Source organism: Reichenbachiella carrageenanivorans, from assembly GCF_025639805.1.
GTDB classification, from domain to species: domain Bacteria; phylum Bacteroidota; class Bacteroidia; order Cytophagales; family Cyclobacteriaceae; genus Reichenbachiella; species Reichenbachiella carrageenanivorans.
On the sequence record NZ_CP106735.1, the window covers coordinates 2023431 to 2138773 of the forward strand.

The following is a 115343-nucleotide window of genomic DNA, read 5'->3' on the forward strand; positions in this document are numbered from 1 at the left end:
TTGAGAATGTTACTGAAAATCGTGCGCCAGCTTTCAAAGATTTAGGAATGGTAACCGATGCGGTATCTACGGATTTTGATCAGGATGGCGATTTAGATTTGGTAGTGACGGGAGAGTGGATGCCAATCAGTTTTTTTGAAAATCAAAAGGGACGATTCGTGCCACGAACGGATGATTTTGGTTTTGGTGACAGCCGAGGCTGGTGGTTCAGTATTGAGGCAGCAGATATGGATGGAGATGGAGACGATGATTATTTAGTAGGCAATTTGGGTGAAAACTATAAGTACCATGCAAGCCCAGAATCTACATTCGACATCTATGCCAACGATTATGATGACAATGGTCAAATAGATATTGTACTGAGTTATTATCAAAATGGGACACAATTACCCGTAAGAGGTCGCCAATGTTCATCCGAACAAGTACCAGCTATCAAAGAGAGATTTAAAGATTATACGTCATTTGCAGATGCTACATTGGTAGATATTTATTCAGCGTCTATGCTAGCGCAATCGTTGCATTATGAGGTAGGTTCTTTCGCTTCCATTTATTTAGAAAATGTGGGGGAAGGGAAGTTCAAAAAGCACGAATTACCTAAAGAAGCACAGATGATGCCCATCAACGATTACATTATTCAGGACTTTAATAATGATGGCAATTTAGATGTGGTATTAGCAGGAAACCTATTTGCGTCAGAAGTAGAAACGCCACGTGCAGATGCAGGCAGAGGACTTTTGATGTATGGGGATGGTCAAGGTTCCTTCCAGCCTCAGCCTTACCATAGATCAGGAATCAATTGGGCAAATGATGTTAAAAAATTAGCCATGGCAAATACTGAAAAAGGTAAAATAATCTTTGTTGCCAATAATCAAGGGCCAGTGCAGGCAGTTCAATGGATAGTCTTAGAAAATCAATGATCTCTTGATTTATAAAACACAAAATTTTCTAAATCAGAGTTGAGAATATTTGACCATGTTCATATCTGAGGCACAATATATCAAACTCAAACGATTCATTCTTGGCATTGTCGCTATTGCATTAATCGTGTTGGCATGGCCAAGCTGTCATGGGCCTAACCACGAATCAATAGCTGTAGAGAAATTTTATTGGAAAAACTATAGAGGGTTTAATGTCAGCTGCAATATTAAAGAAGCTGACGTGGCAGCACTGGCTGCTTCTGGTGCCAACCTGATGAGGCTCAGCATGCCAGTATGTGCATTCATGGATTTGGAGGAGCCGTATACCTATCGGCCAGAGGCCTTTGCTATACTAGATTCAGTACTCAACTGGGGAGAAAAATATCAAGTAAATGTATTGATTGACCCACACAGATACCCAGGTACTATGCACCAGTGGACGATGCTCGGGACAGATCCTTTTTGGCAAGATTTCAAATACCATGATATCTTATTGAATTTTTGGGATACGCTAGCTGCGTACAATGCACATAGAGGAGAAGTGATTGCGGGGTATGATCTGCTGAATGAACCAGAGATGAAACTTGATGCGCCCAAAGCAAGTCCTGCGGATATCAATTATCTCTATCAGCGACTAACAGATACCATTCGAAAGCGTGATAGTGTACATACGATTGTATACGCTTTGCCAAGATTTTATATAGAAGAGGAAAAGAAAATGTATGCTTACCACAAGAGTATCCCCTATTTTCAGTTGCCCGATGATGACAACATATGCATCGAAACCCACATGTATCTGCCTGTGCCGTTTACACATCAAAACATCTGGGAGGAAGGCGAGTTTGTGTCCTACCCTTCAAAAATAGAAGGGGAATATTGGGACAAACAAAGATTGGAAATAGATCAAAAGGAATTAATTGACTTTGCTGCGTCTAACCCTGCCATACCCATTTTTGTGGGAGAATTTAGCAGTCCCCGATGGACTGGGCAAGATGGTGTCAGGTATATGACTGATGTGATAGAGCTAAATGAGGCCAATGGCTGGTCTTGGGTGTATCATGCTTTTCGTGAAAATCAAGTTTGGGATCCTGAGATGTCTATCGAGTATCGTGAGGATAGTACGAGAATCGATCCTGCTCCCAGAATGGAGTTGCTCAAGGCTTATTTTAAAAGAAATAAATAATATACATGTTGGATTATGTATGGCTAATGAACTCCCGTCTTTGAACGGGATGTTCATGCCAGGGTTCGAATCCACGTCACATTAATAGAAATTGTTATGATTATTATTCAATCCTTCCCTGTCGCGGTTGCGCTTTGTTTTGTGACCATGCTTTGCTGGGGCTCTTGGGCCAATACACAAAAGCTTTCAAAGAAAGACTGGCCTTTTCAATTGTTTTATTGGGATTATGCCATCGGTGTGTTGCTGTTTTCAATTGTTTTGGCATTTACCATGGGCAGTATGGGGCAGAGTGGTAGATCCTTTCTGGACGATTTGGCACAGGCGAGTCTCATATCGCTGGGGCTGGCATTGTTGGGTGGTGTGGTATTCAATTTAGCTAATATCTTATTGGTAGCAGCTATAGATATTGCAGGAATGGCGGTAGCTTTTCCAGTGGGGATTGGGATAGCCTTGGTATTGGGTGTGATTACGAATTATTTAGCTGCCCCTAGTGGAGATCCAGTATTACTGTTTTCAGGGGTCGCTTTTGTGACAGTTGCAGTTTTGTTAGATGCTTGGGCCTATCGCAAAATATCCACAGATACTAAAGTACAATCCAAAGGGTTAGTTTTGTCAGTAATTGCGGGTGTCTTGATGGGATTTTTCTATCGATTTGTAGCAGCATCTATGTCTCCAGATTTCAATACTGTTTTGGAAGTGGGAAAACTGACACCTTATACGGCTATTGTGTTTTTCTCTGTCGGCTTGCTTCTGTCCAATTTCATATTCAACACGATCGTGATGAAAAAGCCTTTTGTAGGCGATCCTGTTTCATTTGCAGATTATTTTAAAAAAGAAAATCGATCACTTCATTTCATGGGAATTTTAGGTGGCATGATCTGGAATTTAGGCATGTCGCTGAGTATCGTTGCCTCTGGTATAGCTGGTTTTGCTGTTTCGTATGGGTTGGGTCAAGGGGCTACCATGATAGCGGCCTTTTGGGGCGTGTTTATCTGGAGAGAATTTAGCGGAGCGCCCAAAGGCACCAACAAGTTATTGGTAGCGATGTTTATCTCATTTATTGCAGGACTCAGTTTGATTATAATTTCTAAACTGGTGTAGTCATGAAAAAAATAGTCGTAGTAGGGAGTTCGAATACAGACATGATCATGCAGTTGCCGAATATTCCAAGGCCAGGAGAGACGCTTTCTGGAGGGGTATTTACTCAGGCCGCTGGTGGCAAAGGTGCCAACCAAGCCGTGGCTGTAGCTCGTGCTGGAGGAGCGGTGGCATTTGTTGCCAAAGTAGGTCAGGATGAATTTGGTAATCAGGCGTTGGCTGGTTTTTGTGCCGAAGGGATAGCGGTGTCTGCGGTGACAAAAACGGCACATGCAGCATCTGGAATGGCTTTCATTTTTGTAGATGCTAAAGGAGAAAACAGCATCGGAGTAGCTGGAGGTGCTAATGACTTATTGACACCAGAAGATATCATGCAGCAGACTAGCCAAATCGAGCAAGCCGATATCCTCTTGATCCAGCTAGAAACACCCATTGCCGCTGTGCAAAAAGCTATTGCATTGGCTCATGTCAATCATAAAATGGTTATACTCAACCCTGCTCCTGCACGGGTGTTGAGTGAGGAGTTGTTAGCACAAGTAGACATTCTCACGCCCAACGAGACCGAAGCAGAATTGCTCACTGGCATAGTCGTATCGGACGAGGCCAGTGCCCAACAAGCAGCGCAAATCTTGCTAGGCAAAGGCGTGAAGAAAGTATTGATCACGGTAGGGAAACAAGGCGTCTGGGTAGCAGAAAATGGTCAGATTGAATTGGTGCCTGGATTTGAAGTAGAAGCAAGAGATACCACCGCCGCAGGAGATACTTTTAATGGTGCTTTAGCGGTAGCTTTAGCCGAAGACAAAGACTTGAAGTCTGCCGTGAGGTTTGGTCAAGCAGCGGCCGCAATTTCGGTGACTAGATTGGGTGCTCAGCCCTCTGTGCCAACAAGAAATGAAATTGAAGAATTTTTAAACAAAAATTGATGAATACCAAACGGAATGGTGTGGGATTGCTGTTTTTGATTCTAGTGGGCGTAGGATGCCGACAAGAGACCAATCAAACACACAACGACAGACCTAACATTATTTTTATGATGGCGGATGATCATGCCTATCAAGCGATTTCGGCTTATCAAGACCATTTGACACAAACACCTAACATTGATAGAATCGCCAAAGAAGGCATGATCTTTCGAAATGCCTGTGTCACGAATTCGGTCTGTGCACCATCGCGGGCGGTCGTCCTCACGGGTAAGCATAGCCATATCAATGGCAAGACTGACAATATTTTTCCATTCGATACCGCTCAGGTCACCTTTCCCCAATACTTGCAAGCGGCGGGTTATCAGACGGCCATGTTTGGCAAGCTACATTTTGGAAATAACCCCAAAGGATTTGATGAATTTAAAATTTTGCCCGGTCAGGGCGCTTATTACAACCCTGATTTTATTACCAAAAAAGAAGGCAATATTCAAGTGGAAGGCTACGTCACGGACATTATCACGGACATGACACTCAACTGGTTAGAAAACGAAAGAAATAAAGAAGAACCGTTTATGCTGATGTATCTGCACAAAGCACCGCATAGAGAATGGCTGCCAGCCTTGCGCCATATTGGTGATTATACATCAAAAAAAATCCCAGAACCTACTACGCTTTTTGATGATTATTCAGGAAGAGGAACAGCCGCTCATGAAGCAGAAATGAACATCTTGGAGCATATGAATTGGGCCGGTGATTCTAAGGTTTATCCTGATGTAATGGACGAGTTGGGTATTCCAGATGCATCGGGATGGGATCAGTTGGCTTTCGAAAAAGGCATTGGCCGAATGACAGGTGAGCAGCGTACTGCTTGGGATAACGTGTACCGACCAATCAACGAAGATTTCAAAAGGAGATTTCCAACGATGACAACAAAGGAGAAAATGCAATGGCGTTATCAGCGATATATGCAAGATTATCTAGCCACCATAGCTGCCGTAGACCAAAATGTAGGCAGGGTGCTAGATTATTTAGATGAAAATGGACTAGCTGAAAACACACTAATCGTTTATACCTCTGACCAAGGGTTTTATCTCGGCGAACATGGCTGGTTCGACAAAAGGTTTATCTATGAAGAATCTTTTCGAACCCCTTTGCTCATGCGCTGGCCACAAGTCATTAAGCCTGAATCTTCAAATCAGAAAATGGTTCAAAATCTTGATTTTGCGCAGACGCTTCTCGAAGTAGCAGGAGTGACTGCCCCAGGTGATATGCAAGGAGAAAGTTTAGTGCCTTTGCTTGAAGGAAGAGAAGAAGCATGGACAAGAAACGAAGTGTATTATCATTTTTATGAATACCCATCTATTCACATGGTCAAAAGACATTATGGTATTGTTTCGGAGAGATACAAACTCATTCATTTTTACTACGACATAGACGAATGGGAATTGTATGATCGAAAGATGGACCCTCAAGAGCTCAATAATGTTTTCAATGACCCAGCTTATGCCGAAGTGGTGAGAGCATTGAAAACCAAACTTGAAGTACTCAGAAAAAAGTATGGAGACTCTGATCGTTTAAGCGACGAATATATCGAAAGATATATGTCTAAAATCAAGGTGGACGAATTGCTTTAGTTTTTAATTTTCTCCCGATTTGCTAAACAGAAGCCTTTGACTTGTTTCTGCTCCTACTTTAGTTTTCAGAAAACTAAATAAAGGAAAAGAATGAATTTGATGAAATGGATACTGGCCATGCTGGTTTTCCCTATGGCAGCTCAGGCTCAGTGGGTATCGATCAATCCTGGAGCAGGAGGACAAGTACAAGATGTAGTGTGTGCACCTAGTACACCTGGTACTCTCTATCTGGCTTCCGACATGGAAGGTGTTTATAAAACAGAAGACAATGGAGCGCATTGGCATATCACAGGCGATTTGGTACACAATCGAATCTTTGCTGTAGCAGTAGACCCTACCAGCGCAGACCAAATTTACGTAGGAGGCATGTTTGCCTTGCAAGTATCTACGGATGGAGGCAAAAACTATTCGGTAGCAGACAAATCCTTAGGAGAGAGTTTTGGGTCTGTTAGTGTAGATCCTCATGATCCTAATCACATCATAGCTGGTATAGGCTGGAGAGATGATTATGATTTTGTTACTCTTACAGATAATGTGAGAGATGGAAAAGGTAGGTTGCTTGAGTCGCGCGACAAAGGATTGACATGGAATTATATCACTTATGACAAAGCTGTAGGAGATAAGAATGTTTGGACGATCACATTTGACCCTGTGAAAAAAGGTGTAGTCTATCTCTCTGCAGCGAGAGGGTTTTATATCAGTAGAGACGATGCAAAAACGTGGCAATTAATAAAAGCACCAGCCAAAGCCTTCGACAACAAAGGAGCAACTGTGAGTCCTGATGGCAAGGTTCTCTATACCGCTTATGCCACGGGCAATAGGGCAAGTGATGTGTATGCAAGCCCATCAGACGACATCGAATGGATAAAAGTTATGGAAGGATTGCCGAATCATAAAATTGGATTCTGGTATCCAGAAGTAGATACACGTTCTACATCAGAACAGCACAAAGTGCTGATTTCGATAGAAGGTACTCGTGAGGGCTTGTTTGAAGGAACTTTTACTTGGGAAAACAAGGAGTTGAAAAATTACCATTGGGATTTGATTTGGGAAGGAACTGACGGATACGATTTTGGATGGGACTGGGCTGACCCTAATCCGAGATATGTACATTATACGCCTATAGGCTGGAAACGTGCGATATGGTCTACTACCAACGAGAACATGTTTGCAGGCATTCGTCAGGCAGATGGTTCATATCAGTGGATCAACAAATATTCCAACCGAAACGAAAAATTTGTGGTTCACCAGTGGAACAAAGATTGGTATACTTATTCAGGGCGTGGAACAGAAAGTACCTACACGTATGATATTGCCGCGGACGAAAATTATGTCATCCAAGGCCAAGGCGACAATGGATTAATGGAAAGTTGGGATGCTGGATTCAGCTGGTCCAATATCCAGCACCGTACCGATAGTCTCAACTATTCAGATATACAAGCGGTCGCTATTGGAGCGGCCAATGGTAAGCCAGTAGTATTGGCACAAGCCACCACAGGGTATGGGGGTAATGCCAGAGACGGTCGTCTTTTTGTGAAAAAATTAGAGACGTATTCACCGACTGATCGATGGGAAATGATTGGAGGAGGTCCTAATCATTTGCTTGGATTGCCTGAAGGGATTTTTAGAGACGTAGTAGTTGCACCTTCCAATCCCGAAAAAGTGTATCTCTGGTCTAACGACAATGGGCTATATCAAATAGAAGATTTAGGGGAAACACTCAAACAACGTGAAAATGGCGTAGTAGTACCAGCTCAAAAAATCAGTGATGAGACTTTAGCAGGCGTCATTACTACTAAAAAAATTGCTGTTCACCCTACCAACGAAAACATTGTTTTCTTGGCAAGCGCAAGGGGAACCAAAGGAGCCTTTAGAGGAGAGAAGGAAGACGGGGTATGGAAGTGGACAAAAATTTATGGTGGAGGTAGCTGGGAAGCAGAAATGGTGGCTTGGGAACACCTTGGTCAGACTTATTTGATCTATTCTGGCACGTCTGAAAACACCAAAAAAGACGGGTGTAACTATAAGATTTTGTTGTCTATGGATGAAGGAAAAACCTGGACTTCTATCCTAGACCCTTCGATGGCTTTAGAAATGAGAGCGGAGTATATACAGGCTTGGTATCCATACATCAAGAAAGATTATATCTTTCAAAACAAAGGAGGGTTGACAGCCAAAGGCAATACTATTATTATCAATTTCTACAATCACAAGTACCAAAACGGGGTAGGTATTTTTAAAGGAACTTTAGATGAAAAAGGGAGTGTGAAATGGGAAGACTGGACGGGAGATCTTCATTACCCAGGAGTTACTTCAGCCATTATCGCCTCATACGAAGGCGAAGAATGGGTCTATATCAGTACACCAGGGGCAGGCGCTTGGAAACGAAAATTGTGAGATAAGACTATTGAAAGGTGAAAAGAGATAGAGACTTGTAGTCTCGGTGATAAAGACAGTGAAGCTATTTCAGTACAAGACGTTTTGAGTTAGATAAGTTGCATATAGGCGAGGAGTAGATTTTGGACTCACTACAAGTGAGCCCGAAAAAGGATATTTCTGTTTTCATAGTATTTATAAAAAGTTAAAATCGAGTAATTTGCTGGATTATGATTTGGGCGAGGGAGCACAGCGTCTAGCAATTAATCACATTTATGAAAGCTATAAGCAAAACAGTTGTCGCCTTTTTGGTGATGTTATCATCTATTCAGTACAGTATCGGGGGCAATATTATTGACACCAATGACTACGCTTATTGGCGGCAGTTGGCCGTCAGTTCGCCGATGTTTGCTGCTATGAAGACCAGCGCGTTAAGTATAGCCATTGAGGATGGAGAGACCCGTGATGTGATGGGAGGAAATGCCCTGGCTTATATACTTGATCCAGGTAATAAAGCAGATTATATCGCTAATATTCAGCATAAATTCGTCACCAGAATACAGACTATGACCATCGGAACAGGAGCTGCTACCTCTTCGGTTCCTTCTCACGAGTTGTTTCATGCGCTCTTGGCACTGGATGTAATCCGCTATGATCTAGACCCTGAAGTACTTTCGACATATGAAGGCTGGCTTGAAAGTAAAATCATGAAATTAGTGATTGGCAAGTGGGACCCACATGGATGGGCCATGAGAATGCTTTGGTACAAATATCGAGGCGACGAAGCCAACTTTCAGAAAGCAAAAGAAGAATTTGATATAGGATTGTCGGAGCACTATATGGCTGACGATGGTGTTTCGCCTGCTGGCAACGGCTACTGTGTGCAGCGCTGGAACTCCGTTGAGCGTGCTGCTAAAAACACCACGCCCGATATCATGGAATACATGGGCTACAATGAATACTATACCAACCCTGGAATGATAGGGCTTCATGAATTTATGTTTGGCTATGCCGTCTCTCCTTTTGGGCGGATTTTATTATATGGCGATTCACGCGACACTGAAGCACAGAAACCATGGGATGTTAGTGAAAATACCATTTTGTCTCCCACCATTGTGTCGGCTGCTCGGTTTTCTCCTGAGGCATACAAATACGCCATGTGGGTATTGAGAGAAGGGGCAGGAGTGTCTAATGGAATATTAGTAGGCTATCTGTCTAATTATTTAATCATGGCTGGAACGGCCGCAAATAACAAACCGATAACATTCGACACCGCTGATGCAGAGCTGGCTCCGAGTAGATTGTTTGAAAATTATGCGGCTTTAATTACCAACGAACAGTCCACTGATGCGCTTTATTTAAGCATGCTGAATTTAACAGGAAATACGGAGTATCATACCCACTATGAAACCAATGCCATAGCTATGGCTGGGTATGGGGAGATCTTGTTGCGAAATGCAGGATACGACGGGCCAAATAGAGCTGCAACTGTAGAAGGAGTCACAGCCACTTTCGATTTCATGCATTCGGATTCGGAGTCGGCTAGCACCTTGATGATCGGAGGGAAGAGACATTCCACGAAAGTGGGTGACGGAATAGTAGAAGGCATAGTGGGGCAAGCGGTTGAATATTTTAGGGGCGCTAATTCAAAATCTGTCAAAGGAGTGCACCTGAGAGATGTCGTTTTTGTACAACCATCAAATGGTGTCAATGGCTATTATCTCGTGATGGATCATGTCACTGCAGACAATGCCGAAGATCAGGTCAATGTGATGTGGCACCCCAATGCGGGCACTCTGAATATCATAAAGAATGAAGCCGAATACTTCTCTGAAATAAAAATGGAGAGCGGGGCTGTAGGTCCTCGCTTGTATACCAATAATGAAGCAACGCTAACTACCCTTTTAGGTACCGCTCCAGCTTCTGTAGAGATCAAAAGGACTGCCAATCAGGCCAGATCGGGATATGCTTATGCAGCGGATTATTTGTATGTAAATTACAACACAGTAAACCATAAGGCTGATATCCTTACGGTTCTCTTTCCAGGGGATAATACTCATGACACGGGAAGTATGGCTAGGATTGCATCTGGTGTTTATTCGGGAAGTGAAATCACCCAAGGACAGGTAGTGGATGTAGCCCTTACATCTGATGGCACGGCTGTGGGAGGATATGACACAGAAGCTTTTCAAGGTCAAAATATTTGGTACAGAAAGGCCTCAGGACTATTCATTTCATACTTTGTGAAAGGAACTTCCTTTGACGATGGCCAGACTATCCGTAGTGGTTTTGAAGCGCAAGAGTCCGTTGCTCTATATATGGATACGACTGAAAATAGCGGTATGGTTGCGTCGGAAGGAACCACTGTGACGTTCTATTCTTCCGGCATTTCAGCGGTATTGCTCAATGGAAAATCGGCAAGGGCATTGGCCTCTGGTACAAACTGGATGCAGGTAGAGATTCCTTCTGGTACTTTCACCATAGAGCTGTCGGTCGTTTCTTCGGATTCACCTGATACGTATTGATTTTAAATGAGCTTACCGCTGCAGTTTTTGGAGACGATCACTTTTTAGCGAAGTCTCTTTATTTGTAGTTTTTGAGCAACTTGTTCAGTACTTCAAGATCCTTTTTCTTGTCTCTGATGAGTTTTTTCTGACTGTCGCACTCAAAGTCCGAGTAGTCAATTTCTAGCCATTGAATATCATTTGCTTTTAGCCCTTTTTTTCTACGCTCACTATAAATTTTGCGTTGTTCAGATCGGGTCACGCCACTTACGGTGATTTTGTCTGGTTTATCAAAAGTATCAATGGCTTCGCTGTGCTGCCGCTCCTTAAACTCAATAACCAGATTTTGTTCTTTGTAGTAGGCATCCACAGGTAGAGGTGTTCTGGTTTTGCCGTTTTTATGATAATCTCCCAATAAGAACCCAAACTTGTGCTGTCGAGAAGCCTGAGCCTCAAGGATTTCATCGCATAGGTTGATTACATAATGTTCGTCACTACTGGCTCTCGAAGCTTTTAATTTCTGCTTTTTAGAGACCCCTGTATCATTTGGGGTATCCGAGACATACGTGGCTCCTGTTCTTACAAAGTACCAAAAGGTGTGTTTCTCCTGTCTTTCTGCATGCACAAAGGGAATCTTGCTCAACGCGTTTTGCTCATCTAATGCTCGAAGGATCTTTCGGATAGGCAATCCTTTTTTATGATCTTTAGTGAAAATACCAGCCTTGATAAAGTCTGGCATCAATTCTCTCACTGCTACAGTATCTTTTTTGCTGTGTTCAAAATAGTCTGAGATGACTTGGTTGATGCGTTCAATGTTTTTTTCCTCTTGCATGATGATTCTATTTCAATGAAACCCACTTCTCTTGAATGAGCATATAATTATGGGGGCGCAAATATCCACTCAAAAAACTTAGCTATTGGACAAATGATAAATGGATTATTATAAAATCACATTTATTGTAATAGGATATTTGCTTAGGCTTTGTCTGGTGGTTGTCTTTCGAGAAGAACAAGACCATTAGCCAGCGTTAGGATACGGGATCAGTGGGTGTGTTTCATGTAGGTATTGTCGTGATGGCTAATGAGCTGTATGGCGCCTTTTATTATTTCCACTTTGAGTTGTTCGAATTCGCCTATGGTTTCTCCGTCTAGTTGGAGCAGCCTTTTTTTGTCGAAATGAATGATTGCCTTGTCTGTGCTTATTAGTCTTCCATTTTGGCTGTCATGAAAGCGATCATTAAATTTTGACAACCCTGCTTTTAGCAAGAGGTTTGCGTCTATTTTTTTCACAACTACAATTTCAAACTTCCCATCCATGGGGTTTCCTTCTATGTTTAAAGGAATTCCCGTTCCGTACTTTCTGCAATTACAAATTCCAGCCATCACACCATGTTCTTTGATCGTTTCTCCATTGGCTTCAATCACGATATCGAAGGGGGTCGTGCTGTTTACTTTTTCTAAGAAGTATTTGGCGTAAGTTACTAGGCCACGGTTTTCATCGTTTTCGTAGGACTGGACGATTTGCGCATTGATGCCTACATCTCCAATATGAATGGAATAATGTGCGTCATTCACTTTTAGCATATCAAGGTGGCCGATTACATTGGAAAGCAAAAGATCCCTCAGTGCTTCTAATGGTTTGAGGTTTACCATGAGCTCGGCAGCCATGCCATTGGCCGACCCCAAGGGGATGATACCCATCGGGATTTTCGTCTTTTTTAAAACTACGGCAGTAAAAAGTGTAGTGCCATCTCCTCCCACAGAAGCGACTCTGTCAGGCTTGTATTTTGAAACAGCATCTGTTAAGTGCTTCTGGTCTTGCTTTCCTGTAGTTTTAAAAACCTGAAAATCAATACCATACTTTTCGCAAAGCAGTTTGGCGTCTACCAAAAAGGGTTCTTTATCGATACCTCCTGAGATAGGATTAACTACAAATAGAATTTTCATACGTCGAGTTTTATCAATTCACTATTTATATCAATTTCAGCGTCATGATCAAAATACAAAGTAGGAACGCCTGTTGATTTGAGTTTTTGCCACAAGGTGTTTTGCATGATCGAAGATTTTGATTTCGTCTTTCTGATATACACTTTCAGAATCCTTTCGGGATGGTCTTTTATGATTTTCGCATACACTTCCATGTCCTTTTGTGTGTCATCACCGAGCAAGATGTATTTTTTGTTTCCTGTATTTTCAAGGATAAATTTAATGTTGTTAGCCTTGAAATCGAATCCCTTTTTGCTGGTCATCAGCTGCCTGATACTCAGGTATGGAGTAAGGATCATGACCCCTTTTGGCAATTGATTTGCGTGAATAATGGAGGCGATCAATTCAAATAAATTGCTTTCACTTTTCGAGACGTAGTATAGGCGTGCATGGAGTTTTTCGGATTCCTCAAACAATTGTGCCGCATATTTTACGGTCTTTCTTTCAAACGGCAATTTGAATAGGATCGTACGGATTCTTTGCAGAAAACTAGCTGTATGAGATACGATAATTGTATCATCGATATCTGAGATGATGTCAAATGGACTGTCTGTATTGAGAAATTCGACAGGGTAATTTTGCATGATGGTTAAGGGGCGACCCTGTGCAGTGGTTCTTATGTCTATGGTGCCTTGGGCTTGATGTGTAGTGAAAATAAAAAAGCTGCCAAAGCTATCGGTGAAGGTGGTTTGGGTGGATAGGTTTGTAGTGATCCAAATTTTTTTGTTGGCATATACCTTTGTGAAATAGGACAGTACCACCTTCCAGGCGTGCTGCAGTTTTCCAGTTTTTTTAGAAAAGGAAAAAGGAGCTTTGTTTAGCAGCACACCACTTATGAATGTCCTGTTGTTTAAATGGATAGATGAAACTTGCCAAACGACAGGTGTATGATCTCTTTTTTTTAAGCCCAATTTTTATTTGAAAATTTAGTGTGCTTTTTATCCATTTGCGATTAATTCCGTCATTCTTATACATTTTGCTACGTGATGTGTAGCCTTATTTTAGGACGGGTCACACTGGCATACAACCTTTAGCTTTCCTGTCTATAATTAATCGCCTGGCTAAGAAACGTAGGGGAGTTTGAAATGCCGCCCTTTCGGTTTACTCATTAGCCAAGCCAAATATTTTTATAATTCAATTTACTTAATCATTATCAAAATTTTGGATTGGCGGACTATCCAAAGGCTCTGAACTATCGAAAACCACCAAACCCCTATGTTTTCTTAGCCCATGTTGTATGCCGTGTATTTTTCCTTTGGTGGCAGAGTGTTTCGGTTTACCTCCGTGCGTTGGGCAGCCATACTCTTTGCTCATATTGTGTTTGTTTCAAAAGGAAATCGCGATTTCCGCTTCGCTCCAATTGACAAGTTTTGGCTTGTGTGATTGCCTTGTGCGACTTGGCAATAATGTGTATGGCTGAGAAAGGAGGGCTGTTTATTCATTGCTCTTCCCTTTCTTGGTTATTCGTTTTACTTCTTTGTCAAAGTCTGACTCAAATGATTTATCCTGCTCTATTCTAAACTTTTGATATTCTTGTTCCGCTAGTTGCTTGGCGATGGTAGTCTTTACTTTACCTGCATCTTTCAATACTTGGTAATCATTGAATTGGAGGAACCCGTCTAGTTTTCCTATCCAGTCATTCATTTTCATTGGGTTTTGACGTTCTGCTTGTAGTTCGGCAAAGTCCAGATACATGGTAACAATTCGGTTCAGGTCTTTTAATTCCTTTTCGCTGAGATAGTTTTTTGCTACTGATATATCCGTTTTCAATACTTTTCCTGAAGGAGCGTTTTTCCAAGTGGTTAAACCCATGTTGAGTTTGTCTGCATCAGCTCGTTGTTTGATGATTTCCGCTGCTGTATGACCTGTAATTGCCCAATGCAATTTATTTTGAACAGTCTTATAGAATGTTTGGGTGACTTCTGCTTTAGGGTCGTAATCGATGCTGCATTGAGCGTAGATGTCAGTGATTTTTTGGTAAAAGCGTCTTTCGCTAGCACGTATCTCACGGATACGTTCCAGTAATTCATCAAAATAGTCTTTTCCGAAAATAGCATTTCCTTGCTTGAGGCGTTCATCATCCATCGCAAAACCTTTGATGATGTACTCCCGAAGGGTTTTGGTTGCCCAAATACGGAACTGTGTACCCTGTTGTGACTTTACACGATACCCAACAGAAATAATGACATCAAGATTATAGAAGTTAACTTCGTTTTCTTGTGTTTTCCCTTCAATAGCACCATGCTGACTGGTTGTTCGGAATTTCCGAACAACCATAGATTCGTCTAATTCCCCTTCCTTAAATACATTACTAATGTGCTCACTAATGGTGGCTTTTGCTTTCCCAAAAAGTTCTTGCATGGCTTTTTGGGTGAGCCAGACGGTTTCGTCTTGTAGTAACACATCTACCTTCACATCTCCGTTTTGGGAGGTGTAAAGGATGAATGAGGATTGATTTGGAGTGAGTTCCATATACGATTTTTTAAGGAAGCTTTGTTTTACAATATTCTACTTGGTTCTTGAATTTGTATTCAATGTGCTTGACAACCGCTTTGCATAATTCAATGAAGTCTGATTCAGAAATACTTTCTTGCTCTCCTCTCCAAGTGCCATGTGACAAATCATTAATCAAGTTGTAAATTTTTGTATTGGTATTAAAGTGCTCTTTTACATAACCTTTTACGACATCCTTAGTCAACTGGAGGTTCTCAAACTTCGAAATACTTTCTAAGATGTGCCGAATCGAATTAGCTGTTGTATGAGAAGGCTTTTCCTTTCCTTCTGATATTTTACATAGGTCGTTCAAATGATGTATGTAAGGAACGCTCTGGCTATGCACCGTGGCGTGTTTAAGTTCGTATTTCGTTTCGTTTATCTAAGTAGCGAATTCTTTGAATTCGCATAGTAATTTCTTTTTTACACTAGGCGAATTCGGAGAATTCGCGGGCTATCAAGTAACCACAAACCTATCGTGCCCCACTGACACGACATGGTGTCATAGGTGATGTTCTATGCTTTTTTTATGTTCTCATGAAACCACTTAGATTCAGTTTCATCCATTAAATCAAGCTTTTTGGAAATGATGAAATCAATGAGTTTATCAACCCTTGAATCGGTATATTGTGTCAAGAATTTGAGAATATGAACTAACTCAGGTTGAGAACCACCAACATAATGAATTTTAGACTTACGAGTTTTTGACAAGATGTTCTTAGCTCTTTTGATCAATATATCAATTACGGTTTCATCACCATATTTACATAATGCTTGTGTTGACATGGATTTTACGTCATTGTTTCTGTTGGTTTCAGAGATTTCTCTAAAAAACTCCAACTCATTAGTGCCATTAATTGAAGCAATGGCTCCTATGGCTGTGTTAACTGTAAATGCTTTGCTATTTGTTCTTGCTACTTCCTTAATTCTTTCAAGAGATTTATTAGAGCCATGTTTGCTCAGTACTCCGCATATTGAATTTAGTTCGTGAGGTTTCTTTTTGTTTAATTCGATTAGTTCAATGCATATATTCTCGATTCTGGGCGAATATGAATCATCAAGTTTTTTTAGGAGTCCCAGTGAACTCAGTTTGATTTGCCAATCTTTATTTTTTACAAGTTCAAACAAATACTCTTTTTCTTTATCCACTTGTATGTTGGAACGAACTAAATCACCAAGAGCAACATCTTTGACCCAACGTACTTTTTCATTTTTAACAAAGTTGATTATAAAATCGGCAATTGAATGATCTTGAACTTTATCAGCAAGACTAACTAAAACATGAATTATATTAATTTTTTCTTTAGTTACTTTCTCTTTGCTGAGACGGTCAGTTAGTAATGGTATAAATTCAGGGTTGTCTAGTTGTTGACTTTCAATTCTTGCTTCATACGCAATAGTTAAATCCGACTTGTATGAGACACCCTCTGGAAGTTCAAGTCCAGGTCTCAAGTTTTCATTTTCAAGTCTTTCAAATAGATTTTCTAAATATTCTTTATTTGACATGATTTTTAATTCTTATTGCATAGAACATCCGGATATCAACCACTAGTGGTTGATATATCCATTATGTTTTAGTTTTTTAAGATGTTCTTTTTTCATAGAAGGGCTGCGGTTAGGCTTGGCCTTAGACAAGTATAACCCAATGTGCAGAGGATCGCAAGTCTGCTAACTATTTGGCATGAAAAAGAAGGTATGAGTGCTTTATCTGTAACAAAGTCTCTTTAAAACGTAAATATTACGTTTATGTATTTTACCTTTGGGTTTCACAGAATGAAAAGGGATCAATCATGGGTAAAATTTTAGTCACAGGAGGTACAGGATATATTGGGTCGCATACGGTTGTAGAATTACAACAAAACGGATTTGATGTTTTGATCGTGGACAACTTGTCTAACTCACGAAAAGAGGTGTTGACCAAAATCGCGGACATCAGTGGTACGATGCCTGATTTTGTGGAGCTGGATTTGAGAAACGAGTCTGCTGTGATGAATTTGTTTAAGAACCATTCCATAGATGCAGTGATCCATTTTGCGGCAAGCAAGTCTGTGGGTGAGTCAGTACAAAACCCGCATTTGTATTACCACAACAATGTGGGGGCTATGCTGCATTTGATCAAAGCCATGGAAATGCATGAGGTGAAATCATTCGTATTTTCATCGTCTTGTACGGTGTACGGACAGCCCGACCAGCTCCCTGTGACAGAGCAAACTCCGACTAAGCCTGCCGAATCCCCATATGGCAACACCAAAAAAATCTGTGAGGATATTTTAAGGGATTACACAAAAGTGAATGCGTCGTTTCAGGCCATAGCGCTTCGGTATTTCAATCCAGTAGGCGCGCACGAATCGGCGCTGATCGGAGAGAGACCTAGCGGTGTGCCCAACAACCTGATTCCTTATTTGCTAGAAACTGTGGCAGGAATTCGTGAAAAACTGAGCGTATTTGGAGACGACTACAGTACGCCTGATGGCACGGCTGTGCGCGACTATATCCACGTGGTAGACTTAGCCAAAGCACACGTGATTGCCTTGCAGCGCATGCTAGCAGAAAAGCAGAAATCGAACTACGAAGTGTTTAACCTCGGTTCGGGCAATGGGTATTCTGTGCTAGAAATCATACAGGCGTTTGAGAAGGTAAATGACATTAAGGTGAATTATGAAATTGCTCCACGAAGAGCAGGAGATATAGAAAAAATCTACGCCGATACCACTTATGCCAATGACGAATTGGGCTGGTCGGCTGCACTAGGCATCGATGAAATGATGCGTACGGCATGGGCTTGGCAGAAAAAATTAAGTGCAGAATAGCACAAACACACTAAGATAGTTTTTGGGTAAAGGCGCCCCCGTTTTGGGGCGTCTTTTTTTGTCTACAGCTTCTTATCTATGCCGTTTCACTCGCCATTTGCGTACCATCCATCTCACCCCAAAATAACTGATTGTGGAGATCGGAAGAGCTAGAAATAAGTTGCCTACTAGAAAACGCAGGGTATAGTCGAAAACCTGATCCCATTCGTCTACTTCAAATTTGATCACGTCAGCTTTGCCGAAAATGGCTTCACCTATTTCATAGCTCGCCCAGTAGATGGGAGCCAGTGTCCAGATGTTCCAGACGAGCATGGCAAAGAACAAAGCGTACTTATTGATGGTCTTGAAAAGAGCTACGATGGCCAGACCGATTAGGAAACTAATGCCCGGTGTGGGTAGTATCGCAACAAAGCTCCCTATGGCAAATCCCATCGCCACAGAGTGATCCGAGGTTTTAGTCTTGAGCACTTCGAGGAAGTGCCTTTTGATTTTAAATACGAACTGATCCTTATAGTTTTTCAATTTTTGTTGTGGCTAGATCCACTTTTTGACTCTGAAATAGATGAGCATGGCGACAAATATGGCTCCCATGACTCCCCAAGTATAATAGTACCCATAGGGGTGATGTAGCTCTGGCATATTGTCGAAATTCATACCATAGATACCCGCGATAAAAGTGAGTGGAATGAAGATAGTAGCTACCGTGGTGAGCACTTTCATGGTCTCGTTCATTTTCTGACTTTGCGAGGCAAAACAGATGTTGGTGAGTCCTTCGAGGGTGCGTAGGGTCGCTTCTATTTCTTCCATGGCCGCTGCCGCGGAATTATTCAAGTCTTTGAAGTACTTGAGGTTGGTCGGTTTGATCAATTTTGTATCACCATTCATGAGGTTGTTCAAGGCTTCTTTAAATGGCCCTAGGGCTTTTTTGATCACCTGTGCGTTTTGCTTATGCTTTTCTAGCACGATCAGTGTGGACTTGTCAGGGTCGGAGATGACTACTTTTTCGATCAGCGCTATTTCTGCATTGGTCTGGTCTATGGTTTCAAAATAGTTGTCGAGGATGCCATCTAGGAGCTGAGATAGGAGGTAGTCACTGCCCCGCTTGCGAATAAACCCTAGCCCTTCTACGAGCTTGTTGCGAATGCCGTCGAAGTGATCGCCGATTTCTTCCTGAAACGAAATAGCGAAGGAAGAGCCTAGTACAAAGGACAGCTGCTCAACTTCGAGTTCTTCTTTCTTGGCGATGGATTTTACACTAAAAAACAGGTGATCCTCATAGTCCTCCACTTTGGGTCGCTGCGTGGTGTCTAGAATCTGTCTAATGGTGAGTCTATCTAAGCGGGCTGATTTCCCTACTTTTTGTACCATGGGTACGTCATGAATTCCATGGAAGTTGAGCCAATATACTTTACTTTTCACAGGTTCTTTCAAAAACTGAAAGGAGGTCAAATCCTCTTTGATGTCGAGGGAATCGGCATCGAACTCATAGAGTTGGCTTTGAACCTCATCCATTTTCTTTTGTCCAATGAAAGTCAACTCAGCCTTGGCCTTGGCCTCCGATTTTTTATTAGAATATAAGCTTTGACCCAGGGTACTGAGGGTTTTTATACCTTGGAGCAAAAGTTTGTCTGGTCGTGTAATATCTATTGGTTTCATTTCAATTTGTTGACTAGGGTAAGACGATCATAAGTACGTAAGTCACTTCTATGGGTATACATTATACGTCTCTATTTTTAATTCTAATTTAAAGCTAAGGAAGAAAGTGGAGGAATAATAATAGTACGCCAATCCTACTTTAGGATATGAATGGATCTCTGCCAGACACGAAGGCTAAAAAATATAGGCTCGCAAAAACGGAGGTTGCTCGGAGACTATTTTCCTTCAAATTTTGCGGTTCTTCTTTCCAGAAATGACATCAAGCCTTCCTGGGCATCGCTGGTCTGCATGAGGTGATGAAGAGTGGGCATGAGCTGCTTTTCAGCTGCCTCTTGCCCGTCGAGCAGGGCTGTTTTGGCACTGGCCAAAGTAGCCTGTACCGCCAGAGGTGCTTGCTGTGCGATGCGCTCGGCAAGCGCTGTAGCTGCTACAATCGGGTCTGCGGCTACCTGTTGCACAAGCCCGATCCGTAATGCTTCTTGTGCATCAAAAGTATCGCCAGTGAGTAGGTATTTCATGGCATTTCCCCAGCCGCAGCGCTGGTGAAATCGCAGCGTAGCACCACCAAAAGCCAAAATGCCTCGCTTTACTTCTATCTGTCCTAGTTTGGTGTTTTCTCCTGCCACACAGATATCGCTGGCTAGGATCATTTCGATGCCTATCGTGAGGCAATGGCCGTGTACCGCGATCACCACGGGTTTGGTTCTATTTTTATCAAAAACTTGTAAGGGATCAATGTTGCCTTCGGCAAAAAGTGTCGCACCTTTTTGGATATGTTTGGACACATCCGCCAGATCCAAACCAGTGGTGAAATGATCTCCATGAGCATACAGCAATCCACACCTAATGTCAGAGTCATTTTCCATCTGCGTATACGCATCGGATAGCTCCTGTAGCATGGCGTAGGTAAAGGCGTTCATTTTTTCTGCACGGTTTAGCACGATATGCAGCACATGTTTTTTGATCTTGGTGGTGACGAAGGAATGACTCATAAGTTAAAATTACTTTAAAAGGAGTACCCAATAAAATCAATAATCCTCTTCGTAAACTTTTGTAGCGTTTAGTTTTGTCCTTATGATAGATCAGGAGCAATTGGTAGATGACCTCAAGGCAGTAGTGTGTAGTGCTGCCGCAGCGGCTAAAAAATTTGTAGGAACTGGAGAAAAGGAAGCTGGAGATCAAGCAGCAGTAGATGCTATGCGTCAGGCATTTGAAGTCGCACAGATGGATGGTGTAGTGCGTGTAGGCGAAGGGGAAAAAGACGACGCACCTATGCTCTATGTGGGGGAAAAACTAGGCAACGGACAGGGGATGAAAGTAGACATAGCCATAGACCCAGTAGAAGGCACGTCGCTCATGGCAGCAGGCAAGCCCAATGCCATTGCTGTAGTAGCGGCTACAGATCAGGGTGCTTTTTGGGATGCTGGTAGTGCGTATTATATGAACAAAATTGTAGTTGGCCCAGAGGCGAAAGGCGCCATAGATATCAACAAATCTGCGACAGAAAATTTGCAAGCGATTGCGAAAGCGAAACATAAAAAAGTAGAAGATCTTGTGATTTATGTGCTGGACAAGCCTAGACATGTATCGCTCCGACAAGAAATAGAAGCCGCTGGTGCTCGCGTAGACCTTCATGCCGAAGGAGATGTAATAGGCTCTGTGCTTGCACTGATATCGGATAGCGAGATAGATGCACTAATGGGAATCGGAGGGGCACCAGAGGCGGTCATCACAGCAGCGGCTGTGCTGGCACTGGGGGGAGATATGCAAGGCAAACTAGCCCCACAGCAGGACGAGGAGCGGCAAGCACTTTTGGAAGAAGGCTGTGACTTAGACCGTGTGCTTTATTTGAAAGATTTGGTGAAATCTGATTGGGCGGTTTTTGCTGCAGCTGGAGTCACCGCAGGGTTGCTCCTAGACGAGCCTAAAGACAGTGCGTCTGGGGAGATGGTCGTAGAGTACCTAGTGATAGGGCCAGAAGCCGGCGAAATAGACAACGACTTCTACGCTTTACTCACCGATTAGTACAAATGGCGCCCAATAGTATGGACGGTTGTATTGTTCTCCATTGATGAGCGACAGTTTGGCCTTTCTCAGTGCACCACTAAAGGTATTGTAAGTCGACGAATACAAGTGATTGTTGTAGAAGTCTATCATGAGTTTAGAGGTAGACTCATCGGCGACTGTCCAGAGAGAAACGACCAGATTTTTGGCACCGGCATAGAGCAAGGCACGGGAGAGCCCAATGATCCCTTCACCCTTCGATATTTTACCTAATCCCGTTTCACAAGCACTCAAGCAGACCAGATCTGCATCGATGTCGATGTTGTATATATCACCAGAGTACAAACTGCCGTCTTGTAGGAATATGCGAGAGAGATTGGGTTCGGACTCGTTGACCATCCCATGTGTAGCAAAGTGGATGTATTTGTATTTTTTGATCGACGGGTCAGTAACGTTGGGTTTCGATGCGTTTGTTTCTGTGAGTAGGTCGGCCACTCGGGATTTGGCCTTGAATAGGTATTTGATCTCATTGATTTCTGCTTCTGAACCAGGCAAGTCGTTGAGTCTGCTAGTCAGCCCTTGATATGCATGCTGGCTAAAGTGGATAGGAGCGATGAGTAGGATGTCTTCTGTGGCACCTTTGTATTCCTCAATTTCTTTTTTTCGCTGTACAAACAAAGTAGCGGAGTTGTCATAGCTTATGTTGTATTTTTTGATTAGATATGGCATTTGCGAATAACCGATCTCATCGGTCAATTTCGAATCAGTCACCAGTGTCTCAAACGGAATCGTGGACAAGCTGCCTTCTGGAATGATAATCAATTGATCGATAGTACTCTTGAGTTTCATGGGAAATAACTCACTGTATAGCCGCTGTGCAGTCGTGAGAAACGATTTTTTCACGTCGTATTTCATGGCATTTCTGAGCCCCATGATTTGCTTGTCAAAGTCTTCGGCTTTGGGTCGATTGTAGACTTCGTAGCTGTCTGCAGTTACACAAAAAGTATAAATTCTGTTTTCGGTAGTAAAGTGTGTAATCAGCGCTGTTTTTGGGGGTAGTGCGCTTTGTAGTGCAGGTAGCTCTACATGCTTCACGTTAAATTTCAGGTTGTAGTAATTGGGGTAATCCGTCTCTAGCTTTCGTACAAAGTCGTTGTAGTGGTTGTTGAGAGAGAGAAGTTTTTGTTTCAGTTCTGCTTCTTTTTCAGGTGCTTGATTGGTAGCGAGCAGTTGTTCTTGTCTTACGATGTCGGACTTGATCTGACTTTCGGTAGCGATTAGCTCAGAGGGGATGCCTGAAAATTCTTTGGCATTGGTGTCTTGGATGGCAGATAATAGTACAGCCGATTTGCTTTTTTCAGCAAAATAAAACGTCTTTTCCAAGTAGAGTCGGGGGGAGAAGACCACCTGACTCATTTGGTACGACAGCGATACTCCCGCTTCATAGATTTCAGATGCCTTGGCACTTAGGGAGATTTTATCCTTTTCGCTCAAGCGAATCTGGCGAATGTGACTTACTAGCTCGTCGGCTTTCTCGAGGGTTTCGAGCGCTGCTTTAAGGTCTCTGAATTTCAAGGTTTTGTTGTAATGATACGTTTCAAAGGCGTCCGATTTCTGCTGTAGCGAGCTCAGTAGGATGTCGGCATTGTAGTAATTTTCCAATTTCGGATTTTGATAAATATCCGTGAGCTCTTGTCCTGCAAGATTGGCGTATATGGCCATTTGCAGGATTTCTACGGCCATTTTATACTCCCCTTGTTTTTGATAGATGTCGCCTTTTAGGTTGTAAATGTTGGCAATCTCTGGATGCTTATTGCCATACAATCTGCTGTACATGATCAAGGCCTGATCTAGGTGGACTTGAGCTTCGTCGTAGGCCTGCTGGTGGTAGTACAGATTGCCAATACTAAAAGCGGTAAATGCCTTGCTCGGATGATCTCCTGTATATAGTTGATCCCAGATGGCGGATACTTGTTGGAGATATTCTAGTGCTTTGGCATATTCTTCTTGCTCGTCGTATTGCAGAGCCAGATTGTTGAGCACGAGTGCGATTTTAGGATGATTTGGCTCGTAGATAGAACGGTAGATGGTAAGTGCATTTTTGAAATAGATCACCGAGGCAAAGGTATTGATGTCGGCATTTACCAGCCCAATATTGTTGTATGTATCGGCCACGGAAGGATGGTTTTGCCCATGTAGTTGCTCGCGTAGATTTAGTGCGTTTTGCAAATATTGTAGAGATAGGTCTGTGTTGCCATTGTTCCAATAGGCGATTCCGAGATCGTTGTAACAACTGGCTTGCTCTTTTGAGTCTGTGGCTTTGCCTTGTTCAAATAGAGCCAAGCCAGCGAGTAGCGATTCTATGGCTTCTTCGTTTTGCCCTAAGTGTAGGTAGGCATCTCCTTTTATACTATGGCTTTCTGCTAACAAAAGCGGTTCGTTTTGTAGATTGGCATCCAGCTGTTGGCATTGTTCTAAGCCTGCTTGGGCATTGCCCAGTCGAGTGTTGGTTTCTGCGATACGCAGTTGGCATAGGGTGGCTTCTGTAGCTGTGAGTGACAGCAATGCTGATTCATATTTGGCTAGAGCCAAAACATATTCGCCAGATTCAAAAAGAGCTTCGGCAGATTGGTATTCCTTGTTGTCTACTGAAGGTTGGGCAGCTGCCAACGAGCCGATGAAATAGAGTAGTGTCAGGAGGTAATTTTTTTTCATGTGTTTAGAATCTAAATCCATAGGCTACAATAAATACTTGTTTACGGGTCAAGCCATCGGGGTTTACTTCGCGATCAGTGATTTTTTTTCCATAAGATACTTTGAGACTATGCGTTACGTCGAAGTGGTAAGTGAAACTAGTTAATGCTGTGAGCGCAAGTCCGGTAGTCCCTTCCAGTTTTACGTATTCGCCTGTGTCTCGATCCTCAATTTGATCTTTGGTGATTCGATAGATGGGCAGTAGTCCGACATTGAAACTGTAATTAGAAAACCTGAAATTGCGCTCGATGCGAATCATTACATCGGTACCGCGCTTGAGTTTGGTCGCATTTGGGTACAACAAGGCATAGTCTTCGTCTGGGTACACTGGGGGTAGCCACTCGCCTCGCCAAAACTGGTTGTTGTTGGCTGTGAGCGCAGCCTGTATGCCAGTGGCAAACATCCACTTAGAGCTAATCATAGAGACACCTGCCACCAAGTCGAAACTGCCCAGACTAGTCTGGTAATACATGGGCAGAGACAGCCCTTCGGCTTCTGGAGTTTTAGATCCACTGTCTTTTTTGTTGGCATCGTTACTTGGTATTTTCATACCTAGTGTCGCATTAATGTCGTATTTGTTGGTGCTCTTTACTCGTTGGGTGGCACTGAGTGAGATATCTCCCATGCCTGAAGTATTGTCAAAATTCCCATTTACCCATTGGTAAGGGACTTTTACTTGTACGCCCAAGTTTTTAGTGATAGAAAATGACGCATCCAGATTGGCTACCTGCACGATGGGCGACAAGGTGGTTTCTCCATAGTAATAGCTCAGCTCTATGGACCGTAATTTCACATCGACCTTCTTGTTGAAGGTTTGATCTGGTTTCATGGCACCCATGGTGCAAAAACCTGCATCGCTACAGCCTTGAGCAACGAGTCCATCTGGGGCTATGACCAAATGTATCGTCCATATGAGTAGGTATCCTAATATTTTTTTTTCCATAGCTTTAATATTATAGATTGTAATCTAAGGTCTAACAATTTCTTAGGCTAAACCACTGAATCTTTCGACCAATTCCCTCAGTTAGACTATCGGGTGATCTTCCAGTTCTGCTTGGGTGTAGTCTGTGCTTAGCTCTCCATTTTCTGACAGGGCAACAGCCACAAACTTCAGACTTGGAATTTCTTCACAAACAATGATCATCATTACGGTAATCGGCACACTTAGAATCATGCCCATCACTCCCCAAATAGCTCCCCATATGGTCAAAGAAAGAATGACCACCAGCGAACTCATATTGAGCGAATTACCCATCATTTTAGGTTCGATAATGTTGCCCACGATGACCTGAATTACTCCCACAGATACGAGTACGTAGCCAAACGGAGCCAACTCTCCAAACTGGAGAATGGCAAAAAAAGCTGGGAATAGGGTAGCGATCAGCGAGCCTACGGTAGGGATATAGTTCAGTACAAAAATCATCATAGCCCAGAAAAATGGAGAATCGATATTTAAAAAGAATAATACGGCATAGCTCAGTAGTCCAGTGATGAAACTCACAAAAGTTTTGAGCAGGAGATAACGGCCGATGTTACGATCCATTTTGTTGAGCAAGGCGAATTTCTTTTTACGAATACTATCACTTGGGTAGAATGCTTCCATTTTTTTGTCGAATACGGTTTCTTCTACCAATAAGAAAATGAGGTATATCAAAATAAGAAAAGCATCGCCAAATAAGGTAGTTGCAGTATCGATCATCATACCGATAAACTGAGTGAAGTCCGAATTTTTCACATAATTGGTCATGTGAGAAGCCACATCTACGCCTACAAGGCCATTGAGTTCTTGCATGGCCTGTACGAGATTGGTCTGGTATTCTTCAAGATTTTCAGAGAGGTTAGACATGCTGGTGTACAGTAGTTTGCCTACCACAAACAGGATTACATTCATCACTAAAAAAGAAAAAGTACTCTGTAGCCAGACAGGTACTTTGTTTCGGATATATGGGATTCTTACGAGGTATTCTCTAGCCTCATGAATGATAAACCAAATAAGCATGGCTACGATGAATGGGATTACGTACTCTTCCGTATAGTAGAGTATCATTACTACAGCTACAGTACTTAGGAGTAAGTAGGTGATCTTAGCAAGATCAGGAGTCTTAGTTGAGTTTAGCGCAGACATTATTATTTGTTTGGTTTTATAGTAGTATTTGTCGCTGGTTTGAGTCTTTAATCAATAAAGATATTGTAAAATAATTAGCTCACCACATCAAAAATTCGTTGGTGGTCAAAGTTTATTTTTGAGTCACTTTCGCTCAACCCCGTGATTTACATTAAATTTGTATTATCAAGTAATTAAGGAGCTTTCAGACAGATCAATTGTCAGTAAAAGAAAGCAAATAGAGCCATGGAGCAATTGGAATTAGAACCAAAAACCAGAGCAGAGTATCTGGAAGCAATAGTCAGACTGAAGAAGGAAAAAAATGCGGTCTTATTGGCGCATTATTATCAAGAAGCAGACATTCAGGATATTGCAGATTTTGTAGGCGACAGTTTAGGATTGTCGAGAAAAGCCGCTGAGACCGATGCAGATATCATCGTATTCGCAGGAGTGCATTTTATGGCAGAGACCGCTAAAATTATTAACCCAACAAAAAAAGTAATTTTACCAGATGTCAATGCAGGTTGTTCGCTAGCCGAATCAGCGCCCGCAGGGCCTTTTAAGGCGTTTGTAGAGGCACACCCTGATCACATTGTGGTCACTTATATCAACTGTACGGCTGAGATCAAGGCCATGAGTGATATCATCTGTACGTCATCCAATGCTGTAGATATTATCAATTCATTGCCAAAAGACCAGAAGATCATCTGTGCGCCAGATAGAAATTTGGGCGAGTATCTCAACCAACAAACAGGCCGTGATATGCTACTATGGGATGGCGCTTGTATGGTGCATGAGGCGTTTGCTATGGACAAAATATTGGATTTGCATAAAGACAATCCGAAGGCCAAATTTATAGCCCATCCAGAATCTGAGCAGCAAGTGCTGAGAGTGGCTTCCTTCGTAGGATCTACCGAGAAGCTACTTCACTTTGTGGAAACCGACGAAGCCGAAGAATACATCGTAGCTACCGAAGCAGGTATTTTGCACGAAATGCAAAAGCGAGTACCCCATAAAACACTCATTCCTGCACCAGCCAAAGAAGACAATACCTGCGCTTGTAGCGAATGCCATTTCATGAAAATGAACACCCTAGAGAAACTATACCTCTGCCTTAAAAACGAAACTCCAGAAATAGATGTGCCAGAAGAAATAAGAAAGAAAGCGCTTGTTCCATTAGAGCGTATGTTTGAATTGTCGAAATAATAAATGATCAAACACGATTTTCTTATCATAGGCTCTGGCCTGGCAGGACTCACCTATGCGCTCAAGGTAGCGAAGAGGTTTCCTGATAAAAGTCTGGCGGTAGTAACCAAAGCGGCCGCCAATGAGTCTAATACCAAGTATGCCCAAGGTGGTATGGCAGTAGTCATAGACACGGTTACCGATTCGTACGAGCAGCACATCGAAGACACGCTAAAAGCGGGTGATGGGCTATGCGATAGAGATATTGTAGAGATGGTGGTACGAGAGGCACCTGATCGATTGAACGAGTTGCTCAGTTGGGGAGCAGAGTTCGATAAAAACACCCTTGGGGGGTTTGATTTGGGTCGAGAAGGAGGTCATTCACAAAACCGTATTGTTCATCACAAAGATATTACAGGGTTTGAGTTAGAGGAGACACTGTTGTCTCAGGTATCGCAGTGCAAAAACATTAAACTGCTGAGTCATCATTTTGCCGTAGACTTGATTACCAATCACCACATCAAAGAGTGGAAAGGCAAACATGACAACCAGTGCTACGGCGCCTATGTGCTAGATGAAAAGACAGGTAAAATAGAAACCTATTTGTCTAAAATCGTGCTGCTGGCTAGCGGAGGTATTGGTCAAGTATATCAAAATACCACCAACCCGAAGGTAGCTACGGGCGATGGTGTGGCGATGGCCTATAGAGCCAAAGCAAGTATTCAGCATATGGAGTTTGTGCAATTTCACCCTACGGCATTATATGATACTCGTCCTGGACAGACTTTTCTGATATCAGAAGCGGTACGTGGTTTTGGGGCACTCTTGCGCAATAAGGCAGGAGCACTCTTTATGGAAACGTATGATGAACGCAAAGAGCTAGCCTCTCGCGATATCGTTTCGAGAGCGATAGACAGCGAACTGAAGAAAAGTGGAGATGAGCATGTCTATCTAGATTGTCGCCATTTAGAACCCACTAGCTTTGAAAACCATTTTCCTAACATTTTGCAGAAATGCAAAGAACTGGGCATAGACTGGAAAAAGGACATGATCCCTGTAGTACCTGCCGCCCACTATCTGTGTGGAGGAATCCTGACAGATGAATTTGGTCAGACCCAAATTGCCAACTTGTTTGCTTGTGGTGAATGCGCTTGCACGGGGTTGCATGGTGCCAACCGTTTGGCTTCCAATTCTCTATTGGAAGCTTTGATATTTGCACACCGATGCTATGAGAAATCGAGTGAGCTGATTCATCAGAAGGACAAAATAGTGAATGTGTTGGACTGGAGCGAAGCAGGTACCACCAATCCCAAAGAACTGATTTTGATCACACACAACCGCAAGGAAGTACAAGCCATCATGAGCAACTACGTAGGTATTGTGCGGTCAGACCAGCGACTCAATCGGGCAATGAATCGACTGAAAGTACTGTATGAGGAAACGGAAGATTTATATAAGAAGACCAAGATTTCGCCACAGTTGTCTGAGTTGCGAAATCTAATTACTATAGCTTACCTCATTGTGAAGCAATCTCAGGCTCGAACGGAAAATAGAGGAGGGTTTTACAAAGAAGGATAGGGGTAATATAAGCTAACAACGTTTACTTTATATGACAATAACCACTATTGATATGAGAGTAAATTTTAAAGTCCTAACGATGCTTTTCTTGTGGGTGCTTGTGTCGTGCGACGATGGAATCGCACCAGATTTTGTATTGCCCAAAGGAGCTGATCTATCGGAGTCTTTTTATGTGCATATCGATTTAAACGACCGATTTGATGATACATTCAAAGTAGAAATGTACGTAGGAGGATTGTCTGTCGACCATGCCGTGATACAGTTTGCAGCCACCGTACCCGGCACTTATGATATCATGAATGTGGGTCGATTTGTGCAGAATTTTGAGGTGAGAGACGAGAAAGGAAAATTCATACCTAGCGAAGCGATCAGTACCAACCAGTGGCAGATCAGTCGCCCTGCTGACGCACATAAGATTACTTATCAGGTAAAAGAGACTTTCGATACCGAGGTAAAGGAATACCCCATATATGCCATGGCTGGTACCTCTATAGAGGAGGATCACGTCTTGCTAAATACCCCCATGGTGATCGGCTATCCTGTAGGCTTGAAGGAAAGGGACTACTTTGTGTCTTTGTCTTACCCGAGCAACTGGACGGTGGGGACTGCCCTGCCTGCCTATGAGGAGTTCGTATATCAGGCCACAGATTTCGATCATCTGGCAGATTCTCCAATTCTCTTGGGGGAGCTGACTAGCCGTTCTACGGATTTGGGAGACGCCTCTATTCATGTGCATGTGTATAGTGAATATTATGGGATTACGGCTACACATGTGTTGGACGACGTCAATCAAATCTTAATCGATGCCGAGGCATTTTTGAAAGTACTGCCTACCGATCAATACGATTTTCTATATCATTTTGGAGATGTGAATGCAGGGGCTTTGGAGCATTCCAAAAGCTCGGTCTATGTGCTCAAGGATGCCCCATACGAAAAGGTGAATTACGGCCCATTGGTCAAGAGTATCTCCGCCCATGAGTTTTTTCATGTGGTTACTCCTTTAAACATCCATAGCGAGATCATTGCGGATTTTAACTTTGCAGTGCCCACCCCCTCGCAGCACTTGTGGCTCTACGAAGGGGTGACCGAGTGGGCGTCGGATTTTATGCAGTATCGAAATGGCTCCATGTCGTTGGTCGCTTTGCTGGCACAGCTGAAAGAGAAAGTGAAAGTGGATCAAACAAAATATGATTTGAATTTTAGCTTGCAGCAAATCGGAACCGAGGCCTATACGGTACAGGGTAGCCCCCAGTTCAACAACGTCTACAATAGAGGTGCCGTGGTGGCGAGCCTGTTGGACATCAGGCTACTGGAGCTATCTGGTGGCACATATGGGCTGCGGGAAGTGATTCTGGAACTGATTGATGAATTTGGGCCAGATCATGCTTTCTCTGAGGTAGGTTTTTTCGATACTTTTGTAAATATGACCTATCCTGAGATAGCCGATTTTTTTGATGATTATATCAAAGATACCCAGCCATTGCCTATTGCCGCTTACTTTTCTAAAGTTGGAATTGCTTATGATCCATTGGATTTTGGATTTAGCAAAATGAGCAGCCTTACAGTTGATCAGGCTACTCTATTTGCGGCTTGGTCAAAGAATATGTAAGCCTTTTTATTTAATGAGCTGATAGGCATCTAGTAAGAGGGCACTTTCTTGTAGGCCATTTTTCAGTTCGCAGAATTCTTGATAATCAAGGTTGAGCTGGATGTCTTGATGAGGCGTTTTGATGATGATACGAGTAGAATCGTCAGGAAAATAGACGGCATGTGCTTCAAAATCGATGCGACTGTAGTTTTTCACAAAGGTTGAAAACTCTTTGTGTGTATAGCCAATGAGTAGGTTTTTGTATAGTACGCCTACGCGCTTGCAGCAAGCACAGTTGGTGATGCTAAGGTACGGGCCTTGAGATAGAATATGTGGTTTGCAGTTTTTCATAATAAAGCGCTGGGCACCCTTCTGGCACCCAGCTGACTTTTTACTTCAACGAAGTAAGCATTTGATCGCTCTTTAAATGTTTTTGAATAGCTTCCTTTATTTTGCTTTGAGCCACTCCGGAGTCATATGGCTGAGCAGCTATCATTTCTTTTTCTAGTGCGAATAGTCGTTGAAACATGATTTTATCATCTACTTTCATGTTGATCGCTAGGGTCTTGTTTTGCGCAAATAACTCGTCCCAGACCAGTCTTACATCTGCCCAGTAGGCTTGGTTGGTGTCCCACCACGCTTTGGCTACGTCGCATTTGCTGTCGTCTGTTTTGGTGTAAGTATTCCAGCCTTTTTCTTGTGCGAGTAGTATGTCTCCGTCTTCAGAGCGAATGATTTTATCATTGTCTTGCTCGTGCACCCAGCCGTAGTCTGTGATTTCCTGACGGTTGACTCTGGTCATCACGTTGTAGTCTTTTCGCTTGCTAAACTCTCTTCTTGGCAGCGGCGCATCGGCTTTGCTCTCCCAGTAGTCTTTGCCGTCTACGTGCACCCAAGTGGCAGATCCTTCGTAGCGTGGGCTATCGTCTACCTGATACACTTTTTGTGTCCATTGGCCTTTTACTTCGGCGGGTGTTTTAGACACGTATTTCCAAGTATTTTCTTTGTCAAATACATAAAAATCAGTGTTTTCATACAGCCAATCTTGTCTCCAATGTTTGATAATCATCGTGTCGCCTATCACTAGTAAGTGTTGCAATACAATTTTGTCTTTATCTTCTGAAATAGGAAAAACATATTCCAATGCGCCAGAAGTGTAGTTTTCATGAAACTCATAGTCTTTGTCGGGAGCGAAAGTCTCGGCAAAGTTGAAACGGATATCATAGCATCCACACATGGCTTTGATGGCTGCGATATCTTCTTTTTTTTGTTTTTGTCCATAGGCCACTGTCGTGGAAATGAGCAAAAGTCCGATCATTACTTTTTTCATAATTATGCTTACTTTATTGATTTTAATATTTCTTTAAAAGGTTTAATTATTAATGGATCCAGCATCGCCGGTTAAAAATGCGGTTTTCAGTTTTGGATAGTCGTAGGCGAGTAGTGCTAGATTGACCAATAGGTAAAAGCCGGTTTGGATCAATTCTCCCACCTCGTGAGGTTCTAGGTAGAGGTGAAACAAAAAGATATTGAGCGAAAGCGGCACGAGCATGACCGCACCCAGCAACGCATAGAGCTGGCTGATTAGTAGTAGTCCGCATACGATCTCAGCTACACCAAGCTGTGGCCAGAAGTAGCCAGTTCCTTTCAATCCGCCGATCATGGATTTGATTTTGACCACATGATCGGGCAGCTCCACCCCTTGCTCAGCGGCAGGACGAGGGGGCTTGGGCACAAATTTTTGTGCGCCAGCGTAAACAAATAGCCCACCTAGGGCTATCCGTGTTACTAAAATCAGAATTCTTATTTTACTCATTATTTCAATAATTGATATTGTATGCTGGTATATCCACGATCGCCATTTTCGGCGCTCAGCATGCTGGTAAATTTGAGCTTGTAGTAGTTGTCGGCTGCGTCTTTGATCACGTAGAAGCGGTCTTCTTTCAGCGATGGTGCGGTGGTTTGGCTACCGCCATTGCGCCAGTTGGAGCCGATGGCATTTTGGGCGGCAGTCAGCGTGAGTGCTTGGGCATCCGACAAAGCATATCCGTCGTAGCTCACGTTGTCTGCGAGGACTATTTCAGCTACCTCGGTGTTGTTTCGGTTGATGATGACATAATCATTGTAGGCGTAAGGTACGTTGTATCCAAAGTTGACTACGTTGGTAAAAGAGCCATACATCAGATCCCAACTGTTCTTTTCGGGCTCTACCGTGGTGGCGCCGTTGTCCAGGTCGAAGAAGCTAAAATTGTAAGACTCATCTACCGTGATGTCTGCCGTCTGAAAGGTGCTGGATGCGATATCGGCATACTGTACGGTGTAGCCTGTGCCGTTTTGTAGGATTCTGATTTTTTTCCAGTTTCGTCCGTCTCCTTCACGGTTTACGATATAGACTTTGTTGTCTGTGGCTGTAGCCAATACCTTATTGAGTGCTAGCGAATCTAAGTCGCCATCGGGTGCATCTACCCAGTCTACGGCATCACCATTGTAGGCACCGAAGTTTTGAGCAGCGCCAAAACCGACGGTATCTTGTGCGGTCACTTTCGTCAAATCATTTTTGTCAATTTGCTGTGCCATCATTTTTGCAGGATTGTTGATGATCACGCGGTGGTCACCTGCCGTCGAAAACCCTAAATCCCAAGTGTACTTGTCTACTTTGGTTTGTGTGATTTTGCTCAAATCAAAATAAGCTTGGTGACTAAACGTAGGGCCGCCAGCATCTAGCACTACTGTGCCAGATAACGCAACAAAATTCTCAGAAAACATAACCGTAAATTCTGTTTGATCTCCTAAGTCCAGTATTTGTGCTGGATCAGAAACAGTGAGTGTAATAGATTCATCCTGTTCAATATTAAGTGCAGACCCAGCCATTACCGTTATCAATACAGACTCATCTCCAACAGTATATGGGAGAGTGATTACGTTTTCGGTGGCCAATGGAGAAGTATAAAAGTCGGCTGATTCACCATAAGTAAGTGTTTCACTGGCAATACTGATGGAAAGTGAACCGTCCGCTTCTGCAGGTCTGGAAAACGAAATTTCAATATCTGCTGATGGGCTACTTTGTGAAATGCCCGCTTCCGTATTGGAGAAGTTTACTCGTACAGGTATTGCTTCGTCCTCTTCGCATGCCGTAAAGCCTAATAAAAGCAGGCCAGCCAGTAGATAGGTGGTAATTCTCAAATTTTTCATTGTTTTAGTTTTTAATAAATTGATAACTGATCTTCATAAAAAAGGAGCGCCCATAGGCAACTGATGAGCGACCATCGCTGTTGCTGCTATGGGCTCCTCCTGTACTGATGTTATTGTTGATAGTGGTGAGATCCATTACATTTTTTGCCCCCATTCCTACGGTGAGTACGTCTTTCCAAGTTTTAGAGAGGCTAAGGTCGAGTAGATGGTAGTCGTTGAGCTGGCGGATTTCGGGATTGGAGTTGCCATTATCATCTTCTATAGACAGATATTGCTTGTTAGCTCCTACCCATTTGTAAAAGGCCGACAATCTGATGCCTGTGTCAAATAGGTCGTATCCCAATTGGGTAATCCATTCGGGAGAGTATAAAAATTGAGGGATATTTTGAGCGGAAGCATCTTCACTCAGGTTGTGATATCGACCGATATAAGACAGTCCCGCTTTTAATGTCAGTTTTTTACTTTGATAAGTTACCTGTCCAGCTGTGCCTAAGGTTTTATATTCCAAAATATTGGTATAGGTCGTCGTTTGATTGGTGCCTTCAGGAGTGAAATAGGAGATGCGGTTGTGTACGTCATTGTAAAAGCTACTTACTTTAAAACTCCACTTTGTGTCTTTAAATTGATGGGTCAGGTCTCCATTGATATTGTTTGAATATTCTGGTTCGAGTTCGTCGTTGCCCACTATGTTGTGATTGGCATCGATAAATTCATGATAGAGCTCCCGTAGAGAAGGGGCACGAAACCCTCGACCATAGCTCAATCGCAGTTGTGAGTGCGGGGAAAAATTGTACTTGAGATTGATCGAGGCCGAGGGGTTGGCGTTAAAGATGGAATTATAAGTCAGGCGTATGCCAGGGCGTATTTTGAGTTTGTCACCCATGCTAATTTCGGTAGAGGCGAAAAGTCCCAAATCGGTCATGTGTTTGTCTCCAGAACTTAGCGTAGTACCTTGAGCACTTTCGAAAGTACCGTCTATGCCTAGTTGGGTGTGCCAGGTCGTATTGCCTAAGTGCCACTGTACCACATCGTCTAGTGTATTTCTGAAAAAAGTGGTTTGAAATGCGATGGTGTCCTGCCCGTCTGTGGTCGTTATATTCGGTACGCCATCGAGCAAGAAGTATTTGAATCGGTGCGTTTGTCGATTGTAGTCTGTATAGGAAATCACGGTATGCATGGCTCCTTTGCCTAGGGATAGTTCGGATTGCACCTGATGTATCCAGCGGTCAGTGAGATATTCTTTGTCAAAGGCATAGGGATCACTTTGAGGAGAGATCTGCTCTGGTGCTCCTTGGTTTTCAATGGTTTCGTTGAGGTAGTCCAGTCGGTAGTAGATAGAAAATCGCTCCGAATCATAGTGGATTTGACCCGATTGGAAAAACTGATTTTTAGGATACCATAATCGGTCTCTTCCTGTGCCACCCCATCCGCCGAAGCGGTGTATTCGGGTATCGGCCTGAGCCGACCAATGAGAGTTGAGCCGATAGCTGCCTGAGAGGTACCCGTTGTGTATGCCCTGATCGAAGACGCTGAATTCCTTGCCAACAGTTTCTTCTTGAATACCCATGTTTAGGTTCCACTTTTGATGACGGTTGGTTTTGGTAATGACGTTGATCACACCAGCAAGTGCATCGGCACCGTAGTTTACTGCCATGGGACCTTCTATGATTTCTATGCGTTCGATGGTGTTTATATTGATTTGATTTAAGTCTATTTCATTGCTGACTCCGCTGCGACCTACGAGGGGCACTCCATCTAAGAGTACTTTCACATTCTGACCAGAAAGCCCCTGAAGGCTCACGGAAGAACTGCCTGTGGCATTGTCTCGGCTAAATCGGATGTTGAGTTCGCTGGCCAAAACTTCTGTTAAGGATTGTGCGCCTTGTGCTTGTATTCTAGCTTCATCGAGTACGTTTACTTGATATACCGATTGTTTGACAGATTGTGCTTGATATTGGCCTGTGACTACTATTTCGTTTAGTGTGTTTTCTTTGGAGAAGAGTTGCCACTGCTGTTTGCTGCTGTGGTGAATGGTGTCGGTTTTGGTTTTGAAATTGAGATGACTGATGGTGGCGATATAGGGCGGTGTCTGAGCGATACTGACTGTCCCAGTCTCGTCGGAGATATAGTATGCCGTAGCGGTTTGGTTGAGATCCGTGACCTGGATAGTCGCATGAGAAACGGGTTCATCATTGCTTATGATTTTTACTTCCTGTGCATGAGCTGCAAGTGCGGTGGATAGACAGATGATGAGTATATATTTGAGTCTTTTCATTTTGCTTGTTATTTAGAATAATTCTAAACAATGCAAAATTTGAGAAACTAAGTTGGGCTCACAATCGCTATTGATAAGGAAATTAGAATCACTAGTGTTAGTCAGTAACTACTAGATATAGCTATAGTATGAAATGTTTTTTTGCCATCTATTGATAGGAATACAATTTGCATAAATATTATTACTTTTGTGATTGATAGTGATACTTTCAATATGTCTTCCATCTCAATTATTCTTGGTGATAAATTTTTCAAAAAAGATCCTCAATCTTCTGATTTAGGTAGGAGGATAGTGAGTGAAGGGCTCGTGATGTTAGATAGCCTTGGTTTTGAAGAATTTACATTTAAAAAATTGGCTGAATGCATTGCTTCAACAGAAGCGTCTATTTACCGATATTTTAAGAATAAGCACAAATTTCTACTGTATCTGTCTAGCTACTATTGGGCTTGGCTGGAGTATGTCATTGCATTTGAAACGCATCATATTTCTAATCCTTCAGAAAAACTGGATCGTATAATTGATATCGTTTGTGGTTCTTATGATTTGCCAAAAGTATTGGATGTTCCGGGTATCAGTCTTTCTAAGCTTCGGCATGTAATTGATAGTGAATCAGATAAAACATACCTCAATCGTCAGGTGGATGAGATAAATAAGAAGGGGCTGTTTAGAGGTTATAAGGAACTATGTGGGACAATATCTTCGGTAATTGAAGAAATCAATCCCAAATACGAATATCCTAAAGCTCTAGTTAGCACGTTTATGGAGGCTGCGCATCAGCAGTCATTTTTTGCGCAGCACCTTCCTTCTCTGACAGAGCTGAGTGTTGGGAAAGATTTGAAATTGGAGGTTCAAATAGCTGGCTTTATTAAGCATGCGGTGAAGTCGTCACTTAAATAATTTTTTGTCCTAGAATGATAGTAATACTATTGATATGAATAGAGAAGAAATAATAGATGATGAAAAGTTGTCTCCCGTAAGACGTCTTTTTAGAATGCTGGCATTAGACAGGAGGGAGATATTTATCATATATGCCTATGCTATATTTAATGGGCTGATCAACTTGTCTTTACCCTTGGGTATCCAAGCCATTATTGCTTTTGTAATCAGTGCAGAATTTTCGGCTTCTTGGGGGCTGCTTATTTTTATTGTGGTCATTGGAGTGGCCACTTCAGGAGTCATTCAGGTATTGCAACTTAGCCTGACAGAGGTTTTGCAGCGGCGGATATTTACACGAGCTTCCTTTGAGTTTGCCTATCGAATTCCACGGTTTCGAATGGAGTCTGTGACTAGTTTCTATCCACCTGAGTTGATGAATAGGTTTTTTGATACACTCAATGTCCAAAAGGGATTGCCCAAGATCTTAATCGATTTTTCTAGTTCCACACTTCAGATCTTGTTTGGTCTAATTCTACTTTCTCTCTATCATCCATTTTTTGTATTCTTTGGTTTTCTATTGGTTAGTTTGATGGTACTTATTTTTTATTTAAGTGGGCCTAAAGGGTTGAAAACTAGCATTCTAGAATCGAAATATAAGTATCAGGTGGCTCACTGGCTTGAAGAATTGGCTCGAGTGATGGGTACTTTTAAATTGGCAGGAGAAACCTCATTGCCTACAGAGAAAACCAATGAGTATGTGGCCAGTTATTTGAAATATAGAAAGCAGCATTTCAAAGTATTGATTTTTCAATTCTCGAATATTGTAGCTTTCAAAACGATCATTACCGGAGGACTTTTGATCTTAGGTAGTATTTTAGTTATCAAACAGGAAATCAACCTTGGACAGTTTGTAGCGTCTGAGATCATCATACTTCTTGTACTTAGCTCGGCTGAGAAGCTGATCTTGACCATGGAAACGGTATACGATGTTTTGACAGGTTTAGAAAAGTTAGGACAGGTGACGGATATTTCATTAGAAAAAGAAGGAGGTATTTCATTATCTGATGTATCTAATGAAAAGGGTGTTTCTCTAGAATTGTCCAATTTGTCTTATCAGTTTGAAGGCAGTCAATCCTATGCCTTAGACAAAGTAAGTTTGCACGTAAAAGCAGGCGAGAAAATTGGAATTATAGGAAACAATGAGTCAGGAAAAACGACTCTCATATCTATAATTTCAGGGTTGTATCAGGATTATACTGGATCTATATTGTTTAATGGTATACCGTTCGCAGACATTGATATTATCAGTTTTAGGTCTGTCATCGGAGACAATTTGAACCTTCAAGATCTGTTTCATGGGACATTGGCTCAAAACATCTCTGTAGGCAAAGATGACGTGTCAGTCGAAGATACTTTGAGGGCAATAGACCAGGTAGGTCTCAATGGCTTTTTGAAAAATTTACCAAAAGGTTTGGCTACAATGATAAACCCTGAAGGTCAGGGTTTATCCGATAGCGTCAAGCAGAAATTAATTTTGGCACGTACTCTTGCAGAGAGTCCCAAGATAGTAGTCATGGACAATGCATTGCAAGGCCTCGATTTCGAAGACAGAAAAAGGATTAGTAAAATCCTTACAGGGAAAGAACAGAAATGGACGCTTATATCAGTGACTAATGACCCCTTAATCCTTAATAGTTGTGACCGGGTGGTCACGCTAGAATATGGCAAGATAGTAGACATTTCTTCATCACTAAGTACAAAGAGACCCAAGTAACCATGTTGAATATTTCCAATAACCCAATGGATAGAGAGAAGCTTTTAAAAGACTTCTCGTCTTATCAGGAAGTCATGTCTTCACATGCTACCAAGAAGTTTGTTTTTCTACTTTGTGGGATTTTCGGGCTTATTTTCATTGGCTTGTTCTTGCCATGGACACAGAACATTAGGGCAAGAGGGACATTGATTACGTTGAGTCCAGATGGCCGTGAGCAATCGATCAATTCAGTGATCTCTGGTCGTATTGAAAAGTGGTATGTGAGAGAGGGAGAGCTGATCGCAAAAGGAGATACAATCCTTCACCTTTCAGAAATGAAGACAGATTATTTAGATCCTAACTTGGTGGACAAAACTAAAAATCAAGCAGATGCAAAGAAAGCTTCTAAGGGAGCGTATCTGAGAAAAGGTCAGGCGCTAGATCAGCAAATAGCTGCTTTAGGTAAGAATAAAGCGTTAAAACTTAGACAAGCGCAAAACTACCTTCACCAATCTTCATTAAAACTAAGGTCTGATAGTTTGGAATTTGAGACAAGTCTGGTGAATCTTGATATTGCCCAGAAGCAATTCGGCCGACAGCAAAAACTTTATGATCAAGGGCTGAAGTCACTTACCGAACTAGAAGGTAAGAGACAAAAGCTTCAAGAAGCTAATAACAAAAAAATGTCGGCTGAGAATAAATGGTTGGCGAGTCAGAGTCAATACATCAATGCAGAGCTCAACCTAAGTACAGTAGAAAATGACTATCGCGAAAAAATAGCTAAGGCGCAGTCGGATAAAATGACGGCGCTATCTGGAGAAATGGAAGCAGAAAGTCAATATAATAAGCTTTCTATCCAACACGAAAGCTATACAAAACGAGCTAGTTTCTATTACATTCTGGCTCCCCAAGATGGTTATATCACGAAAGCAACCAAATCGGGAATTGGAGAAATATTGAAAGAAGGGGAGCAGATTTTCACGTTTGTGCCAGAGCGCACAGAACTGGCCGTGGAGTTGCACGTCAGACCGCTCGACCTCCCACTGATAAGAGAAGGCAGGAAAGTGAGACTGCAATTTGATGGCTGGCCTGCATTGGTCTTTAATGGCTGGCCAGATGTGTCTTTTGGAACCTTCGGAGGTACTATTGTGGGCTATGACAAAGTGGCCCGCAATGGCATGTTTAGAGTCCTGGTAGCTCCAGATAAGCAAGATGTTGCATGGCCCTCTTTGTTGAGATTGGGTAGTGGGGCGTACGGTATTGCTTTACTAAATAATGTCCCCGTATGGTATGAATTGTGGCGAAACCTAAATGGCTTTCCTCCCGATTTTTACACGAAGGAAGAAAAAGAAGCTAAGTTGAAAAAGGAGGTGAAATATGAATAAGCTATTAACCATAATACTTGTCATATGTGCTTTTGAAACGCTGGCGCAGGAGCAATACCTGAATCAGTTAAGCCTAAATGAGTTCTATGAATTAGTGCGCACACACCATCCCATAGCTAAGCAAGCCGGACTCATTCTGGAAAGAGGAGAAGCTGTAGTGAGTCAGGCACGAGGTGCATTCGATCCAAAGTTGGTATCCGAATTTCAAACCAAGCAATTCCAAGGCAAAAACTATTACGATGTGTGGGATAGCTATGTGAAAATACCAACTGCCTTGAATGTAGATCTCAAAGCGGGCTATGAACGAAACAGAGGACAGTATTTGAATCCTGAACATACCGTTCCCTCGGATGGTCTTTATTATGCAGGAATCAGTGTTCCTATAGGGCAAGGGCTTATTCATAACAGCAGAAATATTGACTTGAAGAAAAGCATGGCAGAGCAAAAAAACTTAGCCAGCCAGGCCAACGCCGTTTATAATAATCTGTTGCTGGATGCGAATTATGTCTATTGGAACTGGTTTGAGGCTTATCAGAAGATGAAAGTGGCAGAGGCTAGTTTAGCACTCATCACCGAACGGTTCAATGGCATACGTGCTGGTGTTTTTAATGGGGATAAAGCTTCTATCGACTCTGTGGAATCATTGATTCAAGTTCAAAGTTGGAAAAATGAACTTAATAAATCGAAGCTCGATTTTCAGAATGCGGGTATCCAGATGGAGAATTTTATTTGGGATTCTACTCAAGTACATGAGTCGCACCCAGATACCGTTTGGCAAAAACAGGACATACTAGTGGTAGATGAGTATATAAACTATGCCATAAGCAACCATCCTGATTTGAAAGCTTTGCAAGCTAATTTGATGACACTAGAACTGGATAAAAAAATGTCGGCTGAAAATATAAAACCCGTGCTCAACCTGAATTACAATTTCTTGATGGCTAGCGGATCTTCAGACGAAGCTATGTCAGGGCTTTCTAATAATTATAAAGGTGGGTTTGAGTTTAGTTTTCCTCTACTCGTAAGGAAAGAAAGAGCCAAACTAAAGCAAGCCAAACTGAAGCTAGAAGAGGGTGGTTTGAAATTGACTAACAAGTCGAGAGTAGTAACGAATAAAGTATTTCAGTCCTACGGCAAACTTATTGTGTTGCTCGAAATGCTTGAGCAGCAAAGGCTGATAGTTCAGAATTATAAGCGTCTACTAGAAGGTGAGCGAGTGAAATTTAGAAATGGAGAGAGTTCTATTTTTTTGGTAAATAGCAGAGAAAACAAAAAAATAGAAGCTGAAATGAAGTTGGTCAATTTAGAAGCAGAGTATGGTCGGGCAGTAGGAATGGTGAATTGGTCAAGCGGTTATTTCGTCAACCAACTTCAAAGCGGATCATAAAAGACTACAAATTAACGAGGCCAGACTTGACCGCATATACGATCAACTCTACTGGTGAGGTGAGCCCCAATTTCTTAAGCATATTCTTTCTATGCGAATTGATGGTGTGTGAGCTGATGTTGAGCTTATCTGCGATCTGATTGGTCGTGAGCCCTTTTACTATCCATTCTAATACTTCGATTTCTCTGGCAGAAAGGAGTTCGTCGTTTTTGGTTTGCTGCTCGCTTGTTTTGGGCTGCATGAGTACGTCAAGTATATCTCCACAGTAGAATCGTTTGCCTAGCCGGATACTTTCCAGTGCCGATTTTATTTCTTGTGCATCGCAGTGTGTGGTGAGTATGCCCCGGATACCCATTTCTTTGAGCTGCTGGATCAGGGTGTGGTCGGAGAGGTCTACGACCAGTAGCACGTCTACATGTGGTAGGTGTATCAAGTCTGTAATCTTAGCAAGCGCATGATCATTAGAGCCTGATAGGTCTGCCAGTATTAAAGTACCCGTAGGATCCAATGCTGATAGTCCCTCTAATGAGTCCGATGTGCCAACGATCTGAAAATGCGGCGAATCACTAATGATCTGCTTCCAGCCCATCATGGAGACGTAGTTGGGATTGACGAGAAATGTACGAGTAGCCGGCAATTTTTTCTATTTAGAACAATTCTAAACAAAGCTAGAGCTCGAATTTGGTATTTCCAAATTGTTTGGAATGATTCTAAATAAATCCATGGATGAAAATCGACGTTAACTAGTGGCTTGAGTAGACCGTTCATATAAATTAGCTTCAAATATTATGGGTACATAGGTACGTGGTGCGGTAATTTGCTATATTTATTTAAGGACTATTTCCAGCTAAAAAGACCAGTTATGACGACTATACTAGTAGTAGACGATTCCAAGTTTCAAAGAGAAACGATCAAGAATGTATTAGAAGAGGCAGGATATGAAGTAATAGGTGAAGCCGCTAATGGAGAAGATGCCATCAAGTTGGCGCTTATACTCAAGCCCGAGATCATCACTTTAGATAATGTATTGCCCGATATGTTTGGTCTTGATGTGATGGACGAGCTCAACGACGTAGACTTTAAAGCCAAGGTTATCATGATCAGTGCTGTAGGTCAGGACATTGCCCAGCGCGAAGCCAAAGAAATAGGTATTTTAGAGTACATCGTGAAGCCATTTGAAAAGCAAGACCTGCTAGATAAAGTGCTCAAATTGGCTACGATGGAGCGGTTTTAATCTACATGATGCATTAGGACTTCGTGATGAGCGGTTAAAAAGCGATAAATCAGGAAGTTTTTCGAAGAAATCATAGCACCGCTATGGAGATGAGTAAAACGAAACGAAGTGTCTGATTTGAAATTGTTTAATCTCGGAATAGATTTCTTTAATGCATAAAGCAGGTTTAATCTACGCTTTTTAGAAGGTAAAAAAATCCAGCAGCGCTTTGCTATGTAGAGCGCTGCTGGATTTTTTTTTCTTACTGTACCAGTATTCTATTGGTCAGTTGGTGGTCTCCATGTGCGAGGAGAAGCACATACATACCCGCTTTTATATGCTCAGGTAGTCTAAACTGCTCTTTATTCGTAGTGATTTTCTTTTGATACATGAGCTGCCCAGAAGTAGAGAGTAGTTGTAGCTCCCCATTTTGATAGATGTCTGGTATTTCTACTGTGAGTTCTTTTTGGATAACAGGGTTTGGGTATACGGTAAATTTGCTGGTGCTTTCCATAGTTTCTTTGTTCATTTCTAGCGTTCTGGAGCCAGCTACTGTTCCCCAGGTGAAAGTTTCCCATTGCTGAACCGAAGTACCTTTGGCTTTCAGAGGTGCGTTGGTCTCGTTGAGTTGTGCCCATACATACATACCATTGATATTTGCCTTTAGTGCTACTTTGTTATTCCCTATATCTTCCCATGAGAATCTCGCCCAAGTACCGATCGAAGCTGCCGTGGCTTGCAGAGGGGCATTGGTCACATTTATTGTTGCACTTAGATATTTACCATTCGAATTGGCTTTGAGAGCAATTAGCCCGTAGCCAGCATCTTCTACTACAAACTCTTGCGCATTGCCTACACTAGCACTATTGGCATGCACTGGATTATTAGTGATGTTTTGTTCTGCGGTTACGTAATACCCATTTGTTGCTTGTAGCCAGATTGTGCTTCCTGTCGGTGCTACACTACTGCTACTGCTTTGATATTCATAGGCACCTATATCTACTTGGCCTACCCTGCTGTTGCCATCATAATCTAGGCTGGGCGCTTGAGTAGCAGTGCCTGTATTTATGGCTGGTGAGCCAGATTGCAATTTAAAATCGGCTATTCCAGCGTTTGCAAATAATGGATTGAGGCTAAACAAGTTGTTGGAAGTCGTTCCAGATCCGTTGGTTCTAGAATAGTTGTTGTTGCTATTGTTGTAGCTGATGTTATTGCGAACGGTGAGGTTGGTAGCTCCAGTGAAATTGATAAGTATCCCATATCTACCATTGTTGTAGATCGTGTTGTTGGTCAGATGGCAATTGTAAACTAATCCAGTGCCTACAGGGTGTTTGTAGTACATCATGCCGTCTTCCGTGTTTTCATAAAAAAGGTTGTTGTACACGTTTATGTTGTATACGTCACCACTTCCTTCTGTCATGATCGCCATGCCTGCCCCTACGCAGTTGGTTACTTTATTATTGTACACGTTTATATCGCGCACGGATGGTGCAGCGAAGCCGAGCGTACCACCTCCATCTAGGTAGATGCCACGTCTGGTAAGGCCATGGATATAATTATCGTGGACACTACCATTTCTTACGCCAGCTTTCAGATCTATTCCTTCTCCACCATTGATCGGGTCTCCTCCATTGAATACTTCATTGCCGGCGATTTCAAAGTCTACCACTCCATTGGCTAGTGTTATGCACTCATTCCAGCCACCATTACATGCTTTTTCTACTTTATTGTCTAGAATTTTAAGGTTGTAGATGTTGTTGTAATCCCCAGGGTCTGAGCCGAAAGGTACACCCCATGCGATTATTCCAGAGGAAAAAGTATTGTATGTATGATTGTTGGAAATTTGGATACCTTCACACGGCCCTTCAATATTAAACCCGTTATGTCCGTTTTGTACTTTCATGCCAGATATTCGAACGTAATTTTTCCTAACAAGCTTAAATGCAGCATTATTCAAGATCACTTGATGTTCGTCTCCAGGGAAGGCGTCGAAGGTGAGCCAATTGCTAGACGTACCGCTATTGGCAATGACTACGTTGTTGTAATAAGTGCCTTTTTTGATGTAGACATGGTCTCCTGCTCCAGCTACAGCCGCAGCTTTCTGGATGGTCTTCCAAGGAGTATTGAGGCTTCCATTGTTGCTGTCGTTGCCTGTAGTAGCTACATAGTAGTTGGTCGCTAAGCCTTGATGGACTCCTGCCATCAAGGCTATGGCTAGAAGGAGTCCCAATCGTTTTTTTGTAAAATTTTTCATCATGTTTTGTTTTTGTTTTGTTTCAATTTTATGAATCTAATATCTTGATTAGCCTTTTGAAAGGTGTGGTTGCCAGTATATTAGATGTACTTATGGATAATTGCTTGGAAGGGGTTTTTGCTCCAAAATGGCCAGATATGGCGCTTATACCACAGTAAAAGGCAGTATTTCAAAATATGAACCATGTATGCTGTAGTTATAAAAATGTATCTGCCAGTTCACGGTATAGTCTTTCAGGGGAGGAGTACTCGGATATAGTAAATGTTTTAATAGATTTGATTTAGTACATTTAGATATAGTGAAGAGAAATAGGTCATACTTATATAGCATGCTTAGGATACTAGGAGCAGTATTTTTTTGGTTGGGGAATAACCCGTCCATAGCTGCAGATCGCCCCCTAGAGTATGCACAAAAGCTGACCATATCAGACGGTCTGGCTCACAATGGAGTGACCTCTATGCTTGAGGATTCGAAAGGCTATCTATGGATAGGCACTTATGATGGACTCAATCGCTACGATGGATATAATTTTGAAGTGTATAAAAATACACTTGAGCACCATCAGTTGCTGAGCAATCGAGTGCGAACCATTACAGAGGATAAAAATGGGAATATCTGGATTGGAACAGATGATGGGATTTCGCTCTACAATTATTCCGAAGAGCGGTTCAGTGATTTGTATTCTTATTTGGATTTGGCTCATAGTATGCATGGGCCAATAGTCCGAAAAATCCTCATGGATGAAGAAAACGGATACATGATCTGTGCCATGGAGGATGGAGAGGTCTTAATTTTTAATGACGACGATTATTCTTTTAAGCAGGCTTTTGCTTTGCCAAGCGAAATGACCGAACAGATGGTGCATTTTTATGATGTCATCAAACTAGATAAGCAAAATTACCTCCTAGCATCGTCTATAGGGATCGTTCGTTTTAATCTGAAACAAGGGAAATTTTATAGTATAATACCAGAAGACGTTATCCAAGCCAATTCTATTACTATCATTGGAGAAAACCATTTTTTAGTAACACAGAACGCTGGATTTGTAATACTCAAAATAGATCGAAGTACTACAGATTATGGGATGACAGTGGAGTCGAAGCAAATGACTCAATTTCATTTTAACAGTGCCATGCTCGATGATTTGGGCCATGTATGGCTCGGCACGGTCAATGCAGGCGTGATACAGATCCGAGGGGTCGAAGCACTCATCAACCAAACACCATGGATGACCTATCGCTATAATGAAGACGATGGATTGCTACGTGTAGGCTGTATTGTGTCATCTACCTTAGGGAGTTCTTGGGTGGGGTCGTTCAATAAGGGGCTATTTCGATTCGATATCAATGAAAATCCATTCAAATCATACAATACCAGAATGAATTTTCCGAATGGCTTCAAAACCAATGAAATACTACATATGCGCGCCTTCGGTAGAAACAAGATATATGTAACGGCCAACCGAGGTGGGTTGGCTTTGTTCAATACGGACGAGCAGGTATTTGAACCTTTACCCTTTCAAATGCCAATAAATTCATCAGATCGGGTAGGGGGTGTATTTGTGGGAGTGGACAAAGACATATGGATAAAGGCTGGAAGCTCTCCAGGTGTTTTAAGAGTTCGTCAAGGGCAATCCATCACGGAGACTGTCAGGTTTGAAGGCCTGCCTCAGTTTGATAAGGTAAGACCAGTCAATTGGGCCAATGACAAATTGGGAAATCTTTGGATTGCCAGCAATGAGGATGTATATCTAGTAGCCATCGATGCAAATGGAGAAACTACAGGTGTAGCCTCTTTAAATAGTCACCCCTTTTTCAAAAACAAACCCATAAAACTGGCGAGGGTTATCTATCAAGATCCGATGTATCCATATATCTGGATTGGGACAGATGCAGATGGACTTTTTCGAATAGAATTTGAAAAAAATCAACCGCTTCAGGAAATGAAAGTGATGAGTTTTCAGAGCGACAAGACCAACCCATATGCTATTTCGAGTGATTTTGTTTCCAGTATTATCCGTTTGCCCAATGGCGAACTGTGGATAGGAACCGAACGAGGAGGCATCTGCAAAGTGCTGGATAGCGACAAAGAACCTAAATTTATTGTCTTTTCTGAAAAACATGGACTGTCCAATAATGTAGTAAAGAGCATTCAATACGATGATGAGTACAATCTATGGATTTCTACTAATATTGGCCTCAATAAATTCAATACCAAGACAAATGTCTTTCGCAAATTTAGCTTGGTCGACGGACTACCATTCGAAGATTTCACCTACCCTTCTGTCCAGTTAGACAATGGTTATTTTGTGTTTTCTGGAATGGAGGGGCTTTGTTATTTCAAGCCACAAGACATCAACGATAGTGAGGCGCTACCCAAGTTGGAGTTTGGAAACTTCAAGGTTTTCAATGACTTGGTGCAGCCAGGTGATTCTCTTCATGGTCGGGTCTTATTAGATCAGCGGATTAATAAAGTAGACCAAATTTCTTTGTATCACAACGAAAATGTGTTTTCGCTTGAGCTGAAATCACTGCATTATTCCAAGCCTGACAATTACTTTCTAAAATATCAGCTATATCCCGTCAACAACGACTGGGTCGAAGTGCCTTCGAGTCAGCGGACGGTCTATTACAACGGGCTCGTGCCAGGGAAGTATGAGCTTCGTGTCATGGCGTCCAATTCTCTCAACCAGTGGACGCAGCCACGTGTCTTGAAGATTGTCATAGACCCCCCCTTTTGGAAAACCAACTGGGCCTACTTCGGCTATGTACTTTTGGTTGCCTTGCTTATTGGGGTCATTATGAAGGTACTGCTTAGAATCAATTCACTAAGGCACAATTTGCAAATTGAAAAACTGGAAAAGCAACAAGTGAAGGAGTTAAATTCCTCTCGTTTGGAATTGTTTATGAATATATCTCATGAATTCAGGACACCACTCACCTTAGTGTCAGGTCTGATTTCGAGATTGGCCAATATGTTCAAATCCAACAAAGACGTGACGCACCATTTAGATTTGGTCCAGCGACAGTCCAAAAAGATGTTTCAGCTGATAGAGCAGGTTCATGATTATCAGAAAGCTCAGCAGAGTTTATTAAAACTCAATATGGCAGGTTTTGACGTGATCGATTTTATAGATGATATCAAAAAAGACTTTGAGTATCTCGCTTTGAGTAGTGGCAAACACTGGCAGGTGAAAGGCGACGCCCAGTCTCTCTATATGATGGGCGATAGAAAAAAACTGGAAATCGTACTCAACAACCTGATTAGCAATGCATTCAAATTTACCGAGGAGGGAGACTATATCACTTTAGCGTTTGCACACAAAGACGATGAGATCACCTTGTCGGTCACAGATACAGGCAGAGGGATCGATGATGTAGACTTGCCTAATCTCTTCAAGCGTTTTTATAGATCATGGAAAGAAAACACGTACTCTGTAGGTTCAGGAATTGGGCTTGAGTTTTCCAAAATGCTTGTAGAACTACACTATGGGACGATTGTAGTAGAGAGTGAATTAGGAGAGGGATCCAAATTTATAGTGACCATACCTACCAAAGTCAGCGAAACCAATATCTATGACCAAGGCAAAATCACAGATATATTAAATACTGAAAGTGAAATAGAAGAAGTAGAGTTGGGGGCAGATGACCTTATGGCTACCGAAATCCCCGTAGATGAAAATCTGAAGGCACTCCATGTGTTTGTGGTAGAAGACAATGCCGACTTGCGAGAGTTTATTTCAGAAGTCCTGTCTGGTCATTTTCAAGTCTCCGCTTTTCATCACGGCATGCAGTGCCTCGATCAGATGGAAGAAGAATGGCCTGATCTCATTGTGAGTGATATTCTCATGCCCGAAATGAACGGACTCGAACTGTGCCAAAAGGTCAAATCTGATATACGAACCAGTCACATTCCGATCATATTACTTACCTCACGGTCTACCATTCAGGACAGGATCGTAGGATTAGAAGTGGGTGCAGATGCTTATATCAACAAACCGTTTGATGTAAAGCACTTGATCGTGCGAGCACAGACGCTCTTGAGGAATAGACAGCAGCTCAGAGAACGGTTTCAGAATGAACTACCACTCGTATTGCAAAAGACCGATAATGGCCAAAATGACCATGCCTTTTTGGAAAAGCTCTACGAGTTGATGGCCGAAAATCTAGATAATCAGGACGTAGATATCAATCTGTTTGCCAAAGAACTGTATCTAAACAGGACTCATTTTTACCAAAAAGTAAAAGCGTTGACCAACCAAACTCCTTTTGAGCTATTGAAAAACTACCGTTTGAAAAGAGCCGCTGAATTGCTTATGCAAAAGGATGCGAGAGTCAACGAAGTCTACATGATGACAGGGTTTAAAAGCCGCACACACTTCGCCAAGTTATTCAAAGAGAAGTATCACGCTACCCCGGGCAAATATGCCGAAGAGTCGCTCGACAAGCTCAAGTCGAACGACTGATCAAGTCTAACACGTTTAATTTTTTGTTTAAGGCAGTTTTTAAAAAGAAAAATTAAGGTTTCAATAGGCTTGAAATTTGACTTTAAACGGCATTTTCTGTAGAAATATACTCATATGTACATTTGAAAAACGGATAAAGACAAGCCTTGATTTGTAATGATGCTTATTTGAGCTAAGGAAATTCTTCTAGTTATTAAATTTGATATGATATGAAATCACACTACTGTCTTTTTGGATTTGGTTCAACCAAGTTCTATTTGTTTATCTGTTTGCTTATGGGAGTCGGCCAGCTTCAAGCACAAACCTTAGAGGACCAGGCCAAACAAAAAATAACCGAATTAGAAACGCTTATCACCGCAGCCGAAAAAGAAGGAGTAGATGCTACCCCAGAGAAAATCACGGTACGTACTGCGGAGGTTTTTCTAAAATATGCCAACTGGGATGAGGCAAACAAGGCTACTAATGTAGACTACTTTAAACTCGTGCCGATATATGCAGATACGGCTACACAAGCGGCGGAATTTTTGCCAGACTACGAACGACGAGAGGTCATTAAAATGCTGGACGAGGGCATAGCTTACCTCACGAAATTGATAGCAGGAGAAGTATTTCGAAAGCCAGGACATCAATTTGATTGGTCTACAGCTACGCATCAAGGCGACCAGATTGTAGCGGATGGTAGACCCGTATTTTTGTCTGATTATACTTGGAAACCCGCCACAGACGAATTGACAGAATATCACGGCAACGAAGACGGGTTTTATATTTCTCCTTCTCATGTTTCTAACCAAGAAGGTGATCTCAATGCTTGGATGCTCAATGATTTGGCAGCTAAAGAATCAGGCACATTAGGGTTTATTTTTATCAACAATAAAGGAGTGAAACAATGGGCAGAAGATGCTTATGGGCCAGATTTTATCATGCGCGAAGAGACTTACACTGGATATGATATAGACAATCCAGGCGCTAGAGAAATGATGGGCAAGCTATTGGAAGGTGTAGTTCCTACCATGGATGGTAAAAAATACAGCGAGTTGGGATACATGCTTTGTAATGAGCCCCATTTTTATACCAACAAGTCAGGAGAAAAAAACACTTGGGCGAGTGGGCCAGTTTCCGAATATAGTAAAGACAAGTTTAGAATTTGGCTCGAAGGAGTACATGGCACTATAGCAACGCTTAATACCCTTTGGGGCACTAGTTTCGGTAGTTTCGATGAGGTGACTATAGACATCCCAATAGACCTATCATTGCGAGGTACACCTATGTGGTACGATTGGGCTACATTCAATAATTATCGCGTGACCGAATGGTACAAGTGGTTGAAGTCAGAAATCAGAAAATATGACGCAGATGCCAAAGTGCACCTCAAAATCATGCCTAACCTGTGGACAGAAAATGAAAGAAACCATGGCATAGATATGGAAGCGCTTACCGAAATGAGTGAAATCATAGGCAATGACGCAGGTGCCGCATACAAAAGGATGTGGGGACACGGAGAGTGGGAAGAATATTACCAGTTCGAGTGGAGAGAGATGTGCATGGGACATGATTTTTATAAATCAGTAGGGCCCAATAAAATCATGTACAACACCGAAGCGCACTTTTTGTCTACAGTCGTATCTAGAGATATGAATCAAGACCCAAGGTATGCACGCGCCACCTATTGGATGGCTCATACCCAAGGCCTGACGGCAAGCCAAACTTGGTATTGGGCTAGACAGGAGGATGGATCTATTAGAAATGAATCTGGCAATGGCTACGCAGGATCCAATAATCAGCAACCACGAATTGTAAATGAAGTGGCCAAGACGATGTACGATATCAACGCCTATGCAGAAGAGGTTTTGGCCATGCAGCGTCAGCGCAAGCCTATCAGAATATTTTATTCAGAGTCGTCGGCGTTCAATAAGTCCGCGCACATGGACGACGTATTTGAACTTTACGAAGATCTCAATTTCGAAGGAGTACCATTAGGCTTTGCGACCAAAAATATCATCGAATCTCAAGATAAATCACTTTGGGATGTGATCTTGGTGCATAAGACCGAATACGTTACCGAAGCCGAATTGGCAGCACTTCAGAGTTACCTCAATGCAGGAGGAACGGTGATCGTAGATGCGGGGAGTCTCAAGAAAAACCAGTACGGCCAAGCACTAAGCACTAGCCTGTCTGGAGGCAATCTCATGACAGCAGGTAGCAGTGAAGATATGGCACAGAAGGCCATGACCTTGATCGAAAGCAAAGGAAATACCCCGGGAGTTACGCTTACCGAAACTAGCACCGCAGGATTCAAAGGATGTATTTGGAAATGTGTGAAAAATGCTGACGGCAACCAAGTAGTCTCTATCGTCAATGTAGGCAAGGTAGATGCTAAAGTTAACCTAGCACTCAATGGCGCAACCCAAGGTACCGCGATCAAAGATCTGTTCAAAGGCATTGATATTCCTAATAATCAGGTACTGGAACCCTACGATATGCTATTTGTAGAAGTGAGGGACGAGAAAACCAAAGAAGTGTTAGAGGTAAAAAAAAAAGATAAGAAGGAAGCCGTGATTTTCCCTAATCCCACAAAAGGAGACGTGAATATTCGATTTTCTAAAATGGAAGAAAACGTAGAAGTCACCATTTTTGATATTTTGGGTAGGCCTGTTTCTACGCAGCAGTACAGTCAGGTGATGGAGGTCTCTGCGAAAATCGGAGAAAACCATCCTGCAGGCACCTATGTGCTACGCATTCAGGGCGACAATTTCAAACAAAGTCAATTGCTCATCAAAGAGTAATTGACTTTGTGTAAAGAAAGTGGAGAGATGAAAAGACGTAGTTTTTTTAAAAAATCGGCAGGGGCAGCTGTAGCAGCTAGCCTGATGCCGCTAGGAGCGGAGGCAGTAGCTAGCAAGCAGGATATTGGGGTGCGTACGAGTGATAAGTGGCACCATTTAGGAAAGGGCAAATCAGAAATTCCCAATCGTAAGAAAAAAGTACAATACGAAGTAGTAGTGATAGGAGCAGGTATTGCTGGTATCTGTGCGGCCGTGACAGCGGCTCGCACAGGTGCCAAAACCGTGCTCATCAACGACCGCTCGGTACTTGGGGGCAATGCCTCTAGCGAAATCCGTGTGACAGTCAACGGAGTACAATGGCTCAAAAATGAGCACCGGATGGAACGAGAAACGGGAGTCATAGAAGAATTTCAGTTGGAAAATTGGTATTACAACCCTCAGGAATCATACCCCGTGTGGGATCATGTCCTTTACGACTATGTGACACGCCAGCCCAACCTAGACGTAATGCTCAATACTCAAGCACTAGAAGCGTATATGGATGGCAGCCAGATCAAAGCTGCTAGATGTTGGCAAATGACAACCGAAACGGAGTATACCGTAGAAGGTCAGCAGTTTATCGATTGCTCTGGAGATGGTCTGCTTGCTGCTACAGCAGGAGCCGAATACCGAACGGGTAGAGAGGCTCGTGCTGAGTTTAACGAATCATTTGCACCTGAAGTGGCCGATGGCTGGCAGATGGGAGCCACACTCATGATGATCACCAAAGACATGGGCAGACCTGTGCCGTACTATCCACCGTCCTTTACGATCAAATATGAGGCTGAAAAAGCCCACGATAGAAAAATCAAACAAATCAAAGAGGGATATTGGTGGGTAGAGTTGGGTAGCGATGACGATATCATCGCAGATCAAGAATTCAACCGTCACAAACTCATGGGCTACATGCATGGCGTATGGGACTATATCAAAAACTCAGGAAACTTTCCCGAATCTGAAAACATCGTATTGGACTGGGTGGGCTCTGTGCCAGGGCGTAGAGAATCTCGTCGTTTTATGGGAGATCATATACTCACCCAAAAAGAAATGGAAAACTACAAGCATTTTCCCGATGCTGTGGGTTATGGCGGTTGGTCGCTCGATGAGCACAATCCTGGCGGAATCGAAAATCTATCCGAGCCACCAAGCTATTTTCATGACAAATTCAAACAGGTGTATGAAATCCCTTTCAAATCACTGTATTCAAAGAATATTACGAACCTCTTGTTTGCTGGTCGCAATGTAAGTGTGACACATATAGCCCTCTCATCTACTCGTGTGCAAGCCACTTGTGCTACTATGGGCATGGCCGTAGGTACAGCAGCAGCACTTGGCGTGCAAAAAGGCGTGACACCGAGACAGATAGCGAATGAGCATATCGATGAATTGCAAGAGCAACTCCTACGTGATGATGCCTATATCCCTAATCGACCAGCCAGAGATAGTAAGGATCTGGCGAGAAAGGCGGATGTATTGTTTGCGTCATCTACCACTAGTGGAGATGTGAAATTGCTCATCGATGGAGTCTCGCGAGATGAAATTGGAAAAATCCATCATTGGCAGTCACGAGGCCTCGATGCCGAAGTACGGCTAGAGTGGAAAAAGCCAGTGAGTATATCTAGCATAGAGCTAAAAGGAGATACCAATCTCCAACGTGCCATTCACATGCATAAAAACCCACTTAAAAACAAAGACCAGGTATTGGGGATGCCCCCAGAGCTGATCAAGGCCTGTAGTGCACAAGTACGGGTGAAAGGCAAATGGGTAGATGTAGCATCGGTCTCCAACAACCTGACCAGGTTAGTGAAGATGAAGATTGATCCAGTTAAAACTACCGCGGTACGTATCCTTCTCAAAGAAACCTGGGGCGCTGAAAACATTAAGTTGTTTGAAATTCGCTGTTATAGCTAATGTATGCGATTGGGTATATATGGCTAGGGTGGATAGGAGCTTTTATAAGTGCTCTTGTCCCCTGTTTCTCACTTGATGATCCAATAGCCATCACCCATTCTGTGGAGCTTTATCACCCTGGGATGTCTGCTGATGAAACAGGTCAGCTTCAGTTGGTAGAGCTCCGCAATACGCAAGGACAAACGGAGCAATATTATCTTGATGTAGAGTCGGTGATTTGTGCAGATCAGATCTGCAAGGTGGTTCCTGTGCGCTTGTATTGGGATCTATTAGGTCGCTATCAGCATTACGAATTGCGTCATGGAGTAGTGTTAGAAAAATCCGAAGGTCAACCTTTTGATCAGGAGGATTATGATCTATTGCAAACCATTCTAAAGAATCCTAATTCCAGTTTTGCAGAAATGACCTATGAGGATATTACCCGAACCAACGTACATGGTGAAGTGGATGGATACTCTGGTGCTACCTCTTTTATCTTAGGAAACCATGAGTCTGTGATAGGAGCCACATGGACTTGCTTTACACTCTGGCACTGGGTTTATGGTGAGGTAGTGGAGGTCATTAGGGAGATTTCAGGAGAAAACAGCACAGTGTTGGCACTTCAGACTTATATCGAGTCAGAGGACGACGCTTTTTGCACCTTTGCTCTGGAAGAGATCAATCGTAAGCCATACAATTCTGCTGAGATACAGAAAACAGTACTGGCTCATGCTTCTAGTTTTAATGAAAAGCAGTTTTTTCTAGCCCTGAAGTATTTCAATCAATGGCCTGATGAAGTTTATTTCTCTTCTGTTTTAGCTCTTTTAGACAAAACCTCACCAAGTCATAGTGTTTTACTATTGAATGAAATTGTAAATACTCGGCGTGTGATTGCTACCGATTTTTATGATTCCTTCTCAAGGTATCTCTCATCAGAGATGTCTTATCAAGAGGTAGATTTAGTGATTCAGATGCTTGAAAAACACCCAACAAATTCTTTGCAGATACATCAGCAGTTGTTCAACTTATTGACCGACGATATTTTGACTTCGCGTAGCGTATACTGGTATCTGTCTGGGCTGTCTTTGACTAAACCTCAGGAATTGCAATTAGAAATTTATTATAAAAAACACCAACAAAATCTTTGATCAATAGGGAATGAAGAGAAGTGCCTTTTTGTGCACAATTCGCTCCATGTTTATTGAAAACACAACCTTAAAGAATATGACGAATAAGTTGAAAACAAAATGGATACAGAGGTCAGCTCCACTTGTGGCGCTGGTGTTTCTGATCGCATGTGGATCTGAGATCCAAACGGAAGTCTATCGACCGATCAGTGGAGAGGGCAAATATATACTTACACCAGAAGCACCAGGCACACCTCAAATCAATGGGCCAGCTGTGTTTGGTGTGCGTCCAGGCTCACCCTTTTTATATACAATTCCAGCTACTGGACAGCGTCCACTGACTTTCGAAGTGCAAAACCTGCCAGCAGGTTTACAGCTCGATGTGCACACAGGCGTGATCAGTGGTACGATCTCAGATAAGTCCATGCGCAATTACAACATCACTTTGGTGGCTAAAAACCAATTAGGTGTAGACCGCAAAGTACTTGAGGTAAAAGTGGGACAAACCATCTGTCTCACACCACCATTGGGCTGGAACTCATGGAACTGCTGGAAAACGCAGGTGACCCAAGAGCGCGTCTTGGCTTCTGCTCGTGCCATGGTAGACAAAGGGTTGTCCAACTATGGGTGGTCTTTCATCAACATCGATGATGCTTGGCAAGGTCTGCGTGGAGGAAAGCACCAAGGCATACAAGCAGATCCAGTGAAGTTTCCAGATATGAAACAAATGTGCGATGAAATACATGCCATGGGGCTCAAAGTAGGGATCTATTCTTCGCCTTGGATCACCACTTACGCAGGCTATGTAGGAGGATCGAGCCAAAATCCAGAGGGAGACTGGGACGATACTACTATGCATCCCGACGATTTACGTAAGACCAAGGCCTTTTGGCAAGTGGGTGAGTATACTTTCGATGATAAAGATGCCCTGCAGTGGGCCGATTGGGGGATCGATTATTTGAAATATGACTGGAACCCTAATGATCGAGCAAGTACGCAGCGAATGGCTGACGCACTCCAAAATAGCGGTAGAGATATTGTCTATTCGTTATCCAATACTGCGCCCATGCAGCATGCAGATTTATTCTCCAAAGTAGTCAATTGTTTTCGAACGGCTGGCGATCTCAAAGATCGTTGGGATCAGGAAGGTAGCCACCTCAACATCCGAGAGGAGTGGGTGCTGCATCGCAATTGGCTCGATTCTGCTTTTAGCGGTTCGCCAGGCCACTACCCAGATGCAGATATGCTTGTGATTGGCGATGTAGTCACTAGTGGCCCTGAAGGCAAGCCTGTGCCTTCTCGACTTACAGCCGATGAGCAGTATAGCCATGTGTCACTATGGACACTGTGGTCATCTCCATTGCTCATAGGTTGCCCTATAGAGACCCTGGACGATTTCACACTCAACCTGCTCACCAATAGTGAAGTACTCGATATTCATCAAGATGCTGTGGGAGTAGCCGCTCAATCAGTGTATCTCGACGAGGGGTCTGAGATTTTTGTCAAAGTATTGGCAGATGGTAGCAAAGCCGTGGGTCTTTTCAATACTGGAAAAGAGTCTCAGACCATAGCAATGCCCTGGTCTCTTGCCAAACTACAAGGCGTTCAGCAGGTGAGAGACGTCTGGAGGCAAAAAGACATTGGTTTGTACGAGGGGAAATTTTCGGCTCAAGTACCTTCACATGGAGTGGTTTTAGTTCGCTTCATGGCGAATGAATAAAATGAACATCACAAAGTAATACTTATTAGTCTATTATGAAATATACTTTTTTAATGGCCTTATACGCCATGTGCAGTGTTGGTGTGCAAGCTCAAAACCCATTCATTACACACAAATTCATAGCAGATCCTTCTGCGCATGTATTCAACGATCGTGTTTATGTTTATGCCTCTCACGACGAAGACGATGCTGAGTATTATGATATGGTAGACTGGGCTTGTTTTTCATCTAGCGATTTGGCTACTTGGGTAGATCATGGAGCCGTTTTGTCCTTGTCGGAATTGTCGTGGGCGGATAAATGGGCTTGGGCACCAGATGCAGCTCAGCGCAATGGTCTGTATTACCTCTATTATCCTGTAGAGCGAAACAAAATTGGGGTAGCGGTATCAGATCGCCCAGAAGGGCCATTTGAAGACCCACTAGATCAGCCCATAATAGATGGACTGGTCGAACCCTTTGCTGGCAAAGAAGCTATAGACCCCGCAGTATTTATAGACGACGATGGACAGGCGTATCTCTATTTTGGTTGTAGAGAACCTCGCGTGACCAAGCTCAAGGACAACATGATCGAAAGAGACGGGGAGTTGATGGAAGTAGTGATTTTAGACCAAATGGGAAGGCGACAAGTTTGGCACGAAAAGCCAAAAGAGGCCAAGAATGTACAAGCCAATTATGGAGGAGATGGCGTGTATGGTGAAGGGCCTTGGGTTTTTGAGAGAAATGGCATCTATTATTTCACTTATGCCAATGGCTGGTCGATAGATGCTACCATGGTATATGCGATTTCGGACAATCCGCTAGGACCATTTGTGTACCAAGGCAAGGTGATGGAGCCCGTGAGTTCTAATACTTCTCATGGTTCTATAATCGAGTACAAAGGGCAGTGGTACGTGTTTTATCACACCAAAGATATCTCAGGCAAAAACTACCGTAGATCAGTGGCCGTAGATCAGCTATTTTTTGATGAGAAGGGACAAATAAAAACAGTTGCTCCCACTCGAACTGGGGTGAGTGCAGTGAGAAATTAGTCTGTTTAACTTTATTTTATTTGTCACTTTTTGTTCTGAAAAAAAGCCGTATGTCGGTTTTCTGTGAGTTTTTTACTTGTGCATACAAAAGGAAGACTCATAGATACAGCTAATAGTCGTGAAACCTATTTCTTCGAATTTATAATACTATGATTATGAAGAAGAGTTCAATTTTATTTTTAATGATGTTTGTTTTTGGCTACAGCCAAGCACAGGATCAGCCCAATATTGTTTTATTATTTGTGGATGATTATGGGTGGTCAGACGTAGGGTATCGCAACAGCACGTTCCATACCCCTCATATCGATCAACTCAAGTCGGAAAGCTTGGATTTTTCCAGAGCCTATGTCACCACACCTACCTGTAGTCCTAGTCGGGCTTCGTTGCTCACGGGCAAAGAATCTATTCGAATGGGATTGCCTCGCCATATCATAGATGGTGATAGCAAGAATGCAACCTTCGGCTCAGACGGATCTATTTCAGAATACAATTATTGGCCTACAGATCCAGTACAGATGCCTTCGCGCAACTGGCTGCCCTTAGAGGAAATCACCTATGCGGAGCGTCTCAAGGAATTTGGGTATTACAATATGTTTATTGGGAAGTGGCATCTCGGACACGAACCATACCATCCTACTTTGCAAGGGTTCGACGATTACTATGGCTATGCTAATGCGGGTCATCCCAAAGGCTACTATGCCCCATTTTTCAAACATGAAAATATGCTGTCTGAGTTTGGTAGTGAGGATTATCTCACGGATGTACTTACCGACAAAGCAGAGGATTTTATCAAAAACCACGATCGTAAGCAGCCTTTTATGCTGTCTATGTGGTACTACAATGTCCATGGCCCACACAGAGGACGCAAGGACTTTTTAGAACAATACAAAAAAGAAGGGCTAGAAGATAGATATGCCAACTATGCAGCGATGGTGAGTGCCATGGACGAGTCGGTGGGTAGAGTCAGGCAGGCGTTGGCCGAGGAGGGACTAGACAAAAATACCATTATCATCTTTACTTCTGATCAAGGAGGGTATTTCACTAATGCACCTCTTTCGGGAGGCAAAACTGGTGGTAATACCTTGGGAGAAGGAGGTGCCAGAGTGCCTTTTATGATTTTGTATCCTGGCGTGACTACGCCAAATACCACTACAGGTCAGCCCATTCAGACACTAGATGTATACCCTACACTCATAGAGATTGCATCGGGCAAAAAATGTAAAGACACCCAGATCAACGGAGTAAGCCTACTGCCAGTGTTAGCAGGTAAAAAATTGAAGTCAAGAGACTTACACTTTTTTAGAAGTTATGAAGATCAGTATGCAGCTATAATGTCTGGAGATTGGAAGCTTGTCAAATATCACAGTGGAAAATATGAGTTGTTCAATATTGGTGAAGACATCAGCGAACAAAATAATCTCATAGGCCAGGGGTTGAAACAAGAGCAGCAGTTGATGGATCGGCTCGATCGATGGGAGCAGGAAGCTGTCCCAGTTTACAACTAACGAGATTAAAATAAATAAGCATGAAATACAATTACTCACTAATTACAGCGATATGTGTCCTAGTAGGATTAGGTCTTGTCAGCTGTACAGACAAACCTGAAGTAGTAAAGCCACCCAATGTGTTGTTTTTATTGGTAGACGACATGGGCTACGGCGAACTGGCGTCTTATGGTCAGGAAGTAATTCAAACACCACACTTAGATGAGTTGGCAAGTCAGGGAATGAGCTTCAATAATTTTTATACAGGTACGTCGGTATGTTCCCCCTCTCGGGCATCGCTTATGACAGGGATGCATACTGGGCATGTTAGTATCAGAGGAAATAAAGGGCAGTATGACGATGGGAAATGGGATAGAGTTCCCCTCAAAAAATCGGAAGTTACGTTAGGTGAAATGATGAAATCCGCAGGCTATCAAACGGCCTTTGTCGGTAAATGGCACCTGGGGCTACCAGAGGATTTGAGTACTTGGGCGATGGGACGTGGATATGACTATGCCGTGCAGGAGCAATGGGGTACATCAGACAAAGGAGAAACCTTCGACGAGCGTATGCATTGGATCAACAATCGCATGGATTCATCTTTTTATGATTATACCAAATACGATTGTATAGACGAGTTTAGAACCAATTTTGCTTTAGAGTATTTGGAAAAAAAGTCTACTGACAAGCCTTTTTTCTTACTCATGTCTTATAGAATACCTCATGCACATGAGTTTTTTTTGAGAGATACTACGATGTATACAGGGCGTGGCTGGCCAGAGATTGAGCGCAGACATGCTGCCAGAATCACCATGTTAGACCAGCAGGTTCATCGTCTACTTAGCCAGCTCGAAAAGAGTGGAGAGTTAGAAAATACACTAGTCATATTCACCAGCGACAATGGCCCTCACAATGAGAATAAGCACGACAAGGATTTCTTTCAGAGCTCTGGTGGACTCAAAGGCTACAAAAGAGACTTGCACGAGGGAGGTATTCGTGTGCCTATGATCGCCTACTGGAAAGGCAAAGTAGCTGCTGGCATACGTACCGATCAACAGGCTGTGTTTTATGATGTGATGCCTACTTTGGCAGATTTGGTGGGGATAGCTGCCCCAGATCAAACGGACGGCGTATCATTTTTGCCGACGCTATTGGGACAAACGCAGACCGAACAACACGATCATTTTTATTGGGAAATCCAAGAAGGCTCAAATGCCAAAGGGTTTAAACAAGCCGCATTAAAAGACCAATGGAAAGCGGTAAGGGTTGCGGATAGCTATCATACAGAATTGTATGATTTGAGCACGGATCCGTACGAACAAAATGATCGCTCGGCAGATTATCCAGAGCTTGTAGAGCAAATGAATCAAATATTAAAAACAGAAAGTGTAGTGATCGAACACTACCCTTATTCAGGAGGTATATTCTAATGAGAAAGGCTTACATCTACACAACAGCAATAGGTTTATGGGTCTCATGGTGCGTGTGTGCCAGTAGTTTTGGGCAAGCAGTGGTACAGACTACTGTGAGATCACAGGCCAAATTCAACAAAAATTGGAAATTTGAACAGGCAGATAATCCAGTATATCGCTCGCCAGATTTTGATGATACCGCTTGGCGCACACTCGACCTGCCACACGACTGGAGCATAGAAGGCGATTACAGCGCAGACCATCCGTCAGGAGCTAGAAACGGCTATTTCCCAGAAGGGATTGGCTGGTATCGCAAAAGCTTTATACTGGGAGACTCACTCACCTACAAACAATTGGCGATACAGTTCGACGGTGTGTTTATGAATTCAGAAGTCTGGATCAATGGTCATTTCTTAGGGAGATACCCATACGGGTACAATACTTTCCAATATGGCCTCACAGAGTTTCTCCATATAGGAGATGGACAGGAGAACGTATTGGCCGTGAGAGTAGACAATTCACTCCCAGAGGCTACCCGATGGTACAATGGCTCGGGCATCTATCGCAATGTGCATTTGATCACGACCAACTATACGCACTTCAATAATTATGATGGCGTATTTGTGACTACACCAGTAGCTCAAGCCGAAAGAGCAGTGATTCATATAGACTATCGTGTCATTGGCAATCTTTTCTCGAAAGCCGAAATAGATAAGTATAGAGCAAATAAATGGAAAAAGGAAAAAGTGCAGCACGCCTGTACGCTTAGGTCTATAGTATACGATGCACAAGGCCAAGAAGTCGCGCGCGTAGAGCAGCAGCAATCCCTAGAAAATTTCGATAAGCATATTGCATACGCTCAAGAACTGGAAGTGAAAAGTCCTAAAAGATGGTCTGCAGATACTCCGTATATGTATTACCTCAAAAGCGAAATCGAATATGAGGGCAAGATACTCGACGATAAGGTAACGCCATTTGGTATCCGTCACCTAGAGTATCATCCAGACAAAGGAATGCTTGTCAACGAAAAACAAGTAAAACTCAAAGGCGTGAGTTTGCACCATGATGGTGGATCTGTAGGTGCGGCGGTTCCAGACAAAATCTGGTATTATCGCCTCAAAAAATGGAAAGAAATGGGATGCAATGCCATACGTACTACTCACAATCCTTTTTCTCCCGAGTTTTATAATATGTGTGACACCATGGGATTCTATGTGCTCAATGAAGCCTTCGATGAGTGGACGATGGGCTGGGCTTACAATTTTTCTGAAAACAATAGAGGCAAGGCAGACAACGGCTATCAGCACTATTTCGATCAGTGGGCAGAAACAGACCTGCGAGCCATGATTCGCAGAGATCGCAATCACCCCTCGGTAGTCATGTACAGTATAGGCAATGAAATCCCCGATCAGCTAGACAAACTTGGGGGGCAAAAGGCGCAGCGCTTAGTCGCGATTTGTCACGAAGAAGATCCTACTCGACCCGTCACTGCGGGCAATGATCAGGCTGTCAAAGGGCGAGTATCTGGTTTGATGGATGCTTTGGATATCTCTGGATACAACTATGTGGCTCGTCATCACAAAGAAGAAATGTACGCTCCCGAGAGAGCGCTACGACCAGACAAACTATGTATTGGTACGGAGACCAGCCTTACATTAGATTATTTCTTGGCCTATCGCGACAATGATTATGTACTAGGACAATTTGTCTGGGTAGGGCAAGATTACCTCGGAGAAGCCAAAAAAGCTCCACAGCGTGGTTGGCAGCGAGGACTCCTCGATGTGTCTGGCAATCCTCGACCTTCCTTTTATCAGCACCAAAGCTATTGGAGTGAGACTCCAGTCATCCACATGGTGGCCGCCAAAGACAGTGTAAACGGAACCCTCAGATCATCTTGGAACTGGGACAAAAAAGATAAAATGTTTCTCTCCGTATATACCAACTGCGATGAAGTGGAGCTTTCGCTCAATGGCAAATCTCTAGGTAGAAAAAAAGTAGATCCAGATACCTATCTGTTAGAATGGCCACTCTCTTATCAGCCAGGAGAGCTCAAGGCCAAAGGCTATACCAATAGAAAAGTAGTAGCCGAACATGTATTGAAGACCACTGGTCGCCCTAGTGAAGTGGTAGCTCACCCAGTTTGGACGCAGCTTGTGGCCGACAATCAAGACATTTCGATTCTCGAAGTATCACTGGTCGACAAGTACGGACGCATAGTGCCCGAAGCCGTCAATGAAGTAAATGTGACAATAGATGGCCCCGCCCGCTTGTTGGGTATTGATAGCGGTGACTTGTACTACGAAGGGAAATTCTCTGACCCAAAAAGAAACGCAACTAGAGGAAAGATGCTTGTGATCATCCAGGCCAAAGATACCCCAGGAGAGGTCAGGGTGAAGCTAGCGAGTGAAAAACTCAAACCAGCGGAGATAACCCTAGAAGTGAAGTAAGAACAGGAAGAAACGGTTCGGAGAATGGCATATATTGAAAGTAAGTTGAGAGATAGTAAAATAGAAAGGATATGAAAAAAGTAGTAGTAGCAGGCATTAATCTGCTGATCATTTTAATGATGATATCGTGCTCAGGAGAGCAAATGATGGATGTGAAGATCAATTCAGATTGGAAATTCAAACGATTAAAAGCATCAGATAATGCAGAAGAAAAATACTATTTGTCAGACTACGATGATGCCAGTTGGGAGCGTGTAAGCCTGCCTCATACGGCCAATGTAGAGCCTTTGGTGGTCAACGACCAGTGGCAGGGCACTTGCTGGTATCGAAAGTCATTCGCTGTACCTGAGGTAAACGAAGCCAAAAAAGTAGTACTCGAACTGGAAGCAGCCATGAACTATAGTCAAATCTGGATCAATGGTGTGCAAGTAGCCGAGCATCAAGGAGGATATTTGCCAGTAGTAGTAGATGCTACGCCATATGTCAAAGCAGGGCAAGACAATATACTCGCGATTAGATTAAATAATACCGACAATGCCATCACGGGGCCTAAACCACTACACAAATTGGATTTTAACATGTATGGTGGATTGTATCGTAATGCATGGCTTAGACTCAAAGATGAGGTGTATATCTCTCACCCCGTATTGGCCAACAAAGAAGCTGGAGGGGGAGTATTCATCACTTACCCGACTGTATCCGAAAGACAATCTGTAGTTCAGATCAAAACGCACGTAGTCAATGATGCTGCTGACCAAAAACAGGTACATGTAGTACAATCGATTTACTATCAGGATTCATTGGTGGCTACTCAATCATCCGAAACCTTTGCAGTAGCAGGAGGAAAGGACATAGAATCTGTCGTGCGTATTACGCTAGATCGTCCGAGATTATGGTCGCCAGAGGTGCCTAATTTGTACGCACTAAAAACCGAAGTGATGGCGGATGGAAAACTTGTAGATCATCAAACAGAAAGATTCGGAATTCGAGATTTTGTATTCGACGACAACAACGAACTGTACATCAACGGGAAAAAGACTTTTCTCAGAGGGGTCAATCGTCACCAAGAGTATCCATTTGTAGGCTATGCCATGTCAGACAATGCGCAGTACCGTGACGCCAAAAAGATCAAAGACGCAGGATTCAATTTCATCCGATTGTCTCATTACCCGCATTCTCCCGCATTTATGGATGCTTGTGACGAGCTGGGTTTAGTAGTGATCGATGCCATTTTAGGCTGGCAATATTACTTAGACAATGATCAGTTTAGAGCGTATTGCTATCGTTCTGCCAAAGAGCTGGTACTTAGAGACCGCAATCGCCCAAGCGTATTGGCATGGGAAGTCTCGCTCAACGAAACACAGATGCCTATATTCTTTATGGAAGAGCTGCACCGTATTGTACATGCCGAGATGCCAGGGCAGAATGTATATACCTGCGGATGGAAGCCAGAGGTTTACGACATTTATTTGCAAGCCCGTCAGCATAGGATTTTGCATCATTATGATTCTATCCAGACCAAACCATATGAGGTTTCTGAATATGGGGATTGGGAATATTATTCTAACAATGCGGGACTCAACCAAGATCAACTCCCTAAGAACCTAAGAATAGAAAAATGCAGTCGTCAGTTACGAGGCTTTGGAGAAAAGCGCTTGCTCTATCAAGCCACCAATGTGCAAGAGGCGCACAACGATAACATGAATACACCTGCCTTTGGCGATAGCTATTGGGTCATGTACGACTACAACAGAGGCTACTACGACAACATAGAAGCCTCGGGTATCATGGATATTTTCCGAATACCTAAATTTGCGTACTACTTTTATCAGAGCCAGCAAGAACCAGAGGATCAGGTTGTACTTCAAATTGCCTCTTGGTGGACAGAGGAGTCTCCCTTGGATGTCAGAGTATTTAGCAACTGTGATGAAGTAGCATTGTACCTCAACGATGAGCAGATTGGCAAACAACAGCCGAATCAAGACTCCATTTCTTATAACCTTAACCACCCTCCATTTACCTTTAGTTTACCCGAATTTGTAGCAGGTACACTGAAAGCTGTAGGGTATATAGATGGAAAACCTGTAGCCGAACATCTTGTGAAAACACCAGGCAAAGTAGCTGGTCTCAAAATGTGGCTCGATGAGAGTGGCAAGGCACCTCAAGCAGGTGTCAACGATGTCTTGTTTTTGTATATCGCTGCGGTAGACGAGCAGGGTATCGTGATTCCAGCCTATGACCAGCCTATCGATGTATCTGTATTGGGCGATGCGGAGATAATGAATGTAGGTGCCGTGCAAGCAGAAGCGGGTATAGCTACAGCCTTGATTCGGGTAGGTACCGCCCAAGGAAAAGTAACGATGAAGGCAACAGCCGTAGGGTTACCTAATAAAGAGTTTTCATTTGAAGTGAACCAATAGTAATGATTAGATACCTCGTTTTTATTGCCTTGTTTTTGATGTCGAGTGTGACTTGGGGTCAGCAGACATTGTCTTTTGATCAAAACTGGAAGTTTACGCTTGGTGATTATGAAGGTGCGCAGGAGGTGGGTTATATCGATGACCACTGGCGCAAACTGAATGTGCCTCACGATTGGAGTATCGAAGGAGAATACGACGAAGATCATCCTATGGGAGGCCAATGCGGCTATCTGCCAGCAGGCTTTGGCTGGTACCGCAAAACGATAGCCGTACCTGAAGAGTGGAAAGGAAAGCATGTACAGATTGCATTCGATGGGGTGTTTATGAACAGCACCGTCTGGGCCAATGGCCGCCTGCTCGGCACGAGGCCTTATGGTTGGATTTCTTTTGCCTACGACATCAGTACTGAGGTACAGTCGTCAGATACGATCACTATTGCCGTCAGGGTAGACAACGATAAACAACCTGCGGCTCGGTGGTACACTGGTAGCGGGATCTATGCACATACATGGATTCATGTAAAAGACCCTGTGCATATTCCAAACAATGGATTGTTTATACGCACCACAGGAAATGAGGTGAGCATAGACACAGAGTTGAATAATACCAAGTCAAAAAAGTATAAGACATCCCTCAATACAACGATCCTGGACCCTGACGGAAAGAAAGTAGCCAGTAGTAGCAGTGCCCTGACATTGGCCGCCAAGGCCGAATCGCTTGTCAAGCAAAAACTCACGATTACCGATCCTAAGCTATGGTCAGTGTCATCTCCTCAGCTGTATACAGCAATTAGTGAAGTGGTAATAGGCAAGCGTGTAGCAGATCGGGTAACTACTCGATTTGGCGTACGAGATATCGAATGGAAACCAGAGACGGGTATGTGGCTCAATGGCGAAAACATAAAACTGCAAGGCGTGTGCAATCATCAGGATGCAGGAGCACTGGGCGCGGCAGTTCCAGATAAGATGGTTCGTTTTAGAATTCGTCAGCTCAAGGCCATGGGAGTAAATGCCATTCGAACTTCGCACAATCCACAAACGCCAATCTTTTACCAAATCTGCGACGAAGAAGGCATGATGGTCATGGATGAAATTTTTGATGGATGGAAGAAAAAAGCGGCCAATGACTACGGGGCACATGCTTTTGATAGTTGGTGGAAGCAAGACCTGACCGATTGGATCAAAAGAGATCGCAATCATCCGTCTATCGTCATTTATAGCGTGGGCAACGAGACAGAGGGAGAGATAGGAGAAGCACTTGTCGCACAGTGCCACCTATTGGACGATACACGCCCAGTCACTTCCGGACACTCATCATCTGAGTACATGGATGTTTTTGGTGTGAATGGTAGTAGTGAAAAAATGGGGTGGTTCGAAAATCTCGAAACTGATCGTGTGTTTATCGGTACAGAAAACACCCATACCTGGCAGGTAAGAGGCTTTTATCGTACGCAAACATGGTACAGAGATGGTTACCCCAATGCTCGGCAAAAGCCTTATGATTATCCAGACCTGACGGAGCAAGAAGTATTTACCTATGACTGGACCAATGCTGCCGGTAAGGCGAACTACAAGCAGATCTTTAACTCTAGCTATGACAATGCCATGGTGCGACTGACCTCGCGCCAAAACATTGCTCAACTTCGAGATATCCCCAATTATGCGGGTTCGTTTCGCTGGACGGGATACGACTACATAGGAGAGGCCAGTTATGTACATGGTGGTTGGCCATTCAAGTCTTTTATGGGTGGAGCAATAGATATGGCCAATTTTGAAAAGGATTTGTTTTATCTCTACCAGAGTCAATGGACAACCCAGCCCATGGTGCATATTTTACCCCACTGGACACACCCAACATTGGCCTTAGATACGACCATACCTGTATGGGTGTATTCTAATTGCGACGAGGTAGAATTGTTTTTGGATGGGCGCTCACTCGGCAAGCAGACACCTGGAGAGGCTTGGGATCAGATGCAGTGTCAGTGGATGGTTGGTTGGCAACCAGGCGAGCTCAAAGCGGTGGGTTACAAGGCAGGAAAGGCTGTGATAGAAGAGATCGTCCGCACAGCTGGTGCTCCAGCACAATTGGCACTATCGATCGACGGAGAACCCTTGGATCAGCGCAAGGATGACTTAGTACAAGTGCGTGTGACTACACAAGATGAGAAAGGAGCATTTTACCCTTATGGAGAAAATAGAAGTTATTTTTATGTGATAGGCTCGGGGCGAATACAGGCACTCGACAACGGCAGCCCGATAGACGTAGAAAAACACTTTGAAGCCAAAGACCGTCAAGCCTTTTTTGGTTTGACCAGAGCTTATATTGCCTCTACCGATGCCGAAGGCCCTGTCACCTTGCTGGTGGGATCTATTTTGGGCGAGAAAAAACAAGTATCGTCCAATAAAGTAAGCATAGATACCCAGTTGTTGGCCTTGCGTGGTCAACAGGCGAATCCAACGCTCAAGATCTATTATACCACAGATGGTAGCGAACCAAAAACAACGTCTACAGTCTATGAAAAAGCTTTTGAAGTGCCATTGGGTACTACTGTTCGGGCATTGGTGACGGCAGATGGGGAGGCCGTATGCCAAATGCAAGAGCGATTTGCGATGGACGAAGGTTTTGTCTGGGATGCCAAAGCGATGGCGGCAGTGCCAGGAGGAGATCAGGCCGAAGATGCGACCTACGATGTGGCCATATTTTCAAATCAAGGCAAAGGATACCAAGGCAAAGGGTATTTGGATTTCGGTAGAAATGCTGGTGGATATGTGGAGTGGTATCAGGAAAATGATGGCAGTCCAGGACAGTTTTTATTACAAATACGATACAGCGCTTTAAACAAAATCAGGGATACATATCGGGTAAGATTGACAGTGAATGGAAAAGATCAAGAGCTCGAATGGCCAGCTACTTCAGGATATAGAAGTACTTGGGATACCGTAGAAGTGTTAGTAAATTTTGGCTCTGGAGCCAATACTGTTCGAATTACCTCATTGCAAGACGATGGCCTTTGCATTGATGAACTAAAAGTGAAATAAACGGATTTTAGAGAGATAGGGATCATACGATGACATTAAAGAGAAGGAAATTTTTACAAAGTTTAGGGCTGGTAGTGCCAGCGCTGAGTACGCCACTTCACAAGGTACTAGCGAGTGAAAAAACCGAACGTGTACTAGCATCAGCTGCTAAAAGTGGGCCTTTCAAACTTTCGTTTAATGAACTCAATGATCGTGTGTGGATTGGTGATCAATTTTGGAGTGTGCCTATGGAGGATTGGGAGATCCGTCAGGGGCGCCTAGAATGCACAGGGATAGAACGTCATTCGAGGCTTCACTTACTCACACATGTACTAGGTGAAGCGGCCGGGGATTTTATGCTTGAGGCGACCTTAGGCTTATTGGCAGACAAGGGCAATCAAGGTACAGTAGGTTTTTCTGTCGGAATCAAAGATTTTACAGACCCAGATAGCATCAAAGCCGCTTGCTATTTTGGAAAAGGAGTAACAGCAGGGGTATCGCTAGAAAGTGAATTATTTCTTGGTGATCAATCAGCTACCTTGCCAGAAGGTTTCAATTTTAAAAAATTCACGCTCCAACTAGAAGGAGCCACCTCCGACGGGCAGCAGGTTATGACCTTGACGGCCACAGACGATCATCAGCTTTCGTCCAAGCTTTCATATACGCATACAGGAGCATTAGATGGACTAGTTGCCTTGGTCAATCATATCAAGAAGGAGGATCAAAGCACTTTTTGGTGGAGTAGTCTGGCACTGTCAGGTTCAAAGGTAGTATACCGCCCAGCCAATAGTTTTGGCCCTATTCTTTGGGCTATGTACACACTTTCTGATGCGAAAGTGAAACTGATGGCGCAGATGCCCCCTATTGGGACGAAGGATAGTCAACAAGTAGAATTGCAACTGAAGCGAAAAGGCAAGTGGAAAAAAGTGATGACCAGCCCTATCGATAAACTGTCTTATACAGCCCTCTTTGTGATTACGGATTGGGATACTACAGCAGACTGTGCTTATCGGCTGATCTATGATATAGATGGGGAAAAACACGAGTATGTAGGGAATATCAGAAAAGAACCCGCCAATGGCGAACTCAGATTTGGGGGTCTTACTTGCCAGGAGTGGAGAGGCTACCCTTACAGCCCATTGGTGCAAAATTTGGAAAAAACAGATCCAGATATGCTCTGTTTTTCAGGGGATCAGATCTATGAGCAGAACGGAGGCTATCCCATCAAGCGACAACCAGAAAACAAAGCGATTTTAAGTTACCTCGGCAAATATTATATGTTTGGATGGGCTTTTGGCCATGTGATGCGCGACCGACCTACGATATGTACACCCGACGATCATGATGTATTTCAGGGCAACCTTTGGGGGGAAGGAGGCGAAGGGATTTCGTTCGAAGATTGGGATCGTGTGCAAGATGCCCATGGCGGATTTGTACAAACCCCTCAAATGGTAAATGTAGTAAATCGTACCCAGTGCGGTCATTTGCCAGACCCTGTTCAATCGGCCACCTTGTCTTCTGGTATTACTACCTGGTTTACAAACATGAACTATGGCAGAGTGAGTTTTGCCATAGTGAGCGACCGTTTGTTCAAATCTGGCCCAGAAAAAGTTAGAGCAGGTGAGGGCAGAATAGATCATGTCAGAGATCGGTTGATGCCACAAGAATTAGAATCTGAGGAGTTGGTCTTCATGGGGCAGGCCCAATTGGCTTTTCTCAACGAATGGATAGCAGAGTGGAAAGGAGTAGATATGAAAGTGATGCTGAGTCAGACCTTGTTTTCTAATGTAGGGACACATCACGGGTGGAAAAAGGAATTTTTATATGGAGATATGGATTCTGGTGGGTGGCCTAAGGCACAGCGCGATGAGGTCATTCGTATCATGCGAAAGGCTTGTGTATTTCATATCAATGGAGATCAGCACCTGCCCTTTATCGTGCAGTATAGTGTAGACGAAAAGCGTGATGGAGGATGGACATTTTGTACGCCAGCTGTCTCTACAGGCTACTCCCGATGGGGGCAGCCAGACTTAGTCAATATGCCATTTACCGACCGGCCCAAGCATAACCTGCCAAATACAGGATGCTACAGAGATGTCTTTGGCAATGATAACTATGTATATGCAGTAGGCAACCCTGAAGATGACGTAAGAAAGATCAAAAACCGTTATACAGTCGCCCAAATGAAGGCTTCTGGGTTTGGGCTAGTCACTTTCGATACGGTAGAGCGAACCATCAAAATGGAGGCCTTTAGGTTTTTGGCTCAGCTCGATAGTAAGTCAGAGGAGAACACTTACCCCGGGTGGCCACTAACGATCAATCAGCTGGACAATGACGGTCGGAGAGCTTTTGGGTACTTGCCTCAATTGAAAATGAGCAAGCCCAATCAGTTGGTGAAAATCATCAATGAAGAAAATGGAGAACTCGTGCAGGCCATCAGAGTGAAGGGGAATCATTACACCCCATCAGTATATGCCTTGGCTAGATATACAATAGTCGTAGGCGAGGAGGACAACCGTAAGGAGATTAATAACGTACAAATTACGTCTAATGCGAACGATGTGCTACCTTTGTAAGGCACGCTAAAAACAAAATGAAATGAACCTTTCTAAATGTAAAGTTTGTCTGATCTCATCATTCATTATTCTTTTTGGAGTCGCAAGGAGTCATATGGTTATGGCTCAATCGGCTAAAGTCACTGTGAGCGGGCAGCTCATAGACGAAAATGGTGAAGGGGTACCATTTTCTAACGTAGCTTTTTTGTCGCTTGCCGATTCCACTATGATTGGCGGTACTGTCACAGATTTCGAAGGTGTTTTTCACGCTCAGATAGAGACGGGCGTGTACAACGTCCGGTTGTCGTATATCGGCTACCATACCGAAATAATACCTGAAGTGTCAATAGCCGGCACAATGAATATGGGAAAGATCGCCCTAAAGCCAGACGTGCAGAGAATGGAAGAAGTGGTGATCGAATCGAGTAAGTATGAGGTAGAAGTAAAACCAGGAAGCAAAATATTTAATGTAGCCAATACGCCCGCTGCCGAATCTAGCAATGCTGTAGACCTACTGCAGACAGTCCCTTCGGCAGGAGTGAATATGGATGATGAAATTACTTTCAGAGGAAGGAAAGTAGCTATTTTGATCGATGGTGTAGAAACGGATGTGGTTAATATCTTGGAGCAAATACCCGCTTCAGAAATTGAATCGATCGAAGTGATAAGCAACCCATCGGCCAAGTACAACACCAAAAATGGAGAAAGTATCATCAACATTATTCTGAAAAAGAATAAAGATAAAGAAGGAGTTAATGCCAATGCTACCGTAGGAGTAGGGAGTGATGGGTTTAAAAAAATAGACACAGGGCTGAAATGGAGCAAGAATAAGTTTGAAATAGGGGGCAATGCCAACATGAAGCTCAACAATGTGTATGACGAAGGACGATCCTTCAGAACTAGTTTTAATAACGACACCACGCAGACAGATCAGCTGTACAAAGGGTCCAACGAAGATTTTAGCAGATACTACAGACTATATTCGAGATATAGATTTACTGATAGTAATCTGCTTCAGGTGTCGCTAGCTACTAGCGCCAACCATGTGGATAGAGAGAAGGATTACGAAGTAGAATTTTCTAAAAAGGATGCTGTAACCAGATACTCACACCGGACTCGTAAAGGAGACGAAAAAAGAAGATGGTTTAGAGGAGATATATTTTTCAAGCAAATGTTTAGAGACGATCAAGACGAATTGCGCTTGAGAGGCAAGATGACACACTATGATCGTAATGAGGAATATGTGTTTATCGATAGCCTATTTTTTGCCGACGAGTCGTTCAATAGAGTAGACCGTAAAGATCAGATCAACGATCATATCTCTAATGACAATGAGTATAGGTTTTCGGCCGACTATGAGCGAATACTCTCCTCGTTGTACAGCTTGGAATCGGGAGTGGTAGCCAGACTCAAAAGTGCAGAGCGAGCGTATCTCTACAATGAATATAACGACAGCACCCAAAGTTGGGTAATGAATCAGGGACGTTCCAATGATTTTTTATACAACGAAACAGAGTACGGAGGGTATTTACTATTCAAAGCCAAGTGGGCAGGCTTCGAAGCATTGAGTTATAGCTTAGGGATGCGTGCCACCTATAATTTGCTCGATCCACAGGCCGAGGGAGTAGCTGGTGATTTTGTCAATCAGTTTTGGAATTTCTTGCCAAGTGCGCAGTTTGCCTATCAGGTCGACGATACCCAAAGTGTATCTCTCAACTTCTCACGCAAAAACAAGAATCCAGCATACTATAGACTAAATCCTTATGTGACCTACTATAGTCCTACCTCTATCAGTTATGGAAATCCATTTTTGAAACCAGAAATGATCAATGCGCTAGAACTGGGCTACGACAAAATGTGGGATGGAGACAGGATCTACTGGAGCAACAGTGTGTACTACAAGACGGTAGAAGACGCAGCCATCAGATACCGGTTTGAGGATGAAAACGAAGTAGTCAATTTTACTTACGAAAATGTAGATGCAGCATCCTCGATGGGATGGGAGATGATTACCAATTTTAAAATGGATGAGCACTGGAAGATCAATACCAGTATCAACCTTTACAATTCGGCTTATACGACATACAACAATTCACAAGAACTTATTAGGCGCCGTGGGTCTAATTTTACTTCTAAGTCGAGCCTAGAGTATAAAAATCCAATCGGTTTCTCTGGGCAGTTGCAGATGAATTATTTCTCAGAAAAGCTCACAGCACAAGGCTACGACGAACCCTTTTATTATGCCGATTTGGTGATGAGACAAAAATTAGTAAACGATCAGTTGACAGTAAGTTTAAGGGTGTCTGATATCTTCAATACTTGGCGTCGAAACTCAGTAGTAGATCAGTCAGATTCGTTTGCATCCGAAAATTATTACTCTAGAAACTCCTATAGGTGTTATTTTTCGGTGTCATATCAGCTGAGCAAGCTTACCTTTAAAAATGCCTCATAAAAAACATCTAATCGACTAGGGTAAAGGTTGGCTGACCATTTGAAGCCATCAAGAAAAACTAAAAAAAACAGGTTGTCATTTGATCGCCTGTTTTTTTTGATCTCTTGGGTATTGTCTAGGTGTGTGCTCACAGAGAAGAGTGTCTGTCTACGTTTTTCTAATGTCTGTTCCCATACAGAATTGGATAGCGGTCATAATCGACAGCTCCTACTAGCAGTCTGTTTTATGCCCTTCAGGCTGTCTATTCACATGGTTTACTTAAAACTACATTTTGTTGACCCCTAAGGACAACCCTTCTTTTAAAAAAATGAAAATTCACAAACTGAATAGTTCGATCATTTTTAAAAAGAGAAGCAAGTGAAGAATAATAAGAGTTTTATAGTGTCGATTTTGTTAATCACTATAGTTACGTTGGCTAGTTTTATTGGTAGCAAAAAGGGAGAGATAGTTACGTTCGATTTGTCTATTGCCGAGGATGCTACGCCAGCCGTTTTGGCTCGGGTCATGCAGGCCAAGACGGACCCTTTGTCTGAGGTCAAGTTCGAAAAGGGTACTTATCATTTTTACCCCGATAAGGCTTTCGAAAAATTTTGCTTTATTTCAAATCATGACGATGTAATGGTTCGAACGGCTTTTCCTCTATTTGATTTCGATGGACTGACCATCGATGGCCAAGGTTCTACTTTTATTTTTCATGGTCCCATGGTTCCGTTTTTGGTAGATGGAAGCAAAAATGTAGTATTCAAAAACCTATCTATTGACTGGGCGATGTCTTTTCACAGTGAGGCACTTGTAGTAGCGAACGACCTCAAGAAGAAAACCTTCGACATCAAAATATCAAAAGAGTACCCATATGAGATTAGAAATGAGCAACTCATTTTTGTGAAAGAATATTACGAACACAGCATAGGCCAGTCTATACTATACGACCCCCAACGTAACGCCATTGCTTATGACACAGAGTCGTACACCCCACTCACTTCGATCAATCGAGTAGCTGTTCAGCGTTATGTGAATGACATATCCTACAAGTACAAAATAGATCCACGGTCTCCAGAGATGAAAGACATCGGTAAGGAGCAAAGCCTCCGTGTAGAAGAGCTAGAGCCAGGACTTGTTCGCATCTACAATCACCGCAAAAAAATACCAGCGGTAGGTATGATATTCACCGCCAAAGGAGATCAAGCTGTGAATCGATTAGCACCAGCTTTCCGAGTCACCAATACCATTGGGTTTGATGCCCAAAATATAAATGTTCACCATGCTGGAGGCATGGGGCTGATTGCCGAAAATTCGGAAAATTTGATCCTAGACAATTTCAACGTGACACCATCAAAAGGGCGTATGGTATCTACCACCGCCGATGCTACTCACTTTGTAGGCTGCCGAGGCAAGGTCGTATTGAAAAACTGTACGTTCAACAATCAGCTGGACGATGCCAGCAATATCCACGGGACGTACCAAGAAGTGATCGACGTTATAGATGAGTATACACTAGGAGTACGTATGGGACATTCTCAGCAGCAAGGGTTTGTGATCGGCAGAACAGGTGATAAGATTGGGTTGGTTAGAATAGAAGAGTCCTTTTATCCATACGATGAAATTACGATTCAATCGATCCAACCATTGAATGGCCGCTATCAGTTGATCACTTTCAACGAAAAATTACCAGCAACTATTGAATCTGGGGATTTGATCGAAAACCTAGATGCGTATCCAGATTTATTGGTAGAAAATTGCAACATCAGTGGCAATCGTGCCAGAGGTTTGCTTATCTCTAATCCAAAAAAATCGGTAATCAAAAACAACTATTTCAGTACAGAGATGGAGGCGATATTGGTGCCTGTAGAGAGTGGCCATTGGTATGAATCGGGCAATGCCGTGGACCTCACCATTACGGGCAATACTTTCCAAGACTGTACACACAGTGGTCAGAATAGAGGGGTGATAAGGTTTGTCCCAGATGATGAGAATGAAAACATAGCCTTCAAGGATGTACTTATCGCCAATAATACCTTCAACCATTTTGACAATCTAGTCTTGGAGATTGCCAATACAGAAAATCTAAAGTTTACGAAAAACACAATCACCAATTCTGGGACTTTCCCAATGCTATTTCCTGAGAACCCAGCGATTAGAATTAAGAGTTCGAAAGAAATTGTTTTTGAGAAAAACGAGTACACAGGGAAGGCAGATGTGATGATAGAGACGGGCAAGTCTATGTCCGACATTTTATTTCAATAAAAACAATAACCAAATTACTATGAAAAACGAGGATGAAATTCCCAATACGAGTTAGTAACCCCGTTTGAGGGCAGTGCAAAGTTCGATATAAAAGATGCCGACGAGGGTCATCTATCGAAACACACACGATAATGATGCAAAATAAATTCGATTAGAAATTCTATTTATATGAAAATAAAATACTTACCAGATTATAAGAGGGTGTTATACCCTGCTTTCTTGGTGCTGATGATGATTGTGGCCATGGGGTCAGAAGCAATCGCTCAGGACAACATCGTGAAAGGAAAAGTGACGGATGCTACGGATGGGTCAGAGTTACCAGGTGTCAACGTGTTGGTCAATGGTACCTCTAAAGGTACAGTCACCGACATTAACGGAAATTTTTCAATTTCTGCAGGAAAAGGCGAAACGCTTAGGTTCAGTTTTATCGGGATGAAACCGGTGGATGTTGCCGTGACTGGCAGTGTAGTAGATGTACAATTGAACCCAGATTATACCGAACTCGAAGAGGTCGTAGTCGTAGGATATGGTTCGCAAAAGAAAATAGAAGTGACTGGTGCTGTGGCTCAGTTGAAGAGCGAAGACATTACCCGATTTGTGACTTCTGATGTGGGGGCTGCTCTGCAAGGACAGATCGCCGGTGTAAACGTAGTGTCTTCTGGTTCGCCAGGGGCATCTGCTGAAATACAGATCAGAGGGGTGAGCTCTATTGCAGGTGCCAGCACACCGTTATACGTAGTAGATGGAGTGCCTCAAGAGGGTGACCCTAGACTGAGCCCTAATGAGATCCAAACCATCGATGTATTGAAAGATGCCGCTTCGGCAGCCATCTATGGTACTAGAGGATCGTCGGGGGTTATTCTTATCACTACCAAACAAGGTACAAAAGGAACCATGAGAGTGAGTTTGGACGGTAGCTATGGCGTTCAGGACATTACTTCTGGTACTCCGTTGATGAATGCACAAGAGCAGACTTATTTTGATATTGTAAAACAGAGAAATATCTCTGGAACACCTGACAATCAAATCGTGCTTGAGTTAGCCAAATCACCAGAAAATTTTCAAAACGATACTGATTTGGGTGAATTGGTTTTTATAGACAAAGCGGCTGTTCAAAACTATAGTGCTAATATTTCTGGAGGATCTGGAGATGTAGCTTACAATGTGACACTTGGCTATTATAACAAAGAAGGAGTAGTTGTCAATTCAGATTTCGAAAGACTTAACACGCGTATCAACACCACTTACAAAAATGGTAAGTGGAAACTATTTTCTAGTGTAGGTATGTCGCTCGAAGAAACATCATACTCTCCAGGAGGGATTATCACACAGACGATCAAATATTATCCTACACAAGATAATTTAGATTTAGATTCAGATGAGCCAATTTCTACATTAGGTGGAGCTCAAAGCAACAGGCTGGGTTGGGTGTTGGCCAGTTTCAACAACGAAGATCATATGGAGCGCAACAGGGTCTTTGGCAATTTCAATGCAGACTATGAAATAGTCAAAGGGCTTACCGTATCGAGTAGATTAGGGATTACGGCTAGCAATGACTACAGAAAAAGATTTGTGCCATATCAGGAGGTATACGACAGGATTTCAGGAGATCTTATTTCGGACCCTTCTAATAGTAGCGTAGAGATGCTGACGGCTAATCAAAGTTCTATGAGTTGGGATGTGAGAGCACATTACAACAAGACGTTCAACAAGAAGCATAACCTATCTCTGACAGCAGTTTACTCAGTAGAGGATTATCAAAATGAGTTTTATAATGCGAAGAAGCTAGGCGTACTAGACAATAGCATCAAAGTACTCAGCGGTGCTGCCGAAAGCCCATCTGCGAATTCGGACAACAACTATGTGCGCAGACTAATCGGTATGATGGGACGTGTACAGTACAACTATAAAAGCAAATACATGATAAGTGCCAGTGTCAGAAGAGACGGATCTTCTCAGTTTTCTTCAGAAAACAGATGGGGCGTATTCCCTTCTGTATCTGCGGGTTGGAACGTGGCAGAAGAAGGTTTTTGGACGCCTTTGGTCAATACAGTAAATGGATTTAAACTAAGAGCCAGTTATGGTACTGTGGGTAACGAAAGATTCGATCCATATTCTTACTCGGCGAGTATTACCAGAAGCGTGGATTATGCTTTCAACTCAGGCAGTGGAGAGACACTAGCCAATGGGTCTACTCAGACAAGCTATGCTAACGCATTGGTGAAATGGGAAATTTCTAAGCAGGCCAATTTTGGTGCTGATTTTGGTTTTTTTGGTAATCGCTTGACCTTGTCGGCCGACTATTACAATACATCTAAAGAAGACATGCTATTCCCGATTGTACTACCAGGATCTGCTGGAGGTGGAGCCAATTCTTCAGTAGTACTCAATGTGGGTAACATGACAAACCAAGGAATGGAGTTTGCGCTGGGTTATCAGGGTATTACTGCTGGAGTCAAATGGGGCATCAACGGTACATTTGCTACCAATCAGAATGAAATTACTAAGATCAATGGAGAGGGTGGTTTTGTCTTTACCAATGATTTCGGTTTGATATCAGGTGCCAAGGATCAATCGCAGGTCACTGTACTTAGCGAAGGGTATGAGGCTGGAGCCTTCTTTATCTTCGAAACCAACGGCATCGCAGATACCAATGAAAAATTGGCCGCCTATCAGCAGATCAATCCAAACGCCAGAATGGGCGACTTGATCTATGTAGATAGTGACGGAGATGGAGCAATTTCACAATCAGACAGAGTATACAAAGGCAGTGGATTGCCTGAGTATGAGATCGGAGCCAATTTCAATGCAGGTTTCAAGCAATTCGATTTCTCTATGCAATGGTACGCTGCGCTAGGCCACGAAGTGATGAATGGCGCAAAAGCTACGGCTTATGCCTATGGTAGACACAAAGACTTAGTATCTGCTTGGTCAGAGGCTAATCCTGTGACCTCGATTCCAGCTTATCGTGGAGATTTGAAACAGCACGATAACTATAAAGGGTACACAGATCTATGGCTAGAAGACGGTTCTTATATTCGTCTGAAAACCATTACGCTCGGTTATTCTCTTCCTGCTGGTGTGTTAGAAAAAGTAGGCGTGAGCAAATTTAGAGTGTATGCTTCAGCGCAAAATTTATTCACATTCACCAAGTACACAGGGTACGATCCCGAAATCGGAGGGGGTATACAATCCAGAGGTCTGGACAAAGGCAACTACCCGATGACTGCCCTTTATCTACTTGGTGTAAATCTTAACTTTTAATAAGCAGAGATATGAAACGAAATATAAAATACTTATTCCTAGTGCTGTTGATAGGCATTATGCCGTCATGTAAGGAGGAATTTCTTGAGGAGACTAACCCTAATGAGACCGCTACAGATAATTACTGGTCTGATCTAAATGATACCAATGCGGGACTTAATGCAGCATATTCTTCATTGCTCAATCATTTTGTATTGAGTATCACAGAAGAAGCCTGGAAATCAGACATGGGATGGCCAGGATATGGTAGACCTACTCCTACAGCTACTGCTGAAGGCGTGTCGTGGTACTACAAGACCTATACAGATGGCACCAATTCGATCAGACAGAAATGGGAAGGTTGCTATTTAGGGATTTTTAGGGCCAATCAAGTCATCGAGGCACTCGACAATCTCGAAGGGACAGTCAATGAAGAAGAGTGGAAGATTCAAATGGGTCAAGCCCGATTTTTGAGAGGTCTGTTGCATTTTTACTTGTATTCTACTTATAACAAAGGCGAGATCATCATCAGAGATTTTGTGCCTCGTTCACAAGAAGACTTCAACAAAGGATTGTCTCCAGCGGCAGAAGTGCTTACGTTTTTTAGAGCAGATTTAGATTTTGCTTATAAAAATTTGCCCGCCAAGTATGAAGAAAATGTGAAGACTGGACGGGCTACAGCTGGCGCAGCCGCTACCGTTTTGGGTACTAGCTATCTACACGAGGGAGAAATAGACTTGGCGATCCCACTATTCGAAGATGTGATTAACAACCCTGAATACGGTTATAAGTTGGTAACGGACTTGGATTTACTATTCACCACCGCAGGTGAGTTCAACGATGAATCTATTTTCGAAATCGTATACAATGAAGAGTTGAGATCTGATTTGGGACAATGGGACGAGCAGAGTTTGTCTAACAGGATGGTCAACAACTCAGTGGCCTCTACAGGTTTTTTCACACCTGCATGGTTGGCTAGCAAGTATAAGAACGAGCCAATGGATCCACTGGATGATAGAAACTACTATATAGACCCTATCGCGGGCAAAGTGCAAAGAAACGTGCCATTGAGAGCCTCAGCGATGGTGGCTTTGATCGAAGACGAGCAGACCCTTTACTACCTGACGGATAATGTGAGCACGAATATGAAAAACTCGGCTACTGGGTGGGGATTCGCTTTGTATAAAAAGTATAGCAATCATGACTATTTGGAAGATGAAAATGATTTGCCTCGTGGCAGTTGGAATTCAGGTAAGAACGTGACCGTAAACAGATTGGCAGATGTGTACCTGATGCTTGCGGAGTGTTATATCAGCAAAGGGCAAATTGCAGAAGCACTTGCACTAATCAACGATATTCGAGCCAGATGGGGATTGATATTGTTAGGGCCTAGTGGAGGGTCTACTACTCGTACTTACGACAATGTAGTCTATACAGAGGCCACTTTGATGGATCACCTGATGTATGTAGAGAAACCTCTGGAGATGTCAGTAGAAGGGCATGCCACGCGATGGATAGACTTGCGTAGATGGGGCAAGATTGGTGAGAATTTCGAAAAACTATCGAAGGAAACCTACTATCTGGTGGATTATACACATTCTAAAATGGACGGTACCACGGCTACACGATTCAAGTCATCATTGGTGCTTAATCCAGGGGCTTTGGCATCAATCACGGTAGACTATGAATATGATCTGACTGCAGCAAACTACAACCCAGAGCTGCATGATTATCTGCCAATTCCATCCAGCGAAGTGGTGAGCAACCCAAATATTAAGTAATGACAACCCTAAATATCATGATTATGAAAAATAGAGGAATAATATTAGCTCTTTTTGCGCTAACCTTCATATTAGGGTGTGCAGAGGACGAGTATGTAGCACCTACCAAAGTGGTAGATGTGTCTTGGTATACCAGTATACACCCGGGTACACCATACAGCATAGATGTAGATACCTATATCGCTTTTATGGATTTGTCACAGAATGAATTGAGTCATAAGTGGGTCATCGAAGAAGGAAATCATTTTCTGAAAAATGGTTTTAGTAATAACGATACCCTGGCACATTTCATAGATGAAACTGCTGGTCTGGAAACAGATGAAAAAACAATCAATGTTTTGTTTGCCAAAACTGGCTTAAATACAGTAAGGCTTTATAACACCTTTAGTGAGCCAGTTACCTACCCAGGTACAGTTCCTTTAGAGGCTTATCAAGAAACAGACGTATGGGTGATAGATACTACGATGGTAGTAGATGTATATGGTGACCTAGAACCTGCTTTCAAAGTTTTTCAAAACGGAACGGAGATTCTAAACATACCTAGTGACAGTATAACCTCTACAGAAAACATAGCGGATTGGCCTGTTATCGATGTAGAAGTCAATACGACACTGACGTTTGTAGATATGACAACTCAGGACAGACCAAATGGAAGATCTTGGGAGATAGCGGGTACTCCTGCTACGTCTGGCGATTCGGTAGCTGTCATTAGCTTTTTGCAGTATGGCACTACGGCCAACTTGGGTAGGTTTACTTCTACTAGAGGAGGTGATCGACCTACCAAGAGCAGGTCGAAGATTATTCCTTTGAAAGTAAGAGTAGTGTCTTCTGCAGCTCCCTTCGAATTGATCGGTGAAGCTAGCGAACTGGAAGATGAAGTGATTACATTTCAAGTGGCAGGTGTCATAGATGACAATACACTAGCTGGACAAACGGCTAATTTTACCGTTCATGTGACCAATGCAGATGCAGCTTTTGATGCCGATATACCCGTACAGTCTTTGGCGGTCAACTCGGAAGATGGTTCAATGTTAGAATTGACCCTGAGTCAGCCAATATACAATTCTGATGTCATTACAGTGAGTTATGCAGGAGGTTCGATTAAGTCTACTGATGCTCGTGATCTGCAGGATTTTAGTACAGCAGCAGTAGAGACCTATAAGGCGCCTAATGTACTTACTGATTCGGATAGATATGGGTTCGAAACCTATGTAGACACAAACGGTAACGCTAAAGGTTGGTGGTCGCAGCACCCTCAGTGGCAAAGGTCTGGCGACCAGGCAGCAACTGGAGACTTCTCTATGTCATGGAGTACAGATGATTATGCTGCTGTGCCTAATGCTACTACTACCCATGGAGATGGAGATATGACACTCCCTGCAGATGTGTACACGATGTCTATCAAAGTGTGGATAGACCCTGCATCAGGTATCGAAGGTGTACGTACAAACTTAACGCCTTGGCAGTTGATCGAATGGGATTTTACTGGAATAGCCAAAGGCAGTTGGGTCACTTTGTCTCAGACCATTACTACCGCGGCAGTTACTACCAAAATGGTGCTGCAATACAATAAAGCCGACTCTCCAGCACTGACTGGGGCTCAGAAGTTCTATGTAGATGACATCTCTTTTGTGCCATTAGAACTAAGACCTTAATTCTTATTTGAATCAATAGACCACTCATTGGTTTTTCTAAACCAATGAGTGGCTACATAAAATATACTGATTATGAAAAATTTATTATTCGCATTAGGTCTGCTTGCAGTCGTGGCAAGCAGTTGTGACGAAAAAGTGTGGCCCATGTCTGAATTGGAACTGGTGCCTGTCTACTCTGTGACCGAAATAGTAGGTACAGACGCTCCATTTGCATTGGAGGTGTACAAAGAGAAAAGCCTCGCGATTACTTTCGTAAAACAAGATTTGCTAGAAAGCACGGAGACTTACGACTATATAGATGCCTCTGATGAGGTAAACTATGGGTTTACTTTTTCTGCCAAAGAAGAAATCTTGCTAGAAGACTCTACCACTACTATACATACACTGGACTATGAAATAAGTGCAGACAAAGCTACTGGGGTAGGCTCGATGACGATCACTACTACAGAAGAAGATGCCACAGTGACTACGCTAGTATATACCGCAGAGGTGGCGGAAGAGGAACGTTACAACTAATTGAAAATTTAATGAAGAAAGCAAACGGCTATATACTTCTATAGCTGTTTGCTTTTTTTATTTCTTACCTACGGATACGATGAACGTAAAGCAAAAAAAGAGAATAGTGATACAAAAATTAAGTATGGCATTGGTGCTGGTATGGATGGCAACAGGCTGTACCACTCCTGCAGCAGAGCAAGCCACAGAGCGCAAACCCAACATTGTCTACATCTTGGCAGACGATCTGGGTTATGGAGATTTGAGCTGCTATGGTCAGCAAAAATATGAAACACCCCATATAGATGCACTAGCTGCAAGAGGGATGAAGTTTACACAGCACTACTCTGGATCGGCGGTTTGTGCGCCTTCAAGATCTTCCTTACTCACTGGCGAGCACACCGGCCATACACCTATTCGCGGCAATCAAGAGATAGGAGAAGAAGGACAGGTGCCTTTGCCTGCTGAAGCCTACACCATAGCCGAAATGCTGAAAGAGGCCGGGTACAAAACGGGAGCGTTTGGCAAGTGGGGACTAGGCTTTGTAGGTACGGAGGGAGACCCTAATAAGCAAGGGTTCGACGAGTTTTATGGTTACAATTGCCAAAGAATGGCACATCGTTACTATCCGGCATATCTCTGGCACAATCAACAAAAAGTGACTTTGGAGGGCAATGACTGGACAAATAAGGAAGTGTATGCGCCAGAAAAAATACAAGACGCCACTTTGCAGTTTATCGAAGATAATAAAGACGAGCCCTTTTTTGCTTATGTACCATTGGTGTTGCCTCATGCCGAACTGATATCACCCAAAGATTCTATATTTGATACCTTCAAAGGCAAATATGTTGAAGACAAACCGTTTGAGCTGCCTCACAATTATTTGTCCGACTATGGACCCGATATCGAGTTGCACAAGTATTGTTCGCAAGAAGCCCCTCATGCTGTGTATGCCACGATGGTGACACGCATCGACAATTATGTAGCTCAGATTGTAGACAAACTAGAAGCAGAAGGTATTGCAGACAATACGGTCGTTATTTTCACGAGCGACAATGGCCCAGCTATAGAAGGCGGTGCAGACCCAGATTTTTTTAATGGCAATGGAGGCCTTAGAGGATACAAACGTGATCTATACGAAGGAGGCATTCGAGCACCTTTTATCGTAGTTTGGCCTGGAAAGGTGAAGCCCGCATCAATGAGTGAACATGTGTCTACCTTTTGGGACATGATGCCCACTTTTGCTGATATAGCAGGTGTAGATTTGAAAGCGTCTACTGATGGCTTATCGATGTTGCCTACTATACTAGGTGCAGGTGAGCAAGCCCAGCACAACCATTTGTACTGGGAGTTTAATGTGAGAGGTGGACGCAAGGCCGTTCGAAAGGGGGATTGGAAAGCCGTGGCTTATAATATGAAGAAAAACGGGTATGACAATATTGAACTCTATAATATCAAAGAGGACGAATCAGAGCAAAACAACGTGGCAGATAGTCATCCAGAATTGGTAGCAGAGCTCAAGCAAATCATGATAGATGAGCATCAGGATTCTCAGCTTTTTCCTTTTCAATAAAAAAACAAATTTTGAAAAAGGGACTGTCTAAAAAAAGTCATATAAGCAATTAGGCTGAATGTTCAATAGATATTTTTGGATAAATAGGATTTTTGAGATAGTCCCTTTTTTATGAAAATAAAACCTAAAGGAGATTTAAGACTCTAAATTTTTCAGCTAAGATTTTACAAATCGTTGAGTAGATTCCGTTTGATCGTAGATCACACGGATGAAATACATGCCCTGATTATATGGAGCAATATCGATAAAAAAGCTGTTGAGCCCTGCAGTTGTACCTGTATATATATCTTCATAGAGTATCGCACCCGTAGCATCAAGCAATAGGATCTGCACAGGGCCTTTGGCAGGTAGTATCATGTTGAGTCGAATGTTCGATGCGTTATGGCCTGCTGGGTTTGGGTATGCATTTTCCACGACTAGCTCTTGAGCAAAATCGATACACCCTTCATTGTTTTGGATATTTATATCTTCAAACTCTTCATCTAAATCTTCTACTGTGATACAGGTATAGCCAATGTTGTTGGCTGTACTGGCAAACGAAAAGTTGAGTGGATAGGTGATGATTTGATTTCTAAGCAAAGTCCCTTCATAACTTTCGTAAATGGACGACTGATTGTCTAAATCGATTCGGATATCAAAGCCATTAAGGGTGACATTCCCACTATTTTTTACGGTAAGTGTCAGGTTGGTTTTGCCATTTTGCTCTTCGGTGGTGATTTGTACTAGTTCCAAATCTAAGATAGGTTCAGCTACGGTAATAGGTATGGTCAAGGTGTCACTGCAGCCTTCTGTCGTACTAGAAATTAGTGAGGCGTTATAATCACCAAGGGTAAGGTAGGTGTGTTGTGGGTTGATTTCGGTACTGGTGACAGGGGTAGTGTCTTCGAAGGTCCACAAGTAGCTATCGGCATCGTTGGATTGGTTGGTGAAATCGATTGTAAGTGGGGCAGAGCCAATGTCTGTACTGGCGATGAAATTGGCTGTAGGAGAGGCGTAGATCGTTACCGTTTTTTGGACGATTCCTTCGCAACCGATATCATCTATGGCTGTTAGGCTTACTTCATAATTGCCAGCAGTTTCGAAATTAATTAATGCAGGATTGCTATTGCCAGTACTTTCTTCTCCGAATGTCCAGTTGTAAGCCACTACGTTGGTTGTTGCCGAAGTAGAAGCATCTTCGAAAACCGTAAACTCATTGTCGCAGTTGTTGTCTACTGTAAAATTAGCCGCTGGCAGATCATGAATTGTAAAACCTTGGCTCACAGTACTAGTACACAAGTTGCTTGGAGTGACAGTGAGTGTGGCGGTGTAGTCTCCAGGTGTGCTGTAGACAGCTATAGGGTTTTGGGTATTCGGTAAAATGTCTCCATTGATATTCCAATACCAAGTATTAATCGGATTTTCAACTTCTGTTTCGGTCTGATCTATAAACTGAGTAGCCGCATCTAGACAGCCAAGGTCTATACTGAAAGCAGCCATTGGAGATAGTTTCACGTTTACATTTTGGGAGACTGTGTCTTTGCAGCCGAAGGTACTTTCAATTCTAAGTTCGACGGGATAAATGCCTTTTTGATCGAAAGTGAAAATGGGATCTTCTTCTGCAGAGGTACCCAACCCACCAAAATCCCAATGGTAATTTTCAATGTTGGCAAAAGCCCCACTAGTAGACTCATTTACAAACTGAACTGGCGCTTCTTCGCAAGGAGGCCCATAGGCGAAATTAGCTACAGGTTTGTCATCGATCGTTAGGGGTAGCACGAGTTCATTGCTACAGCCTAGGTTGTTGGCGACGGTAAGGGATACCTCATAGTTGCCGGAAGCGGTATATTTATGTGTAGGGCTGGTTAGGCCTCCAGAGGCAAAGCTATCCCCATCTCCGTATATCCAGGTTTCTCCAGTGATACCTGATCCAGAGGTGAGGTTGGTAAATTGAGTAACATCGCCCAAGCACTTGTCTTGGATGGAAAAGTCAATATTGGGGCCAGCGATCAAGTCGATGTCTGGTTCGGCGCTCGACGTAGCGCAGCCGGGTATACTGGCGGTGAGTGTCACGGTCTTGCTGCCGTCGGTGTCGAAGGTGAAGGCGCCGTCTTTGTCAGAGCTGCTGCCTTCGCCGTTGTAGTCCCAGGCGTAGGTCAAAGTGGCTCCGACGTAAGCCGTTTCGTCAAAATCGTTGGTAAAGGTAAGTTCGGCTCCCGTACAGATCGGCGCCACCGGAGGGGTGAAAGTAGGCGTCACAGGCTCTGGGTAGATGGATATGGTGTCTTGCACCAAGTTGGAGCAGGTGCCGTCGTTGACAGTTAAAACCACTACGCTATCACCTACTTGAGAAAAAGTATGAGTTGGGCTTATGGCTGTACTGCCGATAGTAGTCCCGCCGTTAAAGCTCCACTCATAAGTCAACCCACCTCCGTCGATGGGCGTGAAGGTATTGGATTGCCCGATGCATTCGTTGGAAGAAGTGGTGAAGGAAATGGCGGGAGCGGTGTTATTTGAAATGATTGTTGATTGGGTTGAGATATATGGTATTTCGTCTGTATCATAAACAGAGAGACTTACTTTGTTTGAAAAGCCACCTGATTCAAAATATATCTTCTCTTCAGGTAGAAATGAAATGGATGTTTGAATATTGGATTCGCACACATTATCGAAATCTATATTGTATAGTCGTCCTTGAAAATTAGCCATTAATAAGTCCCATTTACTTCCGTTTTTAACTAAGTCCACACCAAAATCTCGGCTACTCGACATAAAATTGCCTAAATCTATAGCTGTTGGTGAATCATTTAAAGTACTGAAATCAAACCTATAAAGCGGGCCATTTCTTGATGTAACAAAGCCTTGGTAGCCAGTTCCGTCAGTATCAATGCTTAGGCCAAGGGGATCGTTTAGCGAAAACCCAATGTGAGAACTTACATCTGTAATTACTGGGGTATTAGAGATTTGATCTCCAAAATCTAACTTGAATAATGTAGCTTGGCTTCTAGCTACCAGAAAGCCAACCCAATGGTCGCATTCTTTTACAATATCAATGGCAGTACCTGAATTGATGCCTGCAAAGGAGAATTCGCTAAAGGTAAATGTTTCATTAATTGAATTGCCAAAATCGATTAAGACTACATTTGAAGAGCTAGCATTTACAATAAATGCATAGAATTGATTGTTTTCACGTACTATTTTGACTGCAGTAGGGACGTTGAGAGTCATTCCACTAGAAATTTCAACTATGTTTGGAGTATTGAGTAATGAGTTGCCAAAGCTGAGTAAATAGATTTCTGAACTTGTATCGCCTGTTATGATGGCGTGCCAACCTATTCCATCCCAAAAGACATCTATGCCAGTTGGAGAGTTGAGTAAGTTTGAAAATGATCCGAGATTTTCCACTAAAGGGCTGCTCCCTATGGATGTTCCAAAATTTATTCTAACAAGAGAATTGTTTGATCGAGCTGGGACAAATGCTATTATATTTCCATTATCTATTTCGGCGTCCACATCATAGCAACTTGATAAGCTTCCTGTGGTAATTAGATAAGAAGAGGGAACATTTTTTAAATCATCATTTGCACAGAAATCCCAAGAGTAGCTTGTGGCAAGAGTTGAGTTGTTTTCTATGGCTAGTGTTTCATCTATACAATGTTCAATAGCAAGGTTAAAATTGCTTACTGGACATTGTGCTTTACACAATTTGAAACTGAATAGGGTGAGTGTTAAAAAGTATACTACTCGCATTAAAGTTTGTCTAGTCGATGTTTGATTCTTTTTATGAAAGAAGAAACATTTACAGTTTCACGGCTTTTTAAGAATGATTGCAACAAGTTAGGTTTGAAATCACTTCTAGTGCCTTTGGCTATATAAATATTACCAACTCGTACGATGGCTTGAATGTCGATGAGTGTAAAATACCTTTTCTTAATTGCTCGCTCCGAGTTGAAAATTCTAACATGACTTGGGTCCCAAAAGTTTGGGACACTAAAAATAATTGTTTTCCCAGTTTCAATATTTTGAATGATATCTAGGTCTCTGGTCACGTGTTCTAACACTTCTAGACAAATAACCGTATCATACTCTATATCGTAGCTGCTTTTAGCTAACGCATCTCCTTCAAAAAATGTTGAATCGGGTAATTGCTTTTTTGCTATTTCAATAGCTTTTGTGCTAAAGTCAAACCCCACATAGTTTTTGAATGTCTCGTCTAATAAGTACTCAGTTAGCTGACCAGTACCACAACCAATTTCAAGAATTTTTTGATTTTTATCTTTTCCTAAAAATTTTATTACTTGTGTCCAGTGAACCCAATAATAGCTTTCTTTATAGGTCTTTTTATAATTAGCCCTAGACTCGAATAACTCATCGTAATACGTGGAATCTTTTTCTTCTTTCATTTTTTTGATTCAAAGTTATTATTAACTCATGAATTGGTGAATTTTCAAGGCAAGTTCTTGTACTTGTGTTGCTCTGGAATATTTGTTAATTAATTTGATATTGCCTTCATATTTTAAATAGCCGTTTGAAATCCACTCTTTATGTAATTGAGTAAGTCGCTTGCACACTTCCTCACTCTCATTACAGATGACACCTGCCTTCGTTTCTCTTACCATTTCCCCAACCACACTATTGTCGTCGGGGATCATAAGAATGTTCTTTTTGCTACCCACATAGTCGAATATTTTACCCAAGTGCGTACCAGGTGAGTCGGGCAAAGATGGAAACAATAATAATTGGCAGTTGGTTATTTCCTGTGCTAGTTCTTGCTTGGGTATCCTCTTGGTTACTTCACAATAGTTTTTATCAAGTAGGGAGTAGATTCTATCTACAGGGTTATACATAAAACCAGAAAGCTGCCCAGGAAAGGCATTTCCTCGATCAGCTCCTATGAATTTGACTTTGAAATTTTTTGGTTTTTCTTTTTCGATAAACTGCTTACAGCCTTCCAAGAAGATATTTAATTTTTGGTGTTCGTACAAAGAGCCCCCGTGTACAATAGTAAAGGTGCTGGTGTCAGTAGGAACAACATTCTCGAACATTTCAGGGTCAAAGCCATTGTGTATCACGATGCCTTTAGTAGAGCTAAATTCATTGATTTTGTTTTTCCAGTCTTCGCTAGTAATGGAGAAAAATGCTGCTTTAGAAAGCCATTTTTTCCAGTAGAATTTAGTGATGGCATCCTGTATTTTTTCAGTTACATTTGGCTTGTAATTTTTATGGATAACTCTATTGTTCCAGAGGTCTCGGAAATCAAGAATGTAGGGGATTTTAAAATTTTCATGCAGGGTGTGACACAATCGTAGATGGTGATGTGGGGAGAAAATCCCCAACATACAGTCATAGTGATTGGCAGACAAAATCTCATTACAGTGCTTTAAATACGATTTGTAATTACCTATCATTTGGGGGTCATTGTCTAAATATCCACTCACCCACCTCAATAGAATTCCTAGTTTGTTAAGGAACGGAATTTTTTCAAATTGGACTCTCCATTTTGGTGTCAACTCTAACCCCTTTGGAATTCGTATGACTCGACCGTAAGCTAGCTTTTCATGTCTTACTTCTTTGCAGTCGGGAGAGCCCCAGTCATGTGTGACCAAAGTGGGCTCTATGCCGAATTTGGAAAAATGTTTTAAGTAGGCGTTGGCGCGATACGAGGCAATGACATCAAAGGGCAAGGCATGGTAGGAAAATATGATGATTTTTTTCATAGATTTGGCTGCCTGATTTATTTAAAGATAGATTGTAGTAGGTGATCAACCCTTTCCCTTGATCGATAGTCCAGACCTACTTTTCGACATTTTTCTCTAAGCTCACTTTTATTGAGTGCTAAAATTTGGTCGATTTTGGGATACACTTTACTAATTTCCTCACGAGAAAAATCATTAACAACTATACCTACTTCGTGATCAGTGGCATACTCATCATCCTCAGAAACTCCCTGACAGGTAATATAGGGGAGACCGCAGAGCAAGTATTCTGCCACTTTGGTAGGAGACCTGAATTTTTGAGAAGGAGTGGGCGGGATGGCTACTATGCCCATGTCGGCAGCACTGAGGTAGTCAGGGATTTGAGCGGCGTCGATAAATGCCCGAAGATGGTAGGAGGTAGTAGGAATGTTTTCTTCTTCGAACCAACTATGAATCTGGTTCTTGTCATAATCTGTAGCTACCAAAAAATAGCTCTTGGGATCCTGTGCATAGAGCTGCCCGAATAGCGCAATGATTTCTCGTTCATAATATAATCCGCCGAATTTCCCAGGATAGATATAGACGTGCTGGTCGTCAATTCCCAGAGATTGATGGAGCTGGTCACGAGACTCAGGTCTGAAATAAAAGGTGTCTGGGTCTACTGCGGTGGGGGCTCGATATAGGTTTGCCTTTATGCCTTCGGATTTGAGCTTTTCTACCATGTGGATGGTGCCGGTCATGATGTCACTGGCATGCTGAGCCGCCATTTTTTCTAACCAGTGGAGAATGCGGTAGTTCCAACTTTGCTTTGACCATAGTTTAAGCTCGACCATGAAATCACTGTGTGGCTCGTAGCTGTAAATGACCAATTTTAAATTCATGAATCGTGAAAACAATACGGCTATGGCTGCCGCTACATTAGCAAATGCAAAAATGTAGCGGGTTTTGTAGGTGGCCTTGATTCGAATAATCTGAAAGAAAGTAGATATGACATCAAAAGCTTTTTTGAACAGAAGAAAACGGCCGGTGTGGAATTTTCTAGGATGCCAGTAGATATTGTATTTTTCTAATTCATTCGTTTCCAGTTTGGTCTCCTCTATTGAGAGAGCATATTGAGGTTGTTCGAAGGTGATGAGGTCAAATCGATAGTTCCCGTTTTGGCTCAACGTTTTGATGTATTGTAATAGCAAATTCTGGAACAGGGGGTCTTTGTAGCTGTTGTAGATGAATACCAATATGGGAATGGGGTGGTTCATGTGATAATTGCCATGAGTTGGTAGCGGAATTTAGCTCAGCATAGACGAAACGTGCGGCAAGATACTAAGTATCTGCTTTTGTGGGGTTGGCTTGGCAGGTTTTCTATTTCAGGTTGAACAAATTTGGCTTTTGATTTTCCTTATCAGTTTAGTCACGTTTTGATGTTTAGGCTTTTGTTTGTCTTTGATCGAATTATTTCTCGTGGAGGGCGCTGCCGTTTTCACATCATAGCCCGACGACAGATCGGGCTATCTCCAATGGTGAGCGCAAAAGCTGCGGTTGCCTACTGAGGTCTTCTGTTACCCATAGGGATTACTCGATCTCCCGTGCTCGTGCCTCGCCCCTCTGTCGGATAATGACGGTTAGTAAATGGTCAGGTCTTGAAGTAATAGTTAAAAGCGGAAAGTACCTTTCCAGCTCTTAGATAACTTTTGAACATGATGCTTTTTCGTTTTGCTCGATAGGCAGATAGAAGGCATGGAGGTATATCAAGCTGAGATAATTTTGCTTCCAGTGACAAATAGCCATTGGCGAGGCCGTGTAGATTGGACATGGCAGAACCTGCACTGATACGTCGCAAGTAAATGACCTCTGATGTGAAACTGTATTGATGGTTTTTGGCTTGTTGGATGTAGAACCATAGGTCCTCTCCATGCGTGAAAGAAGGATCGAAGGCATAGTTGTAATTAGGGGCTCTTTTGATCATCCAAGTCACTCCAAAAAATGATTTCCCTGACAGGGAAATGAGATCAGATAAGGGCTCTCCTTTGAAATTCGGCATCCATTGGCTTGTTTCTTTAGACAAGTCTTCGGTTCTGTTGCTGACGGCTCCATCTACAAAACTCAGTTTAGAATTTTGAGCAAAGACCTCTAGTCGACTAGACAGGCTACTGACTGTTAATTGGTCGTCTCCATCTAGAAAGCAAAAGTAGTCTCCTTTCATGGCCTGCATGGCTACATTTCTAGCGACACTGACGCCAGCATTGTCTTGCTTGAAGTATTGAATTCGAGCGTCTGTGTAACCCCGTATGATCTCGTCGGATCGATCGGTGCTGCCATCGTTGACGATGAGTAGCTCCCAGTAGTCATGCTGCTGCGCCAGCACCGAATCAATAGCCTCTGCCACGTATTGTTCGGCATTGTAGACGGGCATAATGATGGACACTAAATTAGGCATGGGCTTCATTAATCAGTTTTTCGATTCTTTTGATTTGTTTGGGGTAGGTGTTGTCTTTTGCGATTGCTTTTCTTTTGTCAGATAGCTCTTGGGTATTCCATGTGGAGTATTCAGCAATAGTTTGTTTTAATAATGGCAACCATTTTTTTTGGCTATAGGACATTTGTATCTCTTGCAGGTCTGCATAAGTGCTTGTGAAACTTGCTACAATGGGCTTGCCTGTGGCCAAGTATTCCATGAATTTGTGTGGATTGGCCAATTGATCTGGATAGTCATCAGATAGGTAGCAGAGGATGAGCAGGTCCATTTCGTCATAAAAGCTAGCCATTTGACTTGCATTTAGTTTTCCTAAATGGGTGACATTCTTGTGTTGTATTTTTTCTAAGTTGTGCTCACAGTTGCCTGCCAAGTAAAAGTCAACGTTGGGTAGCTCCTCAAATGCGCTTTGTACTTGATCCCAGTCAAGGTATGGGATGTCTAAGTTGCCACAATAGCCAATTTTCAAATGATCAGACTTTATGTTTAGCGGAGTTTTCTCAACTCCTTGATTTAACCCATGATTGATGAAATGAGCGTTGGTATTGTTGATTCGGAGACGATCTACGATTTGGACGGTGTTGCCTAGACAAATATCGGCTGTACGAGCAGTTTTGGCTATTTCAAAATCCTGATTCAAATCGACAATATGCGAGATATTGTAGGTATTCAGCAGTGTGAAGTCGAAGAATACTGAATTGTCAAAAGACCAGATGATGTCAAATTTGAGGGCACAATACTTTTCTATCTGTAGGAGTTTGTGTTTGATGAGTCTTTGAGAAACAAAGGAAGGTAGCTTTCTCAGTCCCTTGACAAATTTGGGATAATCCAAAACCTGAAGACCTGCCACCTCCGAGTCACTCACCTGCCAGCGGTTCCCTGCTGGATTGGCAAACACCACTAGGTTGCCCCGCTCCGCTAGGTGTCGTGCATAGTGGTGCTTCGATACATAGATGTGATCCCAGGGTTCGGGGGAGATTAGCAATATGTTTTTACCCGTCAATTTCATTGTGATGTAAGATAGAGAGAAGGTGGTGGATAGCACAAAAAAGGCTTGGCAGGTTTTCGAAATTTGTCAAGCCTTGATTGAACTAACGTCCTATGCAATACCGAGCGTCTCTAGTAGCCGAATTTCATACTCAATGGTAGCGTGGGTAAGTCCCTGTAATCACTTTTCCATTTTATCAGCTGATCTCAATTTGGTGGTTTTGGCTGATGGTAGTTTTGAAGATGTAATGAGCTTGCTCGTGATTCTACAGAACTATGTTTTTTTACTTTATTGTGTTAGGGTATTCTTGTTTACGGCATTAGAATAGATTTCAAGATGTTGTTTTGCAATTGATTTCCAGTCCCAGTTTTCTTCGGCGTATGTTAAGTTAATGAGTCCTAATTTTTCGAGACTACCATTTCGAAAAGAATCTGAAACTTTCATGCAAACCTTTTTAATACTACTCTTTGAAGTGCCGTCAAACAAAAAATTATTGCTGTCTTTGAGGATGACCCCAATATTACCAGTATTTAATCCAATTACAGGTTTTGCATGAGAAAAAGCCAAATGTAGTACGCCAGAATTTCTAGTGTTGATTCTAGGGAGTAAAACCACATTTGCAGCACTGAAATAATATTTGACATCCTCTTCACTTATAAATGAAGCGGCAGTTAGAACATTGGGTTGAATTGAAAATATTTTGCTTTTGATTTCGGTTTTAAGTCGAGCGATAGGCTCCTTGAATAAGGAAGGACGTGTTGCCTTTCCCCAGCCAGGGGCTATTAATATCTTATTGGGGATTTTGAGTTCATAGAAGATATTTTGAATCAACTCCTGTTCTTTCATATTCCTGACAGAACCAAAAACTAAGATGACAAACGATGGTTTTGGGATGTTAAGGAGTTCTAGGGATTTTTCGCGAGGAGTTATGGTAGCAGGATATCGGCCATGAGGTACCCCAACTAATTTCGAATGTTTTTTTACAAGCAATCGGTCTTCTAAAAGGTCAATAATTGTATGGCTTTCAGACCATATCAAACTGTATAGTGAATGATAATTGCTCTGTAATAAATGAGGTTTGTCATTATGTCTTGTGTAGATGATTTTTGCGCCATCATTTTTATGTCTATCGATGTGTTGCTTAACCCGTAGGGTGTCTTGATTAGAAATTTCTTTCCAATTAAAAATGGCTTCAGGCCATTGAAAGTGTATAATATCATATTTTTTGGTAGAGTCAAAAAAATGCTCTATTGAATGTTCACACTCAATTCTAAGGTCTTTTAGTCCTTGTTGCAGGAGCAAATTATATGGGTTTCCATGATTTTCTTTCAGTACAAATAAGACTTTCATGAGAATATGCTAAGGTCTGTGGATTGAATTTTTTGGAGGATCATGGTTTGCTGCTTTTCTGATAGAGTCTCCTTAAACAGCGTGTCATTTGTGCTTGTTATGTCTTGTCTCACACCTTGCTTCCAAGGTTCATTGTTTAATACAGTTTGATCGAAATTCTTATCTGTAAAATCTGATATATCTTGCTTTATGTCGAGTTGTTTTAGAATGTCCTTTGTGTTTGCATCTATTGATTGGATGAATTTTTCGTAGACTACAAAAATGTGTTTTTTAGTGTTGACATACTGTTTTGATATCACAATGTCACTGTTCCATCTTGAAATACATTGTTCTAAACTTCTTTCTCCCCAGATGTCTGGATGCTTGGTAGAATAGTTGTAAATGGAAGCTATTACATCCTTGCCAGAACGTAGAGTGTGAATAAAGTATGCGTTGGGAACGTATTTAGATATGATTGGGATGTAGTGAAGATGCATAGGGGTCTTTTCTATCCATATACGTTTTCCGTTGGAAATAGCAGTTGAATCAAGGTGATCCACCAGTTTGGAGATCCAATATTTGTAAGTCCAATGGTCTAGTCTGTATGGTCTTTCTGATGTGGTTATCCCCAACTCCCTACAACGGTTTGATATTTTTTTTTTATTACTGATATGTAGCCTTTTAAAAACCTTATTTGTGTTGCATAGGGGGTAAAAAAAATGTGTTTCTGGAAAAGAGAATATGCTATCTGATCTAAGTAATGAGTTTTGTAAAAGAGTGGTTCCTGATCGTGGACTACCTATTATAAAAATTCTTTTGTCAATCATAGCCTGTTTTTGACTGTATTTAAGTAACTATTAAAATAATATTTGAGCCTATACGTGAAGGGACGTGGATATAAATGAACTTTTTGAAATTGATCCATAAACCAATTGTATTGGGGATGCTCTGAAAGTAATTGAAATATTGCTTTATTAGCTTTGCTGGGAGTTTTAAATGATCGATGGTAGTGTAGTGTATGAGCAGATGCTACATTTAATATTTTATTTTCTTCGCATGTATTAAAATGGTCTTGAATAGGATAATTATAGCCAATAGGCAATTGATCTATATTTATCTCTAATTGCTGAACCGCAAGACTAAATGATATTTGATCTGTAAATGTTTTATTGCCTGACGGAAACATTTTATTACCCATCATCTCCTCAAAAGTTTCCTGCCATTGACTGTATATTTCTTTGTTTCCCACCACTGGTAAAAGACCAGCATTCCAATAATTCCAAATACTTGTATTGGTTACTGTGGTTTTTAATTTTCTTGGTTGCTTGATATTAAAGTGATTGTGTAGGTTTTTCCAAAAGGTAGCGGTTTCATCAGATCCAGTACTTCCAACTCCTTTTTTGTCAACGGGTAATAAAAAGGTGTCTGTTGGAGATAAGGATTTGAGTATGGTAGGTTCTTTTAGAATGAGTTGATCACTGTCAAAAAAAACGTAATTTCTACTGGGGAAGTTTCTTTCTGCATAACCACAGATGAGAGGTTTGTTCCCAAACCCATAATCAGAGTATTGTGGATTGAGATTTTTCGTAATTATTTCTACTTCTTCTTTTTCTAAGAGTTTCAATGTGTGATTTGTAGGAGTTCTATGCGGTCTTGGACAAAAACATAAAACTCTAGACTTTTTGAAGTCACCCCCAAACTTTCTCAAAGAACGTACGAAAAGAATGGATTGATTTTCCAAATCTCCTTTTTCACAGCATATAATTACTGTTGTATCATGTTTATGTCCCAGACTTGACATTGGTATATGTTGAATTTAGATAGTAAAACGTCGAATACGGATAAGTGCACCTGCAAGATATGGTATGTTATACTTTGAAATCATCTTTAGCAATTTGAAGTAATAAGTTAAGATTTTTCCTGATACTCCTTCCAAATTAATCTGCAATGGGTTTTCTTTTAAAAGCAATATTGCATCATTCCAGTTTGATATGCTCTGTTGTTCCATTGTATTAATGAAATCTAAATAAAGGTGTTTTTCAAATGTTAATTGATATTTGTGAGGAAGAGTTCTCGATAATTGCCTTAACTCTATTAGTCTCTTGATAATTCTATTAGGGTCAAAGATTCGGCTTGAAATGCTATCCTGTCTGTCCATTCTTAATGCATAATCAGCATGAAGGTTATAACAAATAATAGGGTGAGTTAGTAGTGCTTTAATATGGAGCTCTCGATCTTGCCAGTCAAGTAAGTTTTCATTCCAAAAGATGTTATTGAGAGTTTCTTTTTTCCAAGTGGGAGAGGTTGTTTGCCAATTTATTTTTTAAAGTAGGCGGAAAGGTTTTTTTCTGAATCAAAAGAAGAGTCTATTTTATTAAAGTTGTTGACAATAATTTCACCGTGACGGGAAATGTCTCCTTGACTAACAAGTACATCGGGAAACTCTTTGTTAATGATTAGAGTCCTTTTTTCTATACAGTGGGGATAAAGTAAGTCATCACTATCCAAAAAAATCACATACTCTCCTTTACTTTTTTCAATTCCAATGTTTCGACAAGTAGGAGCTCCTTTTGGCTCTCTGTGGCGTTCCAGCCATTTGAAACGGGCGTCTTTTTCTATAAAGCTTTGAGCTACAGCCTTGGTGCCATCTATTGATCCGTCGTCTACGATCAAACATTCCCAGGTTGGGTAGGTCTGATCGAGTACGGATTGTAGCGTTTCAGCGATAAGTGCTTCCCTGTTGAATGACGGGATGATAATCGATACCAAGGGCTGAGCAATCATTTGGACAATAAACTTATGGAATTAGGATGGATCAAGATAAGTAATGGCTTCTAAATAATTTATCATACATCTTAAAAAGAGGTCGAGTAGAAAATTGCTGATCTGTGGTAAAGACTTTATAGCGATTGTAATCCTGAACACTTACATTTAGTAGTTTTTCCCATTGATTAACAATGATTAACTCCTCTTTTCTGTCAGCATCATCTAAAAAGACCGAATATCGTTCTGCGAAGATCTCTTTGAGAAAGGGTATGGCACCATACCTTGCAAATGGAGATGAGTTTCCAACTGGCCCATCAACTATTGCTAAATCAATTTTATCTTTGCCTATAGCATGTTTCAGTGTGTTTTGGTTGTACCATTTGTTTTCTTCGCTAATGGATAATTCCGATTTGGCAAGTGGGGCATGAACAAAAGTAACTATCTCGTCAAGGTTTTCTTGTTTCAAAAAAATGAGCATTACATCTATCCATTCTTGACTTTCATCGATTGCATAAATTTTGGCGTCTAGGTTACTACATTTTATATGCTTGGCCATGTAGATGGTTGATGCACCACAACCAAAATCAACGATCCGTTTGCGTTGGTTGATGGTGATGTCATTTAGGATGTGGACCAAAGTAGCAGGGCGCAAGGACCAATTGGTTTGCGGAAAATAGCTGGAAAATTGATAGCTGTTGTTGAGCGTTGTTTGTGCCGAGATATCATCTAGTTGCCAGCGAATGGCTTGTAGGTGAGGCAAGTCTAGTCCAGTGAGAAAGTTCCTAATCCGGCGTTTTATTTTTTGCTTGAGCATATTTCAAAATTGATCAGTAAATCACTTTGTTCTTTGGGTACGTTTCTTCCCGACCTGTAAAATTGACCGCCTTCTATATCGAGTGTATAAGAGTGCTGTACCCAGTCGCAGACGTCATTTTTCATTGTAAGGTAGTGCGTAATAAAATACCGACCTTCATTTAGTGGGCAGTTAGGAATGAGAAGTGTAAGTTCATTGTCTGCCATCTGAAAGCTAGCATCATGTAGATCTGTACTCAACCAAAGTAGTCGTACTCCTATGTTGTTGTCTATCCTAAAGTCAAGTCTAAAGTCTCCTAATGTATCAGGAAGGGCTTGTTCAAACAGAAAAGTTATGTACATGTCGTGCCCTGTCTGAGGCTTAGTTTTATTTCCATCACTGAGTGCATAGGCCTCTATACTACGGACACGTAAACTGCCATTACCTTTTCTGTCTTTTCTTTGGTACAGGTCTTCTATGTGGTTGCCTCCCATGTAATGAGACAGCCCTTTCAATACATCTCCTGCAAACGACACTTTTCCTTGCTCCATCACCAAACTACGGGTACAGAGTTTGGTGATAGAACTCATATTATGACTGACGAACAATACGGTTCTCCCTTCTCCTTTACTTACATCCTGCATCTTGCCAATCGCTTTCTTTTGGAACTCGGCATCTCCTACAGCGAGTACTTCGTCTACGATGAGGATTTCGGGCTCTAGGTGCGCAGCGATGGCGAATCCTAGGCGTACCGTCATGCCTGAGGAGTAGCGTTTGACGGGCGTGTCCAGATACTTGGCGATCCCTGCAAATTCTACGATTTCGTCTAACTTGGCTCGGATTTCATGGCGATTCATTCCCATGATGGTGCCGTTCATGAATATGTTTTCGCGACCGGTCATTTCAGGGTGGAAGCCCGTGCCGACCTCTAGCAATGAGGCGATGCGGCCTCTGGCTTTGATGCTGCCAGTCGTGGGGCTGGTTACTTTGGAGAGTATTTTGAGTAGGGTGGATTTTCCTGCGCCGTTTTTGCCGATGATGCCGAGGACCTCTCCTTGTTTTACTTCAAAGTTGATGTTTTGGAGTGCCCAGACGTATTCGCTATTGCCCTTGGTCGCTCGATCGTTGGCTTCTCCGATTTTGAGATAGGGGTCTTCCTTCCCACGGATGCTGTGCCACCAACGGTTAAGGTCGTGACTAATGGTGCCAGTCCCGATTTGTCCGAGGCGGTATTGTTTCGATAGATTTTCTACTTTGATGGCGATCTCACTCATATCCTTATACCGTATCCATGAAACTTCTTTCGGTCTTGTTGTAGACCAATATACCTGCAATTAAAATCACGACTGTTATAAAGGCGTCATAACCTAGCAACTGCCAGTTGAGTTGGCCTGAACCTAGAAACGCATATCGAAAAGTCTCGATGATGCCCGACATAGGATTGGCCATGATGATCCATTGGTACTTATCTGGAATAGTCGATAGCGGGTAGATGACTGGCGTAGCGTACATGAGTAGTTGGATGCCAAACTGCAACAGAAAAACCAAGTCTCTGTATTTGGTAGTAAGGGAGGTGATGATCATGCCAGCACCTAGCCCCAAAGCGGCCATCAGCAGGATAAGGACGGGAGTAAGTAGCAACGCCATGTTGGGCTGCACCGTAGAACCTGTCCATAGATAATAGGCCAGAATAGAAATAAAGAGGAGTAGCTGTATGGCAAACTTAACCAGATTGGAAATGACAATACTCAATGGAGTAATGAGTCTAGGAAAGTGGACTTTGCCAAAAATGGCTTGGTTGTCTTTGAATACCGTGGAAGTCTTGTTGAAGCACTCTGAGAAGTAGTTCCAAGCCGTGACGCCACTCATGTAAAACAAAATTTGTGGCATACCATCGGTCGATATTTTGGCAACATTGCCAAAAACAAGCATATAGGTCAGTGTGGTGAAGATCGGCTGGATAAAAAACCACAAGGGGCCTAAGATGGTTTGTTTGTAGTAGGTGACAAAATCCCTTTTCACAAACATGCGCAGTAGATCACGATACTTCCAAATTTCCCGAAAGTGAATGTCGAGCAAGCCTCGCTCTGGTAGGATGATCGTATCCCAGTTACTATCTTCAGTTCCTTTGCTCATTTGGCTAGAGGGTTAGGTCGGTTGCTTAGTAGCACTAAGAACAAAGCATAAAAAGGCATCACTGGTATTTTATATCGCATCAAGGTTCCAAAATTGTAAGTACTTACGCCTACAGCAAAAGCAAATAGGACGGCAAAACTAAGACAGAAAATGAGAATAGGGTGTTTGAGCAAAGAGAAAATGGGAAATCTGTTTTTTCTGGTGAATATATAGATGGTTGTGATTAGTAATATTAGACTTTCTAATGCCGCCAAGAGCATCAATGGGTTTTTGATTTCCCAAGGCCAAGGTCTAAATAAAGTGACAATCACGCCTTGGGGAGCGAGTTTGATAAGGCTACCTATACTTCCGTCCAATTCTCCTAGTGTGTACCCTGAGTTGTCGCCATGTCGGGCGCCCCAGCCATAGCGGATGTCGTAGGCAGTAACCATGGCGGTTTGGGCGATGTTGTCCAGTGCATATCGGCTGTCTTCTGCTGCGATCTTTTCCATGGCAAGCCATCCGCCCCCGAGAAATATAGTGATGAGCAGTGGTGCCAGTGCAATCTTAAATAATGGGTTTCGGATGGCAGATATATATTGAAAATATAGAAATACAGATGCGGCTATCAGAAAGCACAGTAGGATATAGATTTTGATCGCAAAGATCATCCAGCCCATAAATAGAATCAAGAATAGATTAATCAACGTAACTTTGTTGAAAATAGTCATGCGTAGTAACGCATAAGTCATCCAGCACAAGGCAGCCAAAGTAATCGTGTCTTTGAGTATGCCAGATCCCCAGAAAACAACTGAAGGTATAAACAAGCAAGCGATGGCAAGATGTTTTGTTCGGTGGGGATACATTTTTTGAAATACCGAAAACATGGCCCAGTGCCCACTAAATGCAAAAGTGGCAAAGAAAAGCGCTGTAGCGCTGTAGGTCGCGCCGGTGAATAGATCAAAAAAAGCAGTGATTTTAATCACAAAAAGAGAAGCCTCATCACGATACATCCAAATTTTAGAACTATACTGATAGATACCGCCATCGTATGTGCCCGCGGGGCTGAGTAGCAGTTTCAAGCCCGTCAGAGGACTGTCTATGAAGGCCTGCCAGATCCACCGACTGCCATGTGTATGGAAAGTAAACGTATCGCCGCCCCCGTAGTAAAACTGATAAATCAGGCCTAACGCCAGCGCTCCTACGAACTTGCCTAATAAGCCAGGGATGAAGTAGGGTTTGGTCTGAGGACTCGTCACCGCTGGGCGAATGATGTAGGCCAGCATCAGCAGGATGGCAAAGTAGAATGGAGTCACGATCAAATCCTGTAGCCCCATATTAGTTCAACAGATAGTTGAAAATAGTTTTGCTGGCATACTGACTATCCAGCTCACGTGCATCTTTGACTATTTGAGTGGTGCTTGGTGCCGAGGAATTGATGATCCAGTAGTAGGCGTTTTCTGAGGTTCTTGGTAGTTCGATGTCTGAAACCAATTTTTCACTGATTTTTTCAAATCCTCGCAATCCGACTATCTGATGAGTGGCATTAGGAGCTATTTCACGGGCAATGTCTGTGATTTTTCTAGCAATCATCTTAGGAATCACAATTTCACCACCCTGCATGGTTTCTAGGGTGTAAAATAGGCTATCTGTCATTTGTTCTTCTGTACAGAAAAACCGACTCATGTTTGGGTGGGTAATGGGTAATTTTCCTGATTCTCCGATTTCCTTAAAGAGCGGCACTACTGATCCGCGAGACCCCCAGATATTGCCTAAGCGGATGATTGCAAACTTGGAGTGTTCATTGCTTGCATTGAGAAACAGTTTTTCAGCAGCTTGTTTGGAGTTGCCATAAATCGATATAGGGTCTACAGATTTGTCTGTCGAGCAGAGAATCGTTTGTTTTACGTTGTTATCCAAGGCCGCGTGGATGACATTTTTAGTGCCCGTTACATTGGTTTTTAGACATTCTTCGGGATTTTCTTCACAAATGGGGATGTGCTTCATGGCAGCTGCATGAATTACAAGATCAGCACCTTTCATTTTGTCATGCAGTCTTTCTTGGTCTCGGATGTCACCGATCACCCATCTGATCATAGGGTATTTCACTGAAGGGTACCTTCTTCTCAGTTCATACTGTTTCATTTCGTCACGAGAATAGATGGTGACTGTATTTATTTGGGGATATGTTGCCAGTATTTTATGTAGAAAAGCACTACCTAATGTTCCGGTTCCTCCTGTGATGAATATAGACTGGTGGTTCAGCATGCTTCGAAGTTAAGGGATTTGGCTAAATCCAGATTCTAATATTTCGATGAATTAAGAAATTTAGCAGACTGAATTATTAAACTCACTTCTTCATTTACTTTTGATAAAAAAATATTAATGCCTATTTCTCTAGTTACCGGCGGAGCCGGGTTTATTGGAAGCCATGTGGCTGAAGTGCTAATCGCTCAAAGTCATAAAGTTATTGTATTAGATGATCTGAGTGGAGGAAGCTTAATGAACGTGCCTTCAAAGGCAGTTTTTGTGAAAGGATCCATTACCGATCCTGTTTTGCTTGCTCAGGTTTTTGATAAATATAAAATAGACTATATCTATCATTTGGCAGCTTATGCAGCAGAAGGTTTAAGCCATTTCATCAAAAGGTTTAATTATCAAAACAACCTGATCGGAAGTGTAAATCTGATCAACGAAGCAGTCAAACATGAAATCAAATGTTTTGTGTTTACCTCGTCTATAGCTGTATACGGAGGACAGACACCACCCATGACAGAAGAAATGAATCCTCAGCCAGAAGATCCCTATGGTATAGCCAAATTTGCTGTTGAACAAGAATTGAAAGTTTCCAAAGAGATGTTTGGGTTAGATTATGTGATTTTCAGACCGCATAATGTTTATGGGGAGCGACAGAATATTTCAGACAAATACAGAAATGTTATTGGTATTTTCATGAATCAATTGATGAAAGGGGAATCATTGTCAGTCTTTGGAGATGGGGGTCAGACTCGTGCTTTTAGTTATGTGAGTGACATGGCTCTTGTGATAGCTGCAGCTGTAGAGAATAAGGCCATGTATGGGGAAGTGTTTAATATAGGGGCAGACGATGCGTGTTCGGTCAAAACACTGGCCGAGCTGGTGATGCAGGTGATGGGTGTACATGGGAAAATCAATCATCTCGAAGAAAGAAATGAAGTGCAGCATGCTTTTGCTTCTCATGGTAAACTTTGCGAGATAGTTGGTGCCTATCAGCAAACTCCCCTACGAGATGGTCTAATGAAAATGGCTGAATGGGCAAAATCCAGCAATCATTTGCCAAGCAAAAAATTTGAACTTTTAGAGATTTCCAAAAAACTTCCTCCTTTTTGGAAATAATATAAATTGCGCTTCACTTCTATGAACATGTCTAAAAAGATTCTTTTTCTTACGCCATACCCTAAAGATACGGCGGGTTCACAGCGTTTCCGATTCGAGCAATATTTGAATTTGCTTGTAGAGCATGGCATTTATTATGAAAGTCAGTCTTTTATAGATGAGGCTACTTGGAAGGTGCTCTATAAGGAAGGGTACGCTATTCAGAAAATATGGGGAATTTTGTTGGGCTTTATTCGTCGAGTTGGGCTATTAATCAGTGCCCACCGTTATGATTTTGTGTTTGTACATCGAGAGGCTACTCCGTTAGGTTTTCCGTTTATTGAATGGCTGATAGTCAAAGTGTGGAGAAAGCGCTTGATTTACGATTTTGATGATGCCATATGGATGCCTAATACCAGTGTGGAAAATAGTTTGATTTCAAAATTGAAATTTCCTGAAAAGATCAATAAAATCATAGGCTGGAGCTATGCCGTCAGCGCTGGCAATCAATACCTAATGGATCATGCCAGGTTATTCAACCAAAGAGTTCATTACAACCCAACGACTATTGATACCACTTATCGGCATAAGCCGAGTGTTCAAAACAATGATCTTGTAGTGATTGGGTGGACGGGGACACATTCTACTTTAAAGTATCTGGAGCTACTGAGGCAACCGTTAGTACAGTTGGCTTTGGAGTACGATTTTGTGTTTCAAGTTATTGCGGATAAGGAGCCAGAAACCCCCATGCCAAATCAGAGGTTTATTGCATGGAGCAAAAGCACTGAGATTGCCGATCTAAATCTCATTGATATAGGGGTAATGCCTTTGGCCGACGATCTATGGGCCAAAGGAAAATGTGGATTCAAGGCGCTACAGTTTATGGCACTCGAAAAGCCTGTTTTAGTCTCGCCAGTTGGAGTCAATGCAGAGATAGTGACGCCTGATGTGCATGGTTATCATTGTGTTTCGGCTGATGATTATTATCAGAAATTGAAAGAATTAATATCGGACAGGCGTTTGTGTAAACGTTTAGGCGAGGCAGGCAGACAGAAGGTAGAAGCGCATTATTCGGTAGGTTCGAATGCGAATAACTTCCTTGAATTATTCAAATAAATTATAAACTCTTCAAATAGTCCTTGGCCAGATCATAGGTTCGGTCTTTCTTGTCGGACAGCTTTTTTACTTTTTTGAATTGCTCCTTGGCCAGTTCCTTGTCTCCACGATCTGCGGCATATCGGCCTAGGTTCAGTACAGAGTAGAGGTAGTATCCCATTCGTTGTGCTCCTATTTCATCACCATATTTGACACAAAGTTTGTAGTAAGACTCAGCTACCTCTGGTTCATCTCGATGTGCATTGATTTCACCTAGGAAAAAGGCGGCATAGCGTCCGCTGTTTTGTTCATAGCCTGTGTAGTTTTGGTCTATTTTAGCAATGATTGATTTAGCCTCTTTTTCTGCTTTGCTGTATTGACCAGACGAATAAAGCATACGCGCATAAAACCGATGGAAGTATGAGTTGTTGGGAAAGGTTTCGTGTAGATATTGTGAGATAAATAAGGCCGACCTACGATCGTGCTCTTCATTGGCCATGATTCGCATGAGAAAGTACTGTGCTTCTGTACGGGTAAAAAAAGCATAGTTGGCTACTTCTTTGAGTTGGCTCAAGCCTAATTCTTTATCTCCATCTCTGAAAAACATCATGATCGGTTTGAGTATCGGGTAGTTTTCTGGAATCCACACCGAGTAGTAGTTATAAAGGGCATCGCCAAATAAAATCTCAGGGCCAAACTCTTCTTGATCTCTACAGTAGTCCAAATATTTCATGGCATTTTTCCCCGCTGTAGCTGCTTTGCGCCAAGCGTGCCTTTCGGCATATAGTCGTCCTTTGAATGCATAGGCGGCAGACAAGAAGAAACCGCCTTCTACCTCACTGCCATGATCGAATATGTTTTCAGCTACAAGTATAGTACTGTCCATATAAGCAATGAATGCGGAGTCATACTGAGTGTTTTGTATGTTGGGTACGATACGCCACCATTGGCTCAAACCTAAAAGGAAATAGGGTAGCGGATGCCAGCCATATTTTCCTTTCAGCCAACGAAACTGAGAATCCGCTCTTTTGAAATCAAAATTGTACATGCTATTAATGCCTTCGGTGCACTCGATTTGAATCTCGGTGTCTGTGAGTAGCACAGGGATGCTGTCCGCAGTTTGGGCGCTGAGCTTAGCTAGGCTAAGGGTGAAAACGACAAGAAGAGACAGTGTTCGCATTTAATATGATGAAGATTTTTTAGGCATAAAGCTAATACAAGCTAAACAAATACGACTATGTCTGTAAGTGCGGATTTAAATTTCTTCCGTTTTGCCTACAAGGCTTCTGATTTCGATATCTATTTTGTCTGATAGCTCTTTTATTTTGGCTAGGTAGAGTTTGGTATCGTTCCAGTCGGCAGGTTGGTCGGAGAGTAGGTTGGTCAGTCCGAGCAAGGATGTGATTGGGCCACGTAGCTGGTGTGCAGAAACGAAAGCCACTTCTTTGAGTTTTTTGTTTTGAGCGGTGATTTTTTTCTCATATAAGCGCTCTCGGGTCACGTTGCGAAAAGAGAGTGCGACTTTGCTGCCTTGATCAGTCATTACTTTTACGGGGTGGTACTCTACGGCTATCCACATGGTCCTACCATTCAAAGTAGTAAAACTATGTTCGGCTCGAATAACCTTTCCGTCTAACGCTTGAGCAAATTCTCTTTTGAAATCTGCTAGGTTGTCAGGGTGTATGAAGTTGATAGAGCTTTCGCCAATAGACACTTCATGAGACCAATATTTTAATAAGAATTCTCTAAACCGTCGGTTGAATGAGACAATACTATAGTCGGCTGCGACCACCAAATTGGCGACCGTAGTGCTATCCTGTATAGCCTCTAGTAGCTGCAAGGTCTCTTGCAGTTTTTCTGTATTATGCTCTCTCATTGCTGATGGTTAGGGGCGAAAATTTATCAATATGAGTTGAATATATTGGTCTGAATAGAGATTTTTTTTGTAGAGTATGATTTAAGGGACAAAAGAATGTTCTATTCGTTCATGGGGTATTGTGGGTTTAGTTGTTTAATACGATGAGGCTAATACTAGCTTCATTAATCCAATTGGAGTGTTTTAGATGTTTCAATTGGATCGTGCCTACTAAGAAATTACCTTGTTTACTAGCGTATTTTTCCTCAATACTCTCAAAATCTTCGAGTGGAGGAGTGGAGTCGTTGTACCTGACATATAGCCGCAATTTAAAATCTTCACATAAAGCAAGTTTACCATGATTACGTGCATTTTTTTTGTATTCATATTTGTAGTCATGATTGAGAGCAGAGATGTCCGAAAGTACAGCCGACCCTGTTGGTTTGTCTCCCGCACCTTTGCCGTAGAGAAGCTGACTTTCGGCAAAAGCTGTTTCGAGTATCACAGCATTGTATTCGTTGTTTGTTTGTGAGAGTACAGCATCATTGGGTAAGAATGTAGGTAGACAGTAGGCCTCTATTTTTTCATCTACGATTCGGCATTTGGAGATGAGTTTGATAGAATAGTTGTGTCTTTGGGCATAGTTGATGTCGAAAGTATTGATTTTCGAAATCCCATAATTAAAAATGTCGTCAGGCTTAGCAATCAAGCCAAAAGCATGAAACAGCAAGATGCACAGTTTGTATTTTGGGTCGATGCCTTCTACATCGAGTGTGGGGTCGCTTTCGGCAAACCCAAGATTTTGGGCTTCTTTCAGTACTTCATCAAAGGTTTGTCCACCTGTTAGTAGTTTGGTCAGGATAAAGTTGGTAGAACCGTTAAAGATTCCTTCTAATGAGGTCAACAAATCATTGTCGTAATACTCTTCCAGATTTCGGATGATAGGAATACTGGCGCAGCAAGAGGCTTCGTATAGAAAGGATACCTTGTTTTTTTCTTGTAGTGCCAATAATTCTTCCATATGCTCAGCAATCATTTTTTTGTTGGCCGAGACCACGGATTTGCCATTGTTCATAGCTGTAGATACAATGCTAAAGGCTGCCTCTGCATCGTCAATGAGCTCTACAATCACATCGATATCATCATTTTGAAGTAAGTCGTCTTTCTGGTTGGTAAAGTAAGACTTGTCCAAAGGCCTAGGTTTATTCAAGTCTTTGATGCATATTTTTACAATTTCTGAATTGATTGCATTGGATTGTTGTAAGACGTGATAGAGACCTTGCCCTACACAGCCGAAGCCGAATATGCCTAATTTAAGATTTTTCATTTTGGTGCTGAATGCAGTTGTTTCCTTTAAAAATTTTACAGGAAACTTTTCAAGAATTGATGATCTGAGAGGGTAATAAAAGTCCTTTTCAGACAAGCTAAAAAGGATATCATTACATGCTTTATTTTAAGATAAAGGCTATCCGTTTTGCTTATCTGTCCCTGTTGGGATTGGAGTTAGCACCTTCTGCGTCGTTTCCGACAAGGGTTGCTAAGGTTTCGTAGGGCCAAATCCCTCCACCTTTCTTGATAAGTTATCCAATATGTTATTTAGAACGAATCCAAAGATAAGGGGCATCACTTTTCTTCTGCAAGAAACCGAACGGATTCTTTCGATTTTAGTGAAGCCACTGCACTTTGTTGGCATTGTTGTCCATTTCAAAATTGGTGGCTTTTCCTGTTCCACTTTTGAATTTTAATTCTTCAAAAGAGGCGAGTTCTCTGTCTAGTGGCATAAACTCTGTGGTCTCTAGGGATTCATAAGGCAAGTGAATGATTTCGAAGATTACATTGCCTTTTTGAAGTAAGTTTTGAAAATGGATTTTGGATTCATCTACGATTTTGACTTCTGTAAAATCAAAATTTTCTTCATACCATCTCATCGTGTTGATATAATCAGAGGAGGTAATTGAGAAAAACATGGCTCGGGTCATGATGCTATCTGAAGGTATAGGATCATTGAATATCTGTACGGTGTTGCCGTCGGGATCGGAGGTCAGAATATACTGCATGTTTAGATTTTTGTCTTCTGTCACATCTTCTATGAGTTTCTGGCCAGAAGCTAAAAGTCGCTCGCGAACCTCTTCAAATTGATTCGTAGAAAAGCCAATTTTATTAATGCCATTCACGTATTTTTTGCCTTTTGGGAATTTGATTTGATTGCGAAGGAGTATGTTTTTGCCTTGTCGGATCAGCAGATCAAATTCGCCAGTTCTCATTTTCACATGTTGCTGTGGCTTATATTCTTTGATGGCGATGTCTAGGTATTTTCTATACCATGTAGCACTCAGTTTTACGTCTTTTGCCACGATGGTGGCACCGCTTAGCTGAAAGTCACTATTGGCACTTTGCGCCAGTGCAACTGGGGCATGAATGACGAGATTGAGTAGAAAAATTAATGTTAGTACGTATTTGCTGGGTTGAGTCATAAATCTATGAATAGCTTTGAGGCTAAAATAAAATAAATAGCGGTGATATAGGCGGAGTCTATCTGCGTTTCAAAAAAAACTATAGACATGAATCGACATCCTCGATTAATCGTAGTAATTTTGAGCCTATTTAAAATCAGTCTAAATTATTCCATTTTCGAATGAGTAAAGATGATCAAATATTAGAGGAATTCACCTCAAAAGAATACGAACACGGTTGGTCGGTAGACTTGGAGGCTGATGAGGCACCCAAGGGTCTAAACGAAGATACGGTTCGGTTTATTTCTAAAAAGAAAAATGAGCCCGAGTGGATGCTTGAGTGGAGGTTAGATGCGTTTGCCAAATGGAAAGCGATGAAAGAACCTAGCTGGGCCAATGTAAAATATCCAAAGATCGATTATCAAGATATCAAGTATTATTCTGCACCTAAGCAAAAGAAAACACCTGAGAGTCTGGATGATGTAGATCCAGAATTGCTAGAAACTTTTGCGAAATTAGGTATATCACTTACAGAGCAAAAGCGCCTGACAGGTGTGGCAGTAGATGCGGTAATTGATTCTGTTTCGGTAGCGACTACCTTTAAGGATACACTGGGGAAGCTGGGGATTATTTTCTGCTCTTTTAGTGAGGCAGTCAAAGAGCATCCAGAGTTGATCAAGCAATACATTGGCTCTGTAGTGCCTAAGTCGGACAACTATTATTCGGCTTTGAACTCAGCAGTATTCTCAGATGGCTCGTTCTGCTATATTCCCAAAGGCGTAAGGTGCCCTATGGAATTGTCTACTTACTTCCGTATCAATGCGGCCAATACAGGTCAGTTTGAGAGAACGTTGATCGTGGCAGATGAAGGATCGTATGTGAGCTATCTAGAAGGATGTACAGCGCCTATGCGTGATGAAAATCAATTGCATGCAGCAGTCGTAGAGATCGTAGCACACAAAAATGCTGAAGTGAAATACTCGACGGTACAAAACTGGTACCCTGGCGATAAAAATGGCAAAGGTGGTATCTACAACTTCGTAACGAAGCGAGGAATCTGTGCTGGTGATCATTCCAAGATTTCATGGACACAAGTAGAAACAGGTTCGGCGGTCACTTGGAAATACCCTTCTTGTATTTTGAAAGGAGATTATTCTGTGGGCGAGTTTTATTCTGTAGCCGTGACCAACAACTATCAGCAAGCAGATACTGGAACTAAAATGATTCATATTGGTAAAAACACCAAATCTAGAATCGTGTCCAAAGGCATATCAGCAGGGCATTCTCAAAATAGCTACAGAGGTCAGGTGCAAGTGATGAAGCGCGCAAAAAATGCGAGAAACCACTCACAATGTGATTCACTTTTAGTAGGAGATCTATGCGGTGCACACACATTTCCATACATAGATATCGAAAATTCATCTGCTCACGTAGAGCACGAAGCAACTACTTCGAAAATAGGTGAGGATCAGATATTCTATTGTACTCAGCGTGGTATAGACGAGGAAAATGCTGTAGCATTGATCGTCAATGGATATGCCAAGGAAGTACTTAACCAGCTACCTATGGAGTTTGCCGTCGAAGCTCAGAAGCTGTTGGCATTGACGCTTGAGGGATCTGTCGGATAAAAAATAGATCATTAAGATGAATTGAAAACCCTGAAAAATGCCTAAGCATTAGTCAATAAATTTCAGGTTTTATTAAATAGTTAAAGAATTCAGAATTCAAGGAAACAAAAGATCACGCAGGTGAATCTTGAACTTTGAATATCAAATTTTGAACATAAGACATGTTAAAAATAAAAAATTTACAGGCTCGAGTAGAAGAGAAGGAAATCCTAAAAGGAATCAACCTTGAAGTAAAGCCAGGAGAAGTACATGCCATCATGGGGCCTAATGGCTCTGGTAAAAGTACTTTGGCATCTGTGCTTGCCGGTAGAGAAGAATACGAAGTCACAGGAGGAGAAGTGGAATACCTAGAGCAGGATCTTCTGGATTTAGCTGCAGAAGAAAGAGCAAGAGAAGGGATATTTTTGGCTTTCCAGTATCCTGTAGAAATCCCTGGGGTGACAACCACCAATTTTATGAAAACGGCTTTGAACCAAATCCGTGAGCATAAAGGACTAGAGCCTTTAGATGCAGTAGCATTCTTGAAGCGTATGAAAGAGAAAATGGCCTTGGTCGAAATTGATCAATCATTGTTGAGTCGTTCGCTCAACGAAGGCTTCTCTGGTGGAGAAAAGAAAAGGAATGAAATTTTTCAGATGGCCATGTTGGAACCAAAACTTGCCATCTTGGATGAAACTGATTCTGGCTTGGATATCGATGCCTTGAGAATCGTGGCCAACGGCGTGAATGCCCTCAAGTCTGCGGACAATGCGACCATAGTGGTTACACATTACCAAAGGCTATTGGACTATATCGTGCCTGATTTTGTACATGTTTTGTACAAAGGTAGAATCGTAAAATCGGGTACCAAAGACTTGGCACTAGAACTAGAAGAAAGAGGGTACGACTGGATCATCAAAGAATTAGAAGAAGCTTAAGAATGAGCGATTTGGATAAAAAAATATTTGGTCAGGAACTAGTGGATCAGGCAGCACAATTCGTTGCCAACATGAACGGTAGCGCCATTCCTCAATTGGGTGAAAACCGTAAAAAGGCGCTCAACTTCTTGAAGGATAATGGTTTTCCTGGGCCTAGAGCTGAAGAGTACAAATTCACAAAACTGACAAAAGCCATCAGTAGTAAATTCGACTTGTCGAAATATGCTGATATTGATCAAGTGCCGCAGGAGCTGATTGATGACATTCGTGCCAAACACGAAGGAGCAAACGTGCTGTTTTTTGTGAATGGAAAATATGATGTAGATAATTCTATAGTCATTTCTCCTTCGGAGCAATTGACCATCGAGTCATTGAAAGATTACGCTGCATCGAATGATGTGAACGAATTGTTTAAAGATGATTCAGACCCATTTGCTGCGCAAAACAATGTGTATGCTAACGATGGTGTAGTTGCTCAAATTGCCAAAGGGAAAGTAGTGGCTGCCCCTGTGATTTGCTATTATATTTCTGTAAATGATGGCAATGCCAATCATGGCTTTATTAAAAATATTTACTTGGCCAATGAAAATAGCCAAGCTGACTTTGTTCATTTCCATTTGTCATTTGGCAATGAGAGTACCTTTATCAATGAGTCTAAAAACTACATTGTAAAGCAAAATGCTCGTGTGAGTCTCTACAAGATTCAAGAAGAATCACCAAAGGCTGTTTACATCGGAAATACCCGTGTGTATCAGGAAAGAGATAGTACTTTCTCTTCGTATGTATTTACATTGGATGGTGAAGTGGTGAGAAACAACCTGCATATCGAAGTGGACGGAGAAGGCTGCGAAAGTAACATGTTTGGTTTGTACTTGACCAAAGGAAAAACACATGTGGATAATCACACCACAGTAGATCACCGCAAGCCAAATTGTAATAGCAACGAGCTATACAAAGGCATTATGGACGATCAGTCTCGTGGCGTTTTCAATGGGAAGATATTTGTACAACAAGCAGCACAGAAAACTAATGCTTTTCAGTCGAATGGAAACATCCTTTTGTCCGACGATGCCGTAATAAACACCAAACCCCAGTTAGAGATTTGGGCAGATGATGTGAAGTGCTCACATGGATGTACTACAGGGCAACTCGACGAAGAAGCGATCTTCTACCTTAGGGCGAGAGGTATTGACAAACAAAAGGCAAAATCGATGATTTTGTTGGCTAGCATGGCCGAAGTGATTGAAAAAGTAAACCTAGGCTGGTTGAAAATGGAGATCACAGACAAAGTGATCGCAAGATTGAACATATAAGTGAAATGGTGGACGCAGCAATTGATATTCAGGAAATAAGAAAGCAATTTCCCATTCTTCATCAAGAAGTAAATGGCAAGCCTTTAGTGTATTTTGACAATGCCGCTACCTCGCAAAAACCGCAATGTGTCATCGATGCATTGACACATTATTACGAGACAGACAACTCTAATATCCATCGTGGTATTCATACTTTGGCAGAACGAGCGACTACAGCTTTCGAGAACACGCGTAAAGCTGTAGCTAAGTTTTTGAATGCCAACGAAACGGAGGAAATTATCTTTACCAAAGGTACAACCGAAGGCATCAATTTGGTAGCGACGACCTATGGTAGAAAGTTCATAGGAGCAGGTGACGAAATCATTGTCTCTGCACTGGAACATCACTCTAATATCGTCCCTTGGCAAATGCTTTGCGAGGAAAAAGGCGCAGTACTCAAGGTGATCCCAGTCAATGAAAAAGGAGAATTGATTTTTGAAGAGTATGTCAAATTGTTGTCGGACAAGACCAAATTGGTCTCTGTCAACTATATATCCAATGCACTGGGTACGATCAACCCAGTAAAAGAAATCATCAATGCGGCTCATAAAGTTGACGCTAAAGTTTTGATCGATGCCGCACAAGCAGCGCCGCACGTAAAACTAGACGTGAAGGCTTTGGATTGTGATTTCATGGCATTTTCTGCACATAAAGTTTACGGTCCTACTGGTGTTGGTGCCTTGTATGGCAAACGAGATTTGTTAGAAGCCATGCCTCCCTACCAAGGTGGCGGTGAAATGATCAAAGATGTGAGTTTCTCTGGAACTACATATAACGATATTCCATACAAATTTGAAGCTGGCACACCTAATATTGGTGAAGTCATTGCCTTCAAAGCTGCGATCGACTTTGTGGAGAACTTGGGGCAGGAAAATATTGCCCATTACGAGGATGAATTGATGGCTTATGCCAATGAATTGCTGAAAGAAGTACCAGGTTTTACACCAATAGGTACTGCCGATAAGAAAGCGAGTGTAATCTCATTTTTGATCGAAGGCATACACCCATTCGATTTGGGACAGTTGCTAGATGCCAAGGGAATCGCAGTTCGTACGGGACATCATTGTGCCCAGCCATTGATGGAGATTTTTAATATTGAAGGAACCGTGAGAGCCTCTTTCTCTGTTTATAATGCAAAAGAAGAAATCAAATATTTTGTAGACGCACTTCAGGCGGTTGTCAAAATGTTTAAATAAGTATATGGCTACTATTCAATCCATTCAGGACGAAATAATTGAAGACTTTGGGATGCTCGATGGAGATATGGAAATGACCATCGGTTATGTCATGGAATTGGGAGCGAAGCTACCCGAACTCCCTGCACAGTATCAAACAGACGACAATATTGTAAAAGGCTGCCAGTCTAAAGTCTGGCTCCATGCTGATATGAACAAGGGTAAGGTGGTCTATCAGGCCGATAGCAATACGGCGATTACCAAAGGGCTAGTGAGTTTGCTGGTCAGAATTTTGACCAACCAGACACCTGATGATATTTTGAACGCAGATCTATTTTTTCACGAGAAGATAGGTATGAATAGGTTTATTGGTACCCAACGATCTAATGGTTTTGCGGCTATGATCAAACAGATGCAGAT

Annotated in this window: 80 protein-coding genes and 1 riboswitch (2 of these 81 cut by a window edge); of the genes, 43 read left to right on the forward strand and 37 right to left on the reverse strand. The window is 42.3% G+C overall.

Features of this window, described 5'->3' with window-relative positions; genetic code table 11:
- The 7 genes from N7E81_RS08040 to N7E81_RS08070 all read left to right on the forward strand — a co-directional run.
- Positions 1-917, forward strand: the 3' portion of a protein-coding gene (locus N7E81_RS08040) for a VCBS repeat-containing protein (protein WP_263052777.1). 2419 nt of this gene lie to the left of the window's left edge; only the last 917 of its 3336 coding nucleotides appear in the window; the start codon falls outside the window, past its left edge; it ends in the stop codon at positions 915-917.
- Positions 918-972: 55 nt separating this feature from the next.
- Positions 973-2100 carry a glycoside hydrolase family 5 protein gene (locus N7E81_RS08045; protein WP_263052778.1) on the forward strand — a complete coding sequence of 376 codons (1128 nt, stop codon included), beginning with the start codon at positions 973-975 and terminating at the stop codon, positions 2098-2100.
- Between the two features lie 96 nt (positions 2101-2196).
- The gene (locus tag N7E81_RS08050; protein WP_263052779.1) at positions 2197-3201 is read left to right on the forward strand and encodes a multidrug DMT transporter permease; all 1005 of its coding nucleotides are present in this window, start codon (positions 2197-2199) and stop codon (positions 3199-3201) included.
- Between the two features lie 2 nt (positions 3202-3203).
- Entirely contained in the window at positions 3204-4121 is a 918-nt protein-coding gene (gene rbsK, locus N7E81_RS08055; RefSeq protein WP_263052780.1) for a ribokinase, read from the forward strand.
- Positions 4121-5755, forward strand: coding sequence for a sulfatase family protein (locus N7E81_RS08060; protein ID WP_263052781.1), 1635 nt, complete (start codon positions 4121-4123; stop codon positions 5753-5755). Before rbsK ends, N7E81_RS08060 begins: the two co-directional genes overlap by 1 nt.
- A 99-nt stretch (positions 5756-5854) precedes the next feature.
- The gene (locus N7E81_RS08065; RefSeq protein WP_263052782.1) at positions 5855-8152 is read left to right on the forward strand and encodes a WD40/YVTN/BNR-like repeat-containing protein; all 2298 of its coding nucleotides are present in this window, start codon (positions 5855-5857) and stop codon (positions 8150-8152) included.
- 254 nt (positions 8153-8406) lie between these two features.
- Positions 8407-10656, forward strand: a complete 2250-nt coding sequence (locus tag N7E81_RS08070; RefSeq protein ID WP_263052783.1) for a hypothetical protein — start codon at positions 8407-8409, stop codon at positions 10654-10656.
- 58 nt (positions 10657-10714) lie between these two features.
- On the opposite strand, the gene N7E81_RS08075 is transcribed toward N7E81_RS08070, so the two are convergent.
- The 5 genes from N7E81_RS08075 to N7E81_RS08095 form a co-directional block, all read right to left on the reverse strand.
- A complete protein-coding gene (locus tag N7E81_RS08075) occupies positions 10715-11467 on the reverse strand; it encodes a hypothetical protein (RefSeq protein WP_263052784.1) in 753 nt (250 codons plus the stop codon).
- A gap of 209 nt (positions 11468-11676) precedes the next feature.
- Entirely contained in the window at positions 11677-12582 is a 906-nt protein-coding gene (locus tag N7E81_RS08080; protein WP_263052785.1) for a diacylglycerol/lipid kinase family protein, read from the reverse strand.
- The gene (locus N7E81_RS08085) at positions 12579-13532 is read right to left on the reverse strand and encodes a phosphatidate phosphatase App1 family protein (RefSeq protein ID WP_263052786.1); all 954 of its coding nucleotides are present in this window, start codon (positions 13530-13532) and stop codon (positions 12579-12581) included. Before N7E81_RS08085 ends, N7E81_RS08080 begins: the two co-directional genes overlap by 4 nt.
- 523 nt (positions 13533-14055) lie before the next feature.
- A complete protein-coding gene (locus N7E81_RS08090) occupies positions 14056-15093 on the reverse strand; it encodes a virulence RhuM family protein (protein ID WP_263052787.1) in 1038 nt (345 codons plus the stop codon).
- A gap of 537 nt (positions 15094-15630) precedes the next feature.
- A complete protein-coding gene (locus N7E81_RS08095) occupies positions 15631-16620 on the reverse strand; it encodes a hypothetical protein (protein WP_263052788.1) in 990 nt (329 codons plus the stop codon).
- A gap of 284 nt (positions 16621-16904) precedes the next feature.
- Between N7E81_RS08095 and galE the strand changes: the two genes are divergently transcribed.
- Positions 16905-17924 carry a UDP-glucose 4-epimerase GalE gene (galE, locus tag N7E81_RS08100; protein ID WP_263052789.1) on the forward strand — a complete coding sequence of 340 codons (1020 nt, stop codon included), beginning with the start codon at positions 16905-16907 and terminating at the stop codon, positions 17922-17924.
- 72 nt (positions 17925-17996) lie between these two features.
- Here the strand turns inward: galE and N7E81_RS08105 are convergent, their stop codons facing one another.
- From N7E81_RS08105 to N7E81_RS08115, 3 genes are all read right to left on the reverse strand, one after another.
- Entirely contained in the window at positions 17997-18446 is a 450-nt protein-coding gene (locus tag N7E81_RS08105) for a DUF2062 domain-containing protein (RefSeq protein ID WP_263052790.1), read from the reverse strand.
- Positions 18447-18458: 12 nt separating this feature from the next.
- Positions 18459-19580: a magnesium/cobalt transporter CorA gene (corA, locus tag N7E81_RS08110; protein WP_263052791.1), complete on the reverse strand. Its 1122-nt coding sequence runs from the start codon at positions 19578-19580 to the stop codon at positions 18459-18461.
- 215 nt (positions 19581-19795) lie between these two features.
- Positions 19796-20572 carry a crotonase/enoyl-CoA hydratase family protein gene (locus N7E81_RS08115; RefSeq protein ID WP_263052792.1) on the reverse strand — a complete coding sequence of 259 codons (777 nt, stop codon included), beginning with the start codon at positions 20570-20572 and terminating at the stop codon, positions 19796-19798.
- Positions 20573-20654: 82 nt separating this feature from the next.
- Here N7E81_RS08115 and glpX point away from each other — a divergent pair, with 82 nt between their 5' ends.
- Complete coding sequence (glpX, locus tag N7E81_RS08120) at positions 20655-21605, forward strand: class II fructose-bisphosphatase (RefSeq protein WP_263052793.1); 951 nt, start codon at positions 20655-20657, stop codon at positions 21603-21605.
- Here the strand turns inward: glpX and N7E81_RS08125 are convergent.
- The 3 genes from N7E81_RS08125 to N7E81_RS08135 form a co-directional block, all read right to left on the reverse strand.
- On the reverse strand, positions 21591-24299 hold the full coding sequence (locus N7E81_RS08125; RefSeq protein WP_263052794.1) for a CHAT domain-containing protein: 2709 nt from the start codon (positions 24297-24299) through the stop codon (positions 21591-21593). The two genes, glpX and N7E81_RS08125, sit on opposite strands and share 15 nt — an antisense overlap.
- Positions 24300-24303: 4 nt before the next feature.
- The gene (locus tag N7E81_RS08130; protein ID WP_263052795.1) at positions 24304-25281 is read right to left on the reverse strand and encodes a hypothetical protein; all 978 of its coding nucleotides are present in this window, start codon (positions 25279-25281) and stop codon (positions 24304-24306) included.
- A gap of 81 nt (positions 25282-25362) precedes the next feature.
- On the reverse strand, positions 25363-26463 hold the full coding sequence (locus N7E81_RS08135; protein WP_263052796.1) for an AI-2E family transporter: 1101 nt from the start codon (positions 26461-26463) through the stop codon (positions 25363-25365).
- 225 nt (positions 26464-26688) lie between these two features.
- Between N7E81_RS08135 and nadA the strand changes: the two genes are divergently transcribed.
- Genes nadA through N7E81_RS08150 form a run of 3 tightly spaced genes read left to right on the forward strand, consistent with a single transcriptional unit; the run spans position 26689 to position 30814 of the window.
- On the forward strand, positions 26689-27648 hold the full coding sequence (gene nadA / locus N7E81_RS08140; protein WP_263052797.1) for a quinolinate synthase NadA: 960 nt from the start codon (positions 26689-26691) through the stop codon (positions 27646-27648).
- 3 nt (positions 27649-27651) lie between these two features.
- Positions 27652-29205 (forward strand): L-aspartate oxidase, encoded by a 1554-nt coding sequence (nadB, locus tag N7E81_RS08145; protein WP_263052798.1) that lies wholly within the window; start codon positions 27652-27654, stop codon positions 29203-29205.
- 52 nt (positions 29206-29257) lie between these two features.
- Positions 29258-30814: a M61 family metallopeptidase gene (locus N7E81_RS08150; protein ID WP_263052799.1), complete on the forward strand. Its 1557-nt coding sequence runs from the start codon at positions 29258-29260 to the stop codon at positions 30812-30814.
- Between the two features lie 6 nt (positions 30815-30820).
- On the opposite strand, the gene N7E81_RS08155 is transcribed toward N7E81_RS08150, so the two are convergent.
- From N7E81_RS08155 to N7E81_RS08175, 5 genes are read right to left on the reverse strand one after another with little or no spacing between them, the layout of a single operon-like run.
- Complete coding sequence (locus tag N7E81_RS08155) at positions 30821-31144, reverse strand: DUF6686 family protein (protein WP_263052800.1); 324 nt, start codon at positions 31142-31144, stop codon at positions 30821-30823.
- A gap of 40 nt (positions 31145-31184) precedes the next feature.
- On the reverse strand, positions 31185-32123 hold the full coding sequence (locus N7E81_RS08160) for a DUF6607 family protein (protein WP_263052801.1): 939 nt from the start codon (positions 32121-32123) through the stop codon (positions 31185-31187).
- Positions 32124-32165: 42 nt separating this feature from the next.
- Positions 32166-32609 (reverse strand): DoxX family protein, encoded by a 444-nt coding sequence (locus N7E81_RS08165; protein WP_263052802.1) that lies wholly within the window; start codon positions 32607-32609, stop codon positions 32166-32168.
- A complete protein-coding gene (locus tag N7E81_RS08170; protein ID WP_263052803.1) occupies positions 32609-33985 on the reverse strand; it encodes an HmuY family protein in 1377 nt (458 codons plus the stop codon). Before N7E81_RS08170 ends, N7E81_RS08165 begins: the two co-directional genes overlap by 1 nt.
- A 4-nt stretch (positions 33986-33989) precedes the next feature.
- Positions 33990-36260, reverse strand: a complete 2271-nt coding sequence (locus N7E81_RS08175; protein WP_263052804.1) for a TonB-dependent receptor — start codon at positions 36258-36260, stop codon at positions 33990-33992.
- A gap of 189 nt (positions 36261-36449) precedes the next feature.
- Here N7E81_RS08175 and N7E81_RS08180 point away from each other — a divergent pair, with 189 nt between their 5' ends.
- Genes N7E81_RS08180 through N7E81_RS08195 form a run of 4 tightly spaced genes read left to right on the forward strand, consistent with a single transcriptional unit; the run spans position 36450 to position 41661 of the window.
- Entirely contained in the window at positions 36450-37157 is a 708-nt protein-coding gene (locus tag N7E81_RS08180) for a TetR/AcrR family transcriptional regulator (RefSeq protein ID WP_263052805.1), read from the forward strand.
- 34 nt (positions 37158-37191) lie between these two features.
- A complete protein-coding gene (locus N7E81_RS08185) occupies positions 37192-38910 on the forward strand; it encodes a peptidase domain-containing ABC transporter (protein ID WP_263052806.1) in 1719 nt (572 codons plus the stop codon).
- Positions 38911-38936: 26 nt separating this feature from the next.
- Positions 38937-40274, forward strand: a complete 1338-nt coding sequence (locus N7E81_RS08190) for an HlyD family secretion protein (RefSeq protein ID WP_263052807.1) — start codon at positions 38937-38939, stop codon at positions 40272-40274.
- Positions 40267-41661 carry a TolC family protein gene (locus N7E81_RS08195; RefSeq protein WP_263052808.1) on the forward strand — a complete coding sequence of 465 codons (1395 nt, stop codon included), beginning with the start codon at positions 40267-40269 and terminating at the stop codon, positions 41659-41661. Before N7E81_RS08190 ends, N7E81_RS08195 begins: the two co-directional genes overlap by 8 nt.
- A gap of 4 nt (positions 41662-41665) precedes the next feature.
- On the opposite strand, the gene N7E81_RS08200 is transcribed toward N7E81_RS08195, so the two are convergent.
- Positions 41666-42253, reverse strand: coding sequence for a response regulator transcription factor (locus tag N7E81_RS08200; protein ID WP_263052809.1), 588 nt, complete (start codon positions 42251-42253; stop codon positions 41666-41668).
- Between the two features lie 270 nt (positions 42254-42523).
- On the opposite strand from N7E81_RS08200, the gene N7E81_RS08205 reads away from it, so the two are divergent.
- On the forward strand, positions 42524-42895 hold the full coding sequence (locus tag N7E81_RS08205) for a response regulator (RefSeq protein WP_263052810.1): 372 nt from the start codon (positions 42524-42526) through the stop codon (positions 42893-42895).
- Between the two features lie 241 nt (positions 42896-43136).
- On the opposite strand, the gene N7E81_RS08210 is transcribed toward N7E81_RS08205, so the two are convergent.
- Positions 43137-45131 (reverse strand): choice-of-anchor Q domain-containing protein, encoded by a 1995-nt coding sequence (locus N7E81_RS08210; protein WP_263052811.1) that lies wholly within the window; start codon positions 45129-45131, stop codon positions 43137-43139.
- Between the two features lie 325 nt (positions 45132-45456).
- On the opposite strand from N7E81_RS08210, the gene N7E81_RS08215 reads away from it, so the two are divergent.
- The 19 genes from N7E81_RS08215 (at position 45457) to N7E81_RS08305 (ending at position 84958) form a co-directional block, all read left to right on the forward strand.
- On the forward strand, positions 45457-49593 hold the full coding sequence (locus N7E81_RS08215) for a hybrid sensor histidine kinase/response regulator transcription factor (RefSeq protein ID WP_263052812.1): 4137 nt from the start codon (positions 45457-45459) through the stop codon (positions 49591-49593).
- A 209-nt stretch (positions 49594-49802) separates the two neighbouring features.
- Complete coding sequence (locus tag N7E81_RS08220) at positions 49803-52376, forward strand: T9SS type A sorting domain-containing protein (protein WP_263052813.1); 2574 nt, start codon at positions 49803-49805, stop codon at positions 52374-52376.
- A gap of 27 nt (positions 52377-52403) precedes the next feature.
- A complete protein-coding gene (locus N7E81_RS08225; protein ID WP_263052814.1) occupies positions 52404-54326 on the forward strand; it encodes an FAD-dependent oxidoreductase in 1923 nt (640 codons plus the stop codon).
- A 122-nt stretch (positions 54327-54448) separates the two neighbouring features.
- Positions 54449-55453, forward strand: coding sequence for a hypothetical protein (locus N7E81_RS08230; protein WP_263052815.1), 1005 nt, complete (start codon positions 54449-54451; stop codon positions 55451-55453).
- Between the two features lie 76 nt (positions 55454-55529).
- Positions 55530-57152 (forward strand): putative Ig domain-containing protein, encoded by a 1623-nt coding sequence (locus N7E81_RS08235; RefSeq protein WP_263052816.1) that lies wholly within the window; start codon positions 55530-55532, stop codon positions 57150-57152.
- Between the two features lie 35 nt (positions 57153-57187).
- Positions 57188-58180: a family 43 glycosylhydrolase gene (locus tag N7E81_RS08240; RefSeq protein ID WP_263052817.1), complete on the forward strand. Its 993-nt coding sequence runs from the start codon at positions 57188-57190 to the stop codon at positions 58178-58180.
- A gap of 155 nt (positions 58181-58335) precedes the next feature.
- On the forward strand, positions 58336-59685 hold the full coding sequence (locus N7E81_RS08245) for a sulfatase (RefSeq protein ID WP_263052818.1): 1350 nt from the start codon (positions 58336-58338) through the stop codon (positions 59683-59685).
- A 20-nt stretch (positions 59686-59705) separates the two neighbouring features.
- Positions 59706-61094 carry a sulfatase-like hydrolase/transferase gene (locus N7E81_RS08250; RefSeq protein ID WP_263052819.1) on the forward strand — a complete coding sequence of 463 codons (1389 nt, stop codon included), beginning with the start codon at positions 59706-59708 and terminating at the stop codon, positions 61092-61094.
- A complete protein-coding gene (locus N7E81_RS08255; RefSeq protein ID WP_263052820.1) occupies positions 61094-63523 on the forward strand; it encodes a glycoside hydrolase family 2 TIM barrel-domain containing protein in 2430 nt (809 codons plus the stop codon). The genes N7E81_RS08250 and N7E81_RS08255 overlap by 1 nt, the downstream gene beginning before the upstream one ends.
- A 71-nt stretch (positions 63524-63594) precedes the next feature.
- A complete protein-coding gene (locus tag N7E81_RS08260) occupies positions 63595-65943 on the forward strand; it encodes a glycoside hydrolase family 2 protein (protein ID WP_263052821.1) in 2349 nt (782 codons plus the stop codon).
- A 2-nt stretch (positions 65944-65945) separates the two neighbouring features.
- Positions 65946-68981 (forward strand): glycoside hydrolase family 2 TIM barrel-domain containing protein, encoded by a 3036-nt coding sequence (locus tag N7E81_RS08265; protein ID WP_263052822.1) that lies wholly within the window; start codon positions 65946-65948, stop codon positions 68979-68981.
- Positions 68982-69010: 29 nt separating this feature from the next.
- On the forward strand, positions 69011-71536 hold the full coding sequence (locus tag N7E81_RS08270; RefSeq protein ID WP_263052823.1) for an alkaline phosphatase D family protein: 2526 nt from the start codon (positions 69011-69013) through the stop codon (positions 71534-71536).
- Positions 71537-71558: 22 nt separating this feature from the next.
- On the forward strand, positions 71559-73967 hold the full coding sequence (locus N7E81_RS08275) for a TonB-dependent receptor family protein (RefSeq protein ID WP_263052824.1): 2409 nt from the start codon (positions 71559-71561) through the stop codon (positions 73965-73967).
- A 357-nt stretch (positions 73968-74324) separates the two neighbouring features.
- Positions 74325-76211 carry a right-handed parallel beta-helix repeat-containing protein gene (locus tag N7E81_RS08280; RefSeq protein WP_263052825.1) on the forward strand — a complete coding sequence of 629 codons (1887 nt, stop codon included), beginning with the start codon at positions 74325-74327 and terminating at the stop codon, positions 76209-76211.
- Between the two features lie 168 nt (positions 76212-76379).
- A complete protein-coding gene (locus N7E81_RS08285) occupies positions 76380-79475 on the forward strand; it encodes a SusC/RagA family TonB-linked outer membrane protein (RefSeq protein ID WP_263052826.1) in 3096 nt (1031 codons plus the stop codon).
- Between the two features lie 11 nt (positions 79476-79486).
- A complete protein-coding gene (locus N7E81_RS08290; protein ID WP_263052827.1) occupies positions 79487-81235 on the forward strand; it encodes a RagB/SusD family nutrient uptake outer membrane protein in 1749 nt (582 codons plus the stop codon).
- Positions 81236-81258: 23 nt separating this feature from the next.
- Positions 81259-82890, forward strand: a complete 1632-nt coding sequence (locus N7E81_RS08295; protein WP_263052828.1) for a SwmB domain-containing protein — start codon at positions 81259-81261, stop codon at positions 82888-82890.
- Between the two features lie 72 nt (positions 82891-82962).
- Positions 82963-83406 carry a hypothetical protein gene (locus N7E81_RS08300; protein WP_263052829.1) on the forward strand — a complete coding sequence of 148 codons (444 nt, stop codon included), beginning with the start codon at positions 82963-82965 and terminating at the stop codon, positions 83404-83406.
- 106 nt (positions 83407-83512) lie between these two features.
- Positions 83513-84958 (forward strand): arylsulfatase, encoded by a 1446-nt coding sequence (locus tag N7E81_RS08305; RefSeq protein ID WP_263052830.1) that lies wholly within the window; start codon positions 83513-83515, stop codon positions 84956-84958.
- A gap of 156 nt (positions 84959-85114) precedes the next feature.
- Here N7E81_RS08305 and N7E81_RS08310 read toward each other — a convergent pair whose 3' ends face one another.
- The 15 genes from N7E81_RS08310 to N7E81_RS08380 form a co-directional block, all read right to left on the reverse strand.
- Positions 85115-88687: a PKD domain-containing protein gene (locus N7E81_RS08310; protein ID WP_263052831.1), complete on the reverse strand. Its 3573-nt coding sequence runs from the start codon at positions 88685-88687 to the stop codon at positions 85115-85117.
- A complete protein-coding gene (locus tag N7E81_RS08315; protein WP_263052832.1) occupies positions 88687-89340 on the reverse strand; it encodes a class I SAM-dependent methyltransferase in 654 nt (217 codons plus the stop codon). Before N7E81_RS08315 ends, N7E81_RS08310 begins: the two co-directional genes overlap by 1 nt.
- Before the next feature lie 21 nt (positions 89341-89361).
- Positions 89362-90654, reverse strand: a complete 1293-nt coding sequence (locus N7E81_RS08320) for a glycosyltransferase family protein (RefSeq protein WP_263052833.1) — start codon at positions 90652-90654, stop codon at positions 89362-89364.
- 17 nt (positions 90655-90671) lie between these two features.
- Complete coding sequence (locus N7E81_RS08325) at positions 90672-91889, reverse strand: glycosyltransferase family protein (RefSeq protein ID WP_263052834.1); 1218 nt, start codon at positions 91887-91889, stop codon at positions 90672-90674.
- A gap of 374 nt (positions 91890-92263) precedes the next feature.
- Positions 92264-93067, reverse strand: coding sequence for a glycosyltransferase family 2 protein (locus N7E81_RS08330; protein ID WP_263052835.1), 804 nt, complete (start codon positions 93065-93067; stop codon positions 92264-92266).
- Complete coding sequence (locus N7E81_RS08335; protein WP_263052836.1) at positions 93060-94112, reverse strand: glycosyltransferase; 1053 nt, start codon at positions 94110-94112, stop codon at positions 93060-93062. The genes N7E81_RS08330 and N7E81_RS08335 overlap by 8 nt, the downstream gene beginning before the upstream one ends.
- A gap of 267 nt (positions 94113-94379) precedes the next feature.
- A complete protein-coding gene (locus N7E81_RS08340) occupies positions 94380-95441 on the reverse strand; it encodes a glycosyltransferase family protein (protein ID WP_263052837.1) in 1062 nt (353 codons plus the stop codon).
- Complete coding sequence (locus tag N7E81_RS08345; RefSeq protein ID WP_263052838.1) at positions 95438-96247, reverse strand: sulfotransferase family protein; 810 nt, start codon at positions 96245-96247, stop codon at positions 95438-95440. Before N7E81_RS08345 ends, N7E81_RS08340 begins: the two co-directional genes overlap by 4 nt.
- Positions 96244-97221: a hypothetical protein gene (locus N7E81_RS08350; RefSeq protein WP_263052839.1), complete on the reverse strand. Its 978-nt coding sequence runs from the start codon at positions 97219-97221 to the stop codon at positions 96244-96246. The genes N7E81_RS08345 and N7E81_RS08350 overlap by 4 nt, the downstream gene beginning before the upstream one ends.
- A 515-nt stretch (positions 97222-97736) precedes the next feature.
- Positions 97737-98204 carry a glycosyltransferase family 2 protein gene (locus tag N7E81_RS08355; RefSeq protein ID WP_263052840.1) on the reverse strand — a complete coding sequence of 156 codons (468 nt, stop codon included), beginning with the start codon at positions 98202-98204 and terminating at the stop codon, positions 97737-97739.
- Positions 98205-98235: 31 nt separating this feature from the next.
- Positions 98236-99000 carry a class I SAM-dependent methyltransferase gene (locus N7E81_RS08360; RefSeq protein WP_263052841.1) on the reverse strand — a complete coding sequence of 255 codons (765 nt, stop codon included), beginning with the start codon at positions 98998-99000 and terminating at the stop codon, positions 98236-98238.
- Positions 98982-100253 (reverse strand): ABC transporter ATP-binding protein, encoded by a 1272-nt coding sequence (locus tag N7E81_RS08365; protein WP_263052842.1) that lies wholly within the window; start codon positions 100251-100253, stop codon positions 98982-98984. Before N7E81_RS08365 ends, N7E81_RS08360 begins: the two co-directional genes overlap by 19 nt.
- A 4-nt stretch (positions 100254-100257) precedes the next feature.
- The gene (locus N7E81_RS08370; RefSeq protein WP_263052843.1) at positions 100258-101115 is read right to left on the reverse strand and encodes an ABC transporter permease; all 858 of its coding nucleotides are present in this window, start codon (positions 101113-101115) and stop codon (positions 100258-100260) included.
- Entirely contained in the window at positions 101112-102431 is a 1320-nt protein-coding gene (locus N7E81_RS08375) for a hypothetical protein (RefSeq protein ID WP_263052844.1), read from the reverse strand. The genes N7E81_RS08370 and N7E81_RS08375 overlap by 4 nt, the downstream gene beginning before the upstream one ends.
- Before the next feature lies 1 nt (position 102432).
- A complete protein-coding gene (locus N7E81_RS08380; RefSeq protein WP_263052845.1) occupies positions 102433-103362 on the reverse strand; it encodes a polysaccharide biosynthesis protein in 930 nt (309 codons plus the stop codon).
- Positions 103363-103479: 117 nt separating this feature from the next.
- Here N7E81_RS08380 and N7E81_RS08385 point away from each other — a divergent pair, with 117 nt between their 5' ends.
- Both N7E81_RS08385 and N7E81_RS08390 read left to right on the forward strand, forming a co-directional pair.
- Positions 103480-104469 (forward strand): NAD-dependent epimerase/dehydratase family protein, encoded by a 990-nt coding sequence (locus tag N7E81_RS08385; protein WP_263052846.1) that lies wholly within the window; start codon positions 103480-103482, stop codon positions 104467-104469.
- A gap of 27 nt (positions 104470-104496) precedes the next feature.
- On the forward strand, positions 104497-105564 hold the full coding sequence (locus tag N7E81_RS08390; RefSeq protein WP_263052847.1) for a glycosyltransferase family 4 protein: 1068 nt from the start codon (positions 104497-104499) through the stop codon (positions 105562-105564).
- Position 105565: 1 nt separating this feature from the next.
- On the opposite strand, the gene N7E81_RS08395 is transcribed toward N7E81_RS08390, so the two are convergent.
- From N7E81_RS08395 to N7E81_RS08410, 4 genes are all read right to left on the reverse strand, one after another.
- The gene (locus N7E81_RS08395) at positions 105566-106723 is read right to left on the reverse strand and encodes a tetratricopeptide repeat protein (protein WP_263052848.1); all 1158 of its coding nucleotides are present in this window, start codon (positions 106721-106723) and stop codon (positions 105566-105568) included.
- A gap of 75 nt (positions 106724-106798) precedes the next feature.
- Positions 106799-107419 carry a PAS domain S-box protein gene (locus tag N7E81_RS08400; protein WP_263052849.1) on the reverse strand — a complete coding sequence of 207 codons (621 nt, stop codon included), beginning with the start codon at positions 107417-107419 and terminating at the stop codon, positions 106799-106801.
- 127 nt (positions 107420-107546) lie between these two features.
- A complete protein-coding gene (locus tag N7E81_RS08405) occupies positions 107547-108725 on the reverse strand; it encodes a homoserine dehydrogenase (protein WP_263052850.1) in 1179 nt (392 codons plus the stop codon).
- A gap of 148 nt (positions 108726-108873) precedes the next feature.
- A riboswitch (SAM riboswitch) is annotated at positions 108874-108980 on the reverse strand.
- An 82-nt stretch (positions 108981-109062) separates the two neighbouring features.
- Positions 109063-109872, reverse strand: coding sequence for a VOC family protein (locus N7E81_RS08410; RefSeq protein WP_263052851.1), 810 nt, complete (start codon positions 109870-109872; stop codon positions 109063-109065).
- A gap of 161 nt (positions 109873-110033) precedes the next feature.
- Between N7E81_RS08410 and sufB the strand changes: the two genes are divergently transcribed.
- The 5 genes from sufB to N7E81_RS08435 form a co-directional block, all read left to right on the forward strand.
- The gene (gene sufB / locus N7E81_RS08415) at positions 110034-111479 is read left to right on the forward strand and encodes a Fe-S cluster assembly protein SufB (RefSeq protein WP_263052852.1); all 1446 of its coding nucleotides are present in this window, start codon (positions 110034-110036) and stop codon (positions 111477-111479) included.
- Positions 111480-111640: 161 nt separating this feature from the next.
- Positions 111641-112396 (forward strand): Fe-S cluster assembly ATPase SufC, encoded by a 756-nt coding sequence (sufC, locus tag N7E81_RS08420; RefSeq protein WP_263052853.1) that lies wholly within the window; start codon positions 111641-111643, stop codon positions 112394-112396.
- Positions 112397-112407: 11 nt separating this feature from the next.
- Positions 112408-113709 carry a Fe-S cluster assembly protein SufD gene (gene sufD, locus N7E81_RS08425; RefSeq protein ID WP_263052854.1) on the forward strand — a complete coding sequence of 434 codons (1302 nt, stop codon included), beginning with the start codon at positions 112408-112410 and terminating at the stop codon, positions 113707-113709.
- Between the two features lie 5 nt (positions 113710-113714).
- Positions 113715-114944, forward strand: a complete 1230-nt coding sequence (locus tag N7E81_RS08430) for a cysteine desulfurase (protein ID WP_317624072.1) — start codon at positions 113715-113717, stop codon at positions 114942-114944.
- Between the two features lie 4 nt (positions 114945-114948).
- Positions 114949-115343 carry the 5' portion of a SufE family protein gene (locus tag N7E81_RS08435; protein WP_263052855.1) on the forward strand. It continues 37 nt past the right edge of the window, so the window shows 395 of its 432 coding nt (coding positions 1-395); its start codon is at positions 114949-114951; the stop codon falls past the right edge of the window.

Coding starts and splice junctions, on each gene's coding strand:
- sufC (WP_263052853.1), top strand. CDS start 111,641: ATGTTAAAAATAAAAAATTTACAGGCTCGAGTAGAAGAGAAGGAAATC.
- N7E81_RS08235 (WP_263052816.1), top strand. CDS start 55,530: ATGACGAATAAGTTGAAAACAAAATGGATACAGAGGTCAGCTCCACTT.
- N7E81_RS08315 (WP_263052832.1), bottom strand. CDS start 89,340: ATGAAAGAAGAAAAAGATTCCACGTATTACGATGAGTTATTCGAGTCT.
- N7E81_RS08155 (WP_263052800.1), bottom strand. CDS start 31,144: ATGAAAAACTGCAAACCACATATTCTATCTCAAGGCCCGTACCTTAGC.
- N7E81_RS08370 (WP_263052843.1), bottom strand. CDS start 101,115: ATGAGCAAAGGAACTGAAGATAGTAACTGGGATACGATCATCCTACCA.
- N7E81_RS08350 (WP_263052839.1), bottom strand. CDS start 97,221: ATGTCAAGTCTGGGACATAAACATGATACAACAGTAATTATATGCTGT.
- N7E81_RS08345 (WP_263052838.1), bottom strand. CDS start 96,247: ATGATTGACAAAAGAATTTTTATAATAGGTAGTCCACGATCAGGAACC.
- N7E81_RS08215 (WP_263052812.1), top strand. CDS start 45,457: ATGCTTAGGATACTAGGAGCAGTATTTTTTTGGTTGGGGAATAACCCG.
- N7E81_RS08220 (WP_263052813.1), top strand. CDS start 49,803: ATGAAATCACACTACTGTCTTTTTGGATTTGGTTCAACCAAGTTCTAT.
- N7E81_RS08045 (WP_263052778.1), top strand. CDS start 973: ATGTTCATATCTGAGGCACAATATATCAAACTCAAACGATTCATTCTT.
- N7E81_RS08430 (WP_317624072.1), top strand. CDS start 113,715: ATGGTGGACGCAGCAATTGATATTCAGGAAATAAGAAAGCAATTTCCC.
- N7E81_RS08265 (WP_263052822.1), top strand. CDS start 65,946: ATGATTAGATACCTCGTTTTTATTGCCTTGTTTTTGATGTCGAGTGTG.
- N7E81_RS08075 (WP_263052784.1), bottom strand. CDS start 11,467: ATGCAAGAGGAAAAAAACATTGAACGCATCAACCAAGTCATCTCAGAC.
- N7E81_RS08205 (WP_263052810.1), top strand. CDS start 42,524: ATGACGACTATACTAGTAGTAGACGATTCCAAGTTTCAAAGAGAAACG.
- N7E81_RS08360 (WP_263052841.1), bottom strand. CDS start 99,000: ATGCTCAAGCAAAAAATAAAACGCCGGATTAGGAACTTTCTCACTGGA.
- N7E81_RS08355 (WP_263052840.1), bottom strand. CDS start 98,204: ATGATTGCTCAGCCCTTGGTATCGATTATCATCCCGTCATTCAACAGG.
- N7E81_RS08340 (WP_263052837.1), bottom strand. CDS start 95,441: ATGAAAGTCTTATTTGTACTGAAAGAAAATCATGGAAACCCATATAAT.
- N7E81_RS08255 (WP_263052820.1), top strand. CDS start 61,094: ATGAGAAAGGCTTACATCTACACAACAGCAATAGGTTTATGGGTCTCA.
- N7E81_RS08385 (WP_263052846.1), top strand. CDS start 103,480: ATGCCTATTTCTCTAGTTACCGGCGGAGCCGGGTTTATTGGAAGCCAT.
- N7E81_RS08060 (WP_263052781.1), top strand. CDS start 4,121: ATGAATACCAAACGGAATGGTGTGGGATTGCTGTTTTTGATTCTAGTG.
- N7E81_RS08290 (WP_263052827.1), top strand. CDS start 79,487: ATGAAACGAAATATAAAATACTTATTCCTAGTGCTGTTGATAGGCATT.
- N7E81_RS08295 (WP_263052828.1), top strand. CDS start 81,259: ATGAAAAATAGAGGAATAATATTAGCTCTTTTTGCGCTAACCTTCATA.
- N7E81_RS08410 (WP_263052851.1), bottom strand. CDS start 109,872: ATGACTCAACCCAGCAAATACGTACTAACATTAATTTTTCTACTCAAT.
- N7E81_RS08285 (WP_263052826.1), top strand. CDS start 76,380: ATGAAAATAAAATACTTACCAGATTATAAGAGGGTGTTATACCCTGCT.
- N7E81_RS08275 (WP_263052824.1), top strand. CDS start 71,559: ATGAACCTTTCTAAATGTAAAGTTTGTCTGATCTCATCATTCATTATT.
- N7E81_RS08165 (WP_263052802.1), bottom strand. CDS start 32,609: ATGAGTAAAATAAGAATTCTGATTTTAGTAACACGGATAGCCCTAGGT.
- N7E81_RS08230 (WP_263052815.1), top strand. CDS start 54,449: ATGTCTGCTGATGAAACAGGTCAGCTTCAGTTGGTAGAGCTCCGCAAT.
- N7E81_RS08225 (WP_263052814.1), top strand. CDS start 52,404: ATGAAAAGACGTAGTTTTTTTAAAAAATCGGCAGGGGCAGCTGTAGCA.
- N7E81_RS08065 (WP_263052782.1), top strand. CDS start 5,855: ATGAAATGGATACTGGCCATGCTGGTTTTCCCTATGGCAGCTCAGGCT.
- N7E81_RS08070 (WP_263052783.1), top strand. CDS start 8,407: ATGAAAGCTATAAGCAAAACAGTTGTCGCCTTTTTGGTGATGTTATCA.
- N7E81_RS08405 (WP_263052850.1), bottom strand. CDS start 108,725: ATGAAAAATCTTAAATTAGGCATATTCGGCTTCGGCTGTGTAGGGCAA.
- N7E81_RS08095 (WP_263052788.1), bottom strand. CDS start 16,620: ATGTCAAATAAAGAATATTTAGAAAATCTATTTGAAAGACTTGAAAAT.
- sufB (WP_263052852.1), top strand. CDS start 110,034: ATGAGTAAAGATGATCAAATATTAGAGGAATTCACCTCAAAAGAATAC.
- N7E81_RS08240 (WP_263052817.1), top strand. CDS start 57,188: ATGAAATATACTTTTTTAATGGCCTTATACGCCATGTGCAGTGTTGGT.
- rbsK (WP_263052780.1), top strand. CDS start 3,204: ATGAAAAAAATAGTCGTAGTAGGGAGTTCGAATACAGACATGATCATG.
- N7E81_RS08400 (WP_263052849.1), bottom strand. CDS start 107,419: ATGAGAGAGCATAATACAGAAAAACTGCAAGAGACCTTGCAGCTACTA.
- N7E81_RS08330 (WP_263052835.1), bottom strand. CDS start 93,067: ATGCCTAATTTAGTGTCCATCATTATGCCCGTCTACAATGCCGAACAA.
- N7E81_RS08210 (WP_263052811.1), bottom strand. CDS start 45,131: ATGATGAAAAATTTTACAAAAAAACGATTGGGACTCCTTCTAGCCATA.
- N7E81_RS08335 (WP_263052836.1), bottom strand. CDS start 94,112: ATGAAATTGACGGGTAAAAACATATTGCTAATCTCCCCCGAACCCTGG.
- galE (WP_263052789.1), top strand. CDS start 16,905: ATGGGTAAAATTTTAGTCACAGGAGGTACAGGATATATTGGGTCGCAT.
- N7E81_RS08380 (WP_263052845.1), bottom strand. CDS start 103,362: ATGCTGAACCACCAGTCTATATTCATCACAGGAGGAACCGGAACATTA.
- N7E81_RS08175 (WP_263052804.1), bottom strand. CDS start 36,260: ATGAAAAGACTCAAATATATACTCATCATCTGTCTATCCACCGCACTT.
- N7E81_RS08125 (WP_263052794.1), bottom strand. CDS start 24,299: ATGAAAAAAAATTACCTCCTGACACTACTCTATTTCATCGGCTCGTTG.
- N7E81_RS08150 (WP_263052799.1), top strand. CDS start 29,258: ATGAGAGTAAATTTTAAAGTCCTAACGATGCTTTTCTTGTGGGTGCTT.
- N7E81_RS08300 (WP_263052829.1), top strand. CDS start 82,963: ATGAAAAATTTATTATTCGCATTAGGTCTGCTTGCAGTCGTGGCAAGC.
- N7E81_RS08325 (WP_263052834.1), bottom strand. CDS start 91,889: ATGAACCACCCCATTCCCATATTGGTATTCATCTACAACAGCTACAAA.
- N7E81_RS08200 (WP_263052809.1), bottom strand. CDS start 42,253: ATGATGGGCTGGAAGCAGATCATTAGTGATTCGCCGCATTTTCAGATC.
- N7E81_RS08115 (WP_263052792.1), bottom strand. CDS start 20,572: ATGAGTCATTCCTTCGTCACCACCAAGATCAAAAAACATGTGCTGCAT.
- N7E81_RS08365 (WP_263052842.1), bottom strand. CDS start 100,253: ATGAGTGAGATCGCCATCAAAGTAGAAAATCTATCGAAACAATACCGC.
- N7E81_RS08390 (WP_263052847.1), top strand. CDS start 104,497: ATGTCTAAAAAGATTCTTTTTCTTACGCCATACCCTAAAGATACGGCG.
- N7E81_RS08080 (WP_263052785.1), bottom strand. CDS start 12,582: ATGAAAATTCTATTTGTAGTTAATCCTATCTCAGGAGGTATCGATAAA.
- corA (WP_263052791.1), bottom strand. CDS start 19,580: ATGAAACCAATAGATATTACACGACCAGACAAACTTTTGCTCCAAGGT.
- N7E81_RS08310 (WP_263052831.1), bottom strand. CDS start 88,687: ATGCGAGTAGTATACTTTTTAACACTCACCCTATTCAGTTTCAAATTG.
- N7E81_RS08135 (WP_263052796.1), bottom strand. CDS start 26,463: ATGTCTGCGCTAAACTCAACTAAGACTCCTGATCTTGCTAAGATCACC.
- N7E81_RS08395 (WP_263052848.1), bottom strand. CDS start 106,723: ATGCGAACACTGTCTCTTCTTGTCGTTTTCACCCTTAGCCTAGCTAAG.
- N7E81_RS08245 (WP_263052818.1), top strand. CDS start 58,336: ATGAAGAAGAGTTCAATTTTATTTTTAATGATGTTTGTTTTTGGCTAC.
- N7E81_RS08185 (WP_263052806.1), top strand. CDS start 37,192: ATGAATAGAGAAGAAATAATAGATGATGAAAAGTTGTCTCCCGTAAGA.
- N7E81_RS08375 (WP_263052844.1), bottom strand. CDS start 102,431: ATGGGGCTACAGGATTTGATCGTGACTCCATTCTACTTTGCCATCCTG.
- nadB (WP_263052798.1), top strand. CDS start 27,652: ATGATCAAACACGATTTTCTTATCATAGGCTCTGGCCTGGCAGGACTC.
- N7E81_RS08190 (WP_263052807.1), top strand. CDS start 38,937: ATGGATAGAGAGAAGCTTTTAAAAGACTTCTCGTCTTATCAGGAAGTC.
- N7E81_RS08160 (WP_263052801.1), bottom strand. CDS start 32,123: ATGAAAAAAGTAATGATCGGACTTTTGCTCATTTCCACGACAGTGGCC.
- N7E81_RS08270 (WP_263052823.1), top strand. CDS start 69,011: ATGACATTAAAGAGAAGGAAATTTTTACAAAGTTTAGGGCTGGTAGTG.
- N7E81_RS08090 (WP_263052787.1), bottom strand. CDS start 15,093: ATGGAACTCACTCCAAATCAATCCTCATTCATCCTTTACACCTCCCAA.
- glpX (WP_263052793.1), top strand. CDS start 20,655: ATGATAGATCAGGAGCAATTGGTAGATGACCTCAAGGCAGTAGTGTGT.
- N7E81_RS08320 (WP_263052833.1), bottom strand. CDS start 90,654: ATGAAAAAAATCATCATATTTTCCTACCATGCCTTGCCCTTTGATGTC.
- N7E81_RS08050 (WP_263052779.1), top strand. CDS start 2,197: ATGATTATTATTCAATCCTTCCCTGTCGCGGTTGCGCTTTGTTTTGTG.
- N7E81_RS08250 (WP_263052819.1), top strand. CDS start 59,706: ATGAAATACAATTACTCACTAATTACAGCGATATGTGTCCTAGTAGGA.
- N7E81_RS08195 (WP_263052808.1), top strand. CDS start 40,267: ATGAATAAGCTATTAACCATAATACTTGTCATATGTGCTTTTGAAACG.
- N7E81_RS08170 (WP_263052803.1), bottom strand. CDS start 33,985: ATGAAAAATTTGAGAATTACCACCTATCTACTGGCTGGCCTGCTTTTA.
- N7E81_RS08260 (WP_263052821.1), top strand. CDS start 63,595: ATGAAAAAAGTAGTAGTAGCAGGCATTAATCTGCTGATCATTTTAATG.
- N7E81_RS08130 (WP_263052795.1), bottom strand. CDS start 25,281: ATGGAAAAAAAAATATTAGGATACCTACTCATATGGACGATACATTTG.
- nadA (WP_263052797.1), top strand. CDS start 26,689: ATGGAGCAATTGGAATTAGAACCAAAAACCAGAGCAGAGTATCTGGAA.